This window comes from Novipirellula artificiosorum (assembly GCF_007860135.1).
Taxonomy (GTDB): Bacteria; Planctomycetota; Planctomycetia; order Pirellulales; family Pirellulaceae; genus Novipirellula_A; species Novipirellula_A artificiosorum.
On record NZ_SJPV01000012.1, the window covers coordinates 1 to 115,343 of the forward strand.

At 54.6% G+C, this 115,343-nt stretch carries 77 protein-coding genes (1 of these 77 running past the window's edge); 25 read left to right on the forward strand and 52 right to left on the reverse strand.

From position 1 onward, the window contains the following. Window positions 1-531 precede the first annotated feature (531 nt). Window positions 532-2,430: a sulfatase family protein gene (locus tag Poly41_RS25615; RefSeq protein WP_146530228.1), complete on the forward strand. Its 1,899-nt coding sequence runs from the start codon at window positions 532-534 to the stop codon at window positions 2,428-2,430. A gap of 275 nt (window positions 2,431-2,705) precedes the next feature. Here Poly41_RS25615 and Poly41_RS25620 read toward each other — a convergent pair whose 3' ends face one another. Both Poly41_RS25620 and Poly41_RS25625 read right to left on the reverse strand, forming a co-directional pair. Continuing rightward, entirely contained in the window at window positions 2,706-3,896 is a 1,191-nt protein-coding gene (locus Poly41_RS25620) for a 1-acyl-sn-glycerol-3-phosphate acyltransferase (RefSeq protein ID WP_146530229.1), read from the reverse strand. 485 nt (window positions 3,897-4,381) lie between these two features. Continuing rightward, the gene (locus Poly41_RS25625) at window positions 4,382-6,184 is read right to left on the reverse strand and encodes an arylsulfatase (protein ID WP_146530230.1); all 1,803 of its coding nucleotides are present in this window, start codon (window positions 6,182-6,184) and stop codon (window positions 4,382-4,384) included. Window positions 6,185-6,560: 376 nt separating this feature from the next. Here Poly41_RS25625 and Poly41_RS25630 point away from each other — a divergent pair, with 376 nt between their 5' ends. Further along, complete coding sequence (locus Poly41_RS25630) at window positions 6,561-8,828, forward strand: FG-GAP-like repeat-containing protein (RefSeq protein ID WP_146530231.1); 2,268 nt, start codon at window positions 6,561-6,563, stop codon at window positions 8,826-8,828. 28 nt (window positions 8,829-8,856) lie between these two features. Here Poly41_RS25630 and Poly41_RS25635 read toward each other — a convergent pair whose 3' ends face one another. Then, entirely contained in the window at window positions 8,857-10,296 is a 1,440-nt protein-coding gene (locus Poly41_RS25635) for a sigma-54-dependent transcriptional regulator (RefSeq protein ID WP_231615933.1), read from the reverse strand. A gap of 70 nt (window positions 10,297-10,366) precedes the next feature. Continuing rightward, window positions 10,367-11,701, reverse strand: coding sequence for an ATP-binding protein (locus tag Poly41_RS25640; RefSeq protein ID WP_146530233.1), 1,335 nt, complete (start codon window positions 11,699-11,701; stop codon window positions 10,367-10,369). 586 nt (window positions 11,702-12,287) lie between these two features. Between Poly41_RS25640 and Poly41_RS25645 the strand changes: the two genes are divergently transcribed. The 10 genes from Poly41_RS25645 (at window position 12,288) to Poly41_RS25690 (ending at window position 23,465) form a co-directional block, all read left to right on the forward strand. Then, window positions 12,288-12,857 carry a hypothetical protein gene (locus Poly41_RS25645; protein WP_146530234.1) on the forward strand — a complete coding sequence of 190 codons (570 nt, stop codon included), beginning with the start codon at window positions 12,288-12,290 and terminating at the stop codon, window positions 12,855-12,857. Between the two features lie 258 nt (window positions 12,858-13,115). Continuing rightward, window positions 13,116-14,069 carry a universal stress protein gene (locus Poly41_RS25650; RefSeq protein WP_146530235.1) on the forward strand — a complete coding sequence of 318 codons (954 nt, stop codon included), beginning with the start codon at window positions 13,116-13,118 and terminating at the stop codon, window positions 14,067-14,069. A 111-nt stretch (window positions 14,070-14,180) separates the two neighbouring features. Then, window positions 14,181-15,497 (forward strand): V-type ATP synthase subunit B, encoded by a 1,317-nt coding sequence (locus Poly41_RS25655; protein ID WP_231615934.1) that lies wholly within the window; start codon window positions 14,181-14,183, stop codon window positions 15,495-15,497. After that, window positions 15,494-16,087 (forward strand): V-type ATP synthase subunit D, encoded by a 594-nt coding sequence (locus tag Poly41_RS25660; RefSeq protein ID WP_146530236.1) that lies wholly within the window; start codon window positions 15,494-15,496, stop codon window positions 16,085-16,087. Before Poly41_RS25655 ends, Poly41_RS25660 begins: the two co-directional genes overlap by 4 nt. Window positions 16,088-16,173: 86 nt before the next feature. Continuing rightward, window positions 16,174-18,048 carry a V-type ATP synthase subunit I gene (locus Poly41_RS25665; protein ID WP_146530237.1) on the forward strand — a complete coding sequence of 625 codons (1,875 nt, stop codon included), beginning with the start codon at window positions 16,174-16,176 and terminating at the stop codon, window positions 18,046-18,048. Continuing rightward, complete coding sequence (locus tag Poly41_RS25670) at window positions 18,045-18,512, forward strand: ATP synthase subunit C (RefSeq protein WP_231615935.1); 468 nt, start codon at window positions 18,045-18,047, stop codon at window positions 18,510-18,512. Before Poly41_RS25665 ends, Poly41_RS25670 begins: the two co-directional genes overlap by 4 nt. A 4-nt stretch (window positions 18,513-18,516) precedes the next feature. Then, entirely contained in the window at window positions 18,517-19,239 is a 723-nt protein-coding gene (locus tag Poly41_RS25675) for a hypothetical protein (RefSeq protein ID WP_146530238.1), read from the forward strand. A 6-nt stretch (window positions 19,240-19,245) separates the two neighbouring features. Continuing rightward, window positions 19,246-19,917 carry a hypothetical protein gene (locus Poly41_RS25680; RefSeq protein ID WP_146530239.1) on the forward strand — a complete coding sequence of 224 codons (672 nt, stop codon included), beginning with the start codon at window positions 19,246-19,248 and terminating at the stop codon, window positions 19,915-19,917. Between the two features lie 57 nt (window positions 19,918-19,974). Next, complete coding sequence (locus Poly41_RS25685) at window positions 19,975-21,780, forward strand: V-type ATP synthase subunit A (protein ID WP_146530240.1); 1,806 nt, start codon at window positions 19,975-19,977, stop codon at window positions 21,778-21,780. A 275-nt stretch (window positions 21,781-22,055) separates the two neighbouring features. After that, on the forward strand, window positions 22,056-23,465 hold the full coding sequence (locus Poly41_RS25690) for a glycoside hydrolase family 71/99-like protein (protein ID WP_197231628.1): 1,410 nt from the start codon (window positions 22,056-22,058) through the stop codon (window positions 23,463-23,465). Between the two features lie 78 nt (window positions 23,466-23,543). On the opposite strand, the gene Poly41_RS25695 is transcribed toward Poly41_RS25690, so the two are convergent. Further along, window positions 23,544-23,852 (reverse strand): hypothetical protein, encoded by a 309-nt coding sequence (locus Poly41_RS25695; RefSeq protein WP_146530241.1) that lies wholly within the window; start codon window positions 23,850-23,852, stop codon window positions 23,544-23,546. Between the two features lie 431 nt (window positions 23,853-24,283). Between Poly41_RS25695 and Poly41_RS25700 the strand changes: the two genes are divergently transcribed. Together Poly41_RS25700 and Poly41_RS25705 are read left to right on the forward strand one after the other, a co-directional pair. Continuing rightward, window positions 24,284-25,216, forward strand: coding sequence for a GGDEF domain-containing protein (locus Poly41_RS25700; protein WP_146530242.1), 933 nt, complete (start codon window positions 24,284-24,286; stop codon window positions 25,214-25,216). Between the two features lie 40 nt (window positions 25,217-25,256). Further along, window positions 25,257-29,852, forward strand: coding sequence for a protein kinase domain-containing protein (locus Poly41_RS25705; protein ID WP_146530243.1), 4,596 nt, complete (start codon window positions 25,257-25,259; stop codon window positions 29,850-29,852). A 93-nt stretch (window positions 29,853-29,945) separates the two neighbouring features. Here Poly41_RS25705 and Poly41_RS25710 read toward each other — a convergent pair whose 3' ends face one another. From Poly41_RS25710 to Poly41_RS25720, 3 genes are all read right to left on the reverse strand, one after another. After that, complete coding sequence (locus Poly41_RS25710; RefSeq protein ID WP_146530244.1) at window positions 29,946-31,343, reverse strand: DUF1501 domain-containing protein; 1,398 nt, start codon at window positions 31,341-31,343, stop codon at window positions 29,946-29,948. A gap of 61 nt (window positions 31,344-31,404) precedes the next feature. Next, window positions 31,405-34,413, reverse strand: coding sequence for a DUF1553 domain-containing protein (locus Poly41_RS25715; protein ID WP_146530245.1), 3,009 nt, complete (start codon window positions 34,411-34,413; stop codon window positions 31,405-31,407). After that, complete coding sequence (locus tag Poly41_RS25720) at window positions 34,410-35,849, reverse strand: sulfatase (protein WP_146530246.1); 1,440 nt, start codon at window positions 35,847-35,849, stop codon at window positions 34,410-34,412. The genes Poly41_RS25715 and Poly41_RS25720 overlap by 4 nt, the downstream gene beginning before the upstream one ends. A 336-nt stretch (window positions 35,850-36,185) precedes the next feature. Here Poly41_RS25720 and Poly41_RS25725 point away from each other — a divergent pair, with 336 nt between their 5' ends. Next, complete coding sequence (locus Poly41_RS25725; protein WP_197231630.1) at window positions 36,186-38,228, forward strand: alpha-amylase family protein; 2,043 nt, start codon at window positions 36,186-36,188, stop codon at window positions 38,226-38,228. Window positions 38,229-38,230: 2 nt separating this feature from the next. On the opposite strand, the gene Poly41_RS25730 is transcribed toward Poly41_RS25725, so the two are convergent. Further along, entirely contained in the window at window positions 38,231-38,818 is a 588-nt protein-coding gene (locus Poly41_RS25730; RefSeq protein WP_231615936.1) for a DUF3565 domain-containing protein, read from the reverse strand. A 336-nt stretch (window positions 38,819-39,154) separates the two neighbouring features. Between Poly41_RS25730 and Poly41_RS25735 the strand changes: the two genes are divergently transcribed. Continuing rightward, the gene (locus tag Poly41_RS25735) at window positions 39,155-40,192 is read left to right on the forward strand and encodes a DUF1559 domain-containing protein (protein ID WP_146530248.1); all 1,038 of its coding nucleotides are present in this window, start codon (window positions 39,155-39,157) and stop codon (window positions 40,190-40,192) included. An 11-nt stretch (window positions 40,193-40,203) separates the two neighbouring features. Here the strand turns inward: Poly41_RS25735 and Poly41_RS25740 are convergent, their stop codons facing one another. From Poly41_RS25740 to Poly41_RS25795, 12 genes are all read right to left on the reverse strand, one after another. After that, window positions 40,204-40,347 (reverse strand): hypothetical protein, encoded by a 144-nt coding sequence (locus Poly41_RS25740; RefSeq protein ID WP_146530249.1) that lies wholly within the window; start codon window positions 40,345-40,347, stop codon window positions 40,204-40,206. Beyond that, complete coding sequence (locus tag Poly41_RS25745; protein ID WP_231615937.1) at window positions 40,340-41,101, reverse strand: hypothetical protein; 762 nt, start codon at window positions 41,099-41,101, stop codon at window positions 40,340-40,342. Before Poly41_RS25745 ends, Poly41_RS25740 begins: the two co-directional genes overlap by 8 nt. Before the next feature lie 88 nt (window positions 41,102-41,189). Further along, window positions 41,190-41,933, reverse strand: coding sequence for a cysteine hydrolase family protein (locus Poly41_RS25750; RefSeq protein ID WP_146530399.1), 744 nt, complete (start codon window positions 41,931-41,933; stop codon window positions 41,190-41,192). Window positions 41,934-41,958: 25 nt separating this feature from the next. Continuing rightward, the gene (locus Poly41_RS25755; RefSeq protein WP_231615938.1) at window positions 41,959-43,197 is read right to left on the reverse strand and encodes a Zn-dependent hydrolase; all 1,239 of its coding nucleotides are present in this window, start codon (window positions 43,195-43,197) and stop codon (window positions 41,959-41,961) included. Window positions 43,198-43,201: 4 nt separating this feature from the next. Continuing rightward, window positions 43,202-45,121: an asparagine synthase (glutamine-hydrolyzing) gene (gene asnB, locus Poly41_RS25760; protein ID WP_146530251.1), complete on the reverse strand. Its 1,920-nt coding sequence runs from the start codon at window positions 45,119-45,121 to the stop codon at window positions 43,202-43,204. A gap of 59 nt (window positions 45,122-45,180) precedes the next feature. Beyond that, window positions 45,181-46,254: an aspartate/ornithine carbamoyltransferase family protein gene (locus tag Poly41_RS25765; RefSeq protein ID WP_146530252.1), complete on the reverse strand. Its 1,074-nt coding sequence runs from the start codon at window positions 46,252-46,254 to the stop codon at window positions 45,181-45,183. Between the two features lie 185 nt (window positions 46,255-46,439). Next, window positions 46,440-47,891, reverse strand: a complete 1,452-nt coding sequence (locus Poly41_RS25770; protein ID WP_390621490.1) for a sodium:solute symporter family protein — start codon at window positions 47,889-47,891, stop codon at window positions 46,440-46,442. Window positions 47,892-47,914: 23 nt separating this feature from the next. Beyond that, window positions 47,915-48,331, reverse strand: coding sequence for a hypothetical protein (locus Poly41_RS25775; RefSeq protein WP_146530254.1), 417 nt, complete (start codon window positions 48,329-48,331; stop codon window positions 47,915-47,917). A 440-nt stretch (window positions 48,332-48,771) separates the two neighbouring features. Continuing rightward, complete coding sequence (locus Poly41_RS25780; RefSeq protein WP_146530255.1) at window positions 48,772-52,296, reverse strand: mechanosensitive ion channel domain-containing protein; 3,525 nt, start codon at window positions 52,294-52,296, stop codon at window positions 48,772-48,774. Between the two features lie 184 nt (window positions 52,297-52,480). Beyond that, the gene (locus Poly41_RS25785) at window positions 52,481-54,739 is read right to left on the reverse strand and encodes an APC family permease (protein WP_231615939.1); all 2,259 of its coding nucleotides are present in this window, start codon (window positions 54,737-54,739) and stop codon (window positions 52,481-52,483) included. Between the two features lie 27 nt (window positions 54,740-54,766). Beyond that, window positions 54,767-56,326, reverse strand: a complete 1,560-nt coding sequence (locus Poly41_RS25790; RefSeq protein WP_146530256.1) for a bifunctional GNAT family N-acetyltransferase/carbon-nitrogen hydrolase family protein — start codon at window positions 56,324-56,326, stop codon at window positions 54,767-54,769. A gap of 309 nt (window positions 56,327-56,635) precedes the next feature. Further along, window positions 56,636-57,031, reverse strand: coding sequence for a hypothetical protein (locus Poly41_RS25795; protein WP_146530257.1), 396 nt, complete (start codon window positions 57,029-57,031; stop codon window positions 56,636-56,638). Window positions 57,032-57,139: 108 nt separating this feature from the next. Between Poly41_RS25795 and Poly41_RS25800 the strand changes: the two genes are divergently transcribed. From Poly41_RS25800 to Poly41_RS25830, 7 genes are all read left to right on the forward strand, one after another. Then, window positions 57,140-57,937, forward strand: a complete 798-nt coding sequence (locus Poly41_RS25800) for a sensor histidine kinase (RefSeq protein ID WP_146530258.1) — start codon at window positions 57,140-57,142, stop codon at window positions 57,935-57,937. Then, on the forward strand, window positions 57,934-59,391 hold the full coding sequence (locus Poly41_RS25805; RefSeq protein ID WP_146530259.1) for a sigma-54-dependent transcriptional regulator: 1,458 nt from the start codon (window positions 57,934-57,936) through the stop codon (window positions 59,389-59,391). The genes Poly41_RS25800 and Poly41_RS25805 overlap by 4 nt, the downstream gene beginning before the upstream one ends. 107 nt (window positions 59,392-59,498) lie before the next feature. Then, window positions 59,499-60,977 carry a circularly permuted type 2 ATP-grasp protein gene (locus Poly41_RS25810; protein WP_231615940.1) on the forward strand — a complete coding sequence of 493 codons (1,479 nt, stop codon included), beginning with the start codon at window positions 59,499-59,501 and terminating at the stop codon, window positions 60,975-60,977. Window positions 60,978-61,056: 79 nt separating this feature from the next. Beyond that, the gene (locus Poly41_RS25815; RefSeq protein WP_146530261.1) at window positions 61,057-62,025 is read left to right on the forward strand and encodes an alpha-E domain-containing protein; all 969 of its coding nucleotides are present in this window, start codon (window positions 61,057-61,059) and stop codon (window positions 62,023-62,025) included. A gap of 118 nt (window positions 62,026-62,143) precedes the next feature. After that, window positions 62,144-63,190 carry a glycoside hydrolase family 5 protein gene (locus tag Poly41_RS25820; protein WP_197231631.1) on the forward strand — a complete coding sequence of 349 codons (1,047 nt, stop codon included), beginning with the start codon at window positions 62,144-62,146 and terminating at the stop codon, window positions 63,188-63,190. Between the two features lie 22 nt (window positions 63,191-63,212). Further along, window positions 63,213-64,271 (forward strand): nucleoside hydrolase, encoded by a 1,059-nt coding sequence (locus Poly41_RS25825; RefSeq protein ID WP_231615941.1) that lies wholly within the window; start codon window positions 63,213-63,215, stop codon window positions 64,269-64,271. A 121-nt stretch (window positions 64,272-64,392) separates the two neighbouring features. After that, on the forward strand, window positions 64,393-65,574 hold the full coding sequence (locus tag Poly41_RS25830) for a Gfo/Idh/MocA family protein (RefSeq protein WP_146530263.1): 1,182 nt from the start codon (window positions 64,393-64,395) through the stop codon (window positions 65,572-65,574). An 84-nt stretch (window positions 65,575-65,658) separates the two neighbouring features. Here Poly41_RS25830 and Poly41_RS25835 read toward each other — a convergent pair whose 3' ends face one another. The 9 genes from Poly41_RS25835 to Poly41_RS34375 form a co-directional block, all read right to left on the reverse strand. Then, window positions 65,659-67,794 (reverse strand): sulfatase family protein, encoded by a 2,136-nt coding sequence (locus Poly41_RS25835; protein WP_146530264.1) that lies wholly within the window; start codon window positions 67,792-67,794, stop codon window positions 65,659-65,661. 4 nt (window positions 67,795-67,798) lie between these two features. Continuing rightward, complete coding sequence (locus tag Poly41_RS25840; RefSeq protein WP_197231632.1) at window positions 67,799-68,473, reverse strand: 3-keto-disaccharide hydrolase; 675 nt, start codon at window positions 68,471-68,473, stop codon at window positions 67,799-67,801. A gap of 275 nt (window positions 68,474-68,748) precedes the next feature. Then, a complete protein-coding gene (locus tag Poly41_RS25845; protein ID WP_146530266.1) occupies window positions 68,749-70,893 on the reverse strand; it encodes an alpha-L-fucosidase in 2,145 nt (714 codons plus the stop codon). Between the two features lie 273 nt (window positions 70,894-71,166). After that, on the reverse strand, window positions 71,167-72,546 hold the full coding sequence (locus Poly41_RS25850) for a sulfatase family protein (RefSeq protein WP_231615942.1): 1,380 nt from the start codon (window positions 72,544-72,546) through the stop codon (window positions 71,167-71,169). A gap of 703 nt (window positions 72,547-73,249) precedes the next feature. After that, entirely contained in the window at window positions 73,250-74,401 is a 1,152-nt protein-coding gene (locus Poly41_RS25855; protein ID WP_146530268.1) for an alpha/beta hydrolase family protein, read from the reverse strand. A gap of 36 nt (window positions 74,402-74,437) precedes the next feature. Further along, window positions 74,438-76,717, reverse strand: coding sequence for a hypothetical protein (locus Poly41_RS25860; protein ID WP_146530269.1), 2,280 nt, complete (start codon window positions 76,715-76,717; stop codon window positions 74,438-74,440). Between the two features lie 14 nt (window positions 76,718-76,731). Beyond that, window positions 76,732-78,063, reverse strand: coding sequence for a DUF1501 domain-containing protein (locus tag Poly41_RS25865; protein ID WP_146530270.1), 1,332 nt, complete (start codon window positions 78,061-78,063; stop codon window positions 76,732-76,734). 46 nt (window positions 78,064-78,109) lie between these two features. Next, window positions 78,110-79,783, reverse strand: a complete 1,674-nt coding sequence (locus Poly41_RS25870) for a DUF1553 domain-containing protein (RefSeq protein ID WP_146530271.1) — start codon at window positions 79,781-79,783, stop codon at window positions 78,110-78,112. Between the two features lie 52 nt (window positions 79,784-79,835). Then, entirely contained in the window at window positions 79,836-80,309 is a 474-nt protein-coding gene (locus Poly41_RS34375) for a hypothetical protein (protein ID WP_197231633.1), read from the reverse strand. A gap of 212 nt (window positions 80,310-80,521) precedes the next feature. Between Poly41_RS34375 and Poly41_RS25875 the strand changes: the two genes are divergently transcribed. Both Poly41_RS25875 and Poly41_RS25880 read left to right on the forward strand, forming a co-directional pair. Further along, window positions 80,522-81,070, forward strand: a complete 549-nt coding sequence (locus tag Poly41_RS25875; protein ID WP_146530272.1) for a sigma-70 family RNA polymerase sigma factor — start codon at window positions 80,522-80,524, stop codon at window positions 81,068-81,070. Then, on the forward strand, window positions 81,067-82,677 hold the full coding sequence (locus Poly41_RS25880; protein WP_146530273.1) for a FecR domain-containing protein: 1,611 nt from the start codon (window positions 81,067-81,069) through the stop codon (window positions 82,675-82,677). The genes Poly41_RS25875 and Poly41_RS25880 overlap by 4 nt, the downstream gene beginning before the upstream one ends. Window positions 82,678-82,747: 70 nt before the next feature. On the opposite strand, the gene Poly41_RS25885 is transcribed toward Poly41_RS25880, so the two are convergent. From Poly41_RS25885 to Poly41_RS25985, 22 genes are all read right to left on the reverse strand, one after another. Further along, window positions 82,748-84,118, reverse strand: coding sequence for a sulfatase-like hydrolase/transferase (locus Poly41_RS25885; protein ID WP_231615943.1), 1,371 nt, complete (start codon window positions 84,116-84,118; stop codon window positions 82,748-82,750). Between the two features lie 155 nt (window positions 84,119-84,273). Further along, the gene (locus Poly41_RS25890; protein WP_146530275.1) at window positions 84,274-85,254 is read right to left on the reverse strand and encodes an alpha/beta hydrolase; all 981 of its coding nucleotides are present in this window, start codon (window positions 85,252-85,254) and stop codon (window positions 84,274-84,276) included. Between the two features lie 53 nt (window positions 85,255-85,307). Beyond that, window positions 85,308-86,354: a putative glycoside hydrolase gene (locus Poly41_RS25895; RefSeq protein WP_197231634.1), complete on the reverse strand. Its 1,047-nt coding sequence runs from the start codon at window positions 86,352-86,354 to the stop codon at window positions 85,308-85,310. A gap of 72 nt (window positions 86,355-86,426) precedes the next feature. Beyond that, entirely contained in the window at window positions 86,427-87,893 is a 1,467-nt protein-coding gene (locus Poly41_RS25900) for a glycoside hydrolase family 28 protein (RefSeq protein ID WP_231615944.1), read from the reverse strand. Between the two features lie 25 nt (window positions 87,894-87,918). Next, window positions 87,919-89,415, reverse strand: a complete 1,497-nt coding sequence (locus tag Poly41_RS25905; RefSeq protein WP_146530277.1) for an alpha-L-fucosidase — start codon at window positions 89,413-89,415, stop codon at window positions 87,919-87,921. Between the two features lie 226 nt (window positions 89,416-89,641). Continuing rightward, window positions 89,642-90,841 carry a putative glycoside hydrolase gene (locus Poly41_RS25910; RefSeq protein WP_146530278.1) on the reverse strand — a complete coding sequence of 400 codons (1,200 nt, stop codon included), beginning with the start codon at window positions 90,839-90,841 and terminating at the stop codon, window positions 89,642-89,644. 63 nt (window positions 90,842-90,904) lie between these two features. Then, the gene (locus Poly41_RS25915) at window positions 90,905-92,311 is read right to left on the reverse strand and encodes a sulfatase-like hydrolase/transferase (RefSeq protein WP_146530279.1); all 1,407 of its coding nucleotides are present in this window, start codon (window positions 92,309-92,311) and stop codon (window positions 90,905-90,907) included. A gap of 429 nt (window positions 92,312-92,740) precedes the next feature. Further along, window positions 92,741-94,117 (reverse strand): sulfatase-like hydrolase/transferase, encoded by a 1,377-nt coding sequence (locus tag Poly41_RS25920; protein WP_231615945.1) that lies wholly within the window; start codon window positions 94,115-94,117, stop codon window positions 92,741-92,743. Between the two features lie 5 nt (window positions 94,118-94,122). Continuing rightward, a complete protein-coding gene (locus Poly41_RS35095) occupies window positions 94,123-94,677 on the reverse strand; it encodes an alpha-L-fucosidase (protein ID WP_231615946.1) in 555 nt (184 codons plus the stop codon). After that, complete coding sequence (locus Poly41_RS35100) at window positions 94,674-95,015, reverse strand: alpha-L-fucosidase (RefSeq protein WP_231615947.1); 342 nt, start codon at window positions 95,013-95,015, stop codon at window positions 94,674-94,676. The genes Poly41_RS35095 and Poly41_RS35100 overlap by 4 nt, the downstream gene beginning before the upstream one ends. 419 nt (window positions 95,016-95,434) lie before the next feature. Continuing rightward, the gene (locus Poly41_RS25930) at window positions 95,435-97,537 is read right to left on the reverse strand and encodes a right-handed parallel beta-helix repeat-containing protein (protein WP_146530404.1); all 2,103 of its coding nucleotides are present in this window, start codon (window positions 97,535-97,537) and stop codon (window positions 95,435-95,437) included. A gap of 409 nt (window positions 97,538-97,946) precedes the next feature. Next, entirely contained in the window at window positions 97,947-98,378 is a 432-nt protein-coding gene (locus Poly41_RS25935) for a hypothetical protein (RefSeq protein ID WP_146530281.1), read from the reverse strand. Window positions 98,379-98,513: 135 nt separating this feature from the next. Further along, window positions 98,514-100,094: an alpha-L-fucosidase gene (locus tag Poly41_RS25940; protein ID WP_197231636.1), complete on the reverse strand. Its 1,581-nt coding sequence runs from the start codon at window positions 100,092-100,094 to the stop codon at window positions 98,514-98,516. A gap of 276 nt (window positions 100,095-100,370) precedes the next feature. Further along, window positions 100,371-100,550, reverse strand: coding sequence for a hypothetical protein (locus tag Poly41_RS25945; RefSeq protein WP_146530283.1), 180 nt, complete (start codon window positions 100,548-100,550; stop codon window positions 100,371-100,373). Further along, the gene (locus Poly41_RS25950) at window positions 100,543-102,951 is read right to left on the reverse strand and encodes an alpha-L-fucosidase (RefSeq protein ID WP_146530284.1); all 2,409 of its coding nucleotides are present in this window, start codon (window positions 102,949-102,951) and stop codon (window positions 100,543-100,545) included. Before Poly41_RS25950 ends, Poly41_RS25945 begins: the two co-directional genes overlap by 8 nt. A gap of 17 nt (window positions 102,952-102,968) precedes the next feature. After that, window positions 102,969-104,645 (reverse strand): alpha-L-fucosidase, encoded by a 1,677-nt coding sequence (locus Poly41_RS25955; protein ID WP_197231637.1) that lies wholly within the window; start codon window positions 104,643-104,645, stop codon window positions 102,969-102,971. 140 nt (window positions 104,646-104,785) lie between these two features. Further along, window positions 104,786-105,853, reverse strand: coding sequence for a glycoside hydrolase family protein (locus tag Poly41_RS25960; protein ID WP_146530286.1), 1,068 nt, complete (start codon window positions 105,851-105,853; stop codon window positions 104,786-104,788). A 53-nt stretch (window positions 105,854-105,906) separates the two neighbouring features. After that, window positions 105,907-107,094 (reverse strand): putative glycoside hydrolase, encoded by a 1,188-nt coding sequence (locus tag Poly41_RS25965; protein ID WP_146530287.1) that lies wholly within the window; start codon window positions 107,092-107,094, stop codon window positions 105,907-105,909. 11 nt (window positions 107,095-107,105) lie between these two features. Further along, the gene (locus Poly41_RS25970; protein ID WP_146530288.1) at window positions 107,106-108,530 is read right to left on the reverse strand and encodes a sulfatase; all 1,425 of its coding nucleotides are present in this window, start codon (window positions 108,528-108,530) and stop codon (window positions 107,106-107,108) included. A gap of 216 nt (window positions 108,531-108,746) precedes the next feature. Further along, a complete protein-coding gene (locus Poly41_RS25975; protein WP_146530289.1) occupies window positions 108,747-110,588 on the reverse strand; it encodes a glycoside hydrolase family 97 protein in 1,842 nt (613 codons plus the stop codon). Window positions 110,589-110,702: 114 nt separating this feature from the next. Next, window positions 110,703-113,231, reverse strand: a complete 2,529-nt coding sequence (locus Poly41_RS25980) for a glycoside hydrolase family 95 protein (protein ID WP_146530290.1) — start codon at window positions 113,229-113,231, stop codon at window positions 110,703-110,705. 108 nt (window positions 113,232-113,339) lie between these two features. Continuing rightward, window positions 113,340-115,343: the 3' portion of a right-handed parallel beta-helix repeat-containing protein gene (locus Poly41_RS25985; RefSeq protein WP_231615948.1), read on the reverse strand. The gene runs 261 nt beyond the window's last position; 2,004 of the gene's 2,265 nt are visible here — the last part of the coding sequence; its start codon lies off the right edge, out of view — the gene reads right to left on this strand; it ends in the stop codon at window positions 113,340-113,342.

Here is a 115,343-nt window from a genome sequence, read left to right on the forward strand (position 1 = left end):
TGAGTCTGGGTTCCGCGCGCTTCGGTCGGATGAGCCGGTTTTTTGACCGAGGAGTCCGAGAGCCACCGCACCCATGAACCGCACCTCCGTGCAACAGGCTTTCCCATGTTCGCAGCACCAGCGCGAACCGCAAGGCAACAATCATTCGCAGCGGTTTGTCGAAAGTCCAGAGCGAAATCTCGTCACCTACCCCGCAGATGTATTAAACACCACCCGAGATGCGCGGTACAACGAGCCGCGCAGCGGGAGGGGTTAGCAGGCGTGACCCTACACGCGAGGCCGTGCGAAAAACAACTTTGGTATCTGAGAAGCTTACGCCACTTATTTATCGCACGTCCCTTGCCGCTGGCGAAGCACAGTCAGACGGATCAAGGCTTTCTTGATGGTGACGAAAGTCAATCGGAGATTCCTTGTGAGTAGCAGGCTTTTGGCCTCCCGACTTTCTGTTACAGTTGCTACTCGGTCCAGAGAGGATCCTGGCTGATCTAGCGGCCGTATCCATATTCGCCGTCGTTCCACGAGGTTTGATCAATGAAGACCACGGGTCTTGCTGTGTTGCTTGTTGCTTCCAATCTTGCGTTGACTTACTGCACGACTGGGGCTGAGCGGCCCAATCTGCTTTGGATTACTGCGGAAGACATGAGCCCCGTGCTTGGGTGCAATGGTGACCTGTACGCGGACACCCCTCATTTGGACCAACTCGCAAGTGAAAGCACGCATTTCACGAACGCGTTTTCCAGTTCACCCGTCTGTTCGCCATCACGCTCGACCTTGATCACAGGTGTCTACTCCACTTCGCTCGGCACTCAAGATTTGCGTAGTGATTTTCCGTTACCAGCGTTCGTTCATGCGTGGCCGGCTCTGCTTCGTAAGGCAGGGTATTTCACCACCAACAATAGCAAGACCGACTACAACACGATCGATGAAGAACGGCTGATCGCAGAAGGTTGGGACGAGAACGGCGCCGAGGCACATTGGAGAAATCGAAAGGGGAAGGTGCCATTCTTTTCCGTTTTCAATGATATGTCGACACATCAATCGCGAACGGGTGTTTGGCCTCGCGAGAGGTTTGAAAAAACGATTCAAAGCCAGCTTTCTTCCCCCCGAATTCACGATCCGGACAAGGCCCCTGTTCCCGCATACTACCCTGACACTCCAGCAGTCCGTCGCGGTATCGCTCGGTTCTATGACTGTGTCAGCGTGATGGATTTGAATGTCGGCAAGCTAGTTGCACAGTTGAAGGAAGATGGACTGTACGACAACACGATCATCTTCTTCTATTCCGACCACGGGTCCGGAATGCCGCGAGGCAAGCGGTGCTTGTACGACTCGGGCATGCACGTTCCGCTGCTGATTCGGTTTCCGAAGAAGTATCAGCACCTCGCGCCGACAAAACCGGGCGAACAAACCGATCGGCTTGTAAGTTTTGTCGACTTCCCCGCGACCGTGCTGAGCCTGCTTGAAATCGATGTTCCCGAATACAGTCAGGGCGAAGCATTCTTAGGCTCTCGGCAAATGAAGCCTCGTCGGTACGTTTTCGGAGCTCGGGATCGTGTGGATGAATGCTACGACCGATCACGCTCGGTTCGTGATAAACAATATCTGTACATTCGCAATTATCGTCCTGATCTGTCTTGGAGTCAGCCGAGTACTTACAGCGATTTCAGTGAAGTCCAGCAGACGATTGCAAAACTGGCTTTGGAAGGCAAGCTCAACGAGGTTCAACTTGGCTATGCCGGCCCCACTCGATTGCCAGAGGAATTGTACGATGTCAAGAAGGATCCACAAAACTTGAAGAATCTTGTTGGTGACGCGAATTTCAAACCGGTTGTTGAGCGAATGCGCATCGAGTTGAGAAGTTGGATTCGGCAGACTCGCGACGTAGGTTTCATTCCTCCCGAGGAAGCAAGAATTGCTTTGCAACAGCATCCCTCCTTGTTCGAATGGACCCGAGCGGCGGAAACGTTTCCAAGCAACGATTTGCTCGCTGCAGCCGAGGTGATCGGTCGTGGCTCGGATCGGTTGGAGAAGCAGATCAAATCCTTACGCCATGAGGATCCTTCCGTGCGGCTGATGGCAATTTTCGGACTGCAGGCTCAAACCGAGTTGCCGACAACGTGCATCGAATCGGTTCGCCAAGCCACACTCGACGACAAGGCGATGATCCGAGTGGAATCGGCATCCTTGCTCAAGGATCCAAATTTGCTCGCAAAAGAACTTCAAAGTGAAGATGAGTATCTCGTGCTTCGCGCCAGCCGAGCACTGGAGTTGCTAGGCCCGATGGCTAACAACCAGTTCGCAACGATGCAATCGACTTTGGAAAAATGGAAGGCGCGACCGTCCGGTCCAATCGCACTGTTCATTCGTTTTTCGCTCGAAACAGCACTCAAAAAACAGGGAGAGGAACCCGACGATCCCTTCACTCCTTAAGCTCCAACACCGATTGCGCAGGGATTCTAGTGGACCGTCAGCATTAAATTATTGGGTAGTGGATTTCGCCAAGAATCCGTAACTCAAATGTTCTTAGGGACTTCTGGCGAAGTCCACTACGTCCCAACTCGCCGTTTTAACCTTGACGGTCCAATAGGCTCGTTTTCAGGAGCATTTGAACCCTGGCTGACTTGTTCTACGTCACACGTCCGTGTTGAAAACGCTACGTCGCTTTGATCCGGCTCTTGGTCCGCAGTCGATTTTGTCGAGCGTGATTAGGGAAGTGGTATGCCCAGCATTTCGTGCAAACTGCGGTTCACTTCCCTCATGATTGGATCCTCCGCAGCACCACGCACTCTTTGAGGACTCACAAGAACCGGATCCCCGACCTTAACGGTCGCTGCCATTGGCCGATGAATTCGACTCTCGTCGGTAAGGTCCTCTTCAAACTTCTCCACCGTCTCGAGGAGTCGCTCGTTTGTCGGATTGCCACGAACGTAGTCCGGCGGGTAGTGACTGAATTGCTGTGCCATGTAGACATCTTCAAGCTGGGCCCACCGTCGTTTGCGTTCTTCCTCGGTCACCTCGCCCGCAATCATATCGCGCAGAATCGCAATTCGAAGATTTTTCACCCGAGCAACGGTTGTGGTATCGCTTCGCCCATCGGTCCATTCGTGCTCCAGCGGATCGAGAATTTGATCGATCAATCGTTTCACACGTTCGAAGATCGCCCCCAATTGTGGCTGACCAAAGTGCTCAATTTCCTTCAGCCACAGCAGGGCTTCGCCAATTCGATAGACCCGTTCGATGCGATCGATCTCTCGCCTTGGACGCCAGGACAAGCGATTCTCGATCGCATCCAAAGTTCCGTGCAGTGCGACGTCGATGTCGCCGTGAAAGCGATAGCGAATTGCCACGGGATGGATCACAACTTGACCCGCAGGGCTGCTGGCCGACCGCTTCTTGGCGGCTGCCCTGGCGACAAAGGAAACGCCTTCCATCAATGCCAGAAGCCGATCATTGGTTCGAGTGATGACACCTTCGGGGAAGATCACCAGTGGCCGCTTTGCCTGTTGCAGAATATCGACCCCCGCCTGGAGCGCTTGGCGATCCATCCCTTCGCGGTAAACGCTAAACGCACCGATTCTTCGCAGCAAAAAGCGGCGAACACGTCCCTGCATGAAAAGGTGCCAACTGGCCATGGTAAATGGAGCTACACCGGCGCGTCGACACAGCTCGGTGACAATCCCGGGGTCGCAGGGACGGCAATGATTCGGGGCGAGCAAAATTGAATGTCCAGCCGATAGGGACTGTTTCAACCGATCCAGCCCTTCGCAATGGATCTCCTCGATGCCGTAGTCCCTACGAAGTCGTCGCCGGATGAGTCTCTGCAAGATCCATGGCCAGCATCGACCCTGGTAGGGAGGTACAAACTCATAGGGTTGATCAAAAACGACGGGATGCATGCGAATACCGCTAGCGTATCGGGATTGAAAACTTGCAAGGAACCGAGACGTTCTACCCGATTACACGATTCACGAATGCGCCGCGAGGTCCATCAGACCTAAATGGAGCGATCCTGTGAGGCAAGTTGGGGATCAACGGCTGGTCTGACGAATCGATGTGAAGACGTATTGAAAAGTTGGCCGCGCGCTCGGGGCCCTCCCCCTCGCTGCGCTCGACCCCTCCCGCTCGCGGGAGGGGTGTTTTGACTCCCCCTCTGGGGCAGGTCGAGCGCAGCGAGGGAGAGCGGTGGTGTACCTCGCCCTCTGGGAGAGGTCGAGCGCAGCGAGGGAGAGGGTTTCTTGGCACCCAATTGACTTGCTCCATACAACCTCTTTCGAATCGGTGATACTTTTCATCGGTCTCCAAACCCCCACCGATTCGTCAGGCCAGCCAACGGCTGGGTTCCACTTGGTCGAGAGTCAAAGGGCGTACCGTTCATTCGGCGTCATGGCCCCTTGATGCTCGTGACGACGACGTAATATGCGCCGAGTTCCCCTTCCTCGATTTCAAACACCGGCGCCAGTCGATACGAGCCCTTTTTGAGCTCCGTGACGAAACTCACCTGTTCGGCATCCTTCCCGACGGGTTTACGGTCGAGATCATTTTCGTCGATTCGTAGGACCGCATGAGTGGCACCGATGGCGTTCCCGACGACAGCACGAAAAGCCTCGGTTGCACCCGGCACATTGTCTCCGGCAGCAAGCGAGGCATTGATCGCAGCTCCCGACTCAACCGGCCAGCGGCGAAGCGAGATCTGATACTTACCATCTTGGATCACCTTGACCGCCCAATGGCCTTGGTGGGTGAGTTTTTCGTTGGCCGGATGCTTCCGGTCGGCCAACCGAATGGATCCTTGATGCCATGGGGGATAGACCTTTTGGATCCAATCGTGGGCGGTGAGGCTGACGACGGGGTGTTTGGGGTGGCCGAGGTAGATTTCGGTGGTCTGCGAGAAGCTCGGTTTGAGCTCGGCCCACCACTGTTCATAAAACTCGCGCATCGTCGCCACCACTTCCGGGTGCTCTTTGGCGATATTGTTCTTCTGACCGGGGTCCACCGCGATTTCGTAAAGTTCCTTGCCATTGATGAGCCGATACTTCTGCGACATCACCGACGAACTGCGCCACTTGATCGGATCGCGAACACGCTGAGAATCACTAATCACGAAGCGTTCAGGCCAATCCACTTCCTTGGCCGGGTCAAGCAGGTCGGCAATCGAGACCCCATCAAACTTCACCCCTTCCGGCTTCGTCACGCCGGTCATCTCAAGCAGCGTTGGGACAATATCGACAGCGTGGGTTAGCTCACCGACGTCATGCTGTTTGGTGATTCCGCCAGCAGGCCAATGGAGAAAGAACGGGACACGGTGGCCCCCCTCATAAGGACTTCCCTTGCCGGCCCTCATCCCCGCGTTGTAAACGTTCGCCCCGCTGGCCGTTCCGTTGTCGGTCGTAAAGACGAAAATCGTATCGTCCGCGATTCCCAGTTCTTCGATCAAGCGACGCGTTTTACCAACATTGTCGTCGATCTGGGTGATCATGCCGTAGAAAGCAGCGATGCTTTCAGACTGCCCATCATACATTTTGAAGTAATGGGGTGGGCAATGCAGCGGTTTGTGTGGAGCGTTCGTAGAAATGTAGGCAAAGAAAGGTTTCTGTTGCTCCGCACACTCTCTGATGAAGGCGTTGGCTTGCGAGAAGAAGACGTCCGTGCAAAAACCTTTCGCGGGAACGATCTTTCCGTTGTGGAAATAGGAACCGTCGAAGTAGGCGTTGTCCCAAATGTCGGGAGTCTGGCCAATGCCGCCGCCACCATGCCGATAGACCTCGGTAAAGCCACGGTCCTCGGGCCGATAAGGATAGTTGTCACCGAGATGCCATTTTCCAAACATACCGGTTTCGTAACCAGCATCGGTAAACATTTGCCCGACGGTGACTTCATTCTCTCGCAACATCGAACGGCCCATGATCGTGTGCCAGACTCCGGTGCGGTTTGTCCAGTGACCGGTCAGCAGCGAGCAACGCGTGGGGGAACACGTTGGGGCAACGTGGTAATTGCTCAGTCCAGAGCTTTCCGATGCCAACTGATCAATATTTGGCGTCTTGATAATCGGATTCCCGGTGCAGCCGAGGTCACCATAGCCTTGGTCGTCAGAAATGACGAACACCACGTTGGTGGCCGCCGCGGTGAGGGCACTCGAAATGAGGAGCCCAATCATGAGCAGAGAGATGCGAAGATTTAGAGTCATGAGTTGTCGTCACAGGATGGGGGATGAGAATCCGAGCAAGTTAGCAGGGGGCACAATGAGTTGCGTCGAAACCGAATGGGCATTCTAGTCGATCCTGCGACGCGAAGGGACCACGTTTTTCAGGCTACACCGAAGGTCATCCTAGCTCTTTTTGATGACGGTGTTCGAAGGATACTTGATTGTCGTGCCCCTCGTCGTAGGCTAAATTGACCGGGTTTTAAGCCATAGGCGATCTTCATGGCTGACGTTGGCGTGACGGGTGGAGACAGCATGAGGAACGGTACAAGCATGCGGCACTTCGACGAATCCAAGCAACGCGTATTTGAAACAAGGCACGCCCCTTGGCAACATCAACCCTAAACCGAATCGATCGAAAATGAATGCGAACAGCATCCGATTCCTAACCTTTCTTGCCGTTTTTGTCTGCGTCCGGTACCCGCCGGTGCTGGCGGAGTTTTCTCACCCCGGCATCGCCCACAGCAGTGAAAGCATCGAATTTGTCAAGACAAAGATCAATGCGGGTGAGCAGCCCTGGTCCGCAGCCTGGGAGAAATTGCTAGGCTCTCGCTACGGTTCTCTGGACTGGAAACCTCATCCCTACCCTCACGTCGAACGTGGCCCGTACAACGACCCCAACATTGGATCCTCGGAGTTCAGCGAGGACGCCAAAGCGGCGTACAACCACGCACTCTGCTGGGCACTTTCCGGAGAGGAAGCCCATGCGAACAAAGCTGCGGAAATTATTGATGCGTGGTCGGAAACCCTTGAGTCAATCGAAAATCATGATGCCAAGCTGTTGATCGGCATGAGTGGATACCATTTTTGTATCGCAGCAGAGATTCTAAAGCATTCATGGGATCAATGGCCTCAACCGAAACAGGCCCAGTTTGCTTTGATGCTGCGAGATATCTGGTATCCGGTCATCCAGGACTTCTACCCTTCCGCCAACGGCAATTGGGATGCGTCCATGATGCAGGTCATAATGGCCATGGGCGTTTTCTTGGACGATCAAGGGATGTTCGATCGAGCCAAAACCTATTTCTTAAGCGGTGAAGGCAACGGGGCCATTGGCAACTATTTCAAGGAATCCGGCCAGTGTCAGGAAACCGGTCGTGACCAGGGCCATACGCAAATGGGCCTAGAGTATTTGGCCAACACTTGTGAGACGGCGTGGATACAAGGCGTTGATCTGTATGGAGCGTTGGATAATCGCTTGCTCAAGGGCTTCGAGTACACCGCAAAATACAACCTGGGCTTTGACGTTCCCTATGAGCCGTATGAGAGCTTTGAGGGACGCTATCACTACGACAAGATCTCGAGTGATGACCGGGGCAGACTACGTCCAATGTACGAGAGAGTTCTTAATCACTATCACAACCGCAAAGGCTTGGACGCTCCCTATACGAAACAGGCTGCTCTGAAACTCCGCTCCAACCCGCCGGAGCGACGAGGGCGTCGGGGCCGTCGGTCATCATCGCATCTGGACACGCTGATGTATGCAAATCCGCCGTCCGAGCCTCTCACCTTTCACAAACAGGTCTTAACCGACCAGTACTTTTGTGACGGCATCAACTCCGCTGACTTCAACCGTGATGGAAAGCCCGATATCGTTGCGGGGCCGTACTGGTATGAGGGACCCGAATTCACGATCAAACACGAGTTCTACCCGGCGAAAACGTTTCCCCGAGAACCCTCGCCGAGCGACTCGATGTTCAGTTACACATGGGATTTTAATGGCGACACTTGGCCTGACATTTTGGTGTTGGGACGAGTGCACCTGCATCCGGCGGTCTGGTATGAGAATCCGCAAGGCAAAAATGAGCTGTGGAAACAACATTTTGCGTTCGAACGCGTGCAAGGAGAATCACCGCCTTTCTTGGACGTCGACGGCGATGGCAAGCCCGAAATCGTGGCACTCTGGGAACAACGCTGGGGACTCATCCAGCCGGTCTGGTCCGATCCGCAACAGCCGTGGCGATTCCGGCCAATCACCCTCCCCGGCGATTGGCAACGGTTCCATCACGGCACCGGTATTGGGGATGTAAACGGCGACGGACGATTCGACTTGATTCTCAACGACGGATGGTGGTCGCAACCCGCCGACTCGAATGAGGCCTGGACCGCTCATCCCGTTGTCTTCTCCGAGGACAAAGGGGGCGCCCAAATGTTTGCCTACGACGTCAATGGTGACGGTTTGTCGGATGTCATCACGGCGCTCAATGCGCACGGATGGGGACTGGCGTGGTTCGAGCAAGTCCGCAACAACGGCGAGATCTCGTTCCAAAAGCATCCCTTCATGGGAGACCGAGACGACGAGACAAAGTATGGCGTTTGTTTTTCGCAACCGCACGCGTTAGCCCTTTGCGATCTTGATGGCGACGGCCTACAAGACATGGTGGTTGGCAAACGAATGTGGGCCCATCCACCCCCGAAGGACATTGAACCCAATGCGCCACCCGTCTTGTATTGGTTCCGGTTGCAGCGCGAGAAGACGGGTGAAGCGAAGTTCGTGCCCCATTTCATCGACGACCAATCTGGCGTCGGTGTGCAAGTCACATCGGCAGATGTCACGGGTGACGGACGACCCGACATCCTGACGGTATCGAAGAAAGGCAGCTTTCTGTTCGTCAACCAGCAACCGTAGCGATCTTGATCGCGGACGGTCATCTCGGCTATGGGTTTTCTGTATAGCGTTTTTCAAACCTCAATCCGAGGTCGTTGATCTTGGTCCGCAAGGTGCTGCGGGCGATTCCGAGTATCTCACTCGCTTGAGCTTGGTTGCCGTCGACATGATTGAGCGTCTCGGTCAACAAGATGCGGTCCACTTCGCTGTGCAATTGATGGTACAGGTTCGTTGGATCATGACGAAGTCGATCGCTTACGTGTTGTCGAATATTGGCCAAGTCCAGCTTAGCGGTGACCTCGCCTGAATCACCCATCTCACTTCCACAGATTGCCGTTGGCAGCGAATTGACGGTCAACACTTCGCCAACATTTCGCACCAGCGAGTGCTTGATCGCGCTTTGAAGCTCTCGTACGTTGCCCGGCCAGCGATACTGTTCCAACCGTGCCATCGCCTCTGGTGCAATCGAGCGAATCTGTTTGTCCATGGCACGGCTAAAGAGGTTCACAAAATGCCGCACAAGAACGGGGATGTCATCGGTGCGATCACGCAGCGCAGGCAATTGAATCACAAAGACGCTGAGACGATAGTACAGATCCTCTCGAAAGTCACCATCCTTGACCATTTCCAGCAGGCTGCGGTTGGTCGCGGCAATGATTCGCACGTCGACCTTGATCGTTTCATTGCTGCCGACCCGCTCAAGGCTGCCGTCTTGTAGCAGACGTAGCACTTTGGCTTGTGTTGCCGGGGTCATATCGCCAATCTCATCGAGAAAGATGGTGCCACGGTTCACCTGTTCGAATTTCCCGATCCGGCGTCGATCCGCTCCGGTAAAGGAACCACGTTCGTGTCCGAACAGTTCGCTCTCGAGTAGATTTTCGGGCAACGCTGCGCAGTTGATTGCGAGGAAAGGACGATCGGATCGACGGCTGTGTTGATAAATCGCACGAGCGATCATCTCTTTGCCGGTTCCGCTCTCACCCAGAATCAATGCGTTAACGTCTTGCGGTGCGACTTGCCCGATCGACTTGTAGACTTCCTGCATCGCCGTCGACCGACCGACGATTTGATCTGCACTGACGTCGTCGCCGTCGCTGATTCCAAACGTTGCAGGGGTACGACTCATCAGACTGATTTCGATCGCGCTGTCTACCGTGGCCAACAACTTTTCAAACTCGACCGGTTTGAGCAGATACTCAAACGCCCCCCGCTTCATCGCCTCAATCGCCGTCTCGGTCGTCGAATAGGCCGTGATGATGATCACTGGGATGCGTGCGTCGATCTCGTGAATGATACTGAACGCATCGAGCCCCGACATGTCGGGTAACCGCACATCCAAAATCACCGCATCGGGGCGATGTTCACTGACCGCTCCGATACCCGTTTCGCCAGTTGCTGCGGTAACAATTTGTAAAGACTCCGTTTCCAGGCATTTCTTCAGCGAGTAGAGCACGTTGGGCTCATCGTCCACAATCAATAATTTTGGCACAGCTATTTCCAAGTCGGATTCGATGAAAATTCAGCGGATTGAGTATCCCACATCCGTGAGAGTTGCGTTGTCACGACAGCGGCAAGACAACCGTAAAAACCGTTCCGCCACCTTCGAGATCTTGAGCACTGATTTGCCCGCCATGCTCGTCAACGATTCTTCGACAGATCGCCAGCCCGAGTCCCAACCCGGGATCCTTCGTGCTGAAGAACGGTTCAAACAGACGATCGCGCTGTCCCGCGGGTAGTCCACAGCCATTGTCTGCCACTTTTAAGCACGCAGTACTCGGCTTGTGATTGGCGATTGGCGCTGAGCCGCCATCACGACAAAGCGACTGAACGGTCACCGTGATTTTGCCTTCGTTCGGCACTGCGTCCAAAGCGTTCAGCAGCAGATTCAGCAGGACTTGGCGCAGTTGCATTGCATCGCCTCGCACCGCAACCGACTCATTAGGCAGTTGGGTGTCGATCGTAATTCGACGAGAAACCGCACGGCTTGAAACAAGGTCGACCGTTTGGCGAACAATGGGCGACAGCTCCACAGATCGGATCTCGGCGTCCGAGGGACGAGCGAAATCCAGAAACGATTGCAGAAGACTGTTGACGCGAGTAATCTCTTCGTCAAGTACCGCGATATCGGTAGCATTCAAACTAGCATCCGACGGCGTGCGTCGCGCCGATTGAACCAAGGTCTTCATGCACATCAGCGGGTTCCGCAACTCGTGGGCCAATCCAGCGGCCAATTTGCCCACCGCAGCGAATTGATCGGCACGCACCACCTTTTGTCGCTGTTGGCTCATTCGCCTAGCCACCAGATACCCTGCTTCCAATCCAGCGATTGCGCCGCAAAGCCCCAGCAGCACCATCACCAAAGCCACCTTCTCTGCTAACCGCTGATGCTGCTGATTGCTCTGCTGCAATTCCTGCTCGTTGAACTTAAGGTAGTCGTGAGCGACAACCAATACACCACTCGATAGCGTTTCCTCGGCGAGTGTTTCAACGGCGAGGGGGGTCGTTGTTGCATCGGAATCATCAATCAATTGATTCAGCCTAAGAAAATAGACTTCGAGACCATTTTCGAGTTCCGAAACAAAAGCAGCCTCTTGCTCGGATGCGGAGAGTTGACGGACGCTGGACATCCACTCGTCCGCTTCGGTTTTCGTCTGCACCGCGTGGAGGAGATGTTCTCGATTCTTGGTCAGCAAGTAACGATCGAGTTCATGTCGCATTTCCAGAACCAGCCGCTCGAGTTCTTCCGCGGCGCGAATGCTTGCGACGTTGACATCCAATAGACGTGAGTTTTGTCTTTGAAGCTTGATGACATACCAAGCGCCCGAAAACCCGAAGCATAGCAAGATCAACCCAGTCATCGGCAGGAAGCACCCAACCTTTTCTCGCAGCGTCATCAGATCGGCCTTTTGATAGGGTTGGAGCTCAGTTATTTTTTCCGCGCGAGAGAGAAAGGGACACGTGCAGGGCGTCTGGGGCAAACGCCGTGCCTTCAAATGGTTTGGGCAAGGCAGAAAAGCTGGATTGCCTGTCTGCTTGATGCAACCCAGCAACCGACGCCTGATCGCGACCCGTTTCAGCCGTCATTCGCTCGGCTCTCGGGCCCGCTTCGAAGTAGGTTTGCCGGCGAGATTTGCGCAGCGCGACTGAATTTCGACACTCACCACCGGCGATCATCGCAGAACTCCTTCCTCATCGTCGTAGAAGCCGAGAAAAGTTGCGACGACTTGCTGCCCCGTTCAGGGACACTTTAGCATTTCGCGACGTTTTCTCCCTATTGGAATAACATTTGCTTGCTATGTCAGGGTTAGTGGCTTTCTACCATGCGTCAATCGCCTACGGTAGGTGCGGATCTCGGTTCAGCAATGGCGGTCGCGCCATGACGCTTCACGCAAGGACGTCCCGGAAAACGACGAGGTGTTAGCAGAGCCGCTGCAAACGGACAGGTTGACTCGCAAACCACCCGCGAAAAAGGGAAAGCAGATGAAGACGTGCAATGCGCTTGACAGTCGGCTTCGAGCTCTTGAAGACGAATTTTTTCGTCAAGTCGACATCAAACTTTGCGAACAACTTCGCGAGCAGATCTTGCGGGAGGGAAAGCGCGAGAAGTTGACCAAGTTGGTCAGCATCGAAGATCAGAGCATTCTAGATGAACTGATCGATTACGGCATCAATGACGAAACGGTCGCGGTGCTATTGCTCGTTCCGCTGGTCTTTGTTGCCTGGGCGGACGGACACGTCACCGATGCCGAACGGCAAACGGTGATCGAGATCGTGATGCGTTATTCGCCGGGTGATCGCAAGGCGTACCTGTGCGTGATCGAACAGTGGCTCGATCGAAAGCCTAGTGAAAAACTGTGGGATGCCTGGAAGGCCTATGTCCAAGCGGTTCGAAAGCGTTCCTCGGGAACGGTTGCCGCAATCCTGAGCGAGAAACTGCTTGAACACGCCGGACGCGTTGCAAAAGCCTCGACAAGCTACTTGAACCTCAAACGCATCGCAATCGAAAAGCAGCAGGCGCTGGCACGGCTACGTGAAGCGCTGGATGATTGAATCGTTCCGCTGGCCGCCTCCACACACATACACACACACGCGGGAAGCTTAGCTAGACAGCGCCACTTTGTGATCGGCAAGGCGCTAGCCGCCGGTATTTCATGGTCCCAACCGGCGGTTAGCGCCTTGCCGCTCCGTCCGAAATTGATTCGGAAAGAATACGGTAAATCGCCCACAAAGTGGCGAGGTTTTAGTTAGGCTGGTTCACGGTCGCCGTGATCCCCGATCCGATTCCTTTCCCTCCAGGAGATTTCTTAGGTGAAACGTTTCAAAAGCATCCTCGTTACCACCGACACGCGTCTCGAAAGCCATCCCATTGTTGATGAAGCGGCCGAGGTGGCGCTACGTAACGATGCCTCGCTGAAAATCGTCGATGTCGTTCCACCGCTGCCTTGGATCGCAAGAATTACCATGGAGGATCCCGGTCATATCGCTCAGTTGATGGTTCACGAGAAGGCGGAGGAGTTGGAGGCATTGGCAAAACCGATTCGCGAGCGTGGCGTTCAGGTCGAGACAAAAGTGCTTTCCGGTACAACATCGGTAGAAATCATTCGAGAAGTTTTACGCGGTCAACATGATTTAGTGCTTCGTGTTGCAAAAGCAAAGTCGAGCCGCAGTACCGGATTTTTTGGAAGTACAGGGATTGAGCTACTTCGAAAATGCCCCTGTGCGGTGTGGCTGGTCTGCTCCACAACCTCCGCACAGTTCAAACATGTTTTGGTGTGCGTTGATACTTGCTGTGATGCCGAAGTGAACCGAAAGCTGGATCAAAAGGTTTTCGAAATTTCGAGTGACATCAGTCGCACACATCGTGCGGACCTTTCTGTGGTACATGCTTGGTCGATCGACGGAGAGCAGTTTTTACGGAAACGAATGTCATTGGCCGAATTGGTCGAGATCGAGCGAAAACGTCGTAGCGATGCAAAATGGCGACTGGACGAATTCTTAGCCAAGTGCGACGCGAGTGTTGAGAAGAGCCAAGTCCATCTGGTCAAGGGCGAAGCTTGCGATGTGATCCCGATGACAGCGACCGAGTGCAATGCGGATTTGGTCGTCATGGGAATGGTCGTTCGTTCGGGGCCCGCTGGATGGATCATGGGGAATGTAACGGAACAGGTGCTCGCCTCGCTTGAATGTTCCGTCTTGGCCCTCAAACCCGATGGTTTTGTTTCGCCAATCACCATCAAGGATAAAGAAACCGCATCGGTCTAAGGTTTTGGGAAGTACTCGACGTTTTTGGCGCTGTTGAGATCGCTTGGTCGCCATGACGACAAGCCATGGAACCCAGTTCACTTGCCACTTCTCCCTACGAATGCCTCCACCGTGAACTTTCCCGAACTCTTGTCGCACAATCGCGTGATCTCGATCGTAGGGGATATTCTGCAAATTCAAGCCAACGGTGTCGCCCTGGGAGAACTGGCTTGGGTTGAAAATGGTGACCCAATCCCCTCGCTTGCGCAGGTCACCGAAATCAATCGCGATTGCGTTTCGTTGCAGGTATTTGCAGGGGGCAAAGGGCTTCGCTCCGACGCTCGGGTGCGGTTTTCCGGCCATGCCGCGCAAGTCTTATTCTCCGATAGCATCTTAGGACGCATTTTCAATGGTGCGGGGGCTCCCATCGACGGCGGACCCCACCTGCACGGCCAACGCCGCATCGATATTGGCGGCCCATCGGTCAATCCGATGATGCGAGTCGTTCCGTCACGGTTGATCGAAACCCAAGTTCCGATGATTGATGTCTTTAACTGCTTGGTCGAAAGCCAGAAGATTCCGATCTTCTCGATCGCCGGTGAACCGTACAACGAACTGCTCGCGCGAATCGCGATTCAAGCGGATGCGGACGTGGTCGTCTTTTGTGGGTTGGGATTGATTTTTGACGAGTTTCATTTCTTTCGAGATTCGTTTGAAAACGAGGGGGTGTTTCCGCATACGGTGATGTTTGCCAACCAGGCGTCGGATCCGATCGTCGAACGCTTGCTGGCTCCTGACCTGGCCTTGAAGGTGGCCGAGCGTTTTGCGGTCGAACAAAACAAACGCGTATTGGTATTGATGACCGACATGACGGCATTTGCCGACGCGTTGAAAGAGATCGGCGTGGCGATGGAACGAATCCCGTCGAACCGAGGCTACATGGGCGACCTCTACAGCCAATTGGCGTCGCGATACGAACGCGCCTGTGATTATCGAGGCGCCGGTTCCGTGACGTTGCTGGCCGTCACCACCATGCCCGGCAACGATGTGACCCACCCGGTACCGGACAACACCGGATACATTACCGAGGGACAGTTCTACTTGCACGATGGCATGCTTGACCCGTTCGGCTCGCTGTCTCGATTAAAACAGCAAGTGATTGGAAAAGTCACACGAGAAGACCATTCGGCTGTCATGAACACGATGATTCGTCTGTACTCGGGAGCTCGCCAGGCAGAGCAAAAACAACAAATGGCGTTCGAGTTGTCAGAGATGGACTACAAATTGCTGAAGTTTGGTCAATTGTTTGCTGAGCGGTTCATGCGAATTGATGTCGCCGTACCACTGGAAGAGGCTCTGGATCTAGGCTGGCGAACCATGGCCGAGTGTTTCGAGCCACAAGAGCTATTGGTTCGCGAGAATCTGCTGAGGAAGTATTATCCCAAATGATGACCCTGGCACTCAACAAGACGACGCTGAAACGACAACGCGACCAAGCAAAGCTTTACAAGCGGTTCTTGCCTTCGTTAGAGCTGAAGCGTCAGCAATTACAGGCAGCTTGGCGGCATTCCCAATCCGAGTTGGCCACGATCGAGGCCGAAATTCAGCGTCTAAGTGTGGAGTTACAAACACTGTATCCGCTGATGGGTGGTTCGACGATCGACATTTCCAATATATCCGATTGGGTGCGCGTTGCCGCGTTGGACATACAGACCGAGAACGTCGTTGGCACCTCGGTGCCGATCGTCTGTGAAATCCAATTAGAAGTCGACAACTACTCGCGGATGGTGATGCCATTTTGGGTCGATTCGCTCGTCGAGGGTCTCAAGCGGATGATTGATTTGCGTGTCAGGCTGAAAATTGCAGTCCAGAGGACGGAGTTGCTCGGAGCGGCACTACGGAAAGTAACCCAACGAGTTAATTTGTTTGAAAAGGTCTTAATTCCCAGGGCAGAGGAGAGCATCCGCCGGATCGTCATCTTCCTTTCTGACCAGGAACGTGCGGCGATCGTGCGTGCCAAAATCGCCAAAGCACGGTAAGTCCATTTTCCCTATCGGATCATGCTAAAGAATCACCCAAAAGAGAGCTTTCACAAAATCGACGATGAAGGGAGGAGAAGCGAAACTTGGCCATTGTTCCGCTGCAGCGAGTGACCTTAATCGGTGAACTAAGATTCCGCGACAAAGTCATCTTTGAACTACAACGCATGGGCTGTGTCCATGTCGTCGATAGGGGCGATGCTGACGAACGGACCGATCACACCGCGATGAGCCAAAACGACTTAAAATCGGCGATTGCCTTTTTGCAGCGATGCCCCGAACAACGCCCACCCTTTTCGCATTCGGCCACGTCGGATGAGATCAAGCGAATCGCAGAAAAAGTGCTGCAAACGGAGTCCGAATCAAGGGCTTTGGCAGAAGAAAGAGAGTCGCTTGCGGAGACAATCGAGCAGAATCGCCCGTGGGGAAACTTTCAGCTACCCTCGCCCGATGAACTTCGCGGTTTTCGGCTTTTCTTTTATCGCTTAACCCCTCGTCAAGTTCGCGAGCTTGTGGCGGACGTGAAGAGCAATTTCAACGCCAATCGGATCAATCGTGATCGGCAACATGAATACTGGGTGATCATCGCAGATCAGCCGCCAGCGGGGATGCCGTGCGAACCGGAGGTATTAGATGCTCGTCCGTTGGAACAGTTGAATTTGCGGCTATTCGAGATCGATCAGCGACGTGAAGCCTTGCAGGTCGAGCGGATCGCATTGACGCGGTGGTTGGACCATTTGGAGCAGGAGCTTGGCGTCGTGCAAGACGAAACGGCCCGAGCGATCGCGACCAAGCGATCACGGGTCGATGGCCCCGTTTTCGCTCTGCAAGGCTGGATACCCGCCCGTCAAATGGCGTCGCTTGAAACGTTCGCTCGCGAGAACATGCTGGTGTGCCTCAGTCGAGCACCGAAAACGGATGAACAGCCACCTACGCTGTTGAGCAATCCGCGACCGATCGCCGGTGCCGAAGGTGCGGTCACGTTTTTCATGACGCCCGGCTATCGCGCCTGGGATCCAACGTGGGTGATGTATTTTTCGTTCGCCGCTTTCTTTGCGATGATCTTGGCCGACGCCGGTTACGGCTTGGTGCTTGGCGTGATCTTAGCCTGCCTTGCTCCGTCACTTGGACGTACCGAAGCCGGACAGAGATTTCGTCAATTGGCCACGTTCATGGTCTTGGTCACGATCGTTTACGGCCTGGCGATTGGCAGCTTTTTTGGGTTCACTCCTGCTGAAGGAAGTTGGCTCGATTCCGTCGTGATCAAAAGCAATGGCCGTTCCATCATGCAAGACCGAGAAGCGATGATGTTGGTGTCGGCCACCATTGGCGTTTTCCATTTGGTGCTTGCTAACGCGGTCGTTGCATGGCGGTGGCTGGGCAGTGGGTATGCGTTTTCGTCCGTTGGCTGGGCGATTGCGCTGATCGGCGGCTGGTTACTGGCACTCGCCCAGCTCCCCAAACCCGATGTAATGGCGCTACTTGCCGATTGGCTTGGCAGTCAAGCGAGCCAATGGACTGAAGCGGTAACCCAGACCGGATCGTGGATGCTTGGCAGCGGATTGGTGTTGGTGTTTTTGTTTTCTAGCGTCCGGCCGGTCTTCTCGCCTTGCCCTCGTGATTGGCTCTGGCGCGGCCTTGACGGACTGATGGGACTGACCAGTGTGAGTAAAGCTTTCGGCGACGCGCTCAGTTACCTACGGCTATTTGCACTCGGGTTGGCAAGTGCTCAGCTGGCAATCGTGTTTAACCAACTGGCATCGGATGCCGCTCGGGTGCAAGGCGCAGGAATTCTGTTGGGTACCTTGGTGTTTTTGCTGGGCCATACTCTGAATCTATTGCTGGCCGTCGTCGGTGGCGTGGTCCACGGGCTACGCTTGAACTGTATCGAATTTTTCAGCTGGTCGCTCACCGACGAGGGGCAACCATTCGAAGCCTTAGAGATGAAAGCGAACAAATGATGGACGTACCATTTTGGGACATGATGGGCATGCTGGGGATCTACGCGCCACTAGCCTTGGGGGCGATTGGCAGCATCCTGGGTTGCAGCATCGGCGGACAAGCGGCATGTGGTGCGATGTTGGATGTGGAAAGCGGTTACGGACGTTTGGTCGGCTTGTCGGCGCTACCGTCGTCGCAAACCATTTATGGAATCGTCGTGATGTTGTCTCTAAACCGCACCGTCGATATCGAATCCGCACCGGGGCTGTTCGCGATCGGATCGCTATGTGGGGTGGCGCTGCTATTCAGCGGTTGGTTCCAAGGCAAATGCTGTGCATCAGCAATTCAAGTCACTAAGAGTAAGCCGGAAGTGTTTGGCTTGTCCGCCGCACCGGCGGCGATCGTAGAAGGATTTGCCGTGTTCGCGTTTATTTTCGCATTGATCTTGGCAGGCGGTTTGCCCGTCGCTGCCGGAGGAGTTTGATACGATGTCATCGATTTCCCCTGACCGCACCCGTGCTCATGGTGAACCCAATTCCAACGGTGCCGTGGGCGTCCAAGATCTGATCGATCGGCTAAAATCCGAAGGGGTCAAGGAAGGCCAACAGCAAGCGGCAACCGTTTTGGCCGAAGCCAAAAAGCAGGCCGCGAGAATCGTCGAGACGGCTCATGCCGAGGCCGACACGATTCTGCACGAAGCTCAGCAGCAGGCAGAGCGGACAACGACCAACGGCAAGCGAGCGTTGCAACTGGCCAAGCGTGACACAAGTTTGCAATTAAAAGAACAACTTGAGCATCAGTTTCGAGGTTGGATTGGCAACCTGGTGAGTCAGCAGCTCGATGCGCCGGAGTTGTTGACAGACTTGATTCGCGAGATGGCGAGCGAAGTGACCACGATGATTGCAGAGCCGACGGGATCATCAAGCGTTGATCATTCATCCTCTGTCGATCAACCATCGCGGGTCAAATTCTTGGTCGCAGGCGAGGAATCGGAATCGCTGGAAGCGTATGTCAAAGGGCAAGCCGCCGAGATGTTCCGTCAAGGTGTACAGCTCCAGGCGGATCGTTCACTTGATCACGGCTTTCGCGTTCAGTTGGCGGGGAAGTCGATCGAAATTGACTTTAGCGACGATGCTGTCACTGCAGCGCTAATGCGTTTCCTCGCACCAAAGTTTCGCAGAATCCTTGGATCGTCGTCCGAGGGAGAATGAGACGACATGAGTACCTACTACTATACTTTGGTCGCATCACTGCCGGCACTACCGCTCCATTTCGATTCTTGGCCGATCCCGGTTACTGCAGCCACGCTGCGAAGTCGCTTGTCGATGCTCGATGATCCGCATCGCAATACGGTCCAGCAGCTTTCTGACTTCTTTCGCTGGGACCGTCAACCGCGCGATCACAGCGACGCGGACGTCATCGCAAAACAGCGACGTTTGGGGATCGAAATCCGTAATCCACTGGTTGCTCGACTCGTCCGACATCGATTTGAAATGCGGACATTGGTCGCGGCGGTACGATCCAAACGCGCTGGCGACTCCGTACCCGAATTGCCGGATTTTCCCTTGTCCGCTGCGATCCGTCGGCACTGGGATCAGCCCTACTTTGGGTTGAATGTTCGCTATAGTTGGCTGGTTCGGTTTTGCCAAGCTCTCGACGACCATCAACCATCGCAAGCTCAACGACATTTGTTTGCAGAGCTATGGGATCATTGGCGTCGTATCGACCAGCTCTACCATTTTTCGTTTGAGTCGATTGTGTTGTACTTGGCCCGCTGGGAGATTTTGAGCCGCTGGGCCAGCCAGAACACGGAGTTGGGAAAACAACGATTTGACGGCTTGGTCGATAGCATTCTGCGAAAAGAGGGCGCTGCCCTGTTAAGCTTGTAGTGCTTCATTCAAGTATGAATTGATTGAACGCCTTTTTGAGCGTATTGAGGTTTCGAGATGACCACCACTGAAAAATGCACACCCGAAACCACCGCCAGTGTGTTGGGTGTCAATGGAAACATCGTGCGCATTGAATTGGGCGATTGCCGGATCATGAAAAACGAGGTTGCCTATGTTCGCGTCGGTGAGGAACGGTTGAAGGCAGAGGTGTTGCGCATCCGGGCGAACGAGGCCGACTTGCAAGTCTTCGAGGAAACCAGCGGAGTACGCTTTGGCGACAAGGTCGAGCTATCCGGCGAAATGCTGTCGGTTTCACTCGGCCCTGGATTGTTAGGCACCGTCTATGACGGCCTGCAAAACCCGCTCGCTGAGTTAGCCCAGCTCGATGGTTTCTTTCTCAAACGAGGCCGCGACTTGCCTGCGCTCCATGCCTCCACCACTTGGGATTTCACGCCTGCGTGCCGCGTTGGAGATTTGCTGGTTGCGGGCCAAACACTGGGGACCATACCCGAAAAGAACATTGTTCATAAGATCATGGTGCCGTTCGACACGACAGCCGCAATGAAAGTCAGCTCCATCGCCGAAGGGCGGCTGAGAACCGAAGCGTCGGTGGCAACGCTGACGGATCCGAAAGGCCGCACGCAGCAGATTCCGATGGTACAAACGTGGCCCGTTCGCCGTCCGATCTCGGCGATGATGCAACAGCAACGATTGATTGACCGCGAATTTCCATCCCAGCCGCTGATCACCACCACACGGATTATCGACACCTTCTTTCCGATCGCCCGAGGAGGAACCGCTTGCATCCCTGGACCGTTCGGGGCTGGCAAGACCGTCCTGCAAGGACTGATTGCCCGTTACTGTAGCGTCGACGTCGTGATCGTCGTCGCTTGTGGTGAACGGGCTGGCGAAGTCGTGGAGACGATTCATGACTTTGCTGAAATGCCCGATCCCCGTACGGGCGGAAAATTGATGGACCGTACGATCATCATCTGTAACACATCCTCGATGCCCGTCGCGGCACGCGAAGCGTCCATCTATACCGGCATCACGTTAGGGGAATACTATCGCCAAATGGGCTTGGACGTGCTGCTGCTTGCGGATTCGACCTCCCGTTGGGCCCAGGCGATGCGGGAAACCAGCGGTCGGCTGGAGGAGATCCCCGGCGAAGAAGCGTTTCCGGCCTACTTGGACAGCGCGATCAAGGAGCTTTATGAACGCGCCGGCGTGTTGCGATTGGCAGATGGCGAAACAGGCAGTCTGACACTGATCGGATCGGTATCGCCAGCCGGCGGTAACTTTGAAGAACCCGTCACTCAGTCAACGCTGGGTACGGTCAAATGCTTCTTGGGGTTATCGTATGACCGCGCATACAAACGTTTCTATCCCGCCATCGATCCGTTGATCTCTTGGTCCCGTTATCGAGAACAATTAGAAACATTTTTCAACACCCAAGTCGATCCGCATTGGTCCGCCAGTGTTGCGGCAATGCAGAAGCTGCTACGAAATGGCGAAAGCATTGAGCAAATGATGCAAGTGACCGGCGAAGAAGGGATCTCGATTGAGGACTACGTGACGCATCAGAAATCGATGTTTCTTGACATGGTCTATTTACAACAAGACGCCTACGATCCCGTCGACGTTTCGGTGTCTCTCGAGCGCCAGCGAGAGATGTTCTTGTTGTGTAAGCAACTAATCGACACTGAATACACGTTTGACGACAAGGAGCACGCGAGAACGTTTTTCACCAAGTTGACCGGACTACTGAAGAACCTCAACACAGCTCCAATTGAGTCCGATGACTACGCACGCTTTCACGCTCAAATCACCGATTTGGCCACGGACGTCTCGACTGCAACGTGAGCTTCGCAATTGCGGTTTCTTCGTGCGAGTTCGGATGTTCAATCACCCTGCCGCCTGTTTCCTGGTTCTCGGCAAGTGCTGTAAGGGGGGCGCAAGCAAACAAGCTCCGAAGAGGCCAGCTTGAAAAAAAACAACCAGAAAATGCGTAACCTGGGCCGCTGCACCGCTATTTCAATGCATCCCGCCCCCATCCCTTCGCCCCGCGGGGGCACCGGATGTCGGAGGCCACTTGCCTTTTTTTCCTCTGCTCCCCACTTTCGGAACCACCGCTGCTCGTGAAAATCCTAACCAATCCAGTCTCTGCTTTCATCCCCGAATTCCGGCCGTCGCTGACGCGTCGGGAACCCTCCATTTCCAACTTCAAAGCGGGTAAAGAGCTTCCAGTTGTGCTGCTTTTCATCCTTGCCGTTGCAACAAACGCCGTTGCACAATCAGGCGTCGGCACGGGTGGAAGCAAACATAGCCCTACTTCGCGATTTGCGTCCTACGAAGGTCGCATCCTGTGCGGTTATCAAGGCTGGTTCCGAGCCGCTGGTGATGGATCGGACGGGGGCTGGGGGCACTATGGTTCGCGAGGACGCTTTGATCCCGATCACTGCACGATTGACATCTGGCCGGATGTTTCGGAATACGAGACGACCTATGCGACCGACTTTAAGCTGGAGGATGGGACGCCCGCACGCGTGTTTAGTTCCCGTGATGCAAGCACGGTGGATGTCCACTTTCGCTGGATGAAACAGTATGGAATTGATGGTGTCTTCATGCAGCGTTTCTTTGGCGTCACGCGGAGCCCGCGAAGTCGACGCGAAGGACGCATCATTCTCGGAAACGCTTTGAGGTCGTCACAGAAACACGGACGAGCCATTTCGGTCATGTACGATTTATCCGGTCTGAAGCCAGGCGAAGATTGCTCCTCGGTGATCGATGACTGGAAGGAATTGGTTGACGAGATGAAGTTGACAAGCCAAGGCGAGGATCAAACCTACTTGTACCATCGCGGCAAACCGTTGGTGGCGATTTGGGGCATTGGCTTTCCCGACCGCCCCTACGACCTGCGGGAAATCGGCATTGAAAAGCTGTTGGACTTTCTAAAGAAAGATCCCGAATATGGCGGCTGCAGCGTCATGCTTGGGGTCCCAACCTATTTTCGAGATCTCGAAACCGACTGCGTCGGTGATCCCTACCTTCATGAAGTCATCGAACAAGCTGACGTCATCATGCCATGGATGGTTCAACGCTTCACATCACTCCTACACAACGAATTGGAACGATACGGGAATCACATCCAAGCAGATCTCTCTTGGTGCAAGCAACGTGGTGTGGATTATGTGCCATGTGCGTATCCCGGATTCAGCTGGTTCAACCTGAGCCGACACGAGTTTGATGGCCGCCATCCGCTGGACCAGAACCCACGTCAAAAAGGGGCGTTCTACTGGGGCCTCTTATCTACGGCGATCCAGTCGGGAGCACCGATGATTTACGTGGCGATGTTCGATGAAGTGGACGAAGCGACCGCGATCTTCAAGTGCACCGACCATCCTCCTCAGAACCAACCCCCTTCTCGCTTCCTGACCAACGAAGGCGTGCCCTCGGACCATTACCTGTGGCTAACCGGAAAGGCCGCTGAAGTGCTGCGCGGTGAACGCGAGCTTGACAAAAACCTCTATCAAGAAACCGAACATTAACCAAATCGTCGCCCCCTTCACTCGGAGCGACAGAAACAAAGGTTCGCGTGCAAAGCTCGGGTCGTGGACCGAAGACACTTACCAGCCGACTCGGACGGAGACGCCACCGTACGATGGATAAGTCGGTGCGTAATACCCGGATCCGTAGTAGCTGCCGTAACGGCCGACGCTAACGGATACTGGCGGCTGATAGTAAACCGGGGCGCGGTAATAAGTCGCAACCGGCGCGACGTAAACTCTTTGGACCACGACCGGTGCCGGAGCGTAATAGGATCGGCGAACTTGCCGCCGTGCATAGCCGCGTCCACCGAACGCATCGGCGGAATCAGCGCAAAAAGCAAGAGAAGTCGCGACAGCGACGGCAGTGAGCAGAATCTTCTTGATCATGGTGGTGTCTCCAGGGTTTGAGTCGTTCCATTGTGAGATAGGTTAGGCGGGTCGGCAACCGCCCCCCGGAGTACGGCCGCTTCCTATCGCCTTTCCCGGCTCTGACTTCAGGGTTGAAGCTGTCGAGACGTTCGACGGTTCATGAAGCAGACTGGCCGAGAGAGGATCCTGACCTGAAATAGGGTGATCGGGCCAATGATGAATCGCGTGGTGATGAGACGTCCATCTCTCAAAGAGGGGCTCGAAGTAAGTGAGTCGGCAGAAAGTGAAGGCTAAAGAGAGGACTCTGCGGTGTTGCGCCATCGATAAGAATCTGCATCCGTCTCGCTCGGTTTGGCTAATTCGCTCGTGACTTCGTGGTGAGATTCTTGATATAGGTACTGAGTGTACACACTGGATCCCACGCTACTCTTGCAAGCATTCGATCTGACATGAATCTCCACGACACAGGACCGTCATCGTATTGCATGGGCCAGCATGCTTTGGAAACGGGCACTCTTCGCGAGGACGCCCCTTCGACACCGCATGAAATCCAGTCCACCAAGCGAGCATTCCTGAGCGTGATTCGCAGCCGTGCGGACATTGGCGTCCATGCATTTCTGGTTGGCAGGACGGTGATCGGGCGCAACACGACTTGCACCTTTCCGCTTCACGACCTCAAAGTGTCGGGGCATCACGCCACGATCACGCCCGAGCGGGATGGCGAGTACATTCTTGAAGACATGAATTCGACGAATGGTACGCGAGTCGACGGAACGGCGATCCTTGGTCGGACGGTGCTGCGCGATGGCGACAAAATCTTGATCGGTGAGACGGTAATTCGCTTCTCGCTTGCCGACGAATTCGATATCGACTTTCATAGTGAAGTCGCAACACTCGTCGGCACCGATCCACTTACGGGCTTACCCTCGAAACGTCGATTTGACGAAGCATTGGAATTCACGCTTCAAAACATGGTAAGACGCGACACTCCGCTCGCGGTCTTGATGATGGACATGGACGGCGTCAAACAGATCAACGATACCCACGGACACCTATACGGCGCACATGTCATCGGCGAAACCGGGCGACTGATCGCAAAGGTGCTTGGATCGACGGGACAAGCTTGCCGCTTCGGTGGCGACGAGTTCAGTGCATTCTTGCCTGGCCACCAACTGGACGCCGCCTGTTCGATCGGTGAGCAGATTCGCAAAGCGGTTGAATCCGCAGGATTTGAGAAGAATGGCATTGCGTTGCGTCCTACCATCAGCATCGGAGTGTCGTGCTATCCAAACACGCCTGCCGACTCACTATCGCTGATCACGAGCGCCGACGCTGCACTCTATCGAGCCAAAGCCAAAGGGAAAAACTGCGTGACGGGGTAGTCCGTGTCGCACTGCCCCCCCTTTCGGAAATTCGACTAGAATGGGGGCTGACTTCCTGCGATGCCACTTTCAGAAGGACGCTATGGGTGAGAGTGATTCCTACGAACCGCCACAAGACCTCAATGACACCTTCGAGAATTCGACTTCCGGTTCGCTGGAAACCGGGCCAGTCGAAACCGGATCGATGCAGGGTGGGTCGCTGCGGGTTGGATCGATGGAATACGAGCCGTTTCCCCAGCCTGAGCGGATTGGGCGCTACCGAATCGTTAAGATCCTCGGCAAGGGTGGATACGGAGTGGTTTATCTGGCAATCGATGAGAAATTGGAGCGTCAGGTTGCCATCAAGGTTCCTCACCAGAGGTTGGTTTCACAGCCGGCAGCCGCTTCTGCGTACTTGAACGAGGCACGCACGGTTGCCAATTTGGACCATCCCCACATCGTGCCAGTCTACGATATTGGCACTACGGAAGCGTGCCCCTGTTTTATTGTCGCGAAGTTCATTGACGGGACCGACTTGGCGGCAAAACTGAGGCGAGCTCGCCTGTCCTTCACTCGTTCGGTTGATCTGGTCGCGACGGTGGCGGATGCGATGCACTACGCACACCAGCAAGGGGTTGTCCATCGGGACGTCAAACCGGGAAACATTCTTATCGATGTCGAAAGCAAGCCCTGGTTGGTTGATTTTGGACTGGCGTTGCGCGAGGAAGAATTTGGCCATGGGAAGAGTTATGTAGGTACGGCACTCTACATGAGCCCCGAGCAAGCCCGCGGTGAAGGACATCGGGTGGATTCGCGTTCGGATATCTTCAGCCTCGGTGTCGTCTTCTATGAGTTGCTCGCTGGAATCCATCCGTTTGCCGGAGGGGCGACCAAGGAAATTCTTGCACGCATTAGTCGCGAGGATGCACGGCCGATAAGCCAGTTTGTCCCCAGCTTGCCCAAAGAGATCGAACGCATTTGCCAAAGGGCTATGGCAATGCGTGCCAGCGAGCGCTATTCATCGGCAATCGAGTTTGCCGATGATTTGCGGCGTTTCCTGAGCGAATCATCGGCTGCACCAAGCGACACCGCCCAAGCGGGCAACGAGTCTGCTACGATTGCCGGCGAGGTTTCTGCGACGTCGAGCCCCACGTCTGCGGCGGCCCACACACTCGGGGACGCAAGCGATTCGATGGTATCAAGGAAAAGGACACCCGCAATTCGGATCCTTCCCAAAGGCCTGCGATCGTTCGATGCGCACGATGCCGATTTCTATCTGGATTTGTTGCCGGGGCCTCGGGACCGTGATGGATTGCCGGACGCCGTGCGGTTCTGGAAGCATCGTATTGAACAGTTCGATTCCGATCGTACGTTTTCCGTCGGTGTGATTTATGGGCCGTCGGGTTGTGGGAAATCTTCGCTGGTCAAGGCCGGTTTGCTGCCGCTGCTGTCCGAGGATGTTTGCGCGGTTTATGTCGAGGCAACCGCCACGGATACAGAGTCTCAGCTGTTGCATCGGATCCGCAAACAGACACCGAATCTGGAATCCAACCTTGGGCTGCAACAGATCTTGGCCACCGTCCGGGGAGCTCGTGGAATTCCGCAAAGCAAGAAACTGCTGATCGTGATTGACCAGTTTGAGCAATGGTTGCACGTCCAGAAGGACATCGAGAACACCGACTTGGTGGCAGCGCTTCGGCAATGCGATGGTGGACGCGTGCAGTGCATGGTGATGGTGCGAGACGAGTTCTGGTTGACGGTGAGTCGCTTCATGCGGGCACTCGAGGTACGTCTTGAAGAGGGGCAAAACAGCGCTCTGGTTGACTTGTTCGATGAGGATCACGCCCAGAAAGTGCTGGCTGCATTTGGGGCTGCCTACGGGAAAGTCCCCGAACTGACCGAGCAGATGTCTGAGGAGCAGAGGGAATTTCTGAAGCGGTCAGTGGCTGCACTCTCCAACGACGGAAGAGTGGTTTGTATACGATTGGCGTTGTTGGCAGACATGATGAAGAGCAAACCGTGGACGACCGACGGTCTGCGGCACGCCGGTGGCACACAAGGTGTTGGAGAGACGTTTCTCGAAGAGACGTTTTGCGTTTCCACAGCACCTCCGAGACACCGCTACCACGAGCACGGTGCCCGCGCGATCCTGAGAGCTCTGCTGCCGAAACGTGGAACCGACATCAAAGGACCGGTCAAGTCTCGCGATGCATTGCTTCAGGCCTCAGGCTATGTGGGTCGCCCGAAAGAGTTTGAGGAGCTGATAAGAATTCTCGATTCCGAACTGCGTCTTATCTCTCCCATGGATACCGCGTTGGACAGTTCACAAAAGCATGCGGAGGGGAATCGTCCCGTTGTCGAGCAAACGTTCTATCAATTGACCCACGACTATCTGGTCCATTCGCTGAGGGCATGGTTGACGGGCAAGCAGAAGGAAACACGACGAGGTCGAGCTGAAATTCGACTCGCCGAACGTTCCGCTCTGTGGAATGCCAGACCGGAAACCCGCCAGCTACCAACTTGGTGGGAATATCTATCGATTCGTCTTTTCACCCAATCGAGCCAGTGGAGTCCCCAAGAGCGGAAGCTCATCAAGAACGCCCAACGGCACCATCTCATCCGAAAGGCCGGACTCATCGCCTTCTTCGTCATCCTCGCATTCGCAACGTGGCAGCTGCTTGATTCCGTTCACAAACGCCAGCTCCGGGTTGAGGGCATGCTTCAAAAACAAGCGGCCATCAGTCGCACGGTGACCTTGCTGCAACAGTTGCGCGACATCGATACGGCGTCGGTTCCGGCTGTTGTTGCAGAGCTAGAAAACTGCCAACCCTGGGCTGATCCCATCATTTGGGAAGGCTTCCAACAGGCACCGAGCAGTTCCAAGCAGAAGCTTCACCTTGCACTTGCACTCCTTGCGACGGACCCAGCAGTCGTCGATTACGTCGTCGGAGCATTGCCGGGGCTTGACGATGTGTCGCTTGACGTGGCGCGTCAGGCCCTGCTGCCGCATAAGGATGCGACCTGTCGGGCTCTTTGGCGTCAGTTCAACGACTCGCAGCTCGATGAAGCGGAGTTGTTGTCAACGGCACTCTTGCTGGCATCGTTTTCGCCCGACGACGCCAGATGGAAGCAGCTTGCCCCAAGCGTCGCAATGCAGCTGACGAAGGTAACTCGCCCTGAAGCGTACGTTGACAAAATGGGGACGGTGACTCCGATGCTTGTGGAGCCGCTGCGAAGTTTGCTCCATGACGCGGCGTTACCCCATGTTCAAAGGATGCGGGCCACGATAGCGATTTGCCGTATTCTCAGCGTTGAACAACAGATTGCGGAAGGTTTTCCGGATCAACTCGTGGAGTGGATCTTAGAAACGAATGATGTGAACGCATTCCAGAGCCTGATTGGGGCGTTGCGTCCCCATTCGTATGGCGTTCAACGCCAGATGCGAGCGACGCTCAAGGAGCTGGCTGAAGCCGTTCCGTTGAATCAACGCATGAACGCCGCTGTCGTCTTAATCCATTTTGGCGACGCGGATGACGTCTGGGCGTTACTCCGACATGGTCCCGAGCCGTCCATGCGGAATCAATTGCTTGACCGCCTCAACCACTTCGCTGTGAATCACTCACAACTTGTCAATCAGTTGGCCAAACAGGAGGACGCTTCGGTTCGACAAGCGATTGTGTTATTGCTAGGAGGGCTCACGGAGGAGTTGCTTTCCGATGAACGCCAAGGCATTGCCAAGCAACTCGAAGCTTTGTACATGGACGACCCCGATGCTGGGGTTCATTCCGCAGTCAACTGGACGTTTCGCAAGTGGAAGATGGAATCCAGACTCGCGCAACTGGATGGCAAACTGCAGCGTCAATCTGAATGGGGACCCAAGCAGCAGAACGACTGGAGCATCAATTCCATCGGGCAAACCTTCATCCGGATCTTACCGCCATCCAGATCGGCTGCGGGAGATACGTCGGTCGGCACAGCGCTCCATTCAACGAAGATTGATTACCCATTTGCCATTGCAGATCGCGAAGTCACCGTAGCGGATTTTCGCGTGTTTCGTAAGCAACACAAGCATGACGTCAAGTTTGCTGCCGACATCGAATGTCCTGTCAATGATGTTACTTGGTACGACGCCGTTGCGTTCTGTAACTGGCTCAGTGACCAAGAGGGGCTTGCTCGTTGTTACGAACCCAATACCGCATCGAACGATGCCGTTGGCATTCGGATTCCCGAGGATTTCATGCAACGCGATGGCTATCGTCTGCCTACGACTGCGGAATTGGAGTGTCTTTGTCGAGCCGGCACGGTTTCTACCTACGCTTTTGGTGACTCCATTCGCCTGCTCGATCACTTTGCTTGGTACGAGCGGAATTCTCAGAACTCCACCTGGCCGGTTGGCAGTAAGTGGCCAAATGTGTGGGGAGCCTTTGACACCAATGGCAATGTCTGGGAATGGACTCAGGATCTTGAGCGAGAGGCCGATCGATCCACGGATCATCTGGTCTCGGATAGGGAGGCGAGATTGTTGTGGGGGGGAGCCTTCGACAACCCGGCGAATCGTGTGGAGTCCACGGATCGGCTGGTGCATTTTCCGTACGAGTCCAAATACAGTTATGGATTTCGCCCGGCACGCACTCTCGCCAAACACCTCGCCCTCTAATACGCTTGCAACTGATTTCATTGTTCCGAAGTGAGCTCGGTTCAATCAGCGGTTGTTTGCCTCGCCCGTTGCTATTTCGGTACCTCTCTCTCGTTACGCCAAGATGTCTTTAATCACCTTCGCGGGTTTTACCCCCGTTAGCTTGAAATCGAGTCCTTGGAACTTGTAGGTAAAGCGGTCATGGTCAATACCCAACAGGTGCAGCATCGTCGCGTGGAAGTCGCGAATGTGAACCGGATTCTCGACCGCGTTGTATCCGAGCTCGTCGGTGGACCCGTAAGTCATTCCGGCGCGGACACCTCCTCCAGCGAGCCATATGCAGAAACCCTTAATGTGATGGTCACGTCCGTCGCCTTGAGCCATCGGCGTGCGTCCAAATTCGCCACCCCAAACGATCAGTGTTTCCTCGAGCATGCCGCGTTGTTTGAGATCTTTTACGAGCGCCGCCGTCCCTTGGTCCACTAAGGACGCCGTCTTCGCGACTCCGCGCTTGACGCCGCCGTGGTGATCCCAACCACGATGGTAGAGCTGGATGAACCGGACACCGCGCTCCGCCAACCGTCGAGCCAATAAACAATTGCTATTGAAGGATCCATCGCCCGGAGTGCATCCGTACATGTCGACGATCTTTGGTGGTTCCGACGAAAGATCGGTCAATTCGGGAACTGAAGTCTGCATTCGGAACGCCATTTCATAAGCACCGATTCGCGTTGCGATCTCAGGATCTTCGAGTGCCTCGTTACGATGCAAGTTAATTTGAGAAACCGCATCCACAATCTCTCGCTGCTGTTTCTTACCGACTCCAGCCGGATTGCCGACGTAATGAACAGGATTGCCGGTCGAGTGCATTTGCACACCTTGGAAACGGCTTGGCAAAAAACCGGAGTGCCATTGCCGAGAGCTGATCGGTTGGCTTTGGCCGCCTCCTTCACTCGTCAAAACAACAAAGCCCGGCAAGTCCTTGGTTTCGGCACCAAGTCCATACATCACCCACGATCCCATCGAAGGACGACCGCTGATCACGGTTCCGGTGTTGAAAAAGGTATGTGCAGGGTCGTGATTGATTTGCTCGGTATGCATGGACTTAATGACGCACATGTCATCGGCCAAGTCACCAATGTGTTGGAACACGGTTGACATTTCCATCCCGCACTTTCCGTGTCGGACAAACGGGTGCTGGGGTCCCATGACATTGAGAGCCGCATTCTGCAGCTGGGCGATCGGCTGGCCTTTGGTCAGCGACTCCGGCATCGGCTTTCCATCGAGTCGGGCGAGTTCAGGCTTGTAGTCAAAAGTCTCAAACTGACTTGGACCACCTGCCATACAGAGGTGGATCACTCGCTTGATACGAGGCGCGTGATGCGGAAGGACCGAAGCCGATGCGGTCTCGTCCTGCATAAGCGCAGCGAGTGCCACCGACCCTACTCCGGCGCGTTTGAGAAAGGTACGCCGAGCTAAGTGAGGACCGCTGCAAAGGAAGTCGTTTTTCATGAGGGTCTGCAAATGGAGTATTGCGCGGTAAACAAAGGCCGTTTGCCATCCAACGCTGTGATCAATAACGCATGATGGTTTCTTGTAGGTTCAGCAGCACACGTGCCACACCGGTCCAGGCAGCCAGTTCGGTGGTATCGAGATCCTCGGCAACGGGCGAATCGCCAATCGAAACCAGATCCTTCGCTTGCTGCGCGTGTTCTTCATAGTGCACACGATGGTCGAGGTAGATCTGCCGCAGTTCGTCTGCGACAAAGGAATCAACTTTTCGAGAAAGCACCTCCAGATGTGACCAGCCGATCTTCTCGTCGACCGACGATCCACCTTCACGCATGATCCGCGCGGCGAGGGCGCGAGCTGCTTCGACGAAGGTTGGATCGTTGAGCAACGTTAACGCCTGCAGCGGAGTGTTGGATCGCGAACGCATGGCCGTGCATTCTTCACGGCTTGGTGCATCAAAGGCCTTCAGCATCGGATGCAAAAATGTTCGCTGCCAATGCGTGTAGACGCCGCGCCGATATTGGTCGGGGCCCTTGTCTGCCACGTACTGACGACGGGGAAAGTTCAATTGGTCGTAATACCCACTGGGCTGATACGGTCGGGTGCTCGGTCCGCCGATCTGCTCCACCAACAGGCCGCTTAACAACAGTGCATTGTCACGAACCATCTCGGCACTGATGCGAAATCGACCCTGACGAGCAAACCATTCGTTGTAGGGATCGGTGCTTCGCAGATTCGGACTTGGCTTGGACGATTGACGATAGACGGAACTGTTTGCGATCAACTCCATGATATGCTTGATGTTCCAGTTTGACTCGACGAACTCGACGGCGAGATAGTCGAGCAGCTCGGGATGACTCGGGAACGAACCTTGACCACCAAAGTCATCGATGCTCTCACAGAGCCCTCGTCCGAACATCAAATACCACAACCGATTGACCATGGTTCGCGAGGACAACACGTTATCGCTTTGACAAAGCCAGTTGGCGAGGTCCAACCGAGTCGCCGGTCGTCCCGCTACGTCAAGCGAGCCCAAAAATTCAGGAATTGCCGGTTCGACAATCTCACCCGTATCATCCATCCAATCACCGCGGCGCAAAAGGCGTACCGGCCGGGGGCTAACCGCGCGGCTGACCACGGTCGTCGTAGCACTTTCCAAGATCGCCCGCTGCTCCGTTTGCAACCGATCAAGCACAGCATTCAACTCGACCAAGGATGGCGAAACCGACAAATAGTAGTCGCTCAGTTGCTTGCTCTGAGCTGGGTCTCGATCGGATGGGTCGGACGAGAGGATTTCGGCAATTCGAGTTGGCATGCCTTGCCTGTGATTCCAGCCCGCGTCATCCCAAACTGCCGCACCTTCAAATTGCGTAAACGCCATGCCAGCGATGGTATCGCCTGGTTTGAAACCGACCTCGGCGGCATCGACCTCCAATCGCACCCATTTGCCAAGTTCAGGCAAGCCACCTCGACGCCGATATCCGTTCCAATCTTCCGGCCTGCGGCCGTAGTTGATATCGTCCGTCCCCCATGCCGCTCGGTGATCCCATGAATGGCCATCATGAAATTGCAACATCACGGAGCGGGGTGGAGTGTTTGGATCGAGATAAACCCAGGCCCACAATTGCATGTCCGCCTCAACCGTGACCGATTTCTCAGCATCAACAAAGTAATGCTGGACGATCCCGTCGCCCGATTGGATCCGAGAAGACTGCCCGCTGTGCACGGGAGCTTTGTCGGAGGCAACAAAATTCCACGTGCCTGAACTTTCACCGCCGGTATCTTGGGCGTCATCGATCCAAACGTTCACAATCGCCTCGTGAGTGTCGCTGAGCGACGCCACCGCGCCCCGCTCCCACTCGGCTTGTGTTTTCAGCAACTGCCGCTTGAGTGACTGCAACGTTTCCGTAGCCTTGTCAATCTTGGCCTGCGTTTCGTCGAGTGCTTTCTGCTCCGCCGCAGAGGGAACCGGGATCTCTGGTGGCCGAACGCGGGCCGAATACACACCTTTTTCCTCGAGATCCGCAAAGAACGCACCGAGTGCATAAAAATCTTTCGAGGTGTATGGATCATACTTGTGGTCATGACATTGAGCACAACCGAGGGTCGCCCCCATGAACACTTGCGAAACGTTGCGAACACGATCGGCAAAGTAGATCGCCAGGTACTCTTTTGATTGCGCCCCCCCCTCTTCGGTCGTTTGATTCAACCGATTGTACCCCGATGCAACCAATTGATCGATCGTCGGGTTAGGTAACAAGTCACCAGCGAGTTGCTCACGCACAAATTGATCGTAGGGCAGACCGTTGTTGAATGCATGGATCACATAGTCGCGATAGGGCGATTGCGACACGTTCTGATCACCGTGGTAACCCACCGTGTCCGCATAGCGAACCAAGTCGAGCCAATAGATCGCCATCCGTTCGCCAAAGCGGGGCGAGTCAAGAAACCGTCGGACAAGATCCTGATACGCTTGCTCGGAGGAGGCACCCGCAAACGCGTTCACTTCGGTGCTTGTCGGAGGCAAACCGGTTAAGTCGAACGCAAGTCGTCGAATCAAGGTGACCGAATCGGCAGGGGGGGAGGGTTCGACGCCGATTTGCTCCAATTTTGACAAAACAAACCGGTCCAGATCGTTTCGAACCCAATGGGTGTCCTGCACGCTAGGAATTTCGCCCCGTCGAAGCGGCGTGTAAGCCCAGTGCGGTTGATACTTGGCACCTTCATGAATCCAGCGCCGGATGAGCTCAATTTGTCCTTCATCAAGCGGCTTGTGAACGTGCGTCGGAGGCATCTTCTCGTCTTCGTCATCCGACAGAATCCGGCGAAACATCTCACTCTCGTCGGCGTTTCCCGGCGAGATGGCTCCCGCATCGATCGCTTCGAGGGGCAAATCCAACCTTAAACCGCCCTCGACGGTTTCGGCATCGGGACCATGACAGGCAAAGCATCGATCGGAAAGGATCGGGCGAATGTCGCGGTTGAACGAGATCGGACGTTCGCTCGCCGCGGCCAGCGGGAGGATCGCCAGCCAACTGATCATGGAAAACGCAACTTTTGTCAAAGTCATCGGTTTAGATCCGGAGCGATTTGATTCGTCGGGGTAATGCCAGGTGCTGACCTTTTCTTTTGGACAACCTGCTTAGGCTTGCCGGCATCCACCGACCGCAGATATCCCTGCAGTTTTTCTTGAAGCGCGGCGGCCCGGTCAGCCTGCTCGCCGGAAACATCGTTCCCTTCTTCGGTCGGGTTCGAAGCGAGATCAAACAACTCGTGCCGATCGACTTCGCCATTGCGTTTCCAAAAGAGCATCAGCTTTTGCTCGTTCGTGCGGATCGCCGAAAAGAGTTTATCCGGGCGATGAAAGAAAATCGCACCGCTCGGTCTAGCGAGTGACGATTTGTTGGAACGGACCAGCAATTTCCGAATACTCACTCCATCAATCTCGTCGGACAAACGAGAGACATCGCCCCCAGCCAGATCAAGAAAGGTCGGCAGAAAGTCATAACCCACCACCGGGACGCGACAAACCGACCCAGCCGGAATGTTTGGACCACGTGCAACGAATGGCACGCGGATGCCACCTTCATAAAGGCTGTGTTTGGCACCCGTCAGTGGAAGATTGGTTGGCGGCAACTCATCATCGCCACCCGGGATACTCCCGCGGCCGCCATTATCGGCCGTAAAGAAAATGTACGTGTTCTTTTCGATTCCGAGTTTCGTCACCGTGTCGACCAATCGTCCAACCCCGGCATCCAGTTCGTCGAGCATGGCTGCCCATGCTGGCGGATAGCGCCGATCGGGAACGCCCTTCGCCCCGTACTTCTCCAGCGTCTTGGCACTCGTGACAACCGACAAGTGCTGTGCATAGTAACTGACCTGAACGAAGAACGGCAAATCGGCTTTGACTTGATCGTCCATAAATTCAATCGCACGAGTCGTGATCGAGCTCGTTCGTTTTGGGTCTTCGTTGTCGATGAAGTGTGGAGGGCCATCATCGTGCGATCCAACGACGCCAAGTGAGGATGGCATTCCACCGGTCTTGTTGCCCGTCATCCCATCGCTCCGATCGTAGCCACACTCTTCGGGCGTCGAGACCATATTCTCGCCCCATTTTCCGAAGTGAGCACACCGGTAATTTGCGTTGCTTTCCTTCAACGACTTTGGGATCGTCGCGTGATCCTTGGGGATCCATTGACTCTTGAACTCCGGACCGCTGCGAGCGGTTGATGTTCCACAGAGGATACTACGTCGAGTCGGCGTGCAAAGCGGCGCAGGCGAATAGCCCGATGTAAAACGCATGCCTTCGCGCATCAGTCGAACCATGTTCGGAGTTTCCAGGTACAGACTTCGAGCGTCGGCAACCTCGGGATCCATGGACTCGGACATTTGGCTCCAACCATGGTCGTCCGTCAAAATCAGAATAAAATTGGGTGATCTCGCGTGCGTGGATGAAGCGAACACAAGACAGAGCAGCATCGTTGCAGCGAGGTGGAACCGTTTCATCGAGAATGCAATACTCGTTCGTGGTTGTTGCTAGGCCGGCGTGAGCGCGCGTTGCCTTTTCCAAGCCGTAGTTCTAATCCAACAACAACCGAGATGCAATCATTTGCCAAGGGAGACGCCTAGCAGCGTGCGGACGACGAGTTGTGCAACGTGATACCCGCTGGAAGCGCATTCTAGCGATCCCACTGAAATCCCAACTGGAGATCACTTTGCATTACAATTCATTCCGCCGAATGCTATCAGGCAGTCGGCACGAGACAGGCCGTCACCCAGATGCTCTGGGAGCCATTGAAGCCGCATCGTCTTTGTTCCATTGACCGGAAAGGACCGTTCGCCATGCCTCGGCATCTTTTGCTGCTGATCATCAGTACCCTCTTTTTCTCCTCCTTCCTGTCTGTCGGCGTTGGCGACGCCTTCTCGGACGAGCCCAACTGGTGGATGACTCCGCATCGCATGCTTCAGACCAATCTGCGAGAAGTCGATGCGACCATGGATACCGATCTGTACGTTCGCGAGGTTCAAGATTTTGGAGCGAACGTCGTGTTGTTTAGCGTCGGCGGCATCGTTGCAAATTATCCGACCGCATTGCCGTATCATTGGCGAAACACCTACATGGAATCCGACCTCGTCGGAACGGTTCTGCCAAAGCTGCATGCCGCGAACATCAAAATGATCGGCCGATTCGATTTCAGCAAGATCAATGAACAGTTCGCTGCGAAGCATTCAGATTGGCTCTATGTCAACGAGCAGGGTCAGAACGTCAACTACAACGGCCAGGTGCACACTTGCTTGATGGGCGGCTACCAACAGGACTACATGTTCAAAATTCTTGACGAGGCCGTGATGAAATACCCGCTCGACGGCGTCTTTTTCAATATGATTGGCTTTCCGCAAACGGACTACAGCCGGGTCCATCATGGTGTCTGTCAATGCGAAAACTGCAAGAGCTCATTTAAGGCGTTCTGCGGGCTTGACCTGCCAAAGCACGATGGAGACGCCAAGGCTTTGACGAAGCTCAAGGCATGGCAGAGAGCTCAAATCGATGCCCAATTCCGCCGAGTTCGCGAGTTGGTGAAGTCGATCCGCCCGAACATCGCGATCTGTACCTATACCGAAGAGCACATCGACGTGATTCGCAAAGAATCGGGCCAGCCGATTGGCGAAGGGCATTGGGGCAACCTGGAACGTGCCCAATCGACCTTAATGAAGAATCCAACGCGTCAACTCGCAAACGCCTCGAACCATTTCCACCAGATGATCTTCCGGCACTCGGGCGTGGCGCCGTACTTGCACACGCGTCGGCTTTGGCAATTGATGATGAGCGGCGCCTGGCTCGACTTTTACTGCATGGGCCCGCTGCAACGTTTGGAAGATCGGGCGGGGCTTGGCCCGGCCGGCGATGTCTACCGGTTTCACGCGGCGAATGATCAATGGCTTCTCGATACGGAATCGGCCGCCGACGTGGGGCTTGTTTATCACGCGGGTGAGGACTTCGCAGGTTGGGTACAAATGTTGTCGGAATCGCACGTCCCCTTCGACTTGGTCTCCGTGACCGATTCGGAACTCAACCGCTATCAGACCCTTGTTGTCCCACAAAGCGATCGGCTTCACAAAGACGACGCACGGATACTCGACCCCTATGTCGCTCGTGGCGGCCGACTGTTGCTCAGCGGCAAAGTCCCAGAATCGCTAACTTGTACGGGATCGCCCAAATTGATCAAGACCTGGCCCGAACGTCACTCGATGTACCTGAAGATCCGCCCGGAAGATAAACAGTTGATCGCATTGGATGCCCTCAAAGATTACGATCTCTCGCATCTTCGCGGTGAATTTCACGAATATGCCCCTGTCCCGGACAGTCAGACGCTGTTGCGGCTTGTGCACGATGTGACGTACGGCCCGCCCGAAAAATGTTACATCCACAGCATCTCGGATATACCAGGCATGTGGTACCGAAAGCACGGACAAGGCGCGGCGCTCGTCCTGCCTTACGAAATTGGCCGCATGTACGCCGAATGGGGTAGTCAAACGCATGCACTCTTGGCTGTCGGCTCCATCGACCAGCTTTTGAAGACGCCGCGTCGTGCCAGCGTGGAGACGTCGCCGCTGGTCGAAGTGACTCACCGGCGAGATCGCGAAGGGCGATTCGAATGGGTTGGTCTCTTGAACCATACCGGGCAACTGGCCGCCTCCATCCACGCACCCGTGCCCATCCCTAACGTGACGGTTCACTTGAAGACGTCCGATCGCGTAAAGCAGATTCGCGGTTTGACCGACGGCTCTGCTCTGCAGCATCACCAAGAACCCAACGGACAAGAAACGATCACCCTTCCGCAGCTCAACGAGTTTGAGATCGTGCTAGTCGAGTACGCGGACTGAAATCAGGACATGATGCGGGCGGCCGCTGCGAGCATCGCATGCCCCAGGAACGCATGGTCATCGTCAACCGAAAAGGCGCCCTTCAAACGACGAAACGTCATGGGGTCCACGCCCTCGATCTTGATCGATCGATAAAAAACTTGAGAGTGATCGCCGTCAACGATTTGATCGCCGAGCTTCGCCTTGTTCTGTTCATGACCGTCGACGATCCTTCCGATTTCCGTTTTCTCAATCGCTTCCTTGTCGAAGGAACGATAGCCAAGGTAGAGTGCAATGAGGAACAGAACTGCTAAACAAACGAGCAAGACAAGACCGATCCGTGTATTCGGTTTGCGTATGGAAATCCGCCTTTTCTCGAGTTCAAAATCTTCAGACTTCCTCGACTGGTCATCTTTCGCTGCATGCTCATCACATTTTTTGCAGTCCAGTAAGTAGCCAATCATCGCACCCCGACCAACGGCGGTCGTCACCCACGTCCGATTCATCCAGGGTGGATCGTGGCGCACGTGTTGATTGTGACCACACGCAAGCCTGGCAACCCAGTGGGCGTCGTCGTCACGATGGTATCCCACAATCGGCTGCTGCATCATCTTGCCTTGTTAAAAAGTGCGTGAGTTATCTCGGTTGTAACGATACTCGCAGTGAGCGTGGGGCTGGGCAAGGCTGAGTCAGAGCTTGTCACGTCGCGGGCTGGCTTGTCGTGCCATTCTTGAACGACCCGAATTAACACAACTGGGGTTGCGTAAAACAGGACAGACAATAAAATCGCACTATTGAGACTGATTCTCAGTAGCGATTAGAAGCCTTGCCAAGTGGGATCGGGTGGGAAAACAACCTGCTTTTCCTGTTTTTCGACTCACCGAAACATCACGGGCCGACAGCGTGATCGCTTTTTCGAACAGCCCCCTAAGCTGGATACCAAAGAGATGCCCCTCCAGAGATTTAGAGTGAATCGTCCCGCGTTTACCCTCGTCGAATTGCTCGTCGTGATCGCCATCATCGGCGTCCTCGTCGGTTTGCTGCTGCCGGCGGTCCAAGCGGCACGCGAAGCGGCGCGGCGGATGAGTTGCTCCAACAATGTCAAACAAGTCATGCTGGCGATGCACACCTATCATGCCAGTTTCAATCAATTCCCGTCCGGTGGGCTGTACCACACGCAGCGACCCGACGTTTCTTGGTCTCTCCAAGCTCGTATTCTGCCTCATCTCGAACAATCGGGGTTGACCGATTTGATCGATTGGTCGCTGCCCTATGGGGCTCAGGGGGAAGTGGCCCGAGTCCGTGTTCCCACCTACCTCTGCCCAAGTGATCCAAAGGATCAACCACGCCCCGATCCCTCCCCCAGCGATCCAAACTTTGCTCACTATCCGTTGACCTATGCGGTCAATATGGGGGAATGGTTCCTCTACGACCCCGTCGGTAAGACAGCCGGAACGGGGCTGGTTTTTCCGAACAGTAAAACGGGATTCCGCGACGTGCTCGACGGCTCGAGCAACACACTTGCCTTCGCTGAGGTCAAAGCCTTCACTCCCTATCTGCGAGATGGACTGGCGCCCTCGGTGCTCGGGGTCGCGGCACCGCAGACCCCCGCGACCGTATTGACTTACGCTGGAAATTTCAAAACAAATTCGGGGCATACGGAATGGACCGATTCTCGCGTCCATCAAACCGGTTTCACAACGACTTTCGTACCAAACACCAAAGTCATCTACACCTTCGATGGAGCACCGTATGACGTTGACTTCAACTCCTCTCGTGAGGGCAAAACGATCACGGCGCCCACCTATGCCGCGGTCACTTCACGCAGCTATCATGTCGGGGGTGTTCAAGTGGGGATGGTGGATGGCTCGGTGCAGTTCCACAGCGAGTCAATCGACAGGACTCTTTGGCGCTCGTTAGGAACACGAGCGGGCCATGAAGTAACCGCTTCGAATCGCTCCTTGGCGGGAACCGAGTACCGATAGCGTCACTAGTGTCAATGCCCTTCGCCACCCTTCGGTGTCTGCGGCAGCGTTTTCGGATCACTGTGTTTCCAACCGATCGCGTGAAGCATCGGATCGATCTCAGGATTCGACATAAACAGTCGCCAGCATAGCCCCGACCGGTAGTTTTCAATCATACACACGATCGAAGTATTGGCGGACCGTCAACAACCCTTGAACCAAAAACGACGTCTCGACCAAATCACCTCCGTCGTCGGCATGGATCCCATTCTTGCGCGCAAACGGAATCGTCGCTCCGGTCCTGCCGTTGACCCAGTGAGCCCACGCGCCGTGGTAACGAGGCGTTTTGTCTTCCAAGAACCGAACCGTTTTCAGAATCCTCTCGGCAGATTGTGCTCGAGTGACGAAACCTCGCTCCGCGCCCACAACGATCGCCATCAACCCAAAACCTGACCCGCCGATCGTACAGGTGTCTCCGCTTGTGTTCCGTTCCCGCGCCAACCCACTGACGGGATGACCAAAATTCCAGAAGTACCGAAAGGTGGCTTCCTGCACCGATTCGAGCAACTCATCATCGCTCATCGGTCGTGTCCGAGCCGAAACGATCGGCGCCCTGACCATGGAATCTCCTGCCGGCACGACTCGATAGAATCGCTGCACAGGGTTCTGTCCCAAGAAGTCGCTATAGACATTCACGCGGTGGGGTGTCTCGTTGATCTTTTCAAACGCCCCGTCGGGTTTCTCCGACCGGTAGATGTCAAACAGGTTTCCTGGCAGTCCGTCGGATTCCCATTCGATGTCAATTCGACTGTCATGACCGGTGGCATTGACCCTGAGTGCTTGTGCGCAGGCCACATCCAACGCCAGAACAATCCAAATCCCTCCTACAAGTTTTTGTAACACTCTGACGTGATCGCTCCAGTTTGGCATCTCGTTGACTCCGCTAAAGCATTTTCTAAGTTATAAGCTAGGTTCTCACGCACAAGGAAAAGGCATCGCGGAGAACGCGAAGGAGCCACTATTTTTCGACCGGTAAGAACCGGTTCAGTACTGCGATCGCTTCGCTCAGCGTCATAATTCGTGCGTACCGATCCCGAAGCGTTGCCAGAGATGCGTTGTGAAGTTCCGGCGTCACCGTCGCACAGCAATCCTCGACAACGGTGACGAGGTACCCGAGGTCACAAGCATCCCGGACCGTGGTTTCGACACACTCGTTCGTGTACACGCCCACAATGAATAGCGATTCAATACCAAGGTTCTTCAACACGTAATGCAAATTGGTTGATGAGAAAACACCACTGGCCGTCTTGTTGATGATGATCTCATCACGTTCCGGAAGCGGAGCGACCCTTTCAATAAAATCCGCTTCGCGCGATCCAGGCGGCGCCAGCAATCCCAATCGTCGATGTCCTTTTCCACGATCTCGGCCATCGCGAGTTAAAGATTGGATCCGTGTGTGGATCACTTCCAAGTGATGGCTGCGGAATGAATCCTGCAACTGTCGCGTGTTGGGCAGCACCATCGATTCAAGACGATCAAAATAGTAGCGCTGTGCTTCAAGCGATACACCACTTCGCTCAGCATCACGAAAGACTCCGTGACCGGGGGCCGCGTCAAGGTACTGCATGTCAATGCAAAGTAATGCGGTGCTGCGGTGAACCAGAAAATCTCGGTGAGCCGGATTGTCGATGAAGGATTCGTGATACGCATCTCTGAGCGGATCAAGGTGTTCAGCTAATTCATCGTCGTGATCGTCTGTCATGTAACTGTTGTTTCCGGTGATCGTACTACAAGTCATCCGCTAAACCAATCAAAGTGTTGAGCATCACGTTTGCTCCCGCCCCAATGTCTGCCCATGCGGTCCATTCGGCTGGCGAATGGCTCTGCCCGTTTTTACTGGGGACAAAGACCATACCGACCGGCACCATCCTACCCATAATCTGTGCGTCATGGGCCGCGCCGCTGGGCATGGCAAGGAAATCGATCCCAAGCTTATTGGCTTGCTCCATCAGCTCATGAACCACAACCTCGCTACAACCGACCGGTGCAAGGTAGCTTTTCTGCTCAAACTCGAACATCAAATTGCGTCGTCGTGCGATGGCGGAAAGTGCCTTGCGAAACGCAGACGACAAGTCATCGAGAATCACCTCGGATGTGTCACGGACGTCCAAGGAGAACTCGACCAGCCCGGGGACCGTGTTGGCGGCACCGGGTAAGATCTGGGCTTTGCCAATCGTTGCTCGACTCCGCTGGCTACCATTTTCTTCAAGAATTCGCGGAACTTCATGAGCGAAATCGGCCAGCCCCATGAAAGCATCGTTGCGCATTTCCATTGGCGTCGTACCCGCATGATTCGCCTCGCCTCGAAGCCACACCGACCAGCTGAACAATCCTGTGATCTCGTCCACGATACCAAGCGATTTGTGCACCCGGTCCAACACCGGTCCTTGTTCGATATGCAATTCCAGATAACTGGCGATCGATTCCGGGTCACGAGCAGCATCGAGCGCAGCCATCGGGTCATAATCATGACGGCGCAGTTCGTCCTGCAGCAGCACCCCATCCAAATCTTTCATGGTTGCCAATCGCTCGGGATTGATGTGTCCGCACAACGATTGCGATCCAAACATGCCACCGAAACGACCTTCTTCATCGCTGAATGCAATCAGTTCGAGCGTCCGTTTTAGTTGCCGCCCTTCCTCTTTCAACCGACGCAAGCACTCCAATCCCACGACAACGCCAAGCGTTCCGTCGAGTGCTCCGGCGCAGGGGACGGTGTCAATGTGCGACCCCACCATCACGCGAGGCTGATCGGTCGATCCTTCGAGCACTCCCGACACGTTGACCGCACCATCAACCGCATGTTCCAAGTCCGCAGCGACAATGCGGTCGCTAAGCCAACGTTTGGCTTCGATATCGGCATCGGTAAACGCCATCCGATAGATGCCACGGTCTTCCTTGTTTCGCCCAATTTCTGCGAGCGTCAGAATGTCGGATTTGATTCGTTCCAGATTGACTTGCAGCATTGGATCAATCCACCGCCGGAAGCGGCAGCCCCTCGACATATTGGCCATGCAACATGTGCAGTTGCAACGTGTGGTTCATCACAATGTCGTTTCGCCGAGCAATCGTACCATCCGTCTCTTTCCAGGCGGCGTCAATGAACGCGTCAAGGACACCCCGGTCAAAGAAACCAACCGCATGCACCCGATCCTCCGTCAACCAGTGATCGATCATCTCTTGCACCGCACTTCGCTTCTCCGGATCGGTGTGAGCCGGTGGCGCCATAAAGGCAAACTTTTTTCTTTCATACAATTCACGCGGCAACACATTCACCATCGCTTCCCGCAGGACCCATTTTTCAATCCCATCACGAATCCGCACCTCGGGAGGGATCGTGACCGCATACTCAGCAACATGATGATCGAGAAACGCCGGTCGGGCTTCCATGCTGTTCGCCATGTCCATGCGGTCGCCTCCCCACGTCAAGATTTGACCTTCCAGCATGGTTTTGCTCCAAGTGTACTGTGAAATGTCCAACCGATGCCGCCCCCGAACTTGATCGGGATCGATGGCTGCGACGACTGCCGCAACGGGGTCGTATTCGTTGAGCAAATCTCGCATTTCGGCCGACAAAAGCGGACGGACGCGGTCGAGTGTCATCATCCACGGCTGGATCCATGACGGCGTGAATCCACACAGGTCTTGCCAGGCGGGGTGTTTCAAATCGTCTTCCGCCAGGATCGCACCCGCGAACAATCCACCTTCATCATCACGTCCGAGCCAATCGCGTTTGAAGAACGGATAGCCACCAAACAGCTCGTCGGATCCTTCCCCGGTGATGACTGCCTTGTAGTTGCACGCACGGACTCGCCGACTCATGTGCCACTTCGCGACCGCCAAGGTGTTGTAGAACGTTCGCTCAGCGTGCCACGTCGCGCGTTCAAAAGCGGGGCCATACAGTTCCTTCTCCGTTAAAAGCAGCAGCTCCTGTTCGGCGCCCGTTCGCTTGGCCATCAATTTGGCGATGTGTGACTCATCGTACTCCGCATTGTCGAACGCGATCGTAAACGCCTTGACAGGTGACTGTTGTAGCGTCGTGGCCAAACCGAGGATCGAACAGCTGTCGATCCCACCGGACAAATAGCACCCGACCGGCACATCCGCTTCAAGCCGCGTGGCGACCGCGTCGATCAACCGATCTTGGACTCCCTGCACGTATTCCGCTGGATCTGGATTCGGATCGTGCGACGTCGGAAAGCTGAAATCCCACCAACGTTGCGTTTCCACTTCGATCCGGCCATCTCGGAGACTCGCAATCAGCAGATGGTCGGGCTTGAGCGCGAGAACGCCCTCAAATGCGGTCGTTCCCGGGACCATCACCTGCATCATTTGATGGAGCGCCGCTTTGGGACACAATTTCGCTGGCACATCGGGATGCTTCAAAATCGATTTGACTTCGGATCCATAAACGATCCCATTGTCATTGACTGCATAGTACAGCGGTTTGACCCCAAAACGGTCTCGAATCAGAACCAGACGTTGCTTCACGTTGTCATACAAAACGATCGCAAATTCACCGCGTAGCTTCTCGACGAACGATAATCCGTCGCGCAGGTACATCGGCAAGGTGATCGCACTATCGCTTTTTCCGCTGCAGTCCAGCTTCTGGCAGGCCAACTGCGTGCGTTCCCTTTTGTAGCCGTACAATTCACCATTGACCGTGACGGCATAATCGCCATCGGAGGATGCGATTGGCTGGTGGCCGTGGTCAAGACCAACGATCGACAACCGCGTATGCCCAAGTGCAACGCCTTGATCAAGATAGAATCGGCTACCGCGATCATCTGGACCGCGGTGATCCAAAACATCCAGCATTCGATCGAGCGTGAATCGCAGTTCACGCTCGTTAGTCCGTGACGGATTCCAAAATCCGGTAATACCACACATGAGAAGTTTACAACGTAAGAAAGTGAACGGTGAAAGAAGATGCCAAGCGAGCCGAAAGGCTAGATTCCGGTGATTCGATCGAGACGATCCAGGACGGAGGCCAGCAAGGCTTGACGAACAAACACCGCGCCGGCGGCTTGCGCAAAGTAAAGATTATGGTCGGTTTCGTCCAAGTCTTCCGAGAGCTCATCGTTGCGGGCGAGCGGATGCATCACCACCGCGCCCGGTTTGAAATTGCTGTTTCGTTCTAACTTGTAGCGGCTATCGAGGTTGCGGTAGCTGTCGCCAAGGAATGCGATCGAGTTGACATAGACAACATCCAAATGCGGCAGCACTTGTTGGACGTCGTTCGTCACATCGATGGGAATCGGCGATTCTTCAATCGTTTCGGTCAAATCCAAACCCACCGGATCCGCCATCTCGGAAATCAGGGTGATCCGGCTGACCGATTGATTGAACAGCAAGGACAACCCCAAAAAACTCTTCACCGCTCGCATCGACCCCGGCGTGCCGATGATCCCCAAATGGACTTTACGGTCTTCGGGGCAGTTTTCCATCGACAACTCGGGACGCCACTTCAGTAACACATACCAATCGATCAACGCTTGCGTCGGATGGTGTCCCGATCCATTGCCCGCGTTGATGAGCGGTCGCTGTAAATTTCGGCTAATCTCTTCGACGCTGTCGGTATCGGGATGACGCATGATCACGACGTCACCGTAGGTGTTGAACATTTCGCCAATATCGGCGAGCGATTCACCCTTGGCGATTCCGGTCACTTGACCATCGGGCACCGACAACACTTTTCCGTCCAGCCGCTGCACCGCGCTTTCAAAGGACAACCGGGTCCGCGTACTCGCTTCGAAGAAAGCCGTCACCGCGATCTTCCCGTCTAAGGGCTTGTCGAGTTCAACGTTACGGCTTTCAAGCAATGCCGCCAATTGTGCGATCGCAACGACCGTTCGGCGGTCGAATTGGCGCGGATGGACAATGGATTGCCCCGCCAATTCCTCTAACGCTTCACGATCGATCTTTCCTTGGCTTGACTCCAACAAATCTTCGGCACGGACACGTTTGCCTTTCGAATTCATTGCAACAACCGCTGAGCGAAATGGCAGATTTTTCTTAAACATTTTCTTCCCGGGACTCTTCCTTGGGCGTGTTGATTACGCGGAATACGGTACTCACGAGGCAAATCACCAAATCTTTTTGTCCCGGAGATCCAAAATAAGAAACGCAACCAGAGCCGCCACACCAGCACTGCAAAGCACCAATGCACCAATCACGAGAAACTGTAATAGCCAAACGGGAAACATCATCAGTCAATTTCTCCTGTGACCCGACCGTCGGTGCCTGCCAACGTTCGAAAATCAAAGTCGTCGGGTGACAGATAGACACCCATCGCAAACACAACGGCGGATACGGCCGCACCCACCAAGGATGACACAAACCAGCCAATCGTAAAGTATGCGATCAACCCAAACAGGCTGCCGAGGACCATCGCAAGCATTGCGGCAATCGGACTGGCTCGTCGCCAATACAGTCCACCTACGATCGGCCAAATGCAACTGCCGACCATCGGACCAGCGAAAAACAGTACGGTTGCGAGCGTTCCTCGATTCGGTAGCGCGACCGCCCATGCCAAAAAACCGAGGACCACGATGCAAATGGCCGAAGTACGACGCTTTTCAATGTCGCTGGGCTCCCTTTGCAACAACGGTTCGATCATGTCGTTGACCATCAGATCCGAGGTCGCTGCTAGCAACGAATCGATACTCGATGCCAAGGAGCAAAACACGACGACGAAAACCAGTAACGCACCACCCCAACCGAGCAACGTTGCGGCAACCATCGGACCAACGGTATCCGGTTGGCTGACACCAATCCCAAGTGCTGGCGCCGCCAACCCGAGAAAACCTGCAACAATGGGAACCGGCAACCAGATGAGTCCGCCCAATGCATACGCTTTCGGACCAACCCCTTCTCGCATCGCAAACGCACGGCTCCACCATACATTACTATGGAAGATCTCGCCGAAGCCGAATAGCATGTTATTGAACAACGACATCAATGCGGCCGGAAAAAAAACGGACAACAACATCGGGCGATCCGCCGATAGCTTTTGATGAACGTCCGTGATGTCAATTCTTGTCAAGACGGCAATTGCCACCACCACCAACCCCACCAAGATGATGAGACTTTGGATAAAGTCCGTACCAATTACCGCGTACATACCGCCAAACAACGTATACAAGACGCACACGACCACCACCACCGACATCCCAACTGGATAGGGAATCCCCGACAAGATATTGAGCAGTTTGCCTCCCGCCATTGACATCGAAATCAGCCAAGTGATCGCATAGAACATCGAAATGATCAGAAAGGGGACCGTCCCAAGTGTTCCATACCGGCGACGCACAAACTCAACCGCCGTGTATCCCTTAGGCATCAATTGCCGAATCCGACCACTCATCGGTGCAAAGGCGAACAAACCAAAACTCGCGGTCGCATACGCCAATGCACCCCACAGCCCGAGTTGGAGTGCGAATTGCGGCGCTAGCATCGTGGTATTCGACGTGATCCACGTCGCAACCGCTGTCGCGGTTCCCAACGCAAGGCCTACATTCCTTCCAGCCACTGCGAATCCATCATACGATTTTGCGCGACGCCCCCACCAAATGCCAAGCGCAATCCACAGCACACTAAACAGGCTCAGCATGACGTATCCCGCGCGAGCACTCAGCACCGGCGCGGAAGCAACAAGCATATAGGTCGAAAAATCTCCGCTCATCAATGGGACTCCCGACCGGAAGAGGATGCTCCGAGGACGATCACACTGATGAGCGTCAAAAAGAGAAGCAGCCCCATCACAAACAGGGCGATCGCTTGCCAAAGTGGCCAGTGGTTGACCTGTACAACGGCATCGGTCGTGGATTCCAAAAGCAGAGTGCCCGATTCGTCGTAGGCCCGCACCTGATAGCGATAGGTTCCGTCAGCAAGCCCTGAAACAAACGCCTTCCGAAAGGCGCCCCGATAGGGGGTCACACCACCATGTTCCGTGACAATGTACTCAGACGCGCCCTCGACGGGGTTCCAAGCTAACGAGACGTAGCCTTCGCGTACGTCGTCGAATACTGTTTCTTCGAAGGCCAGAGTCGGATGAGGATTTGATGAAGCGGCGAATGCTAGGGACGGAGCTTGCGCCAAAACAGGTGTGGCCTGAATCAAAACAACTGAAAGCAAACCGACAAGGAAAGCAGGCGTCGATTGGCTGCAAAACGTTATGCCATAACGGCAAAAAATACCTGATTCTCCCGCAAAAAAACGTGTTCCGTACTCCTTCGCTGGACACCGCCACCCTGAGAACGGCAAGGCGATAGCCGCCACCAGTTAGGGCCATGAAATCCCGGCGGCTGACGTCTTGCCGCTCGGTCCGAGATGGACTCGGTAAACGACGGCAAATCGCCAACAACGTGGCACTGTCCAGGTTAGCATCTGAGAATAACACAATTCACAAAAATCCAAAACCCTTGGCATGGCCGCTTCATCGGATCCTCTCCTTGTATGCTTCACCGCACCACCGCTCATCGAAAGCGAGAGTGTTGGCAAGAGAACGGGAACAGAATATTTTCCGCAGATCTTCGACGTCAAGCTGCATCACGAAGCTCGTCGCAGGTTTCCTCTGACTGGTTGCCGATTTCAAGCCCAAGTGCTGCTGCGCCTGCGACAGACCGGATATGCAAATCACGTTGCGGGAATGCAATTTCCAGCTTCGCCTTGCGGAACGATTGGTCGATGGCCGTGTGAAGATCGTGAATCACCTGCAATCGATTTTCGAGGGAAGGCAAAAACGTTCGGAGAACCAGGTTCAGCGAGTTGTCGCCAAAGCCTTCGAACGTTGCCACCGAGGGGGGGTCTTTGAGCACGAGCGGGTGATCGTTCGCAACTTGGAGCAATAGCTGCCGAGCCTGTTCCGTATCCGAACCGTACGCCAATCCGACCTCCACAACGACACGATTGACCTTATCGGACAGCGTCCAGTTCAACAATCGTCCCGTAATGAACTCCTTGTTGGGAACAACATACTCCTTGCGATCAAAATTGGTGATCGACGTCGCTCGAATTCTAATCCGCGACACCACACCCGAGACATCATCGACCGTCACGATGTCTCCCACACGGATGGGTCGCTCAAGCAAAATGATCAATCCCGCTACGAAGTTGGCAAATATTTCCTGCAGCCCAAATGCCAAGCCAAACGTCAAGGCAGTAGCCAGCCATTGAATTTGAGACCACTGCAACCCAATCGTCGAGCAAGCCGCGATCGTCCCCACCAAAACAATGACGTAGCTGACCAATGTTGTGATCGCATATCGCACGGATGCATCAAAGGGAAGTTGCTGTAAGATTGACATCTCCAACAACCCCGGTCCGTTACGAAACAGGACAATCGTGACAAACACAATCAGCATCGCTAGCGCAAGATCCGACAGGGTCACCGAACGGGTTGGAGTCTCATCGCCATTGCCAACCGTGGTCGACAAGTTCGCTGTGTCCGTTCCGTTTGCAACCGCCACCGGCGCCATGGGAGGTTGAGCGACACCAGCGACCGCAGCGGCTTCGGCATTGCCCCAAAGCGGGTAATTGCCGATCATGCTAAGAGCCGGCAACACTTGAATCCAAATCATCCACAAACCAACGAGTGTGATCGCCGTCATCCCCGTGCTGACGAGGTTGCGGGATTGCAAGCTGTGGGCTGAAATGTCCGCCTGTTTGTTTTCGGTAACAATGCCGGCGACCGGTTGGGCCTCACCACCCGTTTCACTCGCGAACCTCGCCGCAGCGGCCCGTTCGCGAGCTTGCTCGATGCTCAGCTGCCGCCGTCGCAACAAGAGCATGCGATACAATATCGATCGCACCACCACCAACGAGGCGACAAACATGCAGGTCGCAAAACATCGCCAAACCAGAGTCTGAGCCGTGTAGAAATAGCCGGCGGCGGCAAGTGCGGCCAAGGACATTGGAAGTGAAACGCCAGCGAGCGGAACCACGTACTGTATTTTCTGGGTGAAGCCGGACGACCTCGCGGCAAAATAGTCACGCAGCAAACCGGACGGCCGTAGCAAACGAAAGAGGATAAAGCCAATCACACACATGCCAAGGATGAATGCAATGCGTTGGATGTCGCCCCGTTCATGGATACCGTCGCTGGACGCCAAGCTGGCGGTGACAAACACGATCGGAAGAACCAACACGGTACAGAGCCTGACGTCACGACGAATCGCTGCGGTCGTTTGCGTGGGCCAGCGAAAATGAGCCTCACCGATTCCTTTGTAACGACACACTTGGCGAATCAGATCGAGGGACAGCCAGAGAATGCCGACGACCCTCATAGCCTGTCCGATGGCGACCGTGAATAACGATTCTTCGGCGGCCAAACTCAACCGCCATCCAAGGAACACGCATGCAAGCGGCCATCCGAGTGAAACGATGCTGGTCAGCCACAGTCCACGAAACGTCGGAGCTATTGAACGGCAATTCGCCTTTTCTGCGGTTTCGCCTACGAGGACGATGGTTTTGCGAATCGACCGCCCCTGAAAAAGCAACAATCCAATCAAGGCGAAACACATTATGTAGAGAAACGCATGGCGTTTCGCATCTTGTACCAACCATGCGAACGCCTCGCTCCATTTGCTGGTGGATAGCAGCCACCCGTCCGACTCCTCGATATGCAAGCCCGCCGTCAGTGCCGGGCCGCTTCGAATCCACAACACTCGCTGGTCAATGTAGTTTGCGTATTCGGCTTCCAGTTTGTTGACCTGCCGGTCGATGGTGTCGAGTTCAATGAGCTTGTCGAAGAATTGCCCCGTGCTGCGGACAAGCTCATCCAAGTACTCGCGTTTCCGTTGCATCAGTTCACGTGCGGCCGACTCCAGCAATGCGATATTCTTCGACGGGGCCATCTGCGCATCGGCTAAAATCTTTTCGATGGTGCCATCAATCTCCGCCAATTCCTGTTGAGCATCTTCGTACTCAAAAAGTTGGTACTGAGTATCGCTAATCAGTATTTGACGCTCCGCAACGGCTGCGCGGCGATTGGCAGCATCGGGTAGGGTCGTCATCTGCTTTCGCAGCATGGCTCCCACCGAACTGGTTAAACCCACCGAATCGACCTTCTTTTTTGTTTGAGCGAACTGGCGAACGAGGCTCTCGTAGACTTCTGTCGAAGCGGTGAGTTTGGCGTCGGTTTCTGCGATCGCCGCGGCAATCGCTTTCGCGTTCTCAGCAAGCTCTTGATTCTGCTCGGCATAAACCCTCAGCGCTGGATCAGCCGAAATCGTCTCACGTCTCGCCGTACGCACCGCCAATTCGGCAGCCGCTTCACGGGCCGCATTGATTTGTTGCTGCAGTAGCGTGATCAACTTCTCGGTGTAGGCTGCGTTACCGCCCGCCACCTCCGCTCGCAACCGCACGAGATCGGCGGCTTCCTCTGCATCAAACTTAGCCAGCTCGCCTTCGAGCGCTCGTTTCTCTTTCTCAAGCGTTAATCGACGGGTCAACAGCCGTATCGCCAGCGATTGACTTTCCGTCGTCGATTCGGTGCTTGTCAATGCTTTGAGTTGCGTGGTCGTTTCCACGATCTTTTCTTGGATGACCACCATCCGCGCACGGATGTCTTTGCGACGAGGCGAACGTGACTGCAATTCTACCTCCGCATCTTGCCGAGCCGTCTTGAACCCCGACAGTTGCAGCTCCATCGCCGGAAGCAGTTGTTCCAACTCGGGTAAACTAAGCCCCGGGTCCAAGGAAGGCTTCTTATCCTTTAGCTCGTTACGTTGTTTCTTCAGCTGGTCGGTCTGCGCGGAAACGGATTCCGTCTCGGCGATCAACGTCTTCAGCCGAACGTCGCTGTCAGCAGCGGATTGTAAGTTTCGCATCGCTGCGCGGTAGTTCTCGGCGGCCTGCAATTTGATAGCAACTTTCAGGTCCGTGCTTTGATCAAGCTCGGTCAGCACCCGCTCGATCTGCTCGATCGTGATCGGACCACTGGAACTGGCTTCCATGGGCTTGGTTTCCGATAGCCCATCCGCGACGCACGTGGTGCCCACGAGCCCGATAAGAACCCATGCCATTGTGCCGATCAACAACTGCTTTTCCGTCCAAGTCTTCAATGTTGGCCTCCCGCCAAATTCTCTCGCCGCCCATTTCCAACCGACTTCGCGGCACCGATGCGATGCTACTCAAACGGCGCAGATTGCGGCAATGCGGTTCTGGTGCAATCGCCAAACATTGGCAAGTTCGCTAGCTAAACGCAATCGCACCGCAGATGGACGCCGGTTGCTCACCGCGTGCACCCTAGGATTCCAACGCCATGCCTCCTGCGCTATCGACAAACAGAACGCGGGGCAGATCGCCTGCGAGCTGCTCCATCCGCTGGTAAAGCTCTAACTCCTCACCCTCCTCTGGCGTTTGGAAGCCGAGCAACACGATCGCCGCTTTCGCCGATGTCTCCCTGATAATTTCTGACGCGGTTTGTTGCGAAACAATCACTTTTGGAACCACCGAAATACGTGATGCCGTGCGGAGTTCAAGCAGGTGTTTGAGAACCTCTTGCTGCGCTTCTTCATTTTCAACCACTCGAATCAGCCGAATCGCGTTGTCCCGCCAACCTTGGTTTTGGTGCAGCAAGTGCGCCAGCAGCAGCATCAGTGCACCATTTTCCATGCCTCGCCACCAAACATCGATCGTCCCTGGGGGGATCTCCCAGTGTGCATCTAAGTCGTTTGCGTCGTCTGCCTCGGCATCCTCTTGACGATGAGCCAAGAATCGCATGGCCAGAACGCTGCGGTTCATGCGAGCGATCAGGCGAATGTTCGCACCGAACGCATCTGCTCTGGAATCGTCTCGTGGCCAACCCATCAGTACCGAATTGGGTCGTAGACCGCCAATTCCATGACACTGGATCAACGCTTCGATTCCATCGGAAAGGAACTCGTTACAAGTTACGACCGGAAATGCTTGAAGTTCCTCCTTGGCGATAAAGTTGCGCAGCGTCTTTTCATAGCGTTCACGGCGCTCGGCATGATCCTCAATGTCTCCGGAAACAACTTGAGCGAGCGTAAGGATACCCTGGCCTGACGTCAGCCAGTGCCCATAGATCGGGATATGGGGACGTGTCCATCCCGTACCGCTTAGCGCCATGATCACAGGCCGCCAGTTCTTTGAGTGGTACGATTGTTCCTCCAGCCGCAGCAGTGCTTTGCGAGCACGCTCAAAAACAACGCCGCTCTGCAGATCCCCCCACCTTGATTCGATTTCTCGCGTGCGGATGTACCAATGGAGAAGGGCGATGAATCCGATGGAAACGGTTGCCCAGACCCAATTGATGAGGAACATGACACCGAGACAGCCCACGGTTCCCAACAGCGACGTGATCCAGTGACTGTAGCGAAACGTTGGCCGGTAGCTTGGATTCTTCGTCACCGCTTCATAGAAGGTCGCCAGATTCAGCAAACCGTACGTGATCATGAAGAACATGGTAATGATCGGCGCGATCGCGTTGAGGTCGCCCAGCACGATGCAAACTTGTGCGATTGCGAACGTCAGCACGGTCGCCCGACGCGGCTCGTTGGTCAATCCGCTGCCGGTCCCAAAGAAGCGAATCGATTTAAAGATCTCGTCACGAGCAAACGCCTGCAGGATTCGTGGTGCTCCCATCATGCTGCCGAGCGCCGACGACAATGTCGCCGCAAACACGCCTGCGGTGATGGCGATCGGCCACACCGCAATGTCACGTATCACCATGTTGTTTCGAATCAGTTCCTCCGAAGGCCGAGCACAACCGAGCAAGAAAGCTTGCGAGAGGTAGATGATCGCCGTAACCGCGATGGCCAGCAGCGTTCCTTTGGGAATCGATTTCGAAGGATTTGCGAGGTCTCCCGACATGTTCGCACCCGCCATGATTCCCGTAACGGCAGGGAAGAACAGCGCAAACATGGTAAACGAATTCTCGCCATCGACAAAATGGGACGAAAGATTTGCTGCGAAGTAGTCGGGATTGAAATCAGCGATCGCGCCGGCATAGAACGACGCTAAAGCCATAGCGAGAATCGCCAGAATCAGGTACTGGACTCGGATCGTCCAGCCCGCACCGATATAGACACAGACGAACGTAAGCAGATTCACAAGACTGGCGATCGCCACGAAGTGTGTCGCCAAACTTGGGAACGTTTCCGCGAACGCTTCGGTGAACCCAATGATGTACAAGGCCACCGAGATGGCTTGCGCTAGAAAAAACAAGACACCGATTGCACCGCCAAACTCGACCCCCAACGATCGGCTAATTAAGTAATACGCGCCGCCGCCCTTCACGCGCGTGTTCGTCGCGATTGCCGACAGCGATAGCGTCGTCAATGTCGTGATCGTTTTCGCCGCCAACACGATCAAGATTGCATTGAGAATGCCGGATTGGCCCACCACTTGGCCAAAACGCAAGAACATGATCACGCCAAGAATGGTCAGCGTGCAGGGCGTGAACACGCCACCAAACATGCCAAACTTGGTAGAGGAAACGGTTGCGTTCTTTGGGATGGAGGGAGTCAAATTCGATTTCACTTCGGCCGTCGCTTGGGGAACGTCACCCTAAACATCGTAGGAATGACCGTCTTCCTGGTAGACCACTTTATAGAGATCCCGTTGGCGATCATTCCAGTTTTGGACGGATCCCGTCTTGCGATGGCGACGCAATTGCTCAAAATCCAAATCGTGGATGATAACCGTTTCTACATTCGGATTGCATTCGGCGGCAATGGCATCACGTGCAAACTCCGCGTCCGACGGAGTGTAAATACCCGATTGAGCGTAGTGAATGTCGGAATTCTCCACGAAGGGCAAGTTCCCAGTACACCCGCTGATCGCCACGTAGATTTGGTTCTCGATGCAACGTGCTTGCGAGCAGTAGCGTACGCGCAGGTAGCCATGCCGCGTATCGGTGTTGTAAGGAACAAAGATGATCTGTGCTCCTTTATTGGTTGCAATTCGGGTCAACTCAGGGAACTCAATGTCATAGCAGATTTGGATTGCGACGGGACCGCAATCGGTCTCGAACACCTCGACGCTGCGTCCTGGATTGACGCCCCACCACTTCCGTTCGCTGGGGGTGATGTGGATCTTGTATTGTTTGCCGATCGAACCATCGCGACGGAACAAGTAAGCAATGTTGTAGAGCAAGTCGTTTTCGATCACGAACTGCGATCCACCGATCACATTGATGTCGTACTTGACGGCCATTTCGGTGAACAGGTCCAAGTACTGCGGCGTGAAGGCAGCCAATTGTCGCGCAGCTTGGCCAGGACGCGAAGACTCAACGCACGAGAGCAACTGAGTTGTGAACAATTCAGGAAACAGAACGAAGTCGCATTTGTAGTCCGACGCCGTGTCGAGAAAGAACTCGCACTGCTGAGCAAACTCGTCGAAACCCTTGATTGTCCGCAACTGGTATTGAACGACACAGATCCGTATCGGCTCCACCACATGATGAAACCGCCGCTTTGCTCCTTCGACGTATTCGAGGTTGCTCCAGATCGCGTGGGTCGCATAACCGCACGAATCGCTGTCCGAGGGCAAGTAGTTTGGGGTCAGACCTCGAACCACAAATCCATTGGATAGTTGGGCCGTCAACACGGGGTCGTAGTGAATCTTCTCTAGAACGCTATCAATATACTCGCGAGCCGACATCTTGTCCGCATATTGCCGATAGCCTGGGATCCGGCCGCCGATAATGATTTGAGCAAGATTTTTTTGGCGGCATAGTTCTTTCCGGGCCGCGTAAAGCCGCCGCGACAGTTTCATGCCACGGAACTCGGGATCCACCATGATCTCGATCCCGTACAACGTATCGCCCTTCGCTTTATGGTTGCGAATGTAGCCACTGTCGGAGATCACCTTCCAGTTATGCCACTCCAGCGTGGCATCGTATTCCAAGATCACGCTTGAGGACGAAGCGGCAAGTCTGCCGTCAATCTCGACGCAAATCTGGCCTTCCGGGAAGATCGAAAGTTGGCTTTCAAGTTGATCACGCCCCCACGGTTCCATTCCCGGGAAACACTTTTCCGCCAGCGCAATCACCGCATCGATGTCATCGTGCGTTAGCGGGCGAACAACGGTTTTCCATTCGAATTCAGAGAGATCAAGCGGTTCCATCCAAGGATCCTTGGGGTCGATGTGAGATTGCTACGAGGGAATTTGCTACCGCCGGCAACCGCATACGCCGTACCAAGTTGGATGTTTTTTCTGGCCAAGCGTGACGTAAAGGGGCCCAGATGCCGCAGTGAGTCTCGAAACTGCCATCCTTTTCGGAGTAAACGCAGGCTGGCAGCTTCCTTCCTCTCTTTACGAGAAGGATGCTCCAGTCCTCTGTCCCCGCCAGGAATTCACGCTCGGGGTCTGTCAAAGCACGAGCAATCGCCGGAACTGGCAAACTATTTTCCAATTGACAAAATGGTTGCCAACTTAACGGGTCAAAGGCTCGAGAGAGTTACCTTGTTCGAAAACCTTTCGCACCGACGCATACGCGATCGAACTTCGGTACTTTTCCTCCAACGCGATCGCTTCGCCAAGGTAACGGTTTGCCGCAAGAAGATCGTCACCTCTTGCCGCCCGAAGGGCAAGGTCGGCAAGCCCAGCGGCGAGCGAGGCATCCTGCTCCACGCTGGCCAACCACTTCGCAGCTTCGCTCCAGCAATGGGATTCCGCACCTCGAGTCGCTTTTGCGGCGAGCATCGCTTGGCGACTGCGCAAACCGCTCAGATCAATCCCGAGCGAACCAAATTGCGTTGTCCAATGACACCCAGTCCACAACGACTTGGCGACCCTGATCGCATCTCGCAGCGCATTCCAATCATTCATAAATTGGCTCAAAAAAGTGGGATAACGCCCCCCTGACACGCCTGGCACGACGGACATAGACTTCTCGTAGGGCAAACGACGTGCCCAAAACCATCAAGCGAATCATCAATGAAAACGGACCCAACAAAAACGATGGAGCTGGAGGAACGGGATCGCTTGCTGCAAGTCCAACGAAGACGGCAACGACTGGAGTCTCTTGGCAGTCTCGCCAGCGGCATTGCACATGATCTCAATAATTTGCTGACGCCGATCCTGATGAGTTGCCGGATGCTCCAACGCGAGAACACGAACATCGACCGCGACGCTTTGCTGGAAACCATCGGCAGCAGCGCGAGTCGCGGAGCCGAGTTGATTGCCCAACTGCTGACCTTTGCACGCGGTGGTGATGGCGAACATCTACCGATCCGTGTTGATCAAATTGCCCCCGAGGTGATCGCGATTTTGCGACATACGTTGCCGCCAGGAATTGAATTAGTATTGGAAGTTGAGCCGGATTTGCCTGTCGTCCTTGGCGACGCGACCGAAATCGGGCAGGTCCTGATGAACCTTGCAATCAACGCACGCGATGCAATGCCCGCTACCGGCCAGCTCGGAATCCAAGTCACTCGAACCACACTGAAAACCGAACGCCCTTACACCTATGCAACGATGCAACCGGGTGAATACGTCACGATCACCGTTTCCGATACGGGGATCGGAATCCCGCGAGATGTCCGCGAGCGAATGTTTGATCCGTTCTTCACGACCAAAGATCGAGGCCAGGGCACGGGACTTGGCCTGAGCACGTCAATCGGCATCGTGCGTAGCCATCATGGTGCGGTCGAAGTGCAATCGACGGTTGGCCAAGGAACCCGGATCTCGGTGATCTTGCCCGCGTGGAACGACAACAACCAAGCTGAATCATGAACACAAACGAAACCAACACGCTCTTGGTGATCGATGACGATCCGTTGATCTTGCAAGTCATGCGGCTCTGCTTGCCTGAGCCAGACTACCACGTCTTGACGGCGCAATCTGCAGCACAAGGGTTGAAGCTATTCGTGCAGCACGAACCCGATGCCGTCCTACTTGATATTCAGTTGCCGGACGAGTCGGGACTGACAGCGCTTCAGCAGTTCCTTGATCTGGATCGACGTGTCCCTGTGATTCTGATGACCGGACATGGAACAGCCGAGACTGCGATCGGCGCGATGAGTGGCGGAGCGTTCGAGTACATCACCAAGCCGTTTGAGCCCGATGACATGCTTCCCGTGATCGACTCCGCACTGGAAACAAGCCTGATGGCTCGGCGGCCCGCTGTGTTGCCATCGGAAGACCAAGAAGCCCCCCAAGTGACGAGCGATCGTGTGCTGGGAAACTGTCCGGCGATGGTTGAAGTGTTTCGCTCAATTGGCCGAGTCGCGTCTCGCGACGTTGCGGTCTTGATCCTGGGAGAAACCGGGACGGGGAAAGAAGTCGTCGCGAGGGCGATTTATCAGCATAGTTCTCGCCAGGACCGAGTGTTCCATGCAATCAATTGTGCCGCGATTCCCGACGCATTACTCGAAAGTGAATTGTTTGGACATGAAAAAGGGGCGTTTACGGGAGCCGATCAGAAGCGAATCGGTAAATTCGAAATTTGCAATGGCGGCACGCTGTTCCTCGACGAAATTGGCGACATGGCACCCGCCATGCAGATGAAATTGCTGCGAGTCTTGCAAGAGAAAGAGTTCGAGCGTGTCGGTGGCAGCCGACCGATCAAGACGGACGTCCGGATCCTTGCTGCCACCAACCGCGACTTGGTTGCCGCAATGGCCGACGGTAGCTTTCGAAGCGACCTGTTCTACCGGCTCAATGAGTTCACCATGCGGTTGCCCGCACTTCGTGAACGTGGCGATGACGTGAAGCAGATGATTGAGTATTTTTTTGCCCAATTCGCGGCGTTACTTGGTAAACCTTTGATCTCCATTGCGCCCGAGACGATGCAGCATCTGATGCGTCACCCATGGCCGGGAAATGTGCGGGAGTTGCAGGGCGTTATCAAGCAAACGCTCTTGAAGGCCAGCGGCCCAGTGATCACCCCCGGTTTTTTACCCTGCGGTTTCGCAGGCGTTTTTGGCGAGCATTCCGTGGCTGCGGTGTCCGAGTCGTCAAGTTGGGAGTCCGGCTTGCGCGCTCGTGTCGGCGAACTTGCGATCGACGGTTCGCACGGCATCTCCGCGGAAATTCACGATGCGGTTGACCGGATCATGATACGCGAGGTGCTCGCGGCAAACCAAGGAAACCTCAGTGCGACCTGCAATCGGCTCGGTATCAGTCGGCCCACGTTACGCAGTCGGCTGAAACAATTGGGCCTGCAACCCGGCATCCCGAAACGTTAGCAGCACACGGAAATCCGAACAACGACAATGGCTTTCTGGCATTCGCGAGGCACCAGGCATCTGTTATGTTTCGCCGCTTACCCATCCCGTCTCGAGGAACCCCGATCGTGAAGACACTAAGTTTCAACAACTATGAAACCGAAGAATTCTTCGATGAATTGATTACGGAAGCTGGAGAATCACGGGATGGAGCCGAACGGCTGGTCCAACGGATCAATAGCCTCAGTGACGAAGAACTGATGGCCCGGCAACGTGAGATTGAAGCCGCACTGTTACGGATGGGAATCACCTTCACGGTGTATGGAGACAATGCGGGTACCGAGAAAATTTTCCCGTTTGATTTGATTCCTCGAATTGTCATGGCATCGGATTGGCAGCATATCGAAGCGGGCCTGAAGCAGCGAATTGCGACACTGAATAAGTTCTTGAATGATATCTACCACGATCAAGAAATCGTGAAGGAGGGGATTCTGCCTCGTGAAATGCTTGATAAGGCCAAGTCTTTTCGGCCGCAGTGCGTTGGTTTAAACCCACCCGGTGGCGTTTGGTGCCATATCACGGGGACCGATTTGGTTCGTCATAGTGATGGTGCGATCTATGTCCTTGAAGATAACCTGCGCTGTCCGTCGGGCGTTTCTTACGTGCTCCAGAATCGCTTGGTGATGAAACGCAGCTTTCCAAACGCATTCGCCGATTCCCGTGTCCGTCCGGTGGTGAACTACCCCAATCAATTGCTCGAAACGATGCTCAGTGTCGCACCCCAGGGGGTCGAGGAGCCAACGGTGGTTGTGTTGACGCCCGGCATCTACAACTCGGCCTACTACGAGCATTCGTTCCTGGCGCAGCAAATGGGTGTCGAGCTTGTGCAGGGCGATGACTTGGTCGTTCAGGATGATCGTGTCTACATGTTTACGACCGATGGTTTGGCTCAGGTCGACGTAATCTATCGGCGTATTGACGATGATTTCATGGATCCCCAGAGCTTTCGAAAAGACTCGATGCTGGGAGTCCCAGGGCTGATGCAGGCTTATCGCAAGGGGAACGTGACGTTGTGCAACGCACCAGGTACAGGGGTGGCCGACGACAAAGTCATCTACGCCTATGTTCCGGAGATGATTCGCTACTACTTGGGCGAGGAACCCATTCTGCCAAACGTTCCGACCTATGTTTGCCAGCGGGAAGAAGATCGCAAGTACGTCTTGGCTCACCTCGACGAATTAGTCGTCAAAGCCGCCAATGAAGCTGGCGGCTATGGCATGCTGATTGGACCGCACTCGACGAAGGCACAGCAACAAGAATTTGCGGAGTTGATCAAGGCTGATCCGCGCAACTACATTGCCCAGCCCACCCTTGCTCTCTCGCGCGTACCGACCATCGTAGGCGATCATTTTGAAGGGAGACATGTTGATTTGCGACCCTACATTTTGTGTGGTAAGTCGATTTGGGTTCTGCCCGGGGGGCTGACACGAGTCGCGCTCAAGAAAGGTTCTTTGGTTGTCAACTCGTCGCAGGGCGGAGGCAGTAAGGACACCTGGGTGATTGCCGGGCATCACGTCGAAGTCGCGGACCCAGAAGGTTCACTCTAAGTCTCGCTCGCTTGTCGCTTTGGCGCTACTCGAATGTTCCTCCATCGTCCAAGTTTCTCAACACAAGTAAGATAGTAAAATGCTCAGTCGCGTTGCGAGTTCGATCTACTGGATGGCAAGGTACGTTGAACGCTCAGAGAATCTGGCCCGCTTTGTCGAGGTTGCTTACAATGTGTCGCTGGACCATACGACGGCTGAGCAGTGGGAACCCTTGGTTCGGGCCACGGGCGACGAAAAATACTTCCTGGACAAGTATGCTGACTACACTTCAGAAAACGTTCGCCAATTTTTGACGTTCGATCCAGAGTATGCGAGTTCGATGTTGTCGTGCCTGACAGCAGCTCGTGAGAATGCACGGACCGTTCGAGAAGCAATCTCGTCGGAATCGTGGGAAACGCTCAATGACTTCTATTTGTTTCTTCAACAAGCGTCCAAACGCGATCTTTCCTATGCAAATTCTGATTTGTATATGGAAATCAAGAGGCGGTGCCACCTATTCAGTGGCGTCTTCGATAGCACGATGTCCCGAGACAAGGGATGGTACTTTGCCAATATCGGACGGTTCTTGGAGCGTGCTGATAAAACCAGTCGCATTCTCGATGTCAAGTATTTCACGCTTTTGCCAAACGTTTCGGACATCGGTACCACCGTTGACGATTTGCTCTGGTCGTCGGTGTTGCGCAGCGTCAGCGGATTCGAGATGTTTCGAAAAAGCTACCATACCTTGACCATCGAACGGATACTCGATTTTTTGGTCTTGGACACCCGCTTTCCAAGAGCCATCACCTACTGTGTTCAGACCGCAGCGGGATCCTTGTCGAAAGTGGGAGGGCCAGCGGATAGCGCCGATAACGTTGCGTTACAACTTGCGGAGACGCTGCTACAGAAGCTGTCTTCCGCTACGAATCACTCCATCATTGACGGCGGTTTTCACGAGTTCATCGACTCGCTACAAACCGATCTGAATGTGCTCGGCGCAGCGATCGGTGAAACGTACTTTGCCAAACGTGCTCAAAAAACTTCCCCATTGCAAACACAATCGTCCTGACAGCGCCACTTAGTGGTCGATTCACCGTAATTTGCCAAATTAATCACGGACTGAGCGGCAAGACGCTATGAAGAAGCCCGCAAAATTGTGCTCGCACATGAGGCGAGGCACAAATCGAATGACGAACCGGCCGGGCAATGGAAATGCACTCACCGTGGTCAACAAAACGAACCGACGTTTGACGTCTGTTGGAAGCGCCAAACCGAACACGTGTTTGCCGATAAGCAACCAAACTAGATTGGCTCGACAAAATCGGGCCATTGATGACCGTCATGCAATTTGCGGCATGCAACAAGTTCGAGATGCAGAAGCCGACGACGGCGATCCCACCTATGTCACGCAATTGGATGACATGGTTCGTATGGGCCGGGAGGCGGGACTGCAGACGGTCTTCAAGTTGGTCGTTTACGACCTTCGGCCCTTTGGCGACGCCCAATGGGATGCCATCTACCAAAACACCGACGGTACCCAGGATGCGTTGGTAGCGGCATGGAGCAAGCTCTGGATCCGCTACAAGGACGAGCCGTCCGTTTTCGGCTACGACCTGCTCAACGAGCCGCAACGCGGGCTTGATCCCGACGAGGAACGCTGCTGTAGCGAACAACGACTCCCCACGCTGCGCCGACTGGCCGATGCGCTGCACGCCATCAGCCCCAGCCAGTGGGCGCTCTACCAGCCGTTGTATAAAGTAATTGGCACGGGCGAGGGACCATTCCTGCCGATGCCAGAACCGTTCGGCCGCGAACGCGTGGTGTATGCGCCGCACCTTTACTCGATGGACCTCGCAATGATGAACAAGACGCTCGCCCGCCCGCGCCCGCTGGTAATCGCCGGTCACCTCCAGCGCTACGGCTTCGACTTCACCACACGCACTCTGGAAGTGAGCCTCAGCCCTGACGCCACGCTCGGCAGCACCGAGATCTTCGTATCAGCGGATCGTTTTTATCCCGACGGCTTTCGCGTCGAAGTGGGGTCGGGGATAGGATTGTCTTGGGCCCCGGGCGACGCGCAACTGCACACGGTGAATGCCGCCGGCGGGACAGATCGCGAACAGGCCGGCATCATTCAATGGAATGCCGATTCACTGCACCTTGTTATCAAGAAATGGATCATCTCCGCGCCCAGGCTGACAGTGAGAATCTCGCCACAGCCGAAGCGACCATGAATCGACTCATTCAGTATCACAAATGAAACACATCCTATCCCTCGCTATCACCGCCCTGCTGTACTCACCGATGGTATCGGTGGACGCCGCCGATAGACCAGCACCGCAGCGATCTAACGCATTGGTCATGTTCTTCACCGACAACGGCAGCGGCGTCGGGCCTTTAAAGACCAAGCCGCCAGTGAAACTCATCCTCGACACCGACATGTCGGGCGACGCCGATGACGCAGGAACGCTGGCCATGCTTCATGCCATGGCAGACCGCGGTGAGTGCGAGTTGCTCGCCACCATCGTGAATCGGGCCGATCTCACCAAGGCCTCGGCGGCGGCGGTGGATGCCATCAACACCTACTACGGACGTCCCAACCTCCCGATCGGCACCGACAAAGTCGGCCCGACCGCGCTGCAGCGAACCAGTCTCTACACGCTCGGCCTGCGTGACGGTTTCCCGAACGACATCGGGCCGGACGACCTAGCCCCCGACGCGCTCGACGTCTACCGCCGCGTGCTGGCCGCGGAGCCGGACGGCAGCGTGACGGTTTGCAGTGTGGGCGCACTCTCCAATCTGGCGGAACTTTGGCGGCGCGAGCCGCTTCTGGTTCGCGCAAAGATCCGCCGCTTGGTAGTGATGGGCGGCCAGTTTACTGCTGCCAAGAAACCCGAGACCAACATCGCCACTCATCCGGAGGCGGCGCGTCTGGTGGCGGCGGAATGGCCCACCGAGATCGTGTGGCAGGGCTTCGAGGTGGGAAATCCCGTGATCACCGGCGAAGCGCTGAAGCGAACACCTGTTGGCAATCCCGTGCGGCGGGCCTTCGAACTGCGTCTCTTTGACAAACGTCCCTCGATTGAGGGCGGCCAACCCAGCTATGATCAGGCAGCGGCTTTCTATGCGGTGCGGGGAGTGAATTCAGAACTCTGGAGTGAGCAACGCGGCGGCCGCGTGGTGATCGATGAACAGGGCTTTTCCAGATGGGTGGCCGATGCCGCCAGTCCACAGGTCGTGGTGACCCGCATTTGTGTTCCCGAGCTCTTGGCGGGGAAGATCGAAGCCTTGATGATCGCCCCCCCGGCAAATTGATGCCCCCAGAAAGAGGGTGCCGACGAGACGCGAGCCGGCGATCACGCAAACCTAAAGACCGCCCGGATTCCCTTTTTTAGGCCATCGAGCCGCGTCCCAGCCTTCCCACGGAGAAAAACTTATGGACCGCCGTGCTTTCCTCACTGCCACTTCGACCACGCTCGCTCTGTCCTCGGTCGCTGCGGCCGCCACCTCCCGTAAAGCACGCGTTGGTGTCATCGGTCATACGGGACGCGGCAATTATGGGCACGGGCTTGATACGGTTTGGCTGCACGTTCCCGAAGCGACGGTCATCGGCGTTGCAGACCCGGATGAAAGCGGGCTCGCGCAAGCAATGAAACGGCTCGGCACGGAGGACGGCTTCGCCGACTATCGGGCGATGTTGGAGGCGGTCAAACCAGAGGTCGTCGCCATCTGCCCGCGACATCCCGACCAGCGACGCGACATGATCATCGCGTCGATCGAGGCGGGAGCGAAAGGCGTCTACGTCGAGAAACCGTTCTGCCGGACTCCCGCGGAAGCAGACGATGTCATCGCCGTTGCCGAAGAGCACCGGGCAAAAATCGCTATCGCCCACCGCAACCGCTACCACCCGACACTGCGAGTGATCGACAAGTTGATGGCCGACGGCGAGCTCGGCAAGGTGCTCGAAATCCGCGGCCGCGGCAAAGGAGATCAACGGGGTGGCGGCGAGGACTTGTGGGTGCTCGGTTCGCACACGCTGAATTTGATCAACTACTTCGGCGGCAAACCGCTGACCTGTTCGGCGGTGATGAAGCAGGACGGGCGTCGTGTCACCGGGGCTGATGTGAAGCAGGGCAACGAAGCCTTGGGGCCGTTGGCCGGCAACGAAGTCCATGCGAGGTATGAGATGGAACGTGGCATGATTGCGTACTTTGATTCGATCGCCAACGACGAGACTCGCAATCAGGGATTTGGCCTGCAGATCATCGGCAGCAAAGGCATCGTGGCGATGAGGTGCGATCTTCACCCGTTAGCTCACTTCGTGCCCGGCAACCCATTTGAACCGACCGACAAACCGCGTCCATGGATTCCGATCTCATCGGCCGGGGTCGGGCAACCGGAACCATGCACTGACCTGGAGGAGATGATCTCGCATCATGGCAGCCCGGCACGCGACCTTCTTACTTCGATGGGAACGGAGCGGCAGCCGCTTTGCAACGCTTACGAAGGCCGGACGATCGTCGAGATGATCTGTGGTGTGTTCGTGTCGCACCGGCAGGAAGGAGCCGCGGTCGAGTTTCCGCTGAAGGAGCGAGGCAATGCGCTCGCCACACGATGAGCGTCGCTGCGGAACGCCGAGCGTACAGCGATCTGCCGCTCGGAAAAACCAAGCGAACGCAAAAGGTTGATGACCGTCCTGCCCTTAGGGTGCCGAACCCGCGGTAAGCGCCGCCGGCTCAGAAGACTGCAATAGCACTTCCGCATCGAACTGAAAATTGTCGACGGTGATGTGGCCCCAACCGCTTGTCGATTCATCGACGACTTTGAGAAACAACTTGGTGCCGGCATAGGGCGTCAGATCCCAATCAACCGTTTGCATCATCTGGTTGTTGATTCCGTGTGCCTTTTTCAGTTCGGCGCCCTCGGCGGTGCACAAGGCGACATAAGTGCCTTTCCCACTCCCCCCGCCGACGCGGAAAGTCATTGGGCCACCTTTGGGAATAAACGGCGGCGAGACGATCACTCCGGTTTGTGAGTCCGATCCTTTGGCTGCATCGGCACTGCCTTCAAGCGTGGTCAGGTAGTACTTACCCTGCTTGTTGTATTCTCCCTTATCACCGAAGAAGAAATCGCGACTGCCGATTGGATGTCCGAAGTTCCCTTTTGTCACGATCCATGGTTTCAGCTTGCCCGACTCGAAGTCGAACGACGCGGCTCGGATACTTGGCATTGCCGCCGTCTTCTTTGCAGGGTTGCCCGGCACAGCTGCATTAGATTTCGCATTCCGCGGACGAGGCCTCGGCGGTGCGTAGGTTGCAAGGAGCGTGCTCATTTCCTTTACCCTCTCAGGATAGTCGCTATACAGATTTCGCGTCTGGTTCAGATCCGCATCCAGATCGTAGAGCTGAGCGGGTGGCGCATCGGGCTGGATCCGGCCGTCCTCGATATCGCTGTTCACGCTTCCGACAAAGGATGCACACACCGGTCCGCCAGCAGCATGATCACCAGGCCCGCCCTTAAAGCCTCCAGCACCCTGAGCGCCGATGTAGACCCACTTTCCCTTGCGAATGGCAAGATGAGTGGGCTTGTTGGGACAAAGGACAAGCGTGTCTCGCAAAGGAAACTCTGGATCACCCATCAGTGCAGTCAGAACGTTGACACTGTCTGCACGCTGCTCTTTGCTCAAGCTCTGCTGCGTGAGTGCGGCAAAGGTGGCCAACATATCCACACCACTAATCAGCTGTGTGGAGGTGGTCCCCGGTTCGATCCGGCCGGGCCATCGGGCGATGAACGGTACGCGATGCCCGCCTTCCCAGACACCAAACTTAAACCCCAGCAGTTCACCGTTCACTCGGTGCCCCATCTCGAAGGCTTTCTGGCCACCGTGATTGAACATACCGCCGTTGTCACTGGTTAAGATCACGAGCGTATTCTCCGCGACGCCCTTCTCTTCAAGCGCCGTCATGACCTTGCCAACGATCCAGTCCAGCTCGTGGATGAAGTCTCCATACAGACCACATTGACTGGTTCCCTGAAAATGGGGAGCCGGCGTAAACGGATGATGGATGTTGGTAGTGGAGAGGTAGAGAAAAAACGGCTTATCCGACTGTTCACCGATCCAATGGGTCGCCCGCTCGGCCAGCGTCGTCCCCAATGTGAAGTCGTTATAGAGTTTGTGAGCTGCTTCTGCGCCGCCAAAAAAGTTGGGGACGCGATTGCCGTGCTGTTCGGTCAGTGGAGTGATGGGGCTGGCCTTGTCACCCGGTTTACGCCCCAAGTAGACAAGCGGATCCTCTACAACACGACCGTAGACCTGGTCATTCTCCACAAAGACGTACGGCGGAGCACTGTTCACAAGAGGGACGCCAAAAAAGTAGTCGAAACCAAGATCCAGTGGCCCTGGCCGCAACGGTTGCTTCCAGCCGTTCGTTCCCTTACCAAATCCTAGATGCCATTTTCCCACAGCAGCTGTGTTGTAACCACTCTGTTTGAATACATCGGCAATGGTGAGCTTTTCGGTGTCAACAAGAAGCGGCGAGGTGATCGGCGCGGGCCCCCATATGTTCTTTCGCGCGGGATACTCTCCCGTCAGCAAACCATAGCGAGAAGGAGTGCAAACGGCCGATGCTGAATGAGCATCCGTGAAACGACGTCCTTCGGCAGCAAGCTGATCGATGTTGGGCGTCTGCACCTTCGTTGCGCCATAGCAACCGAGGTCGCCGTAGCCAAGATCATCGGCGAAAATCAGAACGACGTTGGGCGGTTGCTCCGCTGCGAGGGACGTACAAGTCGTCAGCAGAAGGGTGCTCAGAACTTGAGCGAGTGAAATCAATCTCATGAGTCTATTTCAAAAGAGGTTCTTCGGATGTCGACAGAGTCGACATGTTCGGCGCTGCTTCTTTGCTCGGCGATTGGTTGACGATCCAGATATTCCTGAACTTCACAGGGGAGCCGTGCTCCTGCAACACGATCGGCGAAAGCGGTTCCTCTGGGAAAGCGGCGTACTTGTTCCGCCGCAGCGCCAGTTTGAAGTCGTCGTGGATCAACGTGCCGTTTAGCCGCACCGTTACACGGGCCGCGCCCTTTTCAGTCATGAATCCATTTGCGCCAATCTGCGCCGCTTGGTATTCCAAATCGATGGTTTGCCACTCACCCCGTGGGAGCGCTGCGTTCACGTCAGGGATACGGATTTGATAGATCGCACCGCAGTCACCCAAGCCAGGGCTTTCCTTTTCTAGACGGTTCAGCAGCTGCAGTTCATACAACGGTCCGAAGAATACTCCGCTGTTGCCGTCGCCTTCTTTGGGTAACTGAAACTCCAGATGCAGGCGGTAGTCGCCGAATTTCTCTTTCGTACAGAGAAACTGTTTCCGACGTTTGCCTTCGACTTCAAAGGCGATCTGCATTGCCTCGCCATCGACAAGCTTCCACTGAATCTCTTTTTGATCGTCGTTCGGATTGATCCACTGAAACGAGAACGGCTTCCAAGCATCAAAGTTCGACCCATCGAAAAGCACCGTCGCCCCTGGGGGTGGAGCAAGTCCGAGCGTCGGAGGAACGGAGCCAGACGCGTCCTTTGCCGTAGCCAAGGTTGGATGGACAAAGCACAATGCGCTCGCTAGACAGCCAGAAGTGAAAAGGGAAGAAGTGAAGAAAGAGAATGGGTTCAAAGTTGAGTACTCCAAATTAAAAGGACGCATTTTTCAGTTCGAACGGCTGGAAACTAAACAACGCAACGACGCATTGGGTTGGCGCGTATTCAGGGGAAGCGTTAAGGGGTTTTCTCGCCTATTCACGATTCGACCACTTCAACGGTAATTTCTTGGAAGGCTGTATTCTCACCACCGCCAGTTGAGGTGACGGGTGAAACGGCCCACACAATCCAACGGAAATTGCCAAGAGATTCATTTGGCGCGGCGCGCAACGAAGCCGCTGTGTAGTTGGCCGTCGACTTGCCGGTATCAATCGTGCCAAGCGCAGTGTAGGCACTCAGGTCCCAGCCGGGATCGGTCGCTGCATCGCTGCCGTACAAGACTAGCTTTTGAGCACCGCGAAAACCCTTATAGTTATTGGACCAACTGGTGATGGCGGTGACCGATTTCGTTGTGCCCAGGTCCATCTTGTAAGATCCATTTCGAACACCGTTGCCGAATACCGGTCCGATACTTGGGGCAAGCTCTCCATCGCAAAGGGCCTGGAGCGGCTCATTCCTGGTTGTTGGATTTGCCGTAACCGTCCAGGTGGAAGCTACAGCCAGCGGAAGCTTCGTAAAGCCTGCGGCGCTGATAGCGGTTTCGATGACCCGCTCTGCTCCTGGCATGACAAAAGGTGTCACAGTCGGATGCCTGCGTCCCATCGCGTCATCACGCCCTTCCAAATCAACCTCCTTCGTTCCCGTCAACACATTATCTGCATCGTGAACGATCACGTTCGGGTGGTGCTGGTCCTCGTCGGTCACGATCTCGAAAGTCCAAGCATGATCACTCTGCCCCAGATCGGCCGGGGGCGTGATTTCTAAACCTTGCTGCGTCATTTGTGAACTCACGTTTGCATCGGATCCAAGCAGGCGAACGGACTCAATCTTATCCGCGTCCCACCCGGCCGTCCCCGTGATGACAAATGACGCATCGGGCTTTTTGAGTTTGATCGCGAATAGCTTTTTCCCGTTGGTTGTGAAAGCCAGATGCTCGTTTTGCTGCTCGCTCTCTTTCCAATAACGCGAACCATAAATGGCTTCACCATTGACCTTCAGCCAACGCTTCATCGCTATCAGACGTTCCATTTGAGGCTCAGGAATACTGCCATCTGCCCTCGGGCCAATGTTCACGAGAAAGTTTCCGTTGCGACTGATCACCTCGACCATCTCGTGAATCACGCTTTCAATGCTCTTGTATTTGTCGCCTTCCAGATATCCATACGACGTTCCAAAGGTCGTGCAGCTTTCCCATTTCGGTCCGATCACTTTGAGTTTCAGGTTGTCTTTCTCCAAACATCCGACCCCGGCGGGCCAATTGCGATTGCCCCCTTTATTGTTGACGTAAACCTCTGCCCCGCGCGCTGCCCCCTCGTTCATGAAATCCGTGATCATCAGCCGACACTGATCGTAGAAATATTGGACTTCCGGTTTCGCTTGGCCAGAGAGCACCTGGTTTCCGTCACGCGTCCAAATCGGGATATCATCTAACCACAAGAAATCAGGCTCATACTTCGTCTGAATCTCTTTCCAACGCGCCACATAATCGTCGACAAACGCTTTGGTTAATCCGAACGGCCCATACAAAGAGGCCGCCTTGGGAACACGTCGGATTTCTTCGGCAATATCATCCTGCGGCTCCGCATTGACGACGTACAGTTTCTTTGCAAAAAAGGTTTGGTGGCGTTCACGATGATAGGACGGTGCAAATTTCAGTCCCTGCTTCTTCAATGCTTTTCCCAGATCGCCGACCAAGTCCCGTTTCGGACCCATGTCCATCGCGTTCCATGGAGTGAGGTCCGAGTCCCAGTTTGCCCAGCCGTCGTGATGTTCGGCCGTCATCACGCAATACTTGAAACCGACGTCCGCAAATAGCTTTGCCCACGCATCGGGGTCCCAGTGTTCGGCTTTGAATTCGGGAATGATATCCTTGTAGCCGAACTCTGGTGGTGTCGCTCCCCAGCGCTTTTGCATGTAGGGGTAGTAGTGATCTTGCCCTGAATAGAGTTGCTTGGGGACGTGCTCGGCATAGCCGCGTCCTCCCTGGCGGTAGCCAATGACACTGTAAGGCCCCCAATGAATGAAGATGCCGATCTTTCCGTCATCAAACCAAGCCGGCACTGGCATTTTCTGCAACGACTCCCAACTGCCGTCGTAGCGCGGCTCTGCAGCAATCGCGACTTGTGTCTGGATAAAAACAATTGCCAGAAAGACGAAAGGTGTCGTTCTTCTTGTTTGACTCATGGCTGTAACTCACTTGGTGGATGGCATCGACATTGGTTTCGATGATCGGTTTGATTGGCTCGCGGTCGAATCGGCTAGTGAATTTTCTTGATGATGTGGGAGCTGATCGGAGAAGGGGGGCAGGTACGAAACGTCAAATGGCCCGAAGGGTGCTTCACGCTCTTGGTACTTAAACGCTTTTCGTTATGCGTGAGAACCAAGGGCATACTCAGAAATGCTCTAGGCACCGTTGGATGCCGTTGTTCGGAATGGTTGGATGTGTCTGGCGGCCCGTTACCGAGTTGTCCGTGGGGCGCTGAGCCACTCGTTAAGTTGGGCCGTCAGCGTTGTAACCAGCTCAGGATGTTCGCCGATGACGTTTCGCTGCTCATTCGGATCGGATTCGACGTCAAACAACTCCACAGGCTTTCCGTCGAGAGCGAGCAACTTCCATTTGCCTCGCTTTGCGACTTCGGTCGCATACGGTTTGGGTTTCGGATCGTGGCGTTGAATCTTCTTATAGAGGTCGAGTTGCCAGAAGACCGTGCCCCGCAGTTCGGCACTCGGCGGACGCGCGCCCTTCATGTGAGGCAACAGGCTTAGTCCATCGATCGGCAACGTTCCCGGCAAATCGACTCCGGCTGCTTCGCAGAATGTGGGCAGCAGATCATTCGTATGACCAAAAGCATCGGACGTTTGACCGGCTGGAATCGCCGCGGGCCACCGCACCACCATCGGTACTCGCAGTCCCCCATCATGCAGGTCGGTCTTGCCACCCTTTAGCTCTCCGATGAAGCCTTCGTAGGCTGCTCCGTTATCACTGGTGAAGAGGATGAGTGTGTTGTCCGCGATTCCCAGTTCATCAAGCTTGTTGAGGATCTGGCCTACTTTGGCGTCCATGTGCCCGACCATCGAGCGGAAGCAATGCTGATCCTCGCTGATGCCCTCCGCTTGATTACCCGACCAATGCGGCTCCGGAGCAGGTTCATAGGGTTTATGGGGAACCAGCCACCACAAGTTGATAAAGAATGGCTTCGGATCGGCAGCTAGTTTTTCGATCAACTCGATCGCAAAGTCGCCGTTTGCATCGGTTAAGTGTTTTGAAAAGTACGGATCATCTTCGCTGACATGCTGGTCGTTGCGGAGGAGCACTGTTCCGCCCTGTCGAAAGAGCGTTCGTTCTTGCCCCATACGGCCGCGAACAGGTTGTTGCTCAATCTGCGTTTGATAGAAGTCGAGCCCGTGCTGACGCGGTCCGGGTTGATTGCCCAGCCGCCTCCCCTGTGCATCGACATGCAGGCCACCCAGATGCCACTTGCCCACGTGTGCGGTGTTGTAGCCAGCCTCCTTGAGAAGTTCGGCAACGGTCGTCGCCGACTCGGGCAGCCAACGATCCACATCATTGAAGTGCTTCGTGATACCAAATCGCAGGGGATATCGACCGGTCAACACCGAGGCTCGAGTCGGTGAGCAGACCGCCGAGGCGGCATAGAAACGCGTGAACTGCGTCCCCTCCTTCGCGAGACGATCAAGGTTAGGTGTTTTGACGGCGGGACTGCCGAAACAAGACAGATCTCCGCAACCAAGGTCGTCTGCCAACAGTAAAATGATGTTGGGCTTCTGGTCGGCGTTTGCAAATCCCGCCACGCCATGCAGCATGAGTAGCATCCTCATGCATTTTAGTATTATCCGCATTCAAATTAGCCTGTTCGTTGTTCACCGAGACCCGACGCGCAATAACAACTTGCATGAATCATGGGGCAGGTAAGTCAATCGTTTCGCTTCCCGCCTCGTGCAAGTTTCGGTCGCTTGCTCTTCCACCTCTCCTGGGGGCCTTCCTCTTGAATTGCCTTCCAATAATTGAAAAGCTCTTTCTTCATCTCTTCGGTCTTCTCCGGCATTGAGGCAGCGAGGTCGTTTTATTCTTCCAGTCTTTGTGGATCTCATAGAGTTAAAACTCCGTCATTGTATCATTTCCGACGAACTTCCAGTTCCCGATCCACATTGCGACGCGGGGCAATCGGTGGCGTCCCTCTTCCCGTTCTTTATCAAAGCCAAGGCACTGAATGTCCATGGTTGCTTAGCAAATGGCCTCATTCTGAAGTCATGATGTCAATGTGCTTTAGAAACTAACCACCAAGTTTGTAGCTTCCCCATCCAAACGTCAACACCACACCTTGCAGTGGCGACTCCATGATGATCCCTTTTTGCGTCGCGAGGTCAACGAGAGTGATGACCACTTACGCGTGCAAACTTGTCACCAGGAGAATCGCGATGAGAAACGATCGAATGATCGTCATGGGTGGATTTGTGGTAGGAGCTGCCAATTTGCAGGGAGGGGCCATAACAGAAGCAACAAGCAGTTTTGCGCACGAAGTTAATGTAGACGCTCGATAAGCATTTGAGCGATTTCGGCGTTGTTGTTATCTTGCATCAGCAGGTGTGAGTTCCCTTGGATGCCAAGTTTTGGTAGCCAAATCACCTCGCCTTTGCCACCTGCGGCGCGTATCTGCTTGGCCATCGTCTCGCTGGCTTCGTAACGCCCTGCCATGGGACGTAGATTGAAATTGTCGCCATAGACACCAATGAAATGCTTGTCGGCGAAATGTATGCTGATGTCATCGGGGTCGGTTGGTGAGCCGGTCACTTCGATGGCTACGATTGACTTAACAAGATCAGGCCGCAGACGCGTGGCTTCGAAACCGGTGGGGCCGGAGGCGGAATGAATGACCAGTGTCGCAGGGCCAACTCTTTCTAGTAAATGAATCAACGCTTTTACTTTTGGATTGCTGCGGGCTGCCTTGCCGTTGCCTCGGTCGACCGTACCTCCTCGACCCCCGCGTCCGCGCCGTCCGATAGGCGTTGCCGAATCAGTCGCTCCGCCTCGACCGCCACTTCGCCCAGCGAAACCGCCGCCAGCGTCCCCGCCCCGTCCACCTCCGGCACTGATCACAGGTGTCATCGAAGCATGGAACTGGGAGATGTGCTGGACAGGAAAGCGAGTGTTCTCCGCCGGTACTCCTGGTTCCGGGCCTATGCCCCAGCGTCGCCATGTGCTTTCGTTAGCCCACAACATAATGTTGGGGAGTTCGCTCACGTCAGCAGCTCCCGACTTGACTTCGTTGAACTTGCCAATTTCGAATCCTGAGATTGCATTGTATGGATCATCGAAGACGTAGACAGGAAAACCCGCCTTCGCGAATATCGAAGCCCATCCATCGCGACCATCGGGGGTGCTCAAATAGAGATACGATGTCAGCCCCATGCCGGGTATCATGACGACCGGCAACTTGCCTTTGCTCTTTTCAGCCGGAGGGATTAAGTAGTGAACGGGAGCTTGACCGGCAATTTGAGTTTGCGTTCCTCCCCCACCAGAACGTCCGCCTGCAGGCATCTCGACGGCATGCCCACCGACGAACATGATGCCCATCTTGGACAAGACTAGCGGCTGAGTGGCGTTTTGATCCGCCCGTAAAACGGTAGGAAACAGAAAAGTCAAAACGGCGAGAACAATTGCAGTGTTTTTCATCGGGTTCGTTCTTTAGGTAGATTTCAAAATGTGTTCTTAGTCTGCCACGATCTCAAATGGGATCGCGGGCAAGGTATTCAATAAGATGCGTCGATTCTTTCGCTGCTCTTTTCCCTTTCCAGAATCCTCGCTCGTCTTGGCAGCGTAAACGTTGACGATCAGGTTTCCTTGGAGTCCGGACTGTGCCGATTGCTCGCTGCGCAGGATCATGTTTCCTCGCCAGTAACCCAGTGTTGTCGATTGGATGGAAATCCCCTCAGGCGGATCACTTAGTTCGAGTTGGATCTCGCCAAACGCCGATCGACTTGGCACACTTATGGGCACTTCGACCGTTCCGCCATCTGGGATTTGCACAAGCTCGTCACCAAGAACATTCATTAGTGGCAGGCTTGATGACCCCGTCACTGCAACGAGCAACTCTTTCGCGGTCACGAGATGGCGATTGGCGAACGCTTGCATCTGATCATCGGCTGGAACAGCACGACGGACGAGCTCATAACCATCTGCTATTGACCTCCCTTCAATCACCAAGCTCTGCGGCTTGCCGGCGTATTCTTCTGGGCCCGTCAGTGTCAGTCGAATCACATCTTGACCGGCTGGAATCCGTCCGCCTCTCAACGAGTAGCCTGGTGGTGGATCGACAAGCGTCAGCAAAATTTCGTCAGCGAAGCCGTCTCTGCGCACCGTGTATACCGTGATCGGAACATTTGATCCGGCACGAGCGTTGATGCTTGATGGTACGACTCGCAATTCGAAATCCGGCTGTTGTTGGTTGATGTGCAAGCGATAACCATACTCCGGCCCACCCTTCTGTTGCAAATCGCCCAAAGAGAGATAGTACAATCCGTCGGCTGGTATCTCGAAGCTGACTCGCGCGTCGGCATGGTGTGTGACCAAACCAGCGGCCCGGTCTTCGTAGTCGTCATTGAACGCCAGTTGGTCGCCTGAGGCCGATGTAAGTTTGAGTGCCGAATCGAGCGGTGATCCGAGCCGGCGGGCCTTCACTTCTGCGACGATGTTGTCACCAGCGCGGCCCTCGAAGCAAAACATGTCCACGTCGCCTGGTGAAGCAATGCGACCATTGACGATCACCGGCATTGTGACAGGTTCAGCATGCCCCAATTCATTGTTCGGCTCCGTTTCAGAACATTCAGGAAGAGTGTCTACCGCGAACGGCAATCGGTTCGAGAGTCGTTTGCCATCGCGTACCGAAATGGAATGGATTCCCGACGCTTTGAATGTCTTGAATTCAGTCCGCATCGGTAGATTCCAGCCTGAGAACTCGACACGTGTTGCCACTTCTGCTTGTCCCCCCAAGGGAAAGATGCTCGTAAAAAATGGCAACTCGCCGATGTCGAATCGATACACAAAGTCTTCACGACCACGATAAAGTGCGTCACGAATCTCGACGATATACTGGCCGTCTTTGGGGATCTCGCAGTAGAGCACGGGATCGGGATGGAGATGGAAGTCGTCCTGAAAAGCGATCCTCCTCCCGTCGGCATCGTATATCGCGACGACCGCTTGAAACCAACCGGGAACGGCGTCTGAAAGATAAGGGATCAAGCGGCGTGCACTGACATTAACGACCAATTGCTCTCCTTGGCGTGCATGGAAGCGATACCGATCTGCATCTCCCGGTAAGATTTGGCCGTTGACGATCGTAGGTAGAGTAATGTCCGTGGGTAACTCGGCTTCAATCTCAACCGGACTTGTACCTGGATCGGGTCTTGTGTTTTGTTGTTTCTTTCTGCCGCGTCCACCGCGCGACTCGCTCGCTGTCACCGCTAAATTCCTGCCTGACAACTCGGTCGTTTCGGCAAGTTGATCGATGCAAAAGACCATCGGGTTGGTCAGCCCTTGTTCCGTTAGCAATCTCATTTCGCGATTCCCGATGTCTGCACCGGAGGAAATCGTCACCTGAAGCGTCACCGTTTCAACCAGTGCCGAGGCGGAGGATCTTCGGATGGAGAATGTCGCGAGCCGTTGGCGCAATTCGGTAAGCGCTGCTTCATCCTCAGCGGTCTTGATGTTCTTTCGCAGTTCCCCCATGCGGTTCTGTATCTCTTTGAACTGTCCTTGATTCAGTGGCCGAATGTGCTCGATTACTTCCGCCTCAATTCCATCGCCCGAGATGTGTACCGCCGTCGCACCATCCAAATGTTGGCCACCGAGCAGAACTTGAAAGGTCGTTCCTAGTCTGCCGCCAGCGGGATAGACGTACCCGATGTGCGGATCATCTTGCTGGGCCTGTGCCCCAATTGGAAACGTCAAAGTGACCATTAGCGCCAGACAAATTGATGGATTGGTTTTCACACGATCACCCTCCTTCATATAATTTCAGTTAGAAGCCCACCCATCGGAACACCCTCTTCGGCGGTCGGTGTTGCGTGAACGGTCTTGCCAAGAGGATGCGGCAACTTTTCGAGCGGATTGATGCAAAGCCGCTGGTAAATACTGCCGATCAAGTCACACGGATACACTGGGCGATCCTTCACCGTTTCGCCTCTTGCATCAGAGCTGCCGACAAGCTGGCCGCCCTTAAAGCCGCCGCCGGCAACCAGCGCAGAAAAAGCACTTCCCCAGTGACCGCGACCTCCGTTGTAGGGCGGTTCCCATTGGATCTTTGGCGTCCTGCCGAACTCGCCCGACCACCACACAATGGTGCTGTCAAGCAATCCACGCTCCGATAGATCCTTTAGCAAGGTGGCCATTGCTTGATCCATCTCAGGCAATTTCTGCCGCAAGGTCGTAAAGTTGTTCTTATGGGTGTCCCAACCTTCGTAGTTGATTGTGATGAATCGGACGCCTTGTTCGACGAGTCTTCGAGCTGCCAAACACGACTGGCCAAACGTATTGCGTCCATAGCTTTCTCGCAGCTCATCCGATTCCTGAGCGAGATCAAATACGGCTGCACCGTCACCGAGAATCAACGAGTAAGCTTCGTTCTCGCACTTCTTCAAGGCTGCGAGTTTCGGGCTTCTTGGCATCGCCTTACTGAGCATGTCGAGATTGTGCATCAATTCTCGACGCTCTTTCTGCCGACGTTCCGAAATTCCCTCGACCACGACGCCTTCAACTGCAAACGGATCTTGCGCCGGATCGCCACCTGTGACCAGTGGCTTGTATCGCTGGCCTAGAAATCCTGCTTCAGAGAAACGGCCCAGCCTTTTTGTTAGGACGGTATACGGCGGAATCATGCCCTGATAGCCAGCGCGATAGCCTTTGAAGTAGGAAACCACCGAACCGACCGAAGGATACGAAACAGAATCACCTGGCATCCGTCCGGTCTGGACGAGGTAAGTTCCCGTCTCATGCGCGTTGATCCCGTGCGTCATGCTGCGGATGATCGAGTACTTATCGGCCTGTTTCGCTAGCTCCGGCAGTAGTTCGCAGATCCGAATTCCCGGAACATTCGTCTCAATCGGTTTTGAAAACGGCCCGCAATAGTCGCTCCCTGCCTCGGGTTTGGGATCGAACGTATCCAGGTGCGATGCACCGCCCCACATCCAAATTTGGATGACCGATTTGGCGGTTCCCGTCTTGGAACGGGCTGCTGAAGCGGAAGAGCAAAAGTGATTGGCAAGCGGCAGCCCTGGGACCGAGCAGAGCCCGCTACGCAAAAAACCTCGGCGAGAGATGGAAGTCGGTTCATGTTTCATCGATGTGTTCCATAAACTTTGAATGACGATGCGAACGGACGGTCCCCTAATGTCGGTACAAGAACTCGGGTGTATTGATTAGAGACAACATCAGGTCGACCATCGCTTCATTACCTTGTGCTTCCGCTTCACTGGTGTACTTGCGGATGACTTCCAATTCATGAGACGTTGGGTATCGTGAAAGCAAGGATAGGTACACGTCAGTGACGTCTGCTTGTGCAGATTGCGGTGCTGCGACCGACCTTCGTACGCGTCTGCCAAATCGAGGCGATGTTGCACTGGTTTGCGGGTTCCATCGGCTTTCAAGCTTGTCCAGAAGATGACTGGAGTTGAGAAGATGAAGCATTTGTTCTGCTGTCGGTGCATTGTTCCGTTCCAACTCAAAACCGGTATCACGCGCCGGGCGTCCAAACAGTTCAAGAAAGGGACTCGTGATGCTGGCATCAGGGAGTGCAATCGAAGGTTGGTCACCAGGGATGAATGTCCATGGTTCTGGAATCAAGCTTTTGTAAGTCTCCGAAGTGCCCGTGATCCGACAGATTGCATCAATCAATACTTCGGCATCGAGGCGACGAATCGGGTAGTGTGCGAAGTTCCTCTCTGCTTCGGGGCGATCGGTCGTTGGGATGCAGGATCGCTGGTAGGTTGCCGAATTGAGGATCAAACGGAAGAGATGTTTTATGTCGTACTCGGATTTCACCAATTCGCATTGAAGCAACGAAAGTAGTTCACGATTTGACGGTGGATTACTTCTGCGGATGTCATCCGGTTCGTGGATGATGCCGATGCCGAGCAGCCAATACCAGACGCGGTTGACAATGCTTCCCGTAAACCAGGGGTTTTCAGCACGGACTAACCAATCGGCGAACACCTGGCGATGATCCACCATGGGTAACAGATCGACACGCGTGCCATCGGGAAAGCTTGCACTCGTCGGTCGTCCCCCAGCACTTTCAATCGACGCGTCCAAAAGATTAACGAAGACGATTTCCTCTTTCCACTCGGCCGTACTCTTCCTCTGGATCCCTTCGAAGAAGACAGCCATTTCCGATAAGCGTTTAGATGGCCAGGCGTCCGCACGCGTTCCCATGAAGGTAAGCGCAACCGCAGCGGCGATGGTCTCGGGTTTATTGTCTCGAACCGCTCGATAAAAGTTGACTTCGGGATTTCGGAAGTTGCTGCCGTTGGCAGTGAGCAACTCACGCACAAACTGGTCATACGGTTTGTTCTGTCGGATGCTGTCTCGGATCCAACGATGGTAGGCTTGTACCGCGTTGGGCCAGAGATTGATCGGAAACTCGGATCTGACTCGTAGCAGATCGCACCATTTCATCGCCCAATAGTCAGCGAACTTATCACGTTCCAAAAGACGGTCGATCAGCAAGCGACGCTTGTTAATGTTTCTATCTTCCAGAAAGCCCTTCACTTCTTCCGCAGTCGGCAAGGTTCCGATGACATCCAAATAGACCCGCCGCACAAAGACACTATCTGAACAAGTCGCAGCGGCCCGAATATCTAGCGATTCAAGCTTGGCAAGAATCGGCTCATCGACTCGGCAAGCACGAGATACATGCGAATTGCTCTCGAACAACGCGATCAACATTCGATTGCCGCTGACTTTTTGAATCGTCACAGAGGGTTCATCTGCGAAACCCAAATGGGATAGCGAAAGCAGCAGCGTGGACAATAGAACGCAGTGGATGACGGATGGTCTGGACACTTGCTCTCCTGTGTCATGCAGAAATCGGAAAACGGTAACGGGCTAAAACGGGTCAGTTCGCTCGGCCTCTTCTTTTGCCGCCCGCTGCGCCACCCCCGCTACCTTTCCCGCCATCTGCTGCGCCGCCCGCCGCTGCACCTCGTTGGCCTTTGCCACCGGCAGCCGCTCCGCCCGCCTTACCCCTTCCACCGCCAGCACCTTGCATGCCTCGTTGATGTGCTGCCTTGATGGCCTCGGCTAATTCCCCTTGATTGAGCGATTTGTCGCCATTCTTGTCAAATTCCATGATCATTCGAGCTGCGATGGTAGCTGTATCTTCAATTGGCCCCCCTCGCCCACCTCGGACCGCTCCGCCTCTTCCTTTCCCCTTCTGATCGGCCTGGTCATCTGCCTGAGTGATTGTCGTCATTGCCAAGACAGCAGCGAGTGCTGCCCCGCGGACAAGCGATTTCGCGAGCAAACCGCGATCGAGTTCTACGATCTGACGCAGTGCTTGTTCGAATGAATGATTGTGTCTTGTGGTCATGCTTTCGACTCTCTGTTAGAGGGGTCTGGTGATACCGATGCAACCGCACGAGCGATCTGCTGTTGTGGGTTGTCTTACAGGCGTTGATCAATTGCCCGAAAAAAAACAACAAAAACCGACAACTGAAAAAGCGATAGAATTACAGAGTTTTCAGGTCCAATGTATCCGTCTGCGTAAGACAACGTTCGGACAACCAACTGCGCGAGTCAGCCATGTCAGAGAAGCCTTTATCATCCGACGAAGAGAAGACAGATGTCTTCGTCGCTCTACTGTTGGATCACCGCCATCGTTTGTACGCATTCATTGCGAAGCAGCTCGTCAACCAAGCGGATGTCGAAGACGTGTTCCAGCGGACCAGTATTGTGCTTTGGAAAAAGATGGAGGAGTTTGATTCCGATGGCAGTTTTTTTCACTGGGCTTGCGGAGTCGCATTTAACGAAATTCGCAATTTCTTAACCGTTCGACGTCGGAGCAAGCTTCACTTTGACGATTCTCTTGTCCAATTGCTTGCCGAAGAAGCCACTCAAGAATGCGAGCTGACCGAGTCGCGTTTGACCGCGCTCCGACATTGCATGTCAGGGCTTGCGGATCGACAGCAAGAAATCCTTCGACGTTGCTACATGGGGACCGAGTCAATCACGGAAGTTGCGAAGGGGCTCAGACGCGAGCGTTCGGCACTCTACAAACAGCTTGCACGTTTGAAAGAGAAGCTACTTCACTGTATTCGGCAACAGGTCGTTATCATGAGGAACGAAACGTGACCCAAGAAGCTTTTTATCGTTTGCTTGACGCATTGACGACTGGCGACATCACTGCGGAGGAACATGCGGCCTTACAGGAGACGCTCAAAGAAGACCCAAATGCACGGAAAGCATTTCGCGAGCGAATGGATTTGGAAGCGGGACTGCGAACTTGGGCGACGGAGCCTTCACCTGCAGCAAGTGCTTCAGGAGTGTTTGAGCACTCTGGGCGGGGCAGTCAATTGAAAGGGTGGTATGTTGCCGCTCTCGCGATCGCAGTCGCTATCGCGTTTGCCGTTGGCGTGCAAGTCTGGATCAACTTCAACATGCCAAACACGAAACAACTCGCTAACAATCAATCCGACACGAAGAACGGAGTTTCACCGAATGCCACTCGATTTGTCGGATTCATCCGGCAACAGGAGGATTGTCAGTGGACTGTCGATCCTGTTTCCACATCGGCACAGTTTTCGATTGGAAAGTTGTCATTATCAAAGGGGGTTGCGGAGCTTAGTTTTGATTCGGGTACCGACATCACGATCGAAGGCCCCTGCGACATCGATGTCACTTCCCTCTGTTCCGCTCGTTTGCTTGACGGCAACGTGTGCGTCAACGTGACCGAGCTATCGAACGGATTCACCCTTGAAACTCCTGAGGCTCAAATCATCGACGAAGGAACCGAATACGCCGTCTCGCTTGATCGAGACGAAGCGGAAGTTCACGTCTTCGATGGTAGCGTCATCTGGATTCCAAAAGCGACAGAATCCCAATCGAATCAACCTGCTTTCGAGGACCGAATTGAGGCGGGTCAGGCAAGAAGCTATTTGCGAAGTGAACCGACAAAGGCGAGTCGCATTACATTCGGCAAGCGACAATTTGTTCGCCGACTCGAAGAACAAGTCAAAGAGCAAGCTGAAGGTTCGCTGGTTGCCTACGACGGGTTTGAGAATTTGGCGGGACGAGTGCGTCGAGGCCGTAGTGGATTCGGGTGGTCAGGTGGCTGGCAGCCGAGTGGCAGAGGACGCGGAAAAATCGGTGAGGTCATTGACGCGCCGGATGACGTCATCTTCGGTTTAAATCGTTCACAACGACGCATGATGCTGCTCGACCAGGACGCCGACATATGTCGCAACTTCGAGCAAACTCTGGGATTTCCGAGCGGCAATCCTCTCTATGTTAGCGTCTTACTTCAACGTCAACCCGAAAAATCCGAATCGGATGGCAAAGAGTTGTCGCTACAGATTTCTTTGGAACCTGAACTCACCGGACGTGCTCGTCGTTTGCATCAGTTCGTGTCGTTCGGGGTGACGTCGGACGGATTTCCCTTCATCAACAGCGGAAACACCGTCACAAAGACGGCATCCAGAGTTGTTGTGGGCGAGACGGTGCTGTGTGTCCTAAAGTTAGTGGTGGACGATCAATCGATCATGCCTTGGCTGCGAGTTTATCATGACGATGAAGATGTCGATCGAACGGAACCGTCAGCGTGGACCGTTACTGGCCGGGAAGGATCGACGAAACAATCTCCATCGTCATTGAGGATCATCACGGGCAAAGATGCGACGTGGCAAATCGACGAGTTGAAGATTGGCACTTCGTGGCAATCCGTCAATCCCGAATTCGAGTAGAAACATAGCGTTTCAAAGCAGCCCCCCGCTAATCGGTAAAACCAATTAACAAAAGTCGTCTGCCAGTAGCTCAATAACTTAGCTTCCCGCCTCGCGATGGTTTCTGTCGATCGCTTTTCCACCACTCGTCTGGGCCTTCGGATTCGATGGCCTCCCAAACTTGGATAAGCTGCTTCCTCATCTCTTCAGCCTTCTCCGGCATTGTTGCAGCGAGGTCATGCTCTTCTTTCCAATCTTTTTGGATTTCGTACAACTGAAACTCCGTCAGCGTATCGTTTCCGACGATCTTCCAGTCCCCAATCCGCATTGCGACTCGGTCACCCGGTGGCGACACGTGGGTCCGCCAGAAGAGCGGTATCTTTCTATCGACAGGCTTGCCCGCAAATGCCGGTAGCATGCTGACGCCGTCAATGGTGCGATCGGTGGGAAGCGGAATGCCGGCAATGTCCAGCACCGTGGCAAAAAGATCCGAGCCGATCACGGGAACATCGCTGACCGTTCCTGGCTCAATGTGTCCTGGCCAGCGTGCAACGCCAGGTACGCGAATGCCTCCTTCGTGATCACTACGCTTGCCACCTCGCAAGCCACCGGTCGTGCCACCAAAGTTTGCGACAGGGCCATTATCCGAGGTAAAAAACACCAGCGTGTTGTCACTCACTCCTTCTGCGTCCAACGTCTGCATCACCTGTCCAAGCGCATGATCGAGTTGCGTGATGTTGCCCATGTAGGTGCTGTTGTCGTGTCCGTTATACAGGTCAGAGAATCGCGAGTCGGTCGCAATGGGCGAGTGGGGTTCATGGCACCAAACGGAGAGGGCGAACGGCTTTGACTTATCTCGCAGACTGCTCAACCATCGAGTTGCTTCGGCGGCAACCAACGGCGCTGAAAAGCCGGTAAGTTCACCAACCGGCTCCCCGTTACGAACAAAGTTGTTCGGATTCTTGTGGCTCGGCTCCGCGTTGTTATGCGTCGCCATCCAGTAATCGTAGCCATGATCACCGGGCTGCGGATACTCGATCGTATTGAATTGCGGCTTTGAATTGAGATGCCATTTACCGACATGACAGGTCTCATAGCCGATCGTTTTCAAGAGCTTTGGATAGGTGATTTCGCTGCGACGCAGGTGGGCTTCGTGATTACCGGACAGGTGCCGATAAACTCCGTTGCGATAAGGTGTACGTCCCGTCAGGATCGCGGATCGCGACGGCGAGCAGACTCCGCAGGCCGAATAACACTGCGTGAACTTCACGCCCTGAGACGCCAGTTTGTCAAGATTCGGCGTTTCGATCAGCGGATGTCCAAAAGTCGCCGAATCACCCCACCCCATGTCGTCGGCGAGGAAAACGACGATATTCGGTTTGGATGGCTTTGCTTGGGCAAGCAGTGGCACCGGTGCCAGCAGGCTGACCAGCAGCAAAAGCGGGATTCGTGATTTGACCATTGGCATTGACTCGGTGGTGGGGAGGAGATTTCTGGCGAATACCGCTACATCAGTTATCAAGAAGTTTGATGTCATTTTAGCAAGATTTTAACGACCAACGGGAGTGGGCTCTCACAACCCGAGCGGTAGCTCGCCTAGCTTGCGGCCCTGCCGCACTACGGATTGTTATTCACAAAGAACTGGACAGTGCGCCGGACAATGGTTTCCCGCGATGGATCGATTTCCGCGTCGACCTTACGCCAGTTATGACCAGAGTTTTTGATGATCATGATTTCAACGGGTGCGTCAACTTCGCTTGCTTTTTGCTTCATGTAGTGAGCATGCTTGACCGGAATCGTCGTATCCTTGTCACCCTGAATCATCAACAATGGCGGGCTATCTTGACTCAGGTAGTTGATTGGACTGACTTCCCGATAACGAGCCAATTTGTCCGTCGGCCCGGAATCGGAGCCGAGAATGCGAGCGGCAAACCGATCCTTGAAGTCAGCTCGGTCATCGTAGTTGAATAGTTCCCTCTTTTCAAAATCACACGGGCCATACCAAGAGACGCCGGCAATCGTTCGGTAAGGGACTTCGGCAAGCGCGGAATCTCCCGGCAATTGTTCAGGCGATGCCAACAGCAGCATCTGTGCGATATGCCCGCCTGCAGAATCTCCCATGACACAAATTCGTTGAGAGTCAATTCCCAACTTATCACTGTTTTTTGCCAAGTAACGAATGGCGTCTTTGCAATCGATGACACAATCACGCATCGCCACGGTGCTGTCCTTCTTCGCCAGTCGGTAGGTCACGGGCGCTACCGCGAAACCTTCCTTGATCAACTGTTCAAAAACAGTTGCAAAAGATCCACTGGCAGCCTTGTACCGATTGCCTGCGGCCCATCCTCCACCGTGAGTAAAGACAATCACCGGGCATTTCTCGGTGGGCCTGGGCGTTGGGTAATAGAGGTCCAGCTTTAGGTCTTTTCCCGAAATCGTTTTGTAGACAACTTCGAGCTTGCGCTCTCCGCCAGTCGCCAGGTAATTGGCTCCCTTGGGCGCAGGCGAAGCGTTGCTCTGAGGCCTTGTTTCTTGAGCTGATATTCCAGTGGTTGCTACAACAGCAATCATGATGGCAGCGATCGCGTGGATTCTCATTTTCTTGCATCCATTAGGGGCTGGTTCCGCAGTGTCGTTCATAAACTGCAATCTCATTCTTTCACTTCTTCGTTCCAGTCGATGGACGAGGTTTTTGTTTCCAGGTTTACATCGACGCTGCAGTGCTCAAAATCGCGGTGATAGGCGTAGCCGTCCTGGGTGGCCTTCCCCAGCGGCTCTCCGATCTGTTGCGCAAAGTCGTCGGACCAGTAAATGAGGGAGTCGTCGGCGGCGTAGGAATTCTTGACGCCGCCCCAACTGTAGAAGGAGTAGTTGTTGGCGATGATTAAGTAGCAGGCGAGTGAAAAGTCGTGGGTGGAACCAAAGGCTCCGTCCCCCGCTCCGCGGCAAAGAATGTATTTGTCAGACGGGATGGCAAGTAGCTCCGCCATCAGCTTCACGCCTTCATCAGCGGTCTCCACTGAGGAACGAAAGAAGGCTTCGCAGAAGACACCGTTTGCATGAGCGAGTGTGCTCGCCCCGGCTGCACATTGGCTGGAGGATTGGACGCGGTAACCATTGTAGATAACGAAACTGGACAATCGGTTTAGGCAGCTCTCGACACTTTTTAATTGCCCGCGAGCGTTGGCTCCCGGGGCGCCGTCGCAGAAAACTCCGTTCAAGGCACTGTCGTTGACTAGCTGATCGGCCATGTCGGCCCACCAGTTGCGGGCGGTGTCGTTGGGATAGGTCCAGCGAACGGTTCCTTTCCGGACCTCCTCTACCCAGTCCGGATGTTCTGAAACCGTATCCCGGACGGTGGTATAGAATTGACTGTACGCGGTGTTGGTGCTCCAGTAGAGCAGCACGCGCATTTCCGGGTTGTTCTTCAGCAGTTTCTTTGCGGTTTCCGCCGCAGCTTTTTCAGTACTGGTTGCGCCGTAAACACTCTTTGCATGCCGCTTTTCGATCGTAAACATGTAGAAATGGTCCCGAATGAAATCGTATTGTTCGGGCGTATAATCGTCATTACGGAAAGCATGACCGAAAAGACGTGCTTTGGACCAGTCGCCCGGTCCGGCCGGCTGCGCATGAAGGGTTGAGGACGTGAGGATCGCCAAGAATGCGATCACAAATACCAGCAACAACGTGCTGATCACTCTTTGCTTCATCGGTCTAGTTTCGCTTTGCTTGTGATGATTGGTTTTCTTCCACATAAAGTGCTTCGCCGTCTATTTCTCTATGAAACCCTCAACATCATCCAACACGATCTTCTGACGTGCGTCTTCGCTGCGGAGCGTCAACTCAACATTCTTGAACTCAACATTCTTGGCATGACGAATATACGCCCCCCAAGCCGGCAGTACGCCAAAGAAGTATTGCTCGGGATAGCGATTCTCATCCTCCGCCACAACTCGCTTGGCATCTTCTTGCGTTCCATGACCCGGGTAGGAGATCTTGATGTTTTCTAGGACAACGTTCTCGATAGAGTAACCGGGGATGCCCGTGATCATGATCGGGCCGGCTTTCGACTTCTCGTTATCGGTCACGCCCGGGGTGGAATCCACTTTGAGATTCTTATACACAGCTTCAGCAGCTTTCGCCCGATCCTCGACGATTACCTCGGCAACCACCTCGCTGACTCGTATGTTTTTCAAGCTGCCAACCGCGGCACTTCCTCGTCCTTCGCCGAAGGTACTGCCTCGATTCCCTAAACGCATGAAAAGGGGACACCCCACATCTTTCATCGTGATCCTTGAGATAGCGACATTTTCTAGGCGTCCGCCGTCCACCGACTGTAGCTTGATAGCGCCCATGGGGCAGTCATGAAAATAGCAGTTGGTAATGCTGATATCGATAAATCCGCCGCGGGAGGATGTGCCGAACTTGACTGCCGCAGTGTTACTGTCCGCCCTGCACCCACGCACCACAATGTTTCGGCAGGGGTTCAAGGAGCTTTTCAAACAGATCGCGTCGTCTCCGGTGCTGATATCACAGTTTTCGATCAGAACATCCTCGCAGCCATCCAGATCGAGTCCGTCATTGTTGTAGTTGTTATTGCGGAATCGCACGGTAACCGCATTGAAGTGAATGTTCTTGCAATCGATCAAGTGCAACCCCCAAAAGGCTGGACGCTTGTAGGTGACGCCCGAAAAGGTGAGGCCCTCACAACTCTCCATACGCATCAGACGTGGGCGGATGCCTCTGTTCTTCCCGCCCCTCCTGTTTCGGGGAAAATGCTCGTGAGTTCCCCTGCCATCGATCACGCCGAGCCCTTCGATGGTGATATTCTTCGCGTTTTCCGCGTAGATCAGGCAATGGGCGGCGCCTTCACGAGGGCTGCTGAGGTTTTCCGTTGGGTAGTCAGCCACATTAGTGCTTCCGAGCAAGCGGGCTCCGTAATCAAGCGAGAGGGTGACATTGCTTTTCAAAATGATCGTGCCGATTTGAAAATCACCAGCAGGTACGCACACAACACCGCCACCAGCATCGTGACAGGCGTCGATGGTCTTTTGCACCGCTTCCGTCTCCATGGCGACGCCATCGCCAATCGCGCCGAAGCTCTTAATATTGATCACCTGGGTGACGGACGGTTCGTCGCTATCTGCAACGGAGTCCTGGGCACCATGGAGAGGTGACCCGACAACGCAAAGAAGAACCACTGTCGCGATCCGCATGAAGGGCAATTGTTTTCTCATCGGCGTTTCCATTTGATTTCGCAATTCATTTGAGTTTCAGCTTGAATCCGATGACCGGCAGATCCGGCAGGGTCTTCGGCAGTTGGATGGCCAGTCCGTCGGCCGTGCGATTCCACTGGATCACCTCCTCACTGCCCATCATGGCAATGCTTCTGATTTCACCGTCGAGAGCTGCCCCGCGCGCCAGCGTTTTGATCACGATGTCCTCGGTCGGTGGAACCAGCACGAAGGCATAAAGCATACCGTCTTTGGTGGTGAAGCGAATATCTTCTTGCGTGAAATCATTGTGGTTTTCACCCTGACGCCCGTCTTTGATCTTGGTGGGACCTTCCCCAAAAGTCTTCCAAGGACGGGTGCCGTAGATGCCTTCACCGCAGTTTTTTAGAAAATCACCAAACGCGGTGAGGTAGGCGGCCTGATTCTCAGGAATCGTCCCGTCGCCTCGCAGCGCGACATTCATCATCACCACTCCATTCTTACTGATCGCATCCACAGCGTTTCCAACCATCACCGGAATGCTCATGCGGTTGAATGCACCTTTTCGGTAGTACCAACCACCGGAAAGATCGGTCGCCCACATCCACGGTTCGGGCTGAATCTTGCCGGAACTGCCACGCTCCAGATTGTAGGTGAAGGCTTTCCGATCCAGATTCCCGCTCTTGCAGGAGAACACCACCGTTTGCTTGCCTTTGTTTTCCTGCAGGTCGCGGTTGACGTAGGAAGAGAACAACTTGACGCCCAAACTTTTCCCTCTCTTTTCGTCGGGAAAAGGCGCATCGTTGTTGAACATGTCGGGATCGTATTTCTCGACAATCTCCCAACACCGCGCATACCAGTGCTCGTTCCAGCTGTCCTGGCTGGCATATCCCTTCGGATCAAACTCCATGTTGAACAGCTTCGCCTCCAGCGTTCCAGGCGTCTGGTATTGCCGTGCGGTGTTGAAAAAGCGTGGCGACCAATACAGGTGCGTGGAGACCCCGAATTTAAGCCCGTGTTTGATTGCTGCTTCCTTCCATTCTTTCAGCGTGTCGCGTTTTGGCCCCCTATCCATTGCGTTCCAAGGGTGGGACGAATCGTACATATCAAAGTTGTCGTGGTGGCAGGCTACCGGCATCACGAATCGCGCGCCGTTGTCCTTGAAAAACTTCACCAGCGCGTCCGGATCCCATTTTTCCGCCTTGAACAGCGGAACCAGATCCTCGTACCCGAACTCGGAGGGCGGCCCGTAGCGCTTCGCGTGGAATGCAGCAAGCTCCTTGGTCATTTCCAACTGCACGCCCGATTCGCCCTCGTTGGGCCCGTACATACGCCGACCATAATGCGAGCCGTCGTTCGGCCGATTCTCGTCGGTCGCCGACGGAACTCCCCAGTGCGTCCAGACACCAATCTTTCCATCCATAAACCACTGCGGAACCCTATAGTTCTCCGCCATGGATTCCCACGTGGGTTGAATCTCGGCAGCGTGGACAGTGGTAGAAAGGCAACTGAAGCACAACGCCATCAAAGTAATCATTCGTTTCATTGCGTTCTCCGGCGGTGGTGTGTTTGAAAATTCATCGTCAGAATTTCATTGCTGTGGCTGGTCTGATGGTGACTCTCCTTAAACATTGAACCAGACCCAAACCGGCATAGCGAACGACAATCGAGCATCAACGGCTGTGCCATTCCTAAGATTGAAGTCGCCCAGCAGGTTCACTTCTGCATCGAGAGTTCCGATTGCGTCGATAGGATTGTTTGTTGATGCGGTGTTATTCTGCCACCGTGTCCTGCCAAACAACCTCGCCCGTCTCGTTTTCAATGTCGAGCCGAACCGATGCGTGGGCGAACTCTCGAGTGTAGGTGTAGCCCTGTCGAACCGCCGGCCCCTTGGGTGCTCCCAACGGGCGGTCATACTCAGGCGGATGCGTCATCCAGGTCTTGCTGGTTTTTGCATCATAGCTGTCTTTCAAATCGAAATAGCTATGCTCCTCGGCGCAGATAAGAAACATCGCCAATTGGTAGTTGAAACGGCTGTTAACATCCGCGGCCCGCTTTTCGGAATTGCTAATCCTGGCGGCAGAACGTGGGGTTTCATCCGCGTCTTGCTGGTTACTTCCCAATCCACAAGTGAAAGCAATCATGGCACCCTGCTGTGCGGCTTTCTGAAAAGCCTCCATTCCCTTGGCAACATAGTCTTTCTTGGACATCCCCACGGCGCCCTCAAATCCCTCGATATAGGAACCGTCCAACGCGTTCATATAGCTGAGACCCGAATCTGGAAAGCGTGCTCTCAACACATTGGCCAGCATGAGCTTCTGCGGCCCAAGCATCTTCCGCGTATCCTTCATCATGGTCACGTATCCAGCCAACTCCGCAGCTTTCTTCTCCGGTGTAATCACATCCTTCAGGAAGATTGGCTCTAGAACCTTGACCACACCGTCCAGGAAGATTCCGTCAAGGGATGGATCGCTGCAAACTTCTTTTGCGGCGTCGATCCACCAATCACGGACCGCCTCGTTCGTGAGATCGTAGGCTTGGATACGGTTACGGATGAGTTTGTCGTTACCATCGCGGCCGACCAGAAAGGCCTTGGGAATATTCTCCAATGACCTATTGGCGGCGTAGCCACCATAGTGCACGATCACGTTCCGGTAATATAAAATCTTGGTCGCCGGGTTGATTGCCTTGACGGCCCGGGCGGCCTTCAAAGTTCCTGCTTCCACGGAGCCGGAATCGCTGTGCCCCGTTGCTTTCTCAAACGTAATGAGCGGGAAGGTCGCGAGGTATCGAATCTCTTCATCGCTGAACGCGGTATCCTTTCGGATATGCACATACAAGGGTACGCGATCCCAAGAGAAGCTGGGCATCCGATCCGGATTCGTGATAGGCGAAGACGATTCAGCCGCGTGAATCGTACTCAACGATCCAAGCAGCACGGCAACGAGGGTAAATGCGTCGATACATTTCATGTTTTTTCCAGACTTTATATTGTTTCTCTACAGGGTGTGTTTAACGTTACTGAAATGCTCTTGCTACTCCGCGTTTCTGCCAGCTCTTTTTGGCGCGCCCTTGTCCGGGCTCAAACAGGTCGGGTCCGGCTTGGTGGGTAGCGTGGCCTTCCAGTCGAGCACCATCTTGGTAAGCCGCGACACGACTTCCGGGTGCGCCTTCGATTGGTCTTTGGCGATTTCTTCCGTGCGATCTGATTTCATGTTGTGCAACTCGACGCGCACGCCGTCATTGTCCGTCACCAGTTTCCAATCCCCGTCGCGGACGGCCAGACGCGGCCACCCATCCGGTTCGCCGCCAGCGCCCGTGTGCTGCCAGAAGATTGGCCGGGTGCGGAGAACCGGCTCGCCGTTGAATGCCGCCAGCAGGTTTTCTCCGTCGCACTGGGCCTCGGCTGGCGGCGTTACGCCAGCAGCTGCGCAAAAGGTGGGCAGCAAATCTACAGCACTCAGTACGGTCGTGTCATTCTTCACTCCCGCCAACGTGTGACCCGGCCAGCGAACGATGAACGGCGTGCGTACGCCGCCTTCAAACAGGTTGCGTTTGCGTCCGCGCAAGCCACCGGTTTCGCCGACACTGTAGTAGCTTCCATGTTTGCCGGGTGATCCTTTGCTGGTGCTGGTACGTTCCGGGCCGTTGTCACTGGAAAAAACCACGATGGTATTTTGCGCCACGCCCGCCCTGTCGAGAGCGGCGAGCACCTTGCCCACATGATTGTCGCCGTCGGTGATGACGGCGGCATAAATCCGTTTCTGCTCTTCATCGACGTGCTTCCACTTCTCTAGCGCTTCGGGCGTCGGGGAGTGCGCGGTATGGCTTTCATGAATCCACACGTCCACAAAGAACGGGTGATCCTTGTTGGCCTCGATGAACTGCGCCGCTCGGTCGGCGATCTCGTGCGGTTTGATTCCCGGACCCGGCCCGTGATAAACCGCTGACTCGTCAATCCCGTAGTCCGCCATTGCCGGTTGGCCCGGCAGCTTGTCCACGGCCATGTGCCATTTGCCAAAATGCGCCGTGCGATAACCGGCGGCCTTGAGGTAGCGGGGCGTGGTGGGCGCTCGGGGGTCCAGCCAGTCCGGCTGCTCTGGTCCTGGTCGGCGGGCTCCGAACACACTATTGACGCCGTAGCGGGAGGGATAACGCCCGGTCATGGCCGCGACGCGACTTGGCGAGCAGACGGGGTTGAGCACGTTGAACTGCTGAAAGTCAATCCCCTCGCTGGCAAGTCGGTCAAGGTTGGGCGTCTGCACCCACGTACTGCCGTGGCAGGATAAATCGCCCCACCCCCAGTCGTCAGCGTAGATGAAAACGATATTGGGTTGGGTGGCTGGCGGTGGGGTATCGGCGGCGGGCAGCGCAGTTCGTGGCGTGAGCAGCAGGGCGGCCAGGAGGAGTGTCGGTTTCAGGGTGTTGATGATTGATTTCATGGAGACTAGCTTTTCTTTTGGCTCTTCCGCAGAATCTGTGGGTAAGTCATTCGATGTTTGAGTGCCGAGGCTCCCGGTTATCTACAGGGCAGAAAGAGTCGATTTACCGTCGGTCCATTTCGAGCTCAAACAAATAACCCCCGGCCAAACACGCATGTTCGCCCGAGGCCAAGCAATAATCTCGTCCCGCCCAGACTCCGTTATCCCTTGGCTGGTTGCTCCGCAGCAGAGCCAGACTCCGTATAGCGGAGCAGTACCGATTGTAGCGAATGATTTAGCTCCGTACGGCATCATCCGCATTCCGATTTCTTTTTGCCCTGCCATGCCTCTCAAAACCGCCTGCCGGTATTCGATGACCCACAAGGTTCTGCGGAAGAGCCAAATAGGTAAGTAGAATGACTCTTCGGCTTGGCCCTTCTTCCCGGGCATTTAATCCGTGTCTCGCTTCGGGCTGACACAGTTGGGGTCAATTTTGGTGGGCAGCGTAGCCTTCCAGTCGAGAATCATCTTCTTTAAGCGGGCGACGATCTCCGGATGCGACTTCGACAAATCTCTACCGGCCTCTTCCGCACGGTCGGTTTTCAGGTTGTGGAGCTCGACTCGCATCTTATCCTCGGTCATCAGGAGCTTCCAATCACCGTCGCGTACCGCAAAGTGCGGCCACCAATCGGGCTCGGGTTTAGGGCCACGCCATTCCCAAAAGATAGGACGCGTTCGCGTGATGGAACTGCCTTGCAGGGCCGGGAGCAGATTCTCGCCGTCGGCTTGATATTCAGCGGGCAGTTTCACCGCCGCGGCGGCACAAAGCGTTGGCAACAGATCCACACCTGTAAAGACAGTGGTATTGTTCATCTCTCCGGCTGGAGTATGCCCCGGCCAGCGTACGATGAATGGCGAGCGAACACCGCCTTCGTACAAGCTGCGTTTCTTGCCGCGTAGTCCGCTGGTTTGGCCGATGCTGGCCCACGTCCCGTATCCTGCGCCCATTTTTTTGTGCTGCTGATCGGCGTGGGTCCATTCCGGGCCATTGTCGCTGGCGAACATCACGATGGTGTTGTCCGACAAACCTTCCCTTTCCAGCGCGTCGAGGATCAAGCCGACAGCATTGTCACCATCGGTGATGACCGCGGAATAAACCTGCTTCTGCTCATCGAGATGCTTCCACTTTGCCATGGACTCCGGTGTAGGGACGTGTGGCGTGTGACTTTCATGCAGCCACACATTAACGAAAAACGGCTGATCTTTGTTTGCCTCGATGAAGGCCAAGGTGTCCTTCGCCATGTCGTGCAATGGCTCCGGCTTCCCCCATCCCGTACCGCCGTTGAAGACAGCGTAGTTATCGTAGCCATACGCCTCTGGCTTCGGGGCTCCCTCAACTCCCGCGTTCGTCAGATGCCATTTGCCAAAATGCCCCGTACGATAGCCCGCCTGCTGAAACAGACGCGGCAGCATGGTCGGCTTCGGATCGAGCCAGTCAGGCATGTTCTGGTTACGGTTCACCGTGGGTGAGGCGAAGTGCTGATGTACCGAGAAACGTGCCGGGAACTTACCCGTCATCACCGCCGTGCGACTCGGCGAGCAGACGGGGTTGAGCACGTTGAACTGTTGAAAGTCAGTTCCCTCACTGGCCAGCCGGTCAATGTTCGGCGTCTTCAACCACTCATGTCCATGACAGGACAGATCGCCCCAGCCCCAGTCATCGGCGTAGATGAAGACGATGTTGGGTTTCGACGACTCGGCGGCATGTGCCGCCACGCCTGCGAAGCAGCAAAGCGTCAGTAGCAATGATCTCAATATGGTTCTCACGACTATCAATCTCCTGTAACGGCTTTCGGCAGCGCCTGTCTCCCTGCACTGTCGCTTTCCCGAATATCGGTATGTCTCGTCCTCCGATTGGTATACCAGTGATACTTGCCTTTCGCATCTGGATCGGCGACGACGGGTGCATCATACTCCACCGCAATCACGGTGTTTCTCGAATCCGGCGCCTTCGCTGGCACTTCCACCTTGGTGACGTGACCGTTTTCTTCATACGTCACCGGCAAAGCCTTGCGCCGAGGGTCTGCCAGGAAGTACGCCCTGGACGGCTTGCCTACAATGCCACCAAACTCAATGCCTTCCGGCTCCCATTCCAAAACATGGAGGTACACCGTCTTGTCCTTGTGGGTCATCGCTCCCCACAAGAAGTCGAAATCAACCGGACAGCAGTGAGTTCCGTAGATCGACTCGCCATTCACTTTCATCCATTGGCCGACCTCTTTGCGACGTTCGATCTCTTCCGCCAGCAAGGTACCCTCCGGCGTTGGGCCGACGTTGAGCAGGAGATTCACTCCCCGTGCGCCGCACAGCGCCAAGAATTCAATCATGTCTTTCGGACTTTTCCAGGCATCGTCGGTGCGGTCGTAGCCCCAGTTGTGGCGCGGTATTCCTCTTTCGGAATATTGGCACTGTTCATGAGCCATTCGGCACTGGCTCCCCCCTGTTCTTTGCCATAATCCTTGCCCTTCCATTCCCCGCCCTGGACGGAATAGAGCCCCCAGTGGATAAACATGCCAAATCGGGCATCCCGCCACCACTCCATGTGAGAGTCATCTGTGGGGCTGGAGTTGGCGGTGGCGTTTGCTGGGTCGCTGGCGACCACTGCAGGAACGGTTAAGAGGCACGCGTGAAACACGGCCAGGAGGATAAATTTGTTCTTCTTCATGTGATTTCCGATGTTGGTATTTGTTTTTCTAAATCCCACGGAATGGGTGGGTGATCGTATCCAGGCTGGCGGTTTTCTTAGGCATGACAGGGCAAAAAGAAAGCCGATGGAGGATCGGGCGCATTGGATGTCACTTCTCCGTTATACTCCGTATTGCCCAGTCAAACGGGAGGCAGGCTCTGCTGCGGAGCAACCTGCCGAGCGATAACTGGGTCAGGAAGGGAAGAGTCTCGCGCTGGGCCCCGGTCGAACGAGCGTGTTTTTCCGGGGTTTCTTTTTGGACATCGAGATAGAATGACGCGGAACATACTCTTTCTGCCCTGAAATACCTAAAGAAAAAACGGGGGATCGGAATGAAGATGGCAAACAGCTACCCACCCATTCCGTGGGAGAGCCAAACATTCATCGATGTTCTCTACTCAAAGTTCGGTGATGCGTAATCCGACCTGCGACAAGTCGATCGGGACAATGCCCATTTCGAGTGCGGGAGATCCCGGCTTGAATCGGAAGTCACCGTTCTGCGGGTCCACGAACATTGGGTCCACTACTCGGCTGTTGACATCGACGCCGTCACGTTGCAGTCGTTCCAGTGTCTCTTCACCGAGGCGGGGTTCCGTTTTGCAGTAGTAGATGTTGTGATCGGACTCGATATCCTTCATGCGAGCAGGGAACCGCCCCCTGCTATCCTCGCCCACTTTTCCAGTTCCGGATCCCGGCTCCGAGATGAAGCTGCAGTCTGCCAACGATGAGAAGTAGATGTTCCGCTGATTGCTCGCACCCGCCATGGGACCTTCGACGATCTTTAAGTAGGTGCCGCGAGGTGCAATGATGTCGGCAACAATGTTGTTTTCGAAGCGGTTATTCAACTTCAACGTCATCCCCTGCGACTTGCATTTGTAGATCAGGTTTTCGGCGATCAGGGTATCCATTTGCCCGCCGTCCGTTCGGATCGCGCCCTGCGCATTCGTTTCGGCGACCAAATGATGGATATAGTTGCGGCGAATCACATTGCCCGGACCCGCGCCGCGAATGTAGATTCCATTGCCGTCACCCAGCATTTGCATCGCATGGTGAATCTCGTTGAGTTCAATGAGATTATTGCGCGTGTGCAGATAGGGGCGGACATCGTCGAGTGTCGGATCCTCCGGAAGCTTTTTGATCTCGTGCCATCGAATGGTGCGAACCGATTCACGCTGATCCGGTTGAACGAAGAATCGGGTCACGATGCCGGAGACGATTAGCCCAGTATAGTTCGTATGATGGATCAGATTATTCGCCACGCGGTTCTCTCCGCTCTGACAGACGTAGATCCCGGGTGAGTGCCAATAGATTTTCCCGACATGATGAATGTGGTTGTTGTAGACGAGGTTCTTCTTGTTCACGTCCTTTGTGCCGGGACCATAACCGCAAAGCAGAATGCCGCCCCCGCCCATGTGTTCGATATGGTTGCCGGAGATTTCGTTTTCCATTCCATGCAGATCCACACGGATTGCACCACTTCCGCTGTGTAGAAAATGGCACTGATCAACAACACAGTTCTCGGTGCCGCGCAGGCGAACTAACGCGTTGTCCTTGTCAAGCATGTCCCAATCGTGCTGCAAACCTGCATCGTCCTTGGCTAGCGTATAACGTTCACCGTGCTTGAAGGTGAGACCGCGGAAACAAAGGTTGCGAACGGGAACGTCCTTCGGGCTCTGCTTATCAATTGCACCTTCGACCCGGATAAACTCAATCAACTGAGGAGCGATCACCGGCGACTCGTCTCGTGGCCAGAGATAAACCTTCCCCTCGTTCGTGTTGAGCACCCATTCGCCCGGTTTGTCGAGTTCCTCCAACACATTCTCAACCCAGCAACCGATTTTGTTCATCCCGTAGGTCGCTGGTATGGCTGTGCGGGCAATCCCTGCCTTTTCATCGACCGAGACCAGTGGCAGCACATTCATGATCCAAAGCCGAGTGGGACGGACCACCAGTTCAACATCTTCCACACTGGGCCAGTTTTTCAGACGCCCCTTTGGGAAATGGAGCTCGGTCGCGCTCCCCTTCGGAACAAATCGATCCGACTGTGCGCGCGGCAGCATTCCCAGATCATCATAAAGGGTCAAGAACCGGCCCGAGACATCCGCCACCTGTAGTTTGCCGATCGCTTCCTCGGGCAGGCCAGGGAGTTTGTCGGTTACTTTTTTCCAGCCTGTAATCTCCCGTCCGGAACTGAACACCGGCGTCTCGCCAGGATAAGCGGCATAAGTCACCGTGGCATTGCCCTTCCCAGCGTCTTCCAGGCCAAACACCACCGTTTTGTCCAACGGATAGGTTCCACCGCGAACCAGAACCGCGAGGTCTTCCGACTTCCTTTTCTTCAACATCCGCACGGCATCGCGCGCACGCTCGAGTGTAGCAAACGGCCCATCGTCGCCGCCTTCAATCGGATCGGCATGCGTACCCGACCAGCGGTCAGAGCCCTCGGGGGACACATAGAAATCAGCATCCGTCTCTGCGGAACGACATATCCCGCCAGCCATGAAGCTGACCAGGAGTAGCAATGGAATACGGTATTTCACTTAATGTCTCGCCTTTCACATTCAGGATTGTTCAGGAAGCAGATTCAGACGGTCCAACACGTTTCACATTGCCGGACAAGGATCCGCTATCGCCACATGATCTTGGCCTGCCTCGTTTCGGGTTTCACCGAAACGTTGGTATCTTCAAACTTACGGGTAAACTCACAGCCATCGGGTGTCGTTCACTGGTAAGCACACTAGCTAGGACCAAGCGGATTTTTGAATTCGGGATAGTCAACCAGCGCACTGGACGGCAGCTTCCACCCCCAACTGTACATGAAATACGAGTAGGGCTGTGCTCCGATCACCCAGCAATTCCGTAGAAGAGCCGTTCCTTGGAAGCTGGAAGTGTCAAGGCACGAGCGGGAATTCACGGCCGGATTGGTACCAGCATGACGCTTCGATATCGGGGCGCATTATTGAAATCAGAAGCAACTTCAAGGGTAAATGTATAGGTTCCTGGCGTATCGACTTGAACCTCTCCCAAATGAGCTTGCCCAAGATCGACGAAGTTCAAGGTGTTCTCGATAGATTGACCGGCGACATTCGCGCGCAGTTTGCCTTTCGCGTCTGCGTTTTGGTTTCTGACTCCATTGCAATTGATAACCACCTCATAGGTGCCAGGTTCAAATATTTTGAAGTCCCAACCCAAGGCCTTCCCCTTGGCTTGGAAGCCTGAAACGGTGATGGCTCTGCCCGGCATGATCCCCTCGCCCGGCTTCCTGTACATTTGATAATCCCAGGGTCCGGGGTAATCGCTCGGTTGGGGTGGTCGTCTATCCGGGACCGTGAACATCTTCATGCTCGTGCTTCATCCACATCAGGATTTGTAGGATTAAGGGGTCAGGAGTCAATTGTGCGAAGCACCCAAAGGGCCGTTCCGGCAATTGACTCGTGACCCCTTAACAACCCGCGAAAATTTAATTTTGGCGCACCACTAATAGCCTTTTACTGCTTTACGCACCTGCTTCATGATGTCGATACAGACCGGATTGAAAAATGGGTGCTTCGAAGTTACATCCGGGGTCATCGAGAGATTGATGGTGATGGGCAAATTGGCTTCATCTGCTTTTTCAAAAAACTCGATGTATTGTTCAGCAGAGAATTGAGGTTTCGCCGTGAAGGTTCCGTTGCGTGTGCGGCTGGACCAACCGTCCATGAAACACCAATGGGCAGGGTATTGCCCTTCGAGTTGCCCACCCTCTTCAAACAAAACCGCAGGTAGAATCTCGGGTTCTCTACCAGCTCCATCTGAAACCACAAGGTCAGTGAAGGGCGTTAAGTTTGGAAAGATGTTCTGACTAAAACCGACCGGCGCGTTGGGGTTTCCTGCCTTAATGGCTTTTGCCAGTTTCTCCCAGGGCGGATCAAGCTGATAGACCTTCCACCCACAGTCATCCACATAGCCGGCGGTCGTCGCGAGATCTTCACCGTAGCGCAGGCTCACCTCGCGAAAATGGGCTTCTAAAAAGTTGAAATAGCCCGTCGGGTCCGGGGTTTCGCCATTGCCATACGTGTCGCCATACAAATTCTCCATGCCACTGTTTGGATTGTAGTAAAGCATCAGGCGAATGTCGTGTTTCGCCAGGCCATCAATCAGCTCCCTGATCAAATCGCGTTTGCATGTAAACCCGGGTTTGATTTGGTCGATCGTGTTGCTCGGGCCGGGCCAGTGTTGCGTGCCATGGGCACAGGTAAAACAGACCCAAGATGCGCCTGTTTCGGCAACTTTATCGGCAAAAGCATCCACATCGAAGAGATCTACCAACCTCTGGTATTGTTGCCCTAACCTCGGTCCCCCCAGAAATGGCGTTGAGCCAGATGAAAAATGCACGAACAAACCGTACTTTCCATCCACCATCCATTGCACATCTGCTTTCATTGCTTTGGCGCGGGCCTTGATGGCAACCAAGGCTTCAGGACGTACAAGTTCAATCGACCAAATGGCAAAGGGATTCGTTTTTCCTTTTGCATTCCGTTTATTGTTCAGAGCATCCCGCTCGGCTTGAGTCCCCTGAAAATTCACTAGACGCAAACGGATGGTGTTGATCCCCTTCTTAAGCAACAGATTCTGCTTCAAATAATGCCTCTGGAATGCTGGCCTGGTTTCCCAATTCGGCACTTTGACTTTCTCGGTGACCGTCGTCGTCGCTGAGGTGACCTCCAGAGTGGACTGCGCGAGTATTTCTTTGTCTCCCGTGTAGAGCACTGCAATCGTATAGCTTGCTCGATAAGGCGCATCCACTTCCCATGTCATGATATCCTCGTCGGTGTTAAACCCCCGAACAAACGCATTGTTGACAACTGTCGGCGTTGGGCGATCAGCATGGGCAAGATTCCCGCTCAACTTAGCCCGAAAACCCATGATCGTCGTGATATCATCCGGCCTGAGTTGCCAGGTTCTTGGCGCCCAGTAGGGATGGACAACGCCTTGCTTCGCAAATGCAACGACTGCTGGAAAAGTCAAAACGCTGATCAGCACTACCAAAACCGGTAACAATTTGCTCTGTTTTTTCATGACACCACTTTCGTGTTCTATAGCCCCAAACTGCATGTACCTAATCCGGTTGCAATCAATCGTGAGCTAGCTTCGGGTTTTCGGCGAACAACGTCGACACTCGTTGGACAGCGCCACCTTGTGGGCGATTTACCGAAATTTTGCGAATCAATCTCGGACTGAGCGGCTAGACGCTTGAATAGTGGCGTTTCCTGCTTGAAACCCGCGGCTAGTGCCATCGGATCCAATTAAGTGCTACTCCTCTCCAAACAGAAGGCATACCGTCTCTCTCTCGTATTAACGTAGTTCCACAGCAAATACCTGTTCGCGGGAAACTGAACCTGGCGTGGTGAATTCGACCGAGACACCTCGCCCTTCTTTCACCTGCTTGGCTCTCAGTGTTTGTAAGCGTTCGGCTGCGGGAGCAAGCAGGAAGACGGCCAAACCAATTCGCAGTCGTGCTTGTGAATTAATCAAAATACACCTTCCGTAAATAGTCATAAACCGCTTCCATCTCTTGTTGGTTCAGAGCTGTTGCATACATCAGCAGCCGAGCTAATTCACCATCGAAGGATTCCTTTCCCTGATGATTGATTGCATTCCTTTCGGTGCCGATAGCCATACGGCTGGGCTCTACGTTTCCCACAGGAAAATCACTGGAATTGACGGCTTCAGATGGATCGTCGACAAAGAGTTCTAATGGAACGACTCCCGTTCCTGAGCCCTGCCTGCCCATGACGATGTGCCACTCGTTCAACGAGGGCGGTGGACCTGCTACCTCAGGCGTATTCACACCATCACGAACCTTCTCATTCAGTCCATTTCGAGATCCCATGTAGACTCTGCCATCGGGATAGAAGGAGCCCCAGAATCCTGCGTATTGTCCCGTTTCCAATTGAGGCTTCCCCGAATTCCGAAGACATCCGAAAAAGGCGTTTGGATATCCGGAGTTGATCTTTCCTGGTCCGCCCTGTTTATATGGCTTAATCACCGCGAACCATGTATATCCGGCTCCGGTCATCATTCCATGAAAAGCCTCATCATGATCGTTGATCAATTCATCTTCTCTAAAAAGGAGGCTGTTGTGCCCATTGATCTCACGACGGTTTTTCAAAAGGGTTGGACGGCCTGTGCCTAATTCTTCCTGTGAGATGATCGTCTGAGTGCGTCCCTCCTCAGTGGACTTGAATTCGATCGCTTCTGGATTGGGAGCCTGGTTCGTCCAGCTGGTGACCATGTTGCCATCCTCAAGGATCAAACCGGTATCGGCATTGAGATCGAGGACCAAATCATCCTGGATGAGGTCCTGTGAGCTTCCCTTACCACGAATGGCCTTGCGGACTTCGTCCATGACCGCCATGCACTCGGGGTTAAAGATCGGATGGTCGTCCGTCACATCAGCGGTCAGGATCAGGTTGATGGTCACGGGAATCTTGGCCTCTGCCATCCGTTTGAAGAAGTCAACATACTCCTGTGTCGAATGAACCGGTCCGGGGCCGTGGCGGCCATTCATGGGTCGATTTTGGAACCAACCGCCCTGGTCCATCAGGCACCACCATGCCGACGTGACATCACCCAATTGCTTACCGGGTCCGATGAGCTGGGGATCGACTTGAAGCAGCTCGCTGCCGCCATCGGTGACGGCCAATTCGCTGAACGGGCTGACCGTCGGGCCCCGGTTCGAACTCAGTCCCACCACCGCCTTGGGATTGCCCGCCTTGATCGCGCGGGCCCAGCCTTCCCAGGATGGCCCCAGAGGATAGTCCCAGGCCAATGCACCATCCATATAACCGAATCCCATCAGCTTCTTGCCATAGCGTAGGCTGCAATCGCGGAGGATCGCCTCGATATTGTCATTGAAGCGTTTGGTGTCCGCATCCTTGGCGCCCAGCGCCTCCCGCCACACCTCGGGGTCGTATCCGTTGTAGCCGGTATGCAGATAGAACAGGGTGCGAATGCCCCGCTGGTCCAGCGCATCAATGATTTCACCCAGTAAATCGCGTTCGGAGGTGCGTCCTGGTGCAACATTGTCGATGGCTGCGTTGGGGCCGGGCCAATAGAATCCCTGGTGCGTCGCGGTAAAGGTGATCCACGCGGCACCCGTGCGCTCGATGGCATCAGCAAAAACCTCCACATCGAACATCTCCACTGACTTCTGAAACCAATCGGCTCTCTTTTCATCGATGTTGAATCCACGGCTTTGAGACGACCAGTGGACGAAGATGCCGTACTTCCCATCGACCATCCACGAGACATCGCCCCGAATCGCCTTGGCACGTTCCACTTGCCCCTGACGCACAGCGGCTGTCCCCAGTTCAATGGAAAACAGGTGGAATTCCTCGGTCACCCCTTGACCGAAACGCGAGGAACTTCTGACGTTAGTTCCCGCCGACGCCGACGCAGGTTTTGCATCAGGCAGGCGGAGGGTGATCTGGTTCACACCGGCCTTTAAATGCAAGGTACCAGGTAGTTGCTGACGCCAGAAAAAGGGGCGATGCTCCCAGGTCCTGACCATCGACGGGGCCGTCAAAACAGAGTCCCCTGAACTCACTTCCAGTTGCGTCTGCTCCCGCTTGCTGAACAGCACATCGACCACGTAATCCTCTTCCTTCGGAACATCGACCGTCCAGGTCACCGTATCTTGCGGAGACTCAAAACCGTGCACCACATTACCACTTCGGAAGTGACGCTTCGCATTGCCGGACAATGATCCACTTGAAGCGATCATGGCCGTTACCTCATCCGCAGCCAACTGGAAGACCTTGCCAGACGGTGCAGTCGTTTCCGGCTCCTGAGCACCAACAAACGTCGTCACACTCCATGCCAACACCGTTGACAGCAGTACGCCACGGAGGATCACTCTACATTCCATATTCATTGTCTTGCCTCACTGATTCATTCAATACGGATCGAGTTCTCTTGAGCTACGGGCACCAGCATGACTGCTCGGAACTTAGGTTTCGCACCGGTGAAATCGGAAGCGACCTCCAGGGAAAGTGTATGCGTGCCTGCCGATTCGATCTCGACGGTGCCTAAGACGCAATGCAAATCCACTACCCCCGGGTCCATGGCAGGAGTTGCAACGCGTTTGTCTTCGATCAATCGATTCTCAACCGATTGACCGGAAACTATGGCCCGCACGCTCCCTTCAACATCCCAGCTCTGGTTCCGGCCGGCATGGCAGACAACGACGACTTCATAGGTCCCCGGCCTATACACTTCTAATTCCCAACTCAAAGCCTGCCCCTTGGTTTGAAAGCCGGCAACGGTTAGTCCTCTGGCTGGCATGATTCCAATGCCTTTCGCCGGGACAGTGTACATTTTCATGTCCTTTGCATTGGAGGGTTTGCCGGCAACGGTTTCCAGGTCATGGATGTTTGCGTTGTAGGTACCCATCACAACCTTGCCATCACTCAGCTGCATGAAGGTTGGATCCATGGACACGTCCCCAGCGACAACAAGCTTGATCACGGAGACATATTCATCGGGTGCATCCTCGGGAACACTCAGCATGATGATCTTGTGCCCCGTAGAATCGTTAATCTCCGATTGGTATTCAATCGCTTCGCCCGTAGCAAGAAGAGCCGCACTCTTTACATCATTGTCCACTCCAAACAGCGTGAACTTTCCGTCTTTTGGCCAGTCAACCACGTTCAGATAAAGGCTGGTGCTGTCTTCATTCTTACGTTGAGTAATCGTTCCCCAGCTTATTTCATAGGGGTAGGGGCCGGCCTCGGTTCCATAGATCGCTTCGCCATTTCTATTCAGCCAATCTCCCATTGTCTTGATTCTTGTCTGCATCGCCTCTGGAATGACGCCTTCATGATCAGGCCCTACATTCAACAATAGATTTCCGCCATTTCCTGCAGCATTGACAAGGCGTTCCAGGAGGGCTTGGGGAGACTTCAATTCTTCATTGGCTCGATAGTGCCAGGAATCCCCCATGGTCACGGCCGATTCAAAGTAGACCCCCAGATTGAACATGGGAGCCAGGTTGTCATTCATGCTCAAGTAATCAACGATCTGCAGACGATCATCATCGCCCAATCTGCTATTGGAGATGGTTCCATAGGAGTGCAGCATATCCACCAACTCTTGTCGGCGAAGCAGGGGCTTGTTATCAGGATGTCTGAATCCGCTTCCTCCATCAAACCAGATTAGGCAAGGCTGATAGAGCTCACATAGTTCTTCGAGCTGTCCGAACATGAAGTCGATATACTTCCTAATATCTGCACCTGGAACTGTCCCCCTTCGTCTCTCGGGCCTGTTTTGATATTTGGGTTCGTAAAGGGGATGATGATAGTCTGCAATCGAATAGTAGCAGCCCATCTCAAGACCCTCGGCCTTACAGGCTGCGGCCAAATCCTTGACGATGTCACGCTTCAATGGGGTTTGATCAACGACATTCCAGTCGGTGAGTTCAGAGTCCCAGAGACAGAACCCAGCATGATGCTTGGTGGTTAAGACGATATATTTCATCCCCCCTTGCTTGGCAACACGCACCCACTGGCCGGCATCAAAATCGACGGGGTTAAACTCGCTCTTCTTGTCGACGCCAAAGTGGATAAACATTCCGAACTTTGCGTCTTGAAACCACTGCATCCGATCTTCGACGGTTGGTGTTTGAGCCCCCACGATGCTAGGCAGCATCAACCCGCCGAGACATGCAAACAGCGTGAGTGTTTTCATCTTCATGAGTCTTCCTTTTCGGTCTAATTCCAATTGTCAATCTTGAGATAGAATCCCGCCTCGCGGCTACCGTGATTGGCGAGGAATAGGTATTCCGGTTTTCCGTGCTTCCAGAGGATATGGGGGCGTTCCGAGCGCGAGAGTTCCTTTCCGAAATAGTGGGCATCCGTATTGTAGCTGAATTCGGGACGCCCCCAGTGAATGCCATCGGTGGACTTGAATAACAGCCCAGGTCGATTCCCTCCTGGCTTTGCGTTTTCCGACGGCTTGCCACTGAGCACGCTTGCGACATCCATGCGGTCTTCCGTGATCATGTAATAGGTGTCGCGGTAGAAGAACGCGTAGGGATCTTCGATGTCACGCTGCATGTCCTTGTAGCTGATCAAAGGATTCTCAGGACAATCCACGTACGGCCCATCGATCTTGTCCGCGATGGCAACGGAAATCTCTCTGAACCGTGATCCCTCCGACATGGACTTGTAGTAGATCCTGAATTTTCCTTCCCGGTCGACCAGGAAGCTGGGGTTGGAGGCATGCGCCGCATTAGGCGTTCCCGGTGTCGGCCGAATGATCGGATTGTTGGGATTCTCGGTCCACGGCCCGTCCAGCGATTTGGCCGTCGCGATCCCGATCGACTGCAAGCTGCCTTTCTCCACCGACTTCCATAAGAATACGAGCACGTAAGTATCTCCGACCTTCGAAATTTGCGGGTTGTGATACGTCCGCTGGTCACTTGAAAACAGGGTGCCGAGCAACTTATACGGTCCTTCAACGGAATCCGCCACATAGTGATTGATGATGCTCTTTGACTGCCAGTATCCCATCCCTCTCGCGCCCTTGTAGGGAATCGATGAATTGAAGATGTGCAGTTGGCCCTGCTCGTCATAGATGGGCGCCATCCCCCAGTTCCACCAGCCATCCTTAGCCAGCAAAATGAACTTCCCGGGAACGAGCGACTTTCCAAAGCCGGATTCCTTAATCGGCTCGTCGCCCCAGGAGAGAGAGGCAGGAACCAGTAGCAGCAGGCAGAGTATCGATCTTCCCAAATGCAGAGGTGGCTTAACGGCAAAAGCAATGTTCATCGTCATCATTCGGTAGGCCTCATGTTTCTGATTAATTTCATGTTCAGCGTTCTCCGTGATGGTTATCGCCAAGTGATTTTAACATCTCTTGTTTCGGTATTCACCCAAACGCTGGCATGCTCAAACTCACGGGTGAACTCCCAGCCATTGGGTGTCGTTCGCTGGTAAGCACCCTTGGGGGGTCCGAGCGGTTTTTTGAATAAGGAATAGTCGACCAACGCACCGGATGACAGCTTCCACCCCCAACTGTACATGAAATACGAATAGGGCTGTGCTCCGATCAGATAGCAAGCCAGAGCGAACTCCGCCTTCTCCTGGGAGAGCTCCGGCATATTCGGTTTCAGGTTCCTTCGGCCTGTCCCCTCGACGCCAAGGCGGAATACGGAAATCTTTCCATCCTTAGCATTCCTCAGCATATGTCCCCACTCGGCCAACAGGCTTTCCTTGCTGGATTTCACGGTCGCATAGTTTTCAAACATAACCGCGTCGCTGACGGGATAGACATACTTTGCGTCGTCGCTGTACGCATTGTTCGCGAGTAAGAGTTTGTCAGCGCCCATCCTCTGCTTGAGTGCGCTCATCATCTCGCCCATGGCCTTTTCGATTTCTGCCCCCTTCTCTTTACGAAGAGTAACGGAGCCGTGCATTTGATCAATGAAGGCGCCATCGCAGCCGGTGTCCCTTACACCTTTGGCCACCGTTTCCACCCACCACTCGCGGAAGTCGGGGTTCAAGACGTCGTAGCAGAAAGCGCCGTATCGATCGGCCAGCTTTCCCGTCGTGGGGTGGACGATCAGGAACTCTTTGAGCTCGGGATGTGCTTCGATCCGTTCCCTAGTGAAATCGTGGTTGTACGAGGTGTAGGGCCAGGCATAGGCGGCGTTGAAGTAGAACAACACCTTCATGTCGGGCTTGACCTTCTTGAAGGCCGCGGCTTCATGCTTGGCCCCCAGTTCAGCGGTTCCGAGTTGCTCCATGCCATGTGATTTCTCAATGCAGAGAAAATCCGTTTGCTCGGCGATGAACCGAACCTGCTCTGGACTCAGCACACGATTCTTGTCTCCGAACATGAAGTAGCGTGGCGTGGTCTCCCAACTAAATTTGGGATAGAAGTCCTTGGGTACGAAGCGACTTCCATCACTGTTCAGCAAAGAACTCGGCGCTTGCGAGCTTGGTGAATCCTCGGCTGTTACAACCGATGAAGCTGCAAGCAAAAGCAATACGAATCGCGGAAGTCCTGAGTAAAACATTTGAGTTCTCTCTATTTAGGTGGGTTAAACACCGGATTGATTCTGTCCGGAACGGGGGCATCGACGTCCGCCGTCCACTCCTTCAACTCTGCCAATAATCTCGCGGCGATTTCTGGCTGCTTAGCGGAAAGATCCTTCGATTCACCTTGATCCCTTACCACGTCGAACAACTTGACTGACTGGTCCTCGTAGTAGTAAAGCAGTTTGTATTTCCCTCGACGAATCACGGTTGCCGGAACACCGCGCCAATACGGACGTTCCGTGCCAAAAACCGGAAAGCTTCCCGGGGCAACTCCGTGATCGAGATCCGCATAGAGCGGGAAGTGCCAGAAAATGGCTCGATCAGAAATGGCTTTACCCATCATTAATGGAAGCAGAGAAACTCCATCGACGGGATATTTACTTTGCCCCAGCGACGTCCCGGCGAGCTCCGCAAACGTGGGAAGATAGTCCACAAAAGTAATCGGAGTCTCGCAGGTCGATCCAGGATGAATCCTGTTTGGCCACGCCATACAGGTTGGGATGCGAATTCCTCCTTCAAACAGAGTACCCTTGTAACCATGCAGAGGCAGGTTGCTTGTGGCGTCTGGATAGCCGCCATTGTCAGAAGAGAAAATAAACAGGGTCTTGTCCTCAAGTCCCAGCGTGCGCAACTCGGCCCGCAGCCGTCCGACAGACGTATCAACCGCTTCCATCATCGCCGCATACACCGGCTTAAAATCACCGCCTGTCCGCTCTTTCTTCACCTGATACTTTTTGACGATTCCCGGGTCAGCCACCAGAGGTTTGTGCACTTCATGATGGGATACATAAAGGAAAAATGGACGGTCCTTGCTTTCACGCATGAACTCGATCCCTGCATCGGTCAACTTCTTCGCAGAGTCCTTGTCCCTCCAGCCGTTTCGGACATCGATGCTGATGTCAAAGCCCTGCTCATCGCGGCCGACATGCCACTTGCCGTATCGCGCTGACGAATAACCAGCAGGTTTTAGGACTTTGGCCAGCGAATTGACATCAGGAGCCAGGTCGCCAATCGCTGCAAACCAATCGTAAGTCTCATTCTTCACCACCCGGTTCGGAACGGCTAACTTCATGTATTCAAGTTTACCGCGGGCACGGTTTCCTGGATGAAAGATATTGTGCCTCGGCGAATACATGCCGGAGATCAGACAGGCCCGTGACGGCGAGCAGACCGAGGCGCCAGAATAAGCGTGATGAAATCGCATGCCATCAGCCGCCAACTGGTCAATGTGTGGAGTCTCGAAATTCCTCTGGCCGTTGTAGCCCACGTCAGCCCAGGCCATGTCGTCGGCCAATACGAAAATGATATTTGGTCTGCGTTGCACCTGTTGTAGGTCGCTCGCCGCTTCCGTATCTGCAACGCCGAATCCTAAAGCAATAAATATCGTTAAAGCCAAACAGGTCATATTCTTCATCTTCTCCGCACTTTCGCTTTCAAACTCTGATGACGCCTATCTTAGCTGGCCCGCGCCACTTTGTGAGCGGCAAGGCATTAGCCGCCGGTGATGTCCATGAAACACCGGCGGCAAGCATCTTGCCGCTCAGTCTGAGATTGATTCGGCAAATTACGCCAAATCGCCCATCAAGTGGCGCTGTCCAGTTAGGTTTTTGGCACAACGGTAAATGTCAAGTTATCGAACCGGACGAAGGATCATGGCATGCCCGCCTGCTACAGCCATTTCGGCCGGAACCACATCGCCGTGTTTTCGAGTTGCGGTGGAAATGACATACGCTTCCGGGTTTTCGACCCCGTGTGCATCCGACGCATCCTGGTAGAGGGTCGCCTCATAGGTAATTCCGGGTTTCAGAAAATTTAATCTAAGCTGAAGGGTTCGGGCCTGTTGATTGTTGACCGTTCCGACAAACCAATGATCTCCTGAGCGACGTGCTATGCTGATGGTCTCGCCAATTCTCGCCTGCAGCACACGAGTGTCATCCCACGTCGCTGGCATGGCTTTGAGGTATTCAAACAGGTCGGCTTTCTTCAAATATTCCTCCGGTGCGTCGGGAAGAAGAACCAGCCCCGAATAGCTGACCAGAGTACGGGCGACTTCACTCACAACGGTTGAGATATAGCTGTTCCGCTCTCTCGGCCCCAAGCTTCGCTGACCCGCATTGATGCTATTGATCCCGAAGTTGCCGTTCGCCTGATCAAGTGGAGCGACCAGCGCGTTCACCATTGCCATCTTGATAAATGTCTCGGGCGTAAAGGCACGCCTGGCATCCTGCTGCGCATGGCAATATTCGTAGGTGATCAAATTGGGCATCGTTCGTTCAGCCCCAGCCATAGGACAAGGGCGATCATGAAAACTGATGAGTAACTTGTTCTCCGCAGCCTCTCTGATCGCATACCGAGTGAACGCCGCATCATTTCTTATGATTCCATGTTTGATTCCGGAAGCGCCCAGCCCTGCATAGTGCCCGAATAGTTGATCCTCTTCGATAAAGACACTGTTTCTTACGTCATAATAGAGCATGAGTTTGATGCCCTTCTCTTTGGCATGAACGAATACCCTTTCAAGGCTTGCTTGTCTTTTGGACCAGCCGGCATCGATATTCAACCATTCGAATCCCTGCTCTGCAACGAAGTCAATCAGGTGCAGTAAGGTCTGCTCATTGAGGCTATACCTGAAGTTATCGCTTCTGTATCCACGGATTCGCCAGTCCCAAATCCCTTTGCCTGGTTTGATCCAACTGACATCATCGAGTTGACACGGCGCTGCCAAATTCAACACGGCGGTATTGACCAGCAAATCACCCATGGTTTCGCCTAGCAGCAGCACCCGCCAAGGCGTCACGTGCCCCTCACCACTCGAAACGGCGGTACTCGACGAAATAGGCTTCTTCGTCTCCATATCATGAATGATCTCCATCGCCTCGAATCCGGTTGCGGAGTACAAGTCAGATTCCAGCAACGCAAGCGAACGACCATCCGGATGCTCAATGACCAACGGAACCTGGATCGTCTCTATCTCATCGAGACTCGCGGGGCCGCTGACGCCCTTTTCCCCTTCAGGAGAATAATATTGGACATCACCGACCACATTGCAGGCACTCGAAAATGCAATCTCCTGGCCTCTGGATTCTCCCGACAAGACAAAACGGAACCCAACACCCGTATCAAACACGCGGCAAAGCAGTTTCACCGGCGTACCGTCCGCCGTCAGCGAAAGGGTCAGTTCGCGATGGTGATCGCGGATGGTGCTGAACCTCCCCCAGACCGGATTCCAACTCGTATCGTTCTCGCGTATCGAATGATCACCCACTGCCATTTCCGCGCCCGAAACAATCTCCAACTTGGAAGAACCGACAACTGGCGTTCCACCCTTGGAAACCGAATAGAAGAGCGTTCCGTCTTTCAGTTCCATTGATGCCGAAACCTGGCCATCCGGAGACTGAACCGTCACGGGCGCTGCAAACAAGTTCGCAACTGCCAATAAGATCCCTATCGCAATGGCTGCATAGTTGGTCATTTTAAGTTTCTGCTTCTCTTTCTAGGTCGACAGCGCCACTTCCATCTTCATATAAGCTCGAAACGCAAGCGAGAGAATCAGCTACGCCAAAACCCACTCGCTTGCGCTTCGTGCTTATCTTTGCAACGTTTCCTTGTTTGAGAAGCACTCGGCGTAGGTAGTTGTCTGATCCTTTTTCAACGTGATTTCCCTGCTCAACTGACCTTCAGCATAAAGACGGAACCGTCCGTCGCAGGTGGCCCGGATGGCTGCAGTGGTCAACTGGCCCTGATCCCATGCGATATCCACCTCGAAGCCGCCTCTGGCCCGCAGGCCCTTCACGTGGCCATTCGGCCAGGACGAGGGTAGCGCGGGAAGCAGATCCAGAATGGAAGCCGCGTTGGCCAGACGATCGGGTGGCACCTCAGCAACAAACTGGTTCGGCCGCTCAAGGTCTTCTCGATACGGAACATAAGCAGCCGCCGCAAGGGTATCCGCCTGTGGATCAATACTACGGAGGTGGCTCTGCAACAACATCTCAGGAATCGCCGCACCGCCGCCAAAGTTGCCGTCAATCTGAAAGCGGCTACCGTTGAGGAGGTTAGGATTGGCCGAACCAGAGACCAAGTCTACATAGTACTTCAACGCCTCGTCTCCGTTGCGCAGGCGAGCCCAACAAGCAGCTCGCCAAGCGCCCTTCCATCCGCCCTGGCCAACGCGCACCTTGAGCACGGTTTCGCAGGCCTCGGCCAGCTTGGGAGTCACTAAAGGAGAGAAGTCGCGTCCTGGGTGAAGGGCAATCAGGTGAGAAAGGTGGCGATGGGTCCCCTCGGGATCATCCCAATCTTCCGGCCACTCTTGAAGCTGTCCGTGCGAATTGATTTTCTGAGGTGACAGTTTCGGTAGGAAATCTCGTAAGGTTTGGCGAAATTCTGGGTCTCGGTCCAGAACAATGGATGCCTCAATGCAATCGGTGAACAGGTTCACCAGCAATTGCTGGTCATAGCTCGCGCCCCAGGACTGCTTGTTCAATTCTCCAAACTCTTTCTTCAGGAAAAAGTTCTCTGGCGACCAAGTGGGATAGATCACCAACGTGCCATCCTTCCAGGGAGCAAGATGTTCGAAGAAGAACTCCGCAGCACCTTTTAGAATCGGGTAAACCTCTTCGAGATAAACGCGGTCCTTGCTAAAGGCATAGTGCTCGAACAGATGTTGAGCCAACCAGTGGCCGCCCTGCTGAAGGCGGCGTCCATGTGGATTCTGAGCCGTGAAACCAAAGATGTTTCCATTAAGGCCTACCGTCCACCCCTTCTTCACTCCAAAGGTTCCCCATGCCGTATGCCTGCCGGATTCCGCGAGTACCTTCGTCCACTCCACAAATGGAGAGAAGCTCTCGGGTAGGTTCGCCGTTTCAACCATCCAGTAGTTCATCTGGACATTAATATCGTGGTGATAGTCGCTATTCCACGGAGGGGTCAGCATCGAATTCCACAGCCCCTGCAAGTTAGAAGGTACAGGAGCATCGCGTGAAGTGCAGATCTGCAGATAGCGTGCGAAATCGAAGTAGAGCTTTTGAACTTCTCTCGGATCACCTTGTTTGATGAGCCTATCCGTTGGCAGCCTCGATGGCGCAACACCAAGATCGAGCTGAACACGCTGCATCAGCGACTGCACGTCCGAGACATGTTTTTGCTTCAACGCCCTGTAGCCCAGTTCCTCAGCCTGTTGTAGGGCGAGCAGCGTATCGCCTGCAAAATCGCGTCCTTTGAATTCGGGGAAATTCGGCAGGTAGTCCGTATAGCCAGCTACGTACAGAACGACTTCGGTCGCTCCAGTGACTCGCAATGTGCCGTCCGCTTTCGCTTCCACCTCCGCATCGCTGGCCACAACACGCACGGCTTGCATAAACGCCATGTCTTCTTGATCCATGTTGGCAAATCCGCGCAACTGAATCTCCCGACCGTTGGCTTCAATCGTGCTTTCTTTGTGAGCCGTTCGGGCCTCCAGCACCAAGTCCATTTTACCGCCGTCCGCCGAGAAGCGAGCAACAAACAAATCCTGCGGATGGCTGCAGAAGTATTCGCGAGAGTACTTTACGTCTCCAACCCTGTAGCGAACACTTGCAACCCCCGTCGAAAGATCCAAGGCCCGATGGTAGTTGTCCGCGGCGCTTGGATCATGTCCGGTTCGTATTTCAAGATCAGCGAACGGTGCGAAATTGCCCAAACGCTGTTGGGTAGCGAGATACTGGGTCCCCAGAGCTTCGATGGATCCTTCCCCGGTGCCATACTTTCCCTCGCGGCAGGCGGCCCGGACCAACTCCAGATAATCCTTGCCATTCGCCGGCGAGCCCGATTGCTTCAACTCACTCTCTCCGCGCGTCGAATTCATCCACAGCGTAATGTCATTAAATACCAGGTACTCGGAATCGACATGACCCGAAAACATCGCGCCGAAGCGACCGTTTCCCAAAGGCAGGGCCTCGCCCATGAAACGCGCATTGGTCTGAGCTCTGGGATTCGTGTGATCAAGCCGCTTTAGATTCTCTGCGATCGGACGGTCGTAGTGCAAAACCGAGCCATCCTCTGCCAATCCCGAGCGGAACGAGCAGAGTGCAATGACGAGGATCGCAGTCAGCCTCTTGATACTTTCTTCTATCTTCATATTTCCTTCTCCCCTTCTATGACAGCGTCATATCATTCTTTTTGGTCACTGATGTGCGACGATTGGAGCGCTACCAACTCTTGACGCTCACGACATGGCGCTGTCCAGCTAATCACCCAGGCGTCCCATTTTTGATACATCCAGCGGCTCAATCCCCAATGTCAAGGCAGGACTGCCGGGCCGGAAACTGAAATCGCCACCCGCTGGATCCACAAAGAGAGGATCGCCGACGAGACTTTCCTTCTCTTTGCCGACCGCCCGCATCTTAAGCAGATGCTCATCCATCCAATGCGAATCGGTTGGATGGTAGTAGAGATTGTTGTCCATGTCCGTTTCGATGAGCTTGGGCGAAGGACGTCCGCCATTGTCTTTGCCTCTGGGCCGCTCGTTATGGGCCTTGCCTCCTTCAGGATGGGAAACAACGATATTGCGACGCACTTTTGAACCCGTAACCGGAACCCATTCAAAGCTGATGTATCCACTCCCCGGTACGACAGCGGGATCGACAATGAAATTGTTGATGATGTCGTTGACACCCTTCGAGGCGATTCCCGCAGAGAAACCCGCGTTGTTGTAGAGCACATTGCCATAGATGAGCGTCTCATGTTGATCGTCATCACAACGGATGGCTGCCGGCAGCGAGTTCGCCACGTTGTCATGCAGGTAGTTGTAGCGAACAAGATTGCCCGTCCCTGTTCCCGACACATAGATGCCATTTCCATCCGAGAGCAATTGAACCGCGTGCGAAATCTCGTTGTATTCAAAAAGATTGTGTCGGGCATGGTTGTACTTCTCACGCGTTTTCCAGCCCTCGTATCCACCGCGCTGTCGGTTTCTATCCTCGGCCGCAATCTCATGCCGGCGGATCGTTCTGCCGCCCTCCCCATTCAGACTCCGATCAGGTTCGACGCGAGTGGTGATGAGCACCGCTGAATAGCCACTGTGGTGCAATTCATTGTGGACCATCCGATTGTGGCCACTTTGCCAGGCCCAAAGTCCCGGAGAATGCCAGGTAATCTCGCTGAAGTGATGGATGTGGTTGTTAACGATGTCGTTGTGGTGGTTGACGTCTTTCGTGCCAGGACCATAACCCGCCAGCAGAATCCCCGCCTCGCCCAAATGTGCAAATTCAGAATCAACGACGCGATTGCGTTGCGCGTGCAGGTCCATGCGCAAACCCGAACCACCGGAATTGACAAACTTACAATTGGTCACCTGACAGTCTTCGGCACCGCGGAATCGAAGCAGCGCGGTGGGACGATCGAACATATCCCAGTCGTGCTGCATGCCCCAACCCACACGACCTTCATCGCTTTTCCATGCCCAGCGATCCGCGTGGGAAAAGGTCAGCCCAGAAAACGCGATGCCTCGGACGGGCGTATCCGTTGGACCCTCATAATCGATTTCTCCCTCAACCCGAATCAACTCCGTCGTCGTTGGCGCAAGGATTCCTCGTGGCGATCCATCGGGGGCTGGATCAGAAGGCCACAGATAGATCTTTCGCGTTTCGGTATTGACCACCCATTCCCCAGGCTCGTTTAGCGCCTCGAGAATATTCTCAACCCATACGACGGAGGCTTCTGGGTCGTGAAGATATCCCGGCAACGGCCCCATGGGGTAGGTCGCAGAAGCGCCGGTTGTTGCAACGCACGAGTCCTCATCTACAGATTCAAGCGGAAGCATATTGATCGCCCACGCTCGACCGGGTCTCACCTGGATCTCAACATCCTTCAAATTGTCCCAGTTCCTCAAGGCTCCTTCGGGGAAGTGAAGTGTCCTCGCATTGCCTTGCTTGGCGTAGGCAAATCCGTCATTCCTGGCGCGGTTCAGACGACGTTGGCTGTCGTAGAGCGTAGAGAATCGGTTCAACCCTTTGGGCATGTCAGCCACCCAAACCTTGGCAACCGATTGAGCGGGCAAATCAGTAGGCGCTGATTCCAATCGCTTCCAACCCGTAACGGGTACGCCCCCACTGACGACCGGATGCTCACCGGGATAGGCAGCAAAAGTTAGGAACGCTGGGTCTGTCGGGATACCGGCACCGTACTGCTCAAGCATCGCAGCATCCGATGTCGTGCGAGCTCCATCTTCCCTCCTCAGAATCAAGGTTTG

Coding starts and splice junctions, on each gene's coding strand:
- Poly41_RS25615 (WP_146530228.1), top strand. CDS start 532: ATGAAGACCACGGGTCTTGCTGTGTTGCTTGTTGCTTCCAATCTTGCG.
- Poly41_RS25620 (WP_146530229.1), bottom strand. CDS start 3,896: ATGCATCCCGTCGTTTTTGATCAACCCTATGAGTTTGTACCTCCCTAC.
- Poly41_RS25625 (WP_146530230.1), bottom strand. CDS start 6,184: ATGACTCTAAATCTTCGCATCTCTCTGCTCATGATTGGGCTCCTCATT.
- Poly41_RS25630 (WP_146530231.1), top strand. CDS start 6,561: ATGAATGCGAACAGCATCCGATTCCTAACCTTTCTTGCCGTTTTTGTC.
- Poly41_RS25640 (WP_146530233.1), bottom strand. CDS start 11,701: ATGACGCTGCGAGAAAAGGTTGGGTGCTTCCTGCCGATGACTGGGTTG.
- Poly41_RS25645 (WP_146530234.1), top strand. CDS start 12,288: ATGAAGACGTGCAATGCGCTTGACAGTCGGCTTCGAGCTCTTGAAGAC.
- Poly41_RS25660 (WP_146530236.1), top strand. CDS start 15,494: ATGATGACCCTGGCACTCAACAAGACGACGCTGAAACGACAACGCGAC.
- Poly41_RS25670 (WP_231615935.1), top strand. CDS start 18,045: ATGATGGACGTACCATTTTGGGACATGATGGGCATGCTGGGGATCTAC.
- Poly41_RS25675 (WP_146530238.1), top strand. CDS start 18,517: ATGTCATCGATTTCCCCTGACCGCACCCGTGCTCATGGTGAACCCAAT.
- Poly41_RS25680 (WP_146530239.1), top strand. CDS start 19,246: ATGAGTACCTACTACTATACTTTGGTCGCATCACTGCCGGCACTACCG.
- Poly41_RS25685 (WP_146530240.1), top strand. CDS start 19,975: ATGACCACCACTGAAAAATGCACACCCGAAACCACCGCCAGTGTGTTG.
- Poly41_RS25695 (WP_146530241.1), bottom strand. CDS start 23,852: ATGATCAAGAAGATTCTGCTCACTGCCGTCGCTGTCGCGACTTCTCTT.
- Poly41_RS25700 (WP_146530242.1), top strand. CDS start 24,284: ATGAATCTCCACGACACAGGACCGTCATCGTATTGCATGGGCCAGCAT.
- Poly41_RS25705 (WP_146530243.1), top strand. CDS start 25,257: ATGGGGGCTGACTTCCTGCGATGCCACTTTCAGAAGGACGCTATGGGT.
- Poly41_RS25710 (WP_146530244.1), bottom strand. CDS start 31,343: ATGAAAAACGACTTCCTTTGCAGCGGTCCTCACTTAGCTCGGCGTACC.
- Poly41_RS25715 (WP_146530245.1), bottom strand. CDS start 34,413: ATGACTTTGACAAAAGTTGCGTTTTCCATGATCAGTTGGCTGGCGATC.
- Poly41_RS25720 (WP_146530246.1), bottom strand. CDS start 35,849: ATGAAACGGTTCCACCTCGCTGCAACGATGCTGCTCTGTCTTGTGTTC.
- Poly41_RS25725 (WP_197231630.1), top strand. CDS start 36,186: ATGCCTCGGCATCTTTTGCTGCTGATCATCAGTACCCTCTTTTTCTCC.
- Poly41_RS25730 (WP_231615936.1), bottom strand. CDS start 38,818: ATGATGCAGCAGCCGATTGTGGGATACCATCGTGACGACGACGCCCAC.
- Poly41_RS25735 (WP_146530248.1), top strand. CDS start 39,155: ATGCCCCTCCAGAGATTTAGAGTGAATCGTCCCGCGTTTACCCTCGTC.
- Poly41_RS25740 (WP_146530249.1), bottom strand. CDS start 40,347: ATGATTGAAAACTACCGGTCGGGGCTATGCTGGCGACTGTTTATGTCG.
- Poly41_RS25745 (WP_231615937.1), bottom strand. CDS start 41,101: ATGCCAAACTGGAGCGATCACGTCAGAGTGTTACAAAAACTTGTAGGA.
- Poly41_RS25750 (WP_146530399.1), bottom strand. CDS start 41,933: ATGACAGACGATCACGACGATGAATTAGCTGAACACCTTGATCCGCTC.
- Poly41_RS25755 (WP_231615938.1), bottom strand. CDS start 43,197: ATGCTGCAAGTCAATCTGGAACGAATCAAATCCGACATTCTGACGCTC.
- asnB (WP_146530251.1), bottom strand. CDS start 45,121: ATGTGTGGTATTACCGGATTTTGGAATCCGTCACGGACTAACGAGCGT.
- Poly41_RS25765 (WP_146530252.1), bottom strand. CDS start 46,254: ATGTTTAAGAAAAATCTGCCATTTCGCTCAGCGGTTGTTGCAATGAAT.
- Poly41_RS25770 (WP_390621490.1), bottom strand. CDS start 47,891: ATGCTTGTTGCTTCCGCGCCGGTGCTGAGTGCTCGCGCGGGATACGTC.
- Poly41_RS25790 (WP_146530256.1), bottom strand. CDS start 56,326: ATGGAACCGCTTGATCTCTCTGAATTCGAATGGAAAACCGTTGTTCGC.
- Poly41_RS25795 (WP_146530257.1), bottom strand. CDS start 57,031: ATGAATGATTGGAATGCGCTGCGAGATGCGATCAGGGTCGCCAAGTCG.
- Poly41_RS25800 (WP_146530258.1), top strand. CDS start 57,140: ATGAAAACGGACCCAACAAAAACGATGGAGCTGGAGGAACGGGATCGC.
- Poly41_RS25805 (WP_146530259.1), top strand. CDS start 57,934: ATGAACACAAACGAAACCAACACGCTCTTGGTGATCGATGACGATCCG.
- Poly41_RS25815 (WP_146530261.1), top strand. CDS start 61,057: ATGCTCAGTCGCGTTGCGAGTTCGATCTACTGGATGGCAAGGTACGTT.
- Poly41_RS25820 (WP_197231631.1), top strand. CDS start 62,144: ATGACGAACCGGCCGGGCAATGGAAATGCACTCACCGTGGTCAACAAA.
- Poly41_RS25825 (WP_231615941.1), top strand. CDS start 63,213: ATGAAACACATCCTATCCCTCGCTATCACCGCCCTGCTGTACTCACCG.
- Poly41_RS25830 (WP_146530263.1), top strand. CDS start 64,393: ATGGACCGCCGTGCTTTCCTCACTGCCACTTCGACCACGCTCGCTCTG.
- Poly41_RS25835 (WP_146530264.1), bottom strand. CDS start 67,794: ATGAGATTGATTTCACTCGCTCAAGTTCTGAGCACCCTTCTGCTGACG.
- Poly41_RS25845 (WP_146530266.1), bottom strand. CDS start 70,893: ATGAGTCAAACAAGAAGAACGACACCTTTCGTCTTTCTGGCAATTGTT.
- Poly41_RS25850 (WP_231615942.1), bottom strand. CDS start 72,546: ATGAGGATGCTACTCATGCTGCATGGCGTGGCGGGATTTGCAAACGCC.
- Poly41_RS25855 (WP_146530268.1), bottom strand. CDS start 74,401: ATGAAAAACACTGCAATTGTTCTCGCCGTTTTGACTTTTCTGTTTCCT.
- Poly41_RS25865 (WP_146530270.1), bottom strand. CDS start 78,063: ATGAAACATGAACCGACTTCCATCTCTCGCCGAGGTTTTTTGCGTAGC.
- Poly41_RS34375 (WP_197231633.1), bottom strand. CDS start 80,309: ATGACCACAAGACACAATCATTCATTCGAACAAGCACTGCGTCAGATC.
- Poly41_RS25875 (WP_146530272.1), top strand. CDS start 80,522: ATGTCAGAGAAGCCTTTATCATCCGACGAAGAGAAGACAGATGTCTTC.
- Poly41_RS25885 (WP_231615943.1), bottom strand. CDS start 84,118: ATGGTCAAATCACGAATCCCGCTTTTGCTGCTGGTCAGCCTGCTGGCA.
- Poly41_RS25890 (WP_146530275.1), bottom strand. CDS start 85,254: ATGAGAATCCACGCGATCGCTGCCATCATGATTGCTGTTGTAGCAACC.
- Poly41_RS25900 (WP_231615944.1), bottom strand. CDS start 87,893: ATGAGAAAACAATTGCCCTTCATGCGGATCGCGACAGTGGTTCTTCTT.
- Poly41_RS25905 (WP_146530277.1), bottom strand. CDS start 89,415: ATGAAACGAATGATTACTTTGATGGCGTTGTGCTTCAGTTGCCTTTCT.
- Poly41_RS25910 (WP_146530278.1), bottom strand. CDS start 90,841: ATGAAATGTATCGACGCATTTACCCTCGTTGCCGTGCTGCTTGGATCG.
- Poly41_RS25915 (WP_146530279.1), bottom strand. CDS start 92,311: ATGAAATCAATCATCAACACCCTGAAACCGACACTCCTCCTGGCCGCC.
- Poly41_RS35095 (WP_231615946.1), bottom strand. CDS start 94,677: ATGATTGAATTCTTGGCGCTGTGCGGCGCACGGGGAGTGAATCTCCTG.
- Poly41_RS35100 (WP_231615947.1), bottom strand. CDS start 95,015: ATGAAGAAGAACAAATTTATCCTCCTGGCCGTGTTTCACGCGTGCCTC.
- Poly41_RS25930 (WP_146530404.1), bottom strand. CDS start 97,537: ATGGCTGGCGGGATATGTCGTTCCGCAGAGACGGATGCTGATTTCTAT.
- Poly41_RS25935 (WP_146530281.1), bottom strand. CDS start 98,378: ATGAAGATGTTCACGGTCCCGGATAGACGACCACCCCAACCGAGCGAT.
- Poly41_RS25940 (WP_197231636.1), bottom strand. CDS start 100,094: ATGAAAAAACAGAGCAAATTGTTACCGGTTTTGGTAGTGCTGATCAGC.
- Poly41_RS25950 (WP_146530284.1), bottom strand. CDS start 102,951: ATGAATATGGAATGTAGAGTGATCCTCCGTGGCGTACTGCTGTCAACG.
- Poly41_RS25955 (WP_197231637.1), bottom strand. CDS start 104,645: ATGTTTATCCACTTTGGCGTCGACAAGAAGAGCGAGTTTAACCCCGTC.
- Poly41_RS25960 (WP_146530286.1), bottom strand. CDS start 105,853: ATGATGACGATGAACATTGCTTTTGCCGTTAAGCCACCTCTGCATTTG.
- Poly41_RS25965 (WP_146530287.1), bottom strand. CDS start 107,094: ATGTTTTACTCAGGACTTCCGCGATTCGTATTGCTTTTGCTTGCAGCT.
- Poly41_RS25970 (WP_146530288.1), bottom strand. CDS start 108,530: ATGAAGAATATGACCTGTTTGGCTTTAACGATATTTATTGCTTTAGGA.
- Poly41_RS25975 (WP_146530289.1), bottom strand. CDS start 110,588: ATGACCAACTATGCAGCCATTGCGATAGGGATCTTATTGGCAGTTGCG.
- Poly41_RS25980 (WP_146530290.1), bottom strand. CDS start 113,231: ATGAAGATAGAAGAAAGTATCAAGAGGCTGACTGCGATCCTCGTCATT.